Origin of the sequence: Geobacillus thermodenitrificans subsp. thermodenitrificans DSM 465, from assembly GCF_000496575.1 — a bacterium.
In the GTDB taxonomy this organism is placed as follows: domain Bacteria; phylum Bacillota; class Bacilli; order Bacillales; family Anoxybacillaceae; genus Geobacillus; species Geobacillus thermodenitrificans.
Genome location: NZ_AYKT01000005.1, coordinates 57,022 through 168,871, shown reverse-complemented (window position 1 = coordinate 168,871; position 111,850 = coordinate 57,022). Strand labels below are relative to the sequence as shown.

The following is a 111,850-nucleotide window of genomic DNA, read 5'->3' as shown; positions in this document are numbered from 1 at the left end:
ATATCAAAGAAATAAAAAAAGTATAGACACATAGCTAGCCCCGCTTCCCGTGATTGGAAGCGGGGCTTTGCTGTTTGCAAGATCGTGCGGGAACGCCTCTGTCCCTAAAAATAGAGGGAGCGAACGATCTTCATGGCAGAAGTATATCGTTTCCTTTGTAGCGTGATAGTTTGATTTCTTCGTCACAATAGTCATACGAGTCCAAGCCATCTCGCTAGCCGAGCGGTCGTAAAGGTGACGGCAACAGCAATTGCTGTCGGCAAGGCAAAGGCAACGAACGTCCATTTCGTGCTTTTCGTTTCTTTGTAAATGTTGACAAGCGTCGTGCCGCACGGGTAGTGGAGAAGTGAAAACAGCATCATATTGAGTGCCGTCAGCCACGTCCATCCATGAGCGAGAAAAATATGTTTGAGCGAATGGAGGCTATCGATTTCCGTTAACGCTCCGGCCGATAAATACCCCATCAACAAAACCGGCAAGACGATTTCGTTGGCTGGAAGCCCTAAGAGAAAAGCCATCAAAATATAGCCGTCAAGTCCGATGGTCTTCGCAAACGGATCGAGCCAACCAGCGAAAGCGGAAAGCGCGGTTGTGTCGCCGATGGGGACGTTGCCGAGCACCCAAGTGATGACACCAGCTGGGGCGGCAACGGTGACGGCGCGTTTGAGTACGTACCACGTTTTATCCAGTGTGGCGCGAATGACGGTCTCAGCGATTTTCGGGCGCCGATATGGCGGCAGTTCCAAAGTGTAATGGGTTGGGATGCCGCGCAAGGCTGTCTTGGATAAGACCCATGAAACGGTTAACGTGACGATGATGCCAAACAGTACCATGGCGACGACCACCGCGGCAGTGACGAGTGTGTTCCAGCTCCCTGTATAACCAGCTGCCATAAATAAGGAAGAGAGCAAAATCAACGTCGGCCATCGCCCGTTGCAAGGAACGAAACTGTTCGTCAAAATGGCGAGCGTCCGCTCACGCGGCGATTCGATAATGCGTGTTGAGATGACGGCGGCGGCGTTGCATCCAAAGCCCATAGCCATCGTCAGCGCCTGTTTGCCGTGTGCGCCCGCCTTTTTAAACAGGCGGTCAAGATTGAAGGCGACGCGTGGCAAATAGCCATAATTCTCGAGCAAGGCGAACACTGGAAAGAAAATGGCCATCGGCGGCAACATCACGCTGACGACCCACGCGGTGCCGCGGTATAAGCCAAGCACAAGGAGGCCGTACAACCAGTGAGGTGCATGAACGGCTTGAAACAACAGGGTCAAATATTGTTCTACCCATCCGAACAGGTGGGCAAGCGATTCAGACAATACGTTTGCTCCAGCGATCGTCATGTAAAGGACAGCGGCGAGCATCGCCAGCATGATGACGAATCCCCAGCGCCGCGATGTGACGATCCGATCGATTTGCAAAGTGTGGTCTTTTGCGGCCTTAGGCGCATTTGTGACCGTTTCCCGGCAAAGCGCGGCTGATGTTTGAAAGATGGCGGTGACGATTTGTTCGCGCGTATCGGCTGGTGCCAACGATTGTGCTTCTTCCATTAAACGATCAAACAGATTTGACCGATCCGCAACATGCATACGGAGCTTCCTCCTTTGTGAGCCGTGGCGGCTGCTGGTTCAAAGCGCTAAGAAGTGAGGTATCACCGTCAAGCAGCCGGAGTGCGACCCAGCGAGCCGGATAGTCATCCCCCACGATTTCTTTGACGAGCGGAAGCAGTTTGGCAATGCTTTGTTCAATTTCTACGCTGTATGGAACGGCGATCGGAGTAGGGTGAAGCTGGCCATGGACGAAAGCATCTACGGTTTTTAACAGCTCATCGATTCCTTCCTTGTTGCGGGCAGACATCGGCACAACCGGCACGCCAAGTTTGGTTGCCAGTTTTTTGGTGTTGATGCGAATGCCTTTCTTTTTTGCTTCATCTATGAGATTGATAGCGACAATAACGCGGTCGGTCATTTCCAATACTTGAAGCACCAAGTTCAAGTTGCGCTCGAGTGCTGTGGCATCAACAACAACGATTGTTATATTAGGACGTTCAAACAGAAGGAAATCGCGTGCCACTTCTTCATCGGCCGAATTGGAATAGAGAGAGTATGTGCCCGGCAAATCCACGATCCGATACGCTATGCCGCGATAGACAAATTCTCCTTCTGCATGGGTGACGGTTTTTCCAGGCCAGTTGCCAGTATGTTGGCGCAGTCCCGTCAGAACGTTAAACAACGTGCTTTTTCCGGTATTCGGATTCCCCATCAAGGCAATCGTGTATGTCGCATTAATCATGACCGATCTTCTCCCCATAAATGTAATTACTTTCTTCTTTTCTTAATGCAATCGTTGTTCCACATACATAATAAGCGGTCGGGTCGCCAAGTGGGCTTCTCTGCCCGACTTCGACTTCCCCGCCGGGTACAAAACCTAAATCAAGCAGTCTTCGTCTTAGCACAGCGTCAGGAATGGCCACTTTCTCAATGCGGAATCGCTCCCCCGGTTTCATCTCGGAGAGACACCGATTATTTCGTTTAGCCATAAAAGTTTCCCTCCCGTCAACATTTTTGACAAGGGACATTTTTTTTACCAAGACCAACTTTTGTGTTTATCTTATTCCAGTGTCGGCTTTTTGTCAATGGATTTGTTCCGTTCTTTTCCGACAAGGATGTCGAAGAAACATATATTCAAAATAATATGAAAGAATGTTATCATATAAATAGTCTGAATAAAAAACAGAAGGAAGGCGGTGACGGCGTCCATTGACGCACGACAAAATGAAAGCGATTACGGAAGGGACAATCCTTTGGCAACCGACGGACGAACAAATCAAACATTCCAATATACAGCGGTATATGGACTGGCTGAAAGAAAACAAGGGGCTATCGTTCGCCTCGTACCGCCAATTGTGGACATGGTCGGTCGAACAGCTTGAACAGTTTTGGGAAACGGTTTGGGAATACACTGGTGTGCAGGCAGAGACACCGTATGAATGTGTGCTGCGGGAGCGAAAGATGCCAGGGGCGGAGTGGTTTCCAGGCGCGACGCTCAACTATGCGAAACATATTTTCCGCCATGCGCGTGCTGACCGCCCGGCGCTGATTTTCCGTTCCGAACGTGTCCCATACCGGGAAGTATCATGGCAAGAGCTGACCGAAAAGACAGCAGCGATCGCTCAGGCACTGCGGGAAATGGGAGTGAAGCGCGGCGATCGTGTGGTAGCTTATATGCCGAATATTCCCGAGACGGTGATGGCGTTTTTGGCTTGCGCCTCGATTGGCGCCATTTGGTCAAGCTGTTCGCCGGACTTTGGCGCCGGCAGCGTCATCGACCGGTTCGTGCAAATCGAGCCGACCGTATTGTTTGCCGTCGACGGTTGCCAATACAACGGCAAAGAGTTTGATAAAATGCCCGTCGTTTCTGAGTTGCGCACCAAGCTGCCGTCATTGAAAAAGACGGTGCTGCTTCCGTATTGGCGTGAACAAATGGAGGCACCTGATGACGGGGTGGTGCTGTGGGACGATGTGGTGGCCAATAAGGCGGAGCTTGTTTATGAAAACGTTCCGTTTAATCATCCGCTCTGGATTTTGTATTCTTCGGGAACGACTGGTTTGCCAAAGCCAATTGTCCAAGGGCATGGCGGCATTTTGCTTGAACATTTGAAAGCGCTGTCGATCTCTGATAATTTGACGCCGGAGAGCACGTTTTTCTGGTTTACGACGACCGGATGGATGATGTGGAATTATTTAGTCGGTGGATTGCTTACTGGGGCGACCGTAGTTCTTTATGATGGCAGTCCGACATATCCGGACGGCAACGTTTTATGGGAGCTCGCGGAGAAAGCGGGAATCACCCATTTTGGCACAAGCGCAGCGTTTATTAACGTCTGCATGAAGCACGGTCTCAAACCGAAGGAGCACTATGATTTATCAAAGCTTGAGGAGGTGCTTTCGACCGGCTCGCCGCTGACGGTCGAAGGGTTCGCCTGGGTGTATGAAAACGTGAAGGACGACATTTGTCTGGCATCGTGCAGCGGTGGAACAGATGTGTGCACCGCGTTTGTCGTCGGTTCGCCGATTTTGCCGGTGCGTGCCGGTGTCCTCTCATGCCGTGCGCTAGGAGCCGATGTGCAGGCGTTTGATGAAAACGGCCAACCGCTTGTCAATGAAGTCGGTGAGCTCGTCATTACGAAGCCGATGCCGTCGATGCCGCTCTTTTTCTGGAATGACCCGGACGGGGAGAGGTACCGGAACAGCTATTTCGACACGTATCCGGGTGTCTGGAAGCACGGTGATTGGATTAAAATTGACGAACAAGGCGGCTGCGTCATTTACGGCCGCTCCGACTCAACGATCAACCGCGCCGGCGTCCGCATGGGCACGAGTGAAATTTACCGCGCCGTTGAAGCGGTTGACGGGGTGCTCGAGAGCCTTGTTGTTGACTTGGAAATGATGGGCAAGCAATCGTTCATGCCGCTATTTGTCGTTCTTAAGTCGGGCGTGGAGCTCGATGATGAGCTGAAAGACCGCATTCGCCAGTCGATCCGGCAACATGTCTCGCCGCGCTTCGTTCCGGATGACATTTATGAGGTGAAGCAAATTCCAAAGACGTTAAACGGAAAGAAAATGGAAATCCCGATTCGCAAACTACTCTTAGGCTTCCCGCTCGAAAAAGCGGTCAACCCAGGTTCAATGGCCAATCCGGAGGCACTCGACTTTTTCCTTGAGCTGGCGAAGACGATGGCGGTGAAATGGAAAACGAGTGAACATTTTTCCTAAAGCAAGAGAAAGACTGGTAGGACGAATGGGATAACCAAGTCAAAAACAAGTGTTTGCTGTTGAGTTCTTATTACTAATCGCTAGAAGATCGGCAAAAACATCCCCCCGAGGCATAGGCTCGGGGGGATGTTTTCAAAAAGAGCATGGAATGGACTGTAAGTGTTCCTGAAAGCTTCGACCTTCGTCTGATTTCCAATCGTCTACTCGACAAAGGGGAGTGCTCTGCTATCTCCACAAACGGATGGAAAACTGCTAGACAGGAGAAATGTTCTGCGGAGACACTTTTTCCTAGCAGGAGTCGCTAGACCCGTTTTGGCGACGCTAGGGCGATGAAGGCGGCTCATCTTAGACAATAAAAGGGCGCTCCATCCCGCTCCGCTAGTCTTTTAACACCCGAAACGCTTCCCGCACTTTACGGGCAAACTCAAGCGGGGGCTCGATCGACTGAAAGTGCATATACATCGCCCGCGGCCGTTCGAATAACCAATGGTTGTGGACCGCGGTGACGGTAATGCCCCGTTTTTTCAACTCCCGCAGCAGCGGGTTGACTTCTTCTTGAAGCAACACTGTTTCCCCAAGATTTAAGGCGTTTCCTTGACTGTCTAAACTTTCAAAGGAAAATAGTTGCGGGTTGACGAGCGGAGAATTTGTTCGTCTGCCCATGATGGTAAACGGAATATCCCGAAACTTCTGCACAAAACAGACCCCGTTTATCAAGCTCCCTGTTCCACCGAGAATACTAGCAAACTCCCGGCATAAATCTCTTCTCGATTCCCAATTCATCCTATCCTCTTCCCTTCGTTCAAAATGAAAGGGGTGCTTTGTCCCCTTGTTCTTATTGTATGGTCGGGGATGGAGAAGGAGAGGGACAGGCATCCACGGTGGGAGCGGAATTTGCGGCAGACGCCAATCAAACGGGATAGGCTCATGAAGCCATGGACATGTGTCCAGCGTGTTTCGCTATGTGCTAGAAAGGCTGTAAAAAACAACCCTTTTCATTAAACCGTTTTTAGATGCGTTAGAAGTTGGAGTTCGAAAGGTTCTTTTGAGAAATGCGTCTTTTCCACCGTAGTTGTAGCTCAATTGCCGGTCTTTTAGCCAAAAAGAAAAACTCCGTTCGATGAGTGAAGCGAAGATGAGAAATCAATCGAGGGGAACCTGTTGAAATGGTGAACAGCGCCGGCTTTAATACAGATTGAACGCCGTTTTGACGCGCTTCATCTCTTTTTTGTTTTCAAACAGTTCTTCAACCAAAATGTTTTGGCCGTTGGCGACATCGGTGAGCCGTTCGTTCATATCGGACACTTGCTCGCTTAATTGGTTGAGTTGTTCATTCGTTTGTTGCGTTTGTTGGGAGAGTTGCTGTACTTGTTTGCCGATCCGCTGTACTTGCTCATTCGTTTGCAGCACTTGTTTGCCGAGTTGCTCGACTTGCCTGTTTGTTTGTTGAAGCTGACCGGCAAGTTCTTTGATGGCTTGCCAAATCATTTCATTCGTAATGTTCGCCATTCGACAATCTCCTTTCTCGTTCGCTTCTTTTTTCATTATACAAGACGAAAGAAGGGAACCATAGAGGAAAGATGCCGAAACATTTTTCTTTGCAGCATATCCTTCGAATGTGATATAACAAAAGAATGTCAACAGCATGCGCATATTGGAGGATGAACATGGTAATCCGTGTCAGCCATTTGCATAAATCGTTCCGTGTCCATCGCCGCGAAGCCGGATGGCTCGAGGCGGTGCGCAGTTTATGGCGCCGTGACTACCGGATTGTCGAGGCGGTCAAAGATGTTTCGTTTACGATCGAAAAAGGGGAGATCGTCGGTTTTTTAGGCCCGAACGGAGCGGGGAAAACGACGACGATGAAGATGCTTGCCGGCCTGTTGCACCCGACGTCAGGGGAAATCACGGTCGGCGGTTTTGTGCCGTTTGAACAAAAGGCGGAGTTTAAAAAGATGATGAGCTTGGTGATGGGGCAAAAAAGCCAGCTCATTTGGGACATTCCGCCGATGGAGACGTTTTTGGTCAATAAAGCGATTTATGACATCGACGATCGATCATTCCGCCAGACGTTAGAAGAGCTTACTGAGCTGCTCGATTTAGCGCCGTTGTTGGACAAACCGACGCGCAGCTTGTCGCTTGGACAGCGGATGCGCTGCGAGTTGGCGGCGGCGCTTTTGCATCGACCGCAAGTGTTGTTTTTAGATGAGCCGACGATCGGGCTTGACGTTCATACGCAAGAAAACGTGCGCCGCTTTATTGTCGATTACAACCGAGAGCATGAGACGACCATTTTGTTGACATCGCATTACATGGGCGATGTCGCGGCCCTTTGTGACCGGGTGATGATCATCAACTATGGGCGGCTCATTTACGATGGGGAGCTCTCGGTGTTGACGGAGAAGCTGGCGCCGTACAAGCGGCTTGAAGTCCGGTTTTCGCGGCTCCCAAACATCAGCTGGGACGAGTATGGCGAAGTAGCGGAAATGGAAGAGGGAACGGTCGTGCTCAGAGTGGCGCGTGAGACGGCGGCGGGGACGGCGGCGCGGTTATTGGAGCGGTTTGATGTCCGTGATATTAATATTGAAGACCCACCCCTTGAGGAAGTGATTACGCGCGCGTTTCAGGAGGGTGTATATGGTTCGTAAATATATCGCCCTGCTGCGTATGAAGTATATCGAAATGCTCGCGTACCGCTTGGCGACGTTCGTTTGGATGACGGGCGCCATCACCCAGCCGCTCATTACGATGTTCGTTTGGATGAACATTCATCCGGAAGAGAGCGAGTCGTTTCTCTTTTATTTTATGGCCGTTATTTTTGTCGAACGGATGACGAGCGCATGGGATGTATGGGAGCTTGACCGTGAAATCCGCGAAGGGACGTTTTCAAACTTGTTGTTGCGGCCGCTTCATCCGATTCATTGGGCGATTGCGGAAAATATCGTCTATAAATGGTTGTTTCTCGTCATTTTAGTGCCGGTTTGGATGGTAGGAGCGGTGTATTGGCCAGCGCTTCGCCCGCATATGACAGGAAGCCAAATCGGGTGGTTTTTGGCGGCCGTCGTGCTCAGTGCCGCCCTTCGCTTTTTGCTGAGTTACTCGTGTGGGTTGCTTGCGTTTTGGGTGACCAAAGTGGCGGCCGTGTACGGCGTCATCGATGTCATTTCATTGTTTTTGTCGGGAAGAATCGCGCCGCTTGAAATGCTTCCGCCGCAGCTTCGGGAATGGAGCGAATGGCTGCCGTTCCGCTATATGATCAGCTTCCCGATTGAAATCGCCACCGGAGCGGTGAGAGCGGAGGAATTGGTGCGCGGCTTTGCCATCGCGGCAGGGTGGCTGCTTGTGTTGGCCGCTGTTTTACAATGGCTGTGGAAGGCGGGAATGAAAAAAAATCAAGCGGTAGGTGGATGACTATGCGGCGATACGGGCGGGTGTTCCGCGAATTTTTCCGTGCCTGTTTTGTGGAAGAAATGGAGTATCGAAGCGAATTTTTTGGCAATTTTGCAGCTAGTTTTTTTGGCGTTGGCATGGCGCTGCTCACCGTCCATATCTTTTTTTACCAGACGGATGATTTAGGAGGCTGGACGTATGCAGAAGTGCTTGTGTTGCTCGGCATCTTTAATATGCTGCGCGGGTTCATTGACTTCGCCCTTCGTCCGAACATGCCGCGTCTGCTTGAACACGTCAGGCGTGGTACGCTCGATTACATTTTGACAAAACCGGTCGACAGCATGTTTTACGTCAGCTTCCGCCATCTTGTCTTTTGGCGGCTCATTGATGTGGCACTCGGCCTCGGCGTCATCGGCTATGGCTTGTATATCGAGCGCTATGTTCCGTCGGCGGTCGATGTACTTATGTTTCTTGTCGTTATGGCTGCTTCGCTTTTGTTGATTTATTCGCTATGGATGATGCTGATGACGACGTCGTTTTGGGTCGTGCGCATCGATGACTTGTCGTTTATTTTCGATTCATTTTTTGAAACGGCTCGCTTTCCTGGCAGCATGTACCGCGGCGCGGTCCGGATGGTGATCACTTACGTGTTGCCGGCTGTATTAATTACGAATACACCTGCGCTGGCGCTGCTTGGAAAATGGAGTGTTTCGACAGTGCTTGCCGCTTTGGCTGTGGCCATTCTCTTTTTATGGCTTGCCCGCCGCTTTTGGCGCTTTGCTTTGCGCTTTTACACAGGAGCGGGCGGGTGAGGTTTTATCCGTCTTCATGCAAAGGGTGTCTCGTTTCTGTTGAGACACCTTTTTTCTTTGATGAGAAAGCAGGAGGTTGATTGACTTTTACGTCAACGTCAATTAAAATAAAATTCAGAATATTAAATCTACAGAAAGGATTACGATGGGCTATTTTACCATTTCTGATTTGGCGCAGGAGTTTCATGTAAGCACACGGACGATCCGCTATTATGAAGAGCGCGGGCTGCTTACCCCGATTCGGACGGAGTCAGGGCAACGGCTGTATACGAAAAAGGAGCGGGCAAAGCTCAAGCTCATTTTGCGCGGCAAACGGTTCGGCTTTTCGCTTGAGGAAATTCATGAGATGATTGCGCTGTTTGATGAGGATCGCACCGGAAAGAAACAACTCGAAAAAACGGTCGAATATGGACGTAAAAAAATTAAGGAGGTGAGCGAGCGGATTGACGATTTGCTGAAGCTGAAGGCGGAGATGGAGGCGTTGCTTTCCGATTTTGAAAAGCGATTGCGAGAATGGGAGGATAGAGCTGAATGAACATTTCTGAACTTCTCGCCCGTCATGCGAGGAAGTTTCCTGAAAAAACGGCGGTCATTGATGGGGAAACGGAGCTTTCGTATGCTGAAGTGAACCGAACGGTCAACCGTTTGGCGTCATCGCTCGCTCGGCTCGGGTTGGGGTGCGGTGATAAAATCGCGTTGTATATGCCCAACACAAAAGAGTTTGTGTTTTCGTACTTTGCCGTTTTGCGCCTTGGCGCGGTTGTCGTGCCGATCAACGCCCGTCTTACGGCATCGGAAGTACAGTATATTTTGGATCATAGCGATGCGAAGGCGCTCATCGCCCACGATTCAGTGCATCAGGCGCTCGTTCCGCTTGTTGGTAAAAGCGATGTCATTTGGATCAAGACAGGAAAGGAGGAAGATGGCTGGCGGTCGCTTGAGGAGTTGATCGGTTCGGGGGATCCAAAGGAGATCGTCTGTTCGGCTAAAGAAGAGGATGAAGCGACGATTTTGTATACATCGGGAACAACCGGGCGACCGAAAGGTGTGTTGTTCACTCATCGCAATATTATCACGGTTGCGGACATGATCGTGATCGAAACGAAAATCGATCGCCATAGCCGCTTGCTGCACCTGATGCCGCTTAGTCATTCGGCACCGCTTCATCTGTTTTTCGTCGGTGGTATGTATGTCGGCGCCACTCACGTCGTAGCGCCCGCGTTCTCCCCTGAGGCGTTGCTTGAATTGGTGGAGCGGCATAAGATTACTCACTTTTTCGGCGCACCAGTGGCGTATTTGTTAACGGCAAAACACCCTCGGTTTATGGATTACGACCTGTCTTCCGTCCGTTATTGGATGTACGGAGGGGCTCCGCTGTCGCGCGAGGAAGTGCGGTTTGTTGCCAGCCGTTTTGGCGCTGAGCGGGTGATGTGCCTATACGGATTAACGGAGGCCGGCCCGAACGGTACGTATTTAGCTCCTGAGGAACATGAAGAAAAAGCAGGAAGTGTCGGTAAATATGCCGCCCTCCATTGTGAAGTGGCGATCGTCGATGAACAAGGAAATGAAGTTGCGCCTGGTGAAGTCGGCGAGATCGTGTTGCGCGGCGAAAGCGTGATGAAAGGATACTACAAAGATGAGGAAAAAACGAATGATGTGATCCGAAACGGCTGGCTGTACACGGGGGACTTGGCGCGCCGTGATGAGGACGGCTACATTTGGATCGTCGATCGGAAGAAAGATGTCATTATTTCTGGAGGAGTTAACATTTATCCGAAGGAAGTCGAAGATGTGCTGCGGACGCATCCAGCGATCGCTGATGTCGCCGTGATCGGTGTGCCTCATCCGGAGTGGGGCGAAACAGCGAAAGCGTTCGTTGTGCTGAGTGCGCCGCTTGAGTTGCTTGCTGAGGATTGTAAGCGCTTCCTATCTGGTAAGCTGGCTGACTATAAAATTCCCCGCTTGTATGAGGCGATTGCTGAATTGCCGCGCAACGCGACGGGAAAAGTGTTGAAACAAGTGCTCCGGGCGCGGGAGGCGGCGCAGGAAGTACAGGGATGATGAGAAAAGAGGAAAGGGGAGGGACGATGAAACCGCTTCGTGAAGCCGATCCGAATTTGCTTGCCAATTTGAAACGGTATTTGGATGATGAATTGTACCAGTATGCTGAAGAAAAAATTGAATCGTTTTACGAATTTTGCTTGACGGAGGTCGACCGCCGCGCTGTGCATACCGACCGTGAAGGGCAACCGCGTCTAATGAAGTACGACCGTTTTGGAAACGACATTTCCGAAGTGTGGGTGAATGAAGGATACGAACAGACGGCGAAACAGACGTATGAAACGGGAATCGTCGGCTATGTGCATAAACCGATTCCCGAGCTCGGGAAACAAGGAAACTATATTTACTCGTACGCCCAAGGATACATCTTATCGCAAGCCGAGCCCGGGTTTTATTGCCCGGTGACACTGACGATGGCGACGGCGTATGTGCTTGAACATTTCGCTGATCATGAGTTAAAAACTCGGTACTTGCCTCATGTCATTTCCACCGGTGAGATCGAGCTGTATGAAGGGGCGACGTTTTTAACTGAGCGGCAAGGCGGGTCGGATGTTGGGGCCAATGCAGTGCGCGCTGTACCGTGCGGGGATCATTATAAACTGTACGGAGAAAAATATTTTGCCAGCAATGCCGGGCGCTGCGGCGTAGCGCTCGTGTTGGCGCGCATCGACGGGAGCGGGCCAGGGACGAAAGGGTTGAGCTTGTTTCTCGTTCCATGGCGCAACGAGGATGGGACGTTAAACGGCATCACCATCCGCCGTTTAAAGGATAAATTAGGTGTGCGCGCCGTGCCGTCCGCCGAAGTTGTGTTTGATGGAGCCAAGGCTTATGTCGTCGGCGATCCGCGAAAAGGTTTTTATTATATGATGGAAGCGCTCAATTTGTCTCGTGTTTGCAATGCGATCGCCTCAGTCGGTATCATGAAGCGGGCGCTCGAGGAAGCGAAACAATACGCCGAGCGGCGCACGGCGTTTGGCCATCAACTGACCGATTACCCAATGGTGCGCGGGACGCTCGCCGACTTGACGGCGCGTCAAGAAGTGGAAACGAGCGCCTGCTTTGAGATGGTCGCCTTGTTTGACCGCGTCATGACCGCGCCACATGAGGCAGATGAATCGGAGAAAGCATGGCTCAGGCTTCTGATTGCCCTTCTTAAGATGCGTACGGCCGAAGAGGCGATCGCGTTTAGCCATGAAGCGATTGAAATGCACGGTGGCAACGGGTACATTGAGGATTTTGTCACCCCGCGTCTGCTTCGTGACGCCCAAGTGCTGACCGTCTGGGAAGGGACAGCCAACATTTTGGCGCTCGAGGTGCTGCGGCTCATGCGCAAATACCGTATCCACGAGCGGTTTGCCGCCGAGATGAAGGCACGGCTCGAGAGGGTGGCGGACGAGATGAAGCTGCTCGCTCGTCCCGTGGCAGAGGGGCTTAAGGAATTGGTGGCAGCACTCGCACGTCTTGGCGGCCAGGCGGAGGAAGTGCAGACATTTCATGCGAAAACGGTGGCCAACCGGATGTGCGATGTGTATTTGAGCATCATTGCTCTCGAGCGCGGGCAAGAAAATGAGCGAAATCGATTGATCGCTGAGCTGTTTTTGCAACGTGTCTGGGAGCGGGGGCTTGTCGATGAACGGATGACATCGGTGCGTGAGTTTGACTTGATTGTTCAAGCGAAAGGAGCAGCGCCGCTTTCGCATTCATGAGCGGATGGCACGCAAGGGATGATGAGCGAAAGAGATGCACGCTCTTTTGCGGGCATCTCTTTTTGCTAGATGGATAGCTGCCTAAACGAACAAGTGGGTCAAGTGACAAAATTTCAAGCAAATATCCTATACAACAAAGGAAGGAATCGTTTCCCGACTCAATGTCATCTTGTCGTGTGTCTACAAAAACGATGACTGCTTAAAATCGGCCGAGGTGGAAACAGCGATTCAGTTGCACCGCGCCTTAAAATTCGTTAAGATGAAAAGTCTAGAAGGCCGTAAATTGATTTTGGCGGTGGCTGCCGCTAAACACGGATGAGCCGCTCTGTTCTCGTTTGGCAGGAACACGGCTCCGACGGCCTTTTAGGAATGTTCGTTTGGAAAGGGGAAAGTTATGGCCGAACAGTCATCGCTCACTTCGTTATTGATTGTTGTTGTTGCGGCGTTTTTAACGCCTATCGCATTAAATCGGCTTCGGTTGCAAATCATTCCGGTCGTGGTGGCGGAAATTCTCGTTGGCATTGTGATCGGAAAAACAGGGTTTGATCTTGTACAACCGGACATGTGGATTGAGACGTTGTCTACGCTTGGTTTTTTGTTTTTAATGTTTTTAAGTGGGCTGGAAATTGACTTTTCGATGTTTGCCAATCAACCGAAAACAACCGGCAAACAAAGAAAAGAACCAAATCCGTTTGGAGTTGCTCCACTCATTTTTGTGGCGATTTTTGCTTTGTCGTACGGTCTTTCCTATTTATTTGTCGTCTTTGGTTATATAGACAACGCGTTTTTCATGACACTCATCATTTCGACCATTTCCCTCGGGGTCGTTGTGCCAACGTTAAAAGATACAAACTTGATGGAGACAACCATTGGACAGACAATTTTACTTGTTGCGGTGATTGCTGATTTAGCGACAATGATTTTGCTGGCTGTGTTCGTTTCGCTTTATGAGCCTGAACATGGAAGTACATGGCTGTTGCTTGGCTTATTTGCTTGCGGGGTCGTGTTTTATTTTGTCGGAAAACATTTCAAGAGACGGTCGTTTGTCGAGACAATGGCGAAGGGAACAGTTCAAATCGGAACCCGCGCGGTATTTACTTTGATGATTGTGCTCGTCGCATTGTCCGAGACATTTGGAGCGGAAAACATTTTAGGAGCATTTTTAGCCGGGGTGCTCGTTTCGCTGTTGTCGCCGAATAAAGAGTTGCGCCATCAGCTTGATTCGTTTGGCTACGGTTTTCTCATTCCCATCTTCTTTGTCATGGTCGGTGTTGATTTAAATTTACGTTCGCTCATCACTGAACCAACGATTTTAATGATGATTCCGTTTCTTTTTTTGGCGCTGATCGTATCGAAAGTCGTCCCGGTGTTTTTGCTCCGCATTTGGTATGATACGAAAATGACGTTGGCCGCCTCGTTTTTGCTTGTGTCGACATTGTCGCTTGTCATTGCGGCAGCTGCCATCGCCAAACGGATCGGGATGATCGATGAGACGATGGAAGGGGCGCTCGTTTTAGTAGCTGTTTTGTCTAGCATTGTGGCACCGACTTTGTTTAAAAAATTGTTTGTTCGCCCGAAAGACGAAGGAAAAATCACCGTATCACTCATCGGAGTGAATCAGTTTACCTTGGCGGCTGCCCGGGAGCTTGATTTGCATCGATACGACGTAAGGCTTTTTCATGCTCAGCGGGAAGACATGGAGCGAACAGGAGCGGGCGATGTTTTCTCCATCGTTCGTATCGCTGATTACACAAAAGAGGCGTTGGAAGAGCAGGGAGCTTTTGCGGCTGACATTGTTGTCGCTTGGACTGGGAATGAGAAGGTGAACGCTGATGTGGCGCTAGCGGCGAAGGAACAAGGGGTTGGGCGAGTTTTGGTGCTTGCAGAAAGCCCGAAACAAGTGGAGCGGTTGAACGACGAGGGGATTGAAGTGTTATCTGTGCTCCGCTCAACCAGTTCCATGCTGCGGGCGTCCATCGAATCACCAAGGGTGGCGCGGATGATGATCAACAAAGATACAACACTGCATGAAGTGGCCATGAACAATCCGGATTATGACGGGATCACGCTTCGTCGTTTTCCATTTATGGGCGACTGTATTATCGTCCGTATTTTCCGCGAGAATGAGTTTATCGTGCCTCATGGCGATACGGAATTGCAAAAAGGCGATCGGCTGATTGTGACGGGTTCGGGCGAATATGTTGAACAGTTGCGCCATCGGCTTGAGAAAGCATAAAAATGATAGAGGAGAGAAGAGGGTCACGTGTAGTGGATAGAATGAAAAAACGAATGAGGAGAGGAAGCGATGGAATTAGGCCGCGCATCACATCGTCCTATACGGCGTGTTTGGATTCCGTTGTCGCTTGCCATTGTTGCGCTCGGGGTGCTGGCTTGCATCGGTTTGTCCGTTTATGTCGGCTGGCAGCTGACTCATAAAGAGCGCCAGCCGATTACCGAGGCGCCGAACGACTACGGGATGGTGTATGAAAATGTCATCTTTACAAGCAAAGACGGGGAGACAGCGCTCAAAGGCTGGGTCATTTCGCCGCAGAAACCGGCGCGCATGACAGTCGTTTTTGCCCATGGGTACGGCGGCAACCGCATTCAGAAGAACGTTCCGTTTTTGCTGCTTGCCAAGCGGTTGGCGGCGGAAGGCTACCGCGTCATTTTATTTGATTTCCGTGCCAGCGGCGAGTCGGACGGAGAGATGATTACGATCGGTGTGAAAGAGAAAGAGGATTTGCTTGGCGTCATTGATTACGCAAAACAACATTACCGCGAGCCGGTCGCTTTGTATGGCATCTCGATGGGAGCGGCGACGTCGATTTTGGCAGCAGCAGAGGATCGTGATGTTCGTGGGGTGATTGCTGATAGCCCGTTCAGTGACTTGGAATCGTATTTGCGCGCCAACATGCCCGTATGGACGCATTTGCCTGATGTGCCGTTTACGTATTTAATTTTGGCGATTGTGCCGGCGTTGGCTGATTTGGATTTAAGATTATCTTCGCCGATTCACGCGGTTAACGATGTGGCACCAAGGCCGGTGTTGTTCATCCACAGTAAAGATGACCGTTCGATCCCGTACGAAGAAAGTATGAAGTTGTATGATACCCATCCAGATATTTTTCAACTATGGCTGACGGAAAAAGCAGATCATGTGAAAAGCTTCTCGTTATATAGAGAAGAATATACAAAACGGGTATTGGCATTTTTGCGTTCATTGGAATCGCCATCTCCTTAAGGTGGCCGAGGTTTGCTCTCGGTCGCTTTTTTATACCTGAAACAACATCATAAAAAGGAGCGAAGAACATGTGCGGCCGGTTTACACTTATTGCGGATTTAACGACATTGCAAGCCCTATTTCGTTTTCGTTATCAGGGCTCGCTCGCCCCGCGCTTTAACATCGCTCCCAGCCAGGAAGTGTTGACGGTTGTGGCCGAAGAAGGGGAGCGAGTCGGCAAAATGATGCGCTGGGGGCTTATCCCGTTTTGGGCGAAAGATGCTCGCATCGGGGCGAAAATGATCAACGCGCGAGCGGAAACGGTCGATGAGAAAGCGAGCTTCCGCCATGCGTTCAAGCGGCGACGCTGTTTGATTTTAGCCGATGGATTTTATGAATGGAAAAAAGAGGGGACAAAAAAAGTGCCGTATCGGTTCACGCTCGCAACGGACGAACCGTTTGCGTTCGCTGGGCTGTGGGAGCGCTGGGACGGGCCAAGCGGGCCACTGGAAACGTGCACGATCATTACAACGAAGGCGAATAAACTCGTTGCGGCCATTCACGATCGGATGCCGGTCATTTTGCCTTTCGAGCGGCATGAAGACTGGCTTGATCCAAGCTTTGATGACAGCGAGTATTTGAAATCGTTCCTGCAGCCGTATCCGAGTGAACAAATGCGAATGTACGAAGTGGCGCCGCTTGTCAATTCACCGAAAAATGATATTAGCGCCTGCATTGAGCCGGTCAATAGCCGATAAGGGGGGAGTGAGGTGTCTCCCATCATTCTTTTTGATGGCGGCTGCTTGTTTTGCCATGACAGTGTGTGGTGGATCGCTGCGCGTGACCGGAAGGCGGTGTTCCGCTTTGCTGCGCAACAAAGCACCGTCGGTCGGGCGTTGTTGGAAAAGGGAAATGTACTAGGAAGAGATACGGTCGTCCTCATCGAAGACGGTTGTTATTATATCAAGTCGGATGCCGTTTTGCGCATCGGCCGTCACCTTGCCTGGCCATGGAATGGGCTGGCGGCGGCTGGACTTCTCGTTCCGCGGCTGCTCCGCGACTTCGTGTATGACCAAATTGCCGCCCGCCGTCACCGCCTCATCCGCAAGCAAGACCGTTGTCAGCTGCCGCCCCCTGAGTTGCGCGCCCGTTTTCTAGATGAATCGCTGCAGTGAGGAAGGAAAATGTGCCTGTTTGTCGTATTAGAAAGGAAAAATATAAGGAGGGGGAGTATGACAAACGGGACAACACGGTGGCTGGATGAATGCACGGCCGCGGCGCTTGAGCGGTTTGCCGATGATGTGGCTGCGATGGCCGAACAGAGCGGGGACGAAGCTCGCCGTCGATTTTACGAAGGGATGGCGGTGGCGGCGAAATTGACAGCACTGCGTTGGGAAGGCAAATGTGCTTATATTGATAGCCATTTGCTTGATAACGTGTATGAAGCGCTCTCCGTCTTCCCTCTTGAAAAGCTGGAAGAGGCCTTGGCGTTGGAAGCGCAAGAAGCGTGCGACGGTCGCTGTTCGTTTTGTTTGAAAGAAAAGCCGCGGCTCATTAACGGACCGCTGGCATCAATTTGTGAAGATTGCCTGCAATTTGGGCTGCAAGTCATTACGAAGCAACCGTAATGGAAGCGGCGGTCATCTTACGTGTGATGGCCGCCGTTTTTCCGCAAACAGGATGAGTGGGTAAGATAAGGAGAGTAATGCCAAAATAAAGGCGATGACGCCGATCCAATGAAAGTGAACCCAAACGTAACCGCCCGCCGTTCCGGCGAGGCTTGACCCTAAATAATAGAAAAGAAGATATAAGGAGGACGCTTGCGTTTTATGAATGTGCGTCCGTTCCCCAATCCAAGCGCTTGCAATCGAATGGCAGCCGAAAAAGCCAAACGTAAACAGCGCCAGACCGGCTATTTTTACGAGTGCCGAAGGAGCGAGCGTGACAAACGCTCCAAGTGCTGTTACAGCCACCGAAAGGCGAAGGGTGCGCGCATGGCCGTACTCATCTGCCTTCCGCCCCATATACACAGAGCTGAAGCTGCCAAAGATATATACAATAAATAAAAACCCGAGCACCGACTGGCGGAACGAATACGGCGGTTCGCTTAACAAAAAGCTGATGTAATTGTAGAGCGTCACAAAGCCGCCCATAAACAAAAAGCCAAGGACAACGAGCGCCATTAGCGGCTTGTTGCGAAGATGGACAGCGTACGTCCGCCATGCTGCTTCGTCGCTGTTTCGCCGCTGGGGTGCCTGTCTTGGAGCAGGCAGAAGGGCGGTGAAGGCGAGGCAAAGCGCTAGGGAAAGAAGGCCGATGATCCCAAGTGCCCATCGCCATGAAAAAAGATCGGTAAGCACCCCAGTCAAAATTCGTCCGGCCATGCCGCCGATCGATGTGCCGCTAATATAAAGCCCCATCGCTTTGCCGACGCTTGCCGGGTGGAATTCTTCAGCGACATAGGCCATCGCCAATGAAGGAATGCCTGCTGCTGAGATGCCAATGAAGGTACGCGCTGCAAGCAGCACCGCAAAGTTTGGGCTGAACGCCATTGCGATGGCAAGGAGCGAGGTCAGCCACATCGATACTGTCATCACGCGTTTTTTGCCGATTCGATCTGACAAGTTGGCGGCGATCAGCATCATAACCGCAAGCGTACCGGTCGATGCCGATACGGTTAAGCTCGCTGCTGCGGCGGAAACGTCAAACTGTTTAGCGAAAATCGGCAGCAGCGGTTGGGTCGTGTACAGGACGGCAAATGTCACAAAGCCGCCAAAAAATAATGATGCGCTTGCTTTGATGTATTCGCTGCTTCCTTTTTCAATGTATGTCAACATTGATCGCCTCTTTTGGAACGAAATGAAACGGAACACTTCTACTATACTGCTTTTTTATCCCCATCGTCTACAGAAGAAAATGCCGCCCATGCAGAGCGGCGTATCGTTGTGTTATTTGTTTCGTTCTAGCATCCATTTCGGTTTGCCGAACCCTCGAAACTCTTGATCAATGACTTTCTCAAATTCTTTTGACTCGACTGCTTCTTTGAGATCTTTGACAAACGGTTGGTTCAAATCTTTTGTATTGACAACAATGCGATTCCGGTAGTCATCCGGCATGTTTTCCAACGCTAAGGCGTCGGTTAAATCCATTTTCGCCGCTAAGGCGAAGTTGCCGGGGACAGCTGCCAAATCAACACTTTCCACCGTGCGCGGCAGCTGGCCAGCTTCAATCGGCTTGAATTGGAGATGTTTCACATTTTCTTTGACATCTTTTTCTGACACCGTGAGCGGGTTTACGGCTGAGTCGAGTTTAATTAAGCCGTGATCTTGCAAAATTAACAACGTCCGCGCCAAGTTCGTCGGGTCGTTCGGGATGGCGATTTCGCTCCCGGCGGCCACTTCATCAAGTGATTTGAATTTGTTTGAATAAATGCCCATTGGGGCGGTCGGTACAACGATGACTTCCGAAAGGTCCAAGTTGTGCTCTTTTGCGAAATTTTCCATATAAATTTTGTGCTGGAACAAGTTTGCATCTAGGTCGCCGTTGGCTAAAGCCAAGTTTGGTTGGATATAATCGCTGAATTCGACGACGTTTACTTCATACCCTTTTTTCTCCAAAATCGGCTTGATCGCCTTATTCACCATATCACTGTACGGACCGGAAGTCGCTCCGATTGTCAACTCTTTTTTCTCTTTCGATTCAGCGCTGCTCTCAGATGAGGAGCTGCTGTTGCCGCAGGCGGCAAGAGTGCCGAACACGAGAAGCAATGTGAGCGCCATCAACCATTTTTTCATCATGAAGTCCTCCCTATGAGTGAGTTTAATAGTAAGCGGCCTATCGCTTGTCAACAAGACGAGCGATGCGGTCGCCGGCAAACTGGATGACTTGGACAAGGCAAATTAAAATAACAATAGTGGTGATCATGACCGTATTGTCATAGCGGTAATAGCCGAAACGAATGGCTAAATCGCCGACACCGCCGCCGCCCACGATTCCGGCCATTGCGGAATAGCCGACTAAACTGATTGTTGTAATTGTTATTCCTTGTACAATGCCCGGTCGGGCTTCTGGGAGCAGCACGTCTTTAATGATCATCCACGGCGTCGCCCCAACCGCCACCGCTGCTTCAATAACGTCTTTTTCAATCTCGCGCAACGAGGTTTCCACGATTCGTGCGAAAAAGGGAATAGCCGCCACCGATAAAGAAACAGAGGCTGCTGTCGGTCCGATCGTAGTTCCCGTGAGGAGCTTTGTCAGCGGTAAGAGACCGACAAGCAAAATGATAAACGGAATCGATCGAACCATGTTAACGAGAAAGCCGAGAACGGATTTTAAAATGGCATGTTCCAAAAACAAGCCGCGGTCGGTGACGAACAGCAAAACGCCAAGCGGCAATCCAACAATGATCGCGACAAACAAGGAAATAGCCACCATATAAATCGTTTCGAAAAACGCCTTATTCAACTCCGGAAGCAGGCCTAGTAATGTATCAAGCAGCATGCGAAACAACCTCCAATCTGTTCGTCCGTTTAGCGATATAATCCATCGCCCGTTGAATTTCATCCTCTTTCCCGATCAGCTCCATCACAAAAATACCGAGCGGTTTGTCTTGGATATACTCGATTTTGGCATGCAAAATATTTCCTTTTACTTCAAATTGTTGCAACATATCGGAAACGATTGTTTCCGTCGCGCTTTTGCCTTCAAACTGAATTTTCACGATCGTCCCCGTATGCGTTTCCCGTAAATGTGCAGGCAAGTCAACATGCATGACGCTATGGACGAACGATCTCGTTAATTCTTCTTTCGGATGGGTAAACAGCTCATAAACGGTGCCGAGTTCAATCACTTTGCCGTTTTGCATGACGGCAACGCGGTCACATATATGTTTGACCACTTCCATTTCGTGAGTAATGAAGACGATCGTAATACCGAGCTCACGGTTAATTTTTTTCAGCAGTTCTAAAATCGATTTGGTCGTGCTCGGATCGAGCGCCGATGTGGCTTCATCGCATAACAGGACGGTCGGATTGTTAGCGAGTGCCCGGGCGATGCCGACGCGCTGTTTTTGCCCGCCACTCAGCTGCGCCGGATAGGCGTCCCGCTTGTCGGATAGACCGACCATGTCGAGCAGCTCATTGACCCGTTTTTCGATGTCCGGTTTCGGTTTTTTAGCTGCTTTTAAGGCGAAGGCGATATTTTCAAATACTGTTTTCGAGCTAACTAAAGAAAAGTGTTGGAAAATCATTCCGATTTTTTGGCGCACTTGCCGCAGTTCTTTGGCATCTAATGCTGTTACATCGATCCCATCGATGAGAATGCGGCCGGATGTGGGACGTTCTAGGGCGTTTAAGCAGCGCAGCAGCGTGCTTTTTCCAGCGCCGCTGTAGCCGATGATGCCAAAAATTTCACCATCGCGAATCGTAAGTGATACGTTGTCTACCGCAACGGTTTGTTTCTTTTTCGTTGTATACACCTTTGTAACGTTTTGAATGTCGATCATGTCCATCCTCCTTGTGTTGATAGGTAGAATTTGGTAAACAAAAATGCCTCTTTCATTCGGAAAGAGGCATCGGTGGTATGTAAACTCCCGACTTATCTTTCAGAATGAAAGCCATTCTGCAGGAATTAGCACCGTTCCCTCAAGGGGAGGTTGCCGGACGTCATTGGGCCTGTTCCCTCAGTCACTCTTGATAAGCGGTTTGCTGTATGTAATTTTTATGAAATTCATGATAATGCGACAGCTATGTGTTGTCAATATGTATTTTCCATTCGGATTCTTCAGGAAACGTTTACATCGTTGCGCTTCTAGAGAAAATATTTGTGCTCGTCTTTCGCTTGGAAAAATTGTACACTAAACAATAGGGATGGAAATGGAAAGGGGAATGGGCAATGATTCCGATCGTAACGGCTGATGAAATGTACGCCATTGACCGAGAAGTGGCCGAGCGGATCGGCATTCGTGATGACTCGTTGATGGAAAACGCTGGGCAGGCACTGTTTCGGGTGTTGAAAGAGCGAATTCCACACACGGCTAGGGTGGCGGTGCTCGTCGGGACGGGCAATAACGGCGGCGACGGATTGGTCATTGCACGCATGTTGAAAAGTTATGGTTATGACGCCGATGTATGGCTCGTGCCGCTGCAAGAGAAGGTGAAAGGCGCGGCGCGCACGGCGCTTGAGGTGTACGAGCGGTCGGGGTATTCTTGGATAGCTTATGAGGGGAATGAACGAGCGTTTGCGGCACACGTGCCACATTACGACGTCATCATTGACTCGCTCCTTGGCATTGGCATCAAAGGAGACGTGCGCCTGCCGTATAAAGAAATCATTGAGCAAGTGAATCGCACGTCCGCAACGGTATACGCGATCGATGTGCCAAGCGGGGTGCCGGCTGATGGAGGCGATGTCAGCACCGCCATTCGTGCTGATGCGACGCTTACCGTCCAATGTCCGAAGCTTGGGGCGTATACGTTTCCTGCGGCGGATTATTACGGAGAGATCGCTGTGGTCGATATCGGCATCCCGCCGCTAGCGGTGCAGGTGAAGACAGATGCCCGGTTTTTGTGGGAACATAGCGATGTGGTGCAGACAATGCCGAAGCGAAAACGGTCATCGCATAAAGGAACGCACGGTAAGCTGCTCATTGTCGGCGGATCTAAGGAGATGAGCGGGGCGGTAACGATGACAGCGAAAGCGGCACTTCGCAGCGGGGCCGGGCTTGTGACGATGGCCGTTCCGGAAACGGTGTACGAGGCAGTTGCCAGCCGTGTGCCGGAGGCGATGTACCGGTTATGGCCGGCAGAGGGTGGCGCATTTGCTGGCGTGGCTGATTGGGCTGGGCTTGATATCGACGCGATGGCCATCGGCCCGGGAATGGGGCGAACGGAAGGAGTGCGACGCTTAGTGAGCGAACTTGTGCGCCAGCCAGTGCCGCTTGTCATTGATGCAGACGCTTTGTTTTTTTGGGATGACTACGCCGAACGAGTGCGCGAACGGAGCGCCCCGACGGTGATTACCCCGCACCCGGGAGAGATGGCGCGCATTGTCCATCGTTCCATTCGCGAAGTGGAGCATGACCGCTTTGGCGTATCGAAGCGGCTGGCTATGGAATATGGTGTGTATGTCGTCTTAAAAGGGCCGTATACGATTGTCACCACGCCAGACGGGGCGCAATATGTGAACGCGACCGGCAACCCGGCGTTGGCTAAGGGGGGAAGCGGCGATGTGTTGACTGGCATCGTGGCGGCGTTTTTGTTGCAGCATGAGGCGGTGCAGCCGGCGGTGAATAATGCTGTGTTCGTCCACGGCCAAGCAGCTGATTGGCTTGTGCAAAACGGTCATTCACTGTGGGACGTCTTGGCTTCTGACGTCATTGACGCATTGCCGGCTGTGTTGGCTAGGCTGGGCGATGGTGCGCAAGTGTGAACGTGATGGGAGTGGCCAGCCGTTTTACTAGGAAGAAGGTCTTGGCTGCTCAACGTTTACGGATAAAGAAAAGAAAGGAAGCGTCTTCAAAGCGCGCTTCCTTGTTTGCTTTTGGCAACAAGCGATTCAATGTGCCCAACCGGTCCCGCGGTTCGTTATGCTTTTTACGTACGAGCAGGACGATCCGCTTTCCGGGGAAGCGGGGGTGGGGGAATCTTATTCTTCCATTTTTGGATAAACATAGATATAATTAATTGCATAAATAGAGAAGGGGGATGGAAACCGTGCCACAATTCGTTTGGCTTGAAACTGAAGAGGAAGTGAGAAGCGCTTTTCCAGTCATGCGTGAGCTGCGCACTCACTTAGATGAGGAAACGTATGTCGCGCTTGTGCGTGAAGCGAAAGAAAAAGAAGGGTACAAGCTAGTGGCCTTATATGATCAAGATAAAATGGTTGCTGTCATCGGATTCATGCCGATGATCACACTCTATAATGGTCGTTTTATTTGGGTGTGTGATTTGGTCACCGCTTCGAGCGAGCGGTCGAAAGGGTACGGGAAAGCGTTGTTGTCGTATGTACACGATTGGGCGAAAGCGCATGGCTACGGGATCGTTTCGTTATCGTCCGGTTTGCAGCGAACCGATGCCCATCGTTTTTACGAGCAAAAGATGGAATATCAAAAAGTGAGTTATGTGTTTTTGAAACGTTTATCTTGAAGCCAACAGCGTCCATTTATCGGACGCTGTTTGTTTTTTGTAGAAAATAATTGGACTTTTCGTTATAATTTAAATAAAATTCATATTTCGGAATTATCATTCCGATATTCGGAACAAGGAGAGGCCATGAATAAAACGGTTTTGAAAACAAAAGAGCTGCTAGATTTGTTTCTTGATTGCGAGCGGTTAACGCTGCCGGAGATGGTTGCGCGGCTTCGGATGCCGAAAACGTCGGTGTACCGGATGGCGCAGTCGCTTGTGGCGCTAGGCTTTTTGCAAAAACAAGGCGACCAGTATGAACTCGGCTTGTCGTTATTGACGTTCGGAGCGCTTGTCGCCGAGCGGCTCGATATTCGTCGAGTGGCGCTGCCGGTCATGGAGCGGCTGAAAGAGGAGACGAAGGAAGCAGTGAATTTAGTCATCCGCGACGGCGATGAAGCGCTGTATATCGAAAAAGTGGAGACGTCCGAACCGGTGCGCGTCTATACGAAAGTTGGGCGGCGTGCACCGCTGTATGCTGGGGCGTGCCCGCGCGTCTTGCTTGCGTTTATGGATGAAGTTGACCGGGAACGGTATTTAGAACAAGTGGAACTAGTGAAAATCGCTAAATGTACGGTGACAGACAAACAAGTGTTGCGCCGATTGGTAGAAGAAGGCCGGAATCAAGGCTATACGGTTAGTTGTTCTGAGCTGGAAAACTACTCTGCTGCTGTTGCTGTGCCGATTTTCAACCATGAAGGGGCAGCGGTTGCTGGGTTGAGCGTCGCCGGTCCGGAACCACGTTTTTCGCCCGATGATGTGGTGCGCATCGTTCCGCTATTAAAGCAGGCGGCGATGGATATCTCACGTGAACTTGGTTTTCAAGGGAAGGGGTAACGATGGAATACACGTTGTTTCCGTTATGCGAATACGCGGTGACCGTTCGATTTGCCAGTTACATTGACGAAGCCGTAAACGATATCGTTCACGAAACAGCAGCCCGGCTTCAGGGAGAGAGAAAAGAAGGCATCAAGGAAATCGTGCCGGCGTTTTCCTCACTGACCGTCTATTATGATCCGGTGGTGGCCGGAAATTATGCTGACGTATGTGCCTGGCTGCGCGAGAATATCGGATCGACCGGACAGGCCACCCGCCATTCGACGCGAACCATCGTCATTCCCGTTTGTTACGGCGGCGAGTTCGGGCCGGATTTAGCGGATGTCGCCCGCTTTCATGGGATGACGGAAGATGAAGTGGTGGCGCTTCATTCCTCGGGCCGTTACCGCGTCTATATGATCGGTTTTTCACCCGGGTTTGCCTATTTAGGGGGCTTATCACCGCGTTTGGCGACGCCGAGGAGGTCGGTGCCGCGCACAACGGTGCCTGCCGGTTCGGTCGGCATCGCCGGCGGACAGACGGGTGTTTATCCGCTCGCGACGCCAGGTGGTTGGCAATTGATTGGCCGGACACCGCTTCGGCTGTTTGATCCGCATCGGGAGAAACCAAGCTTGCTTTCAGCGGGTGACATCGTTGAGTTTCGCCGGATTACCGCTGAGGAATTTGCACGTTGGAGAGAGGAACATGATGATGGACGTCATTGATGGTGGATTTTTTACAACTGTCCAAGATGGCGGGCGCATCGGCTATCGAAATGCCGGTGTGCCGGTTGGTGGGGTGATGGACGCTTGGGCGTATCGCCTTGCCAATGCGCTTGTTGGCAATGAGGGAGATGAGGCGGTGCTCGAAGCAACGATGTCCGGTCCGACCCTTCGTTTTCACGTCGAGACGGTCATCGCCGTATGCGGCGGCGATTTCCCATGCACGCTCAATGGAGAACCGATGGCCATGTGGAAACCGGTGATTATTCGGCCGGGAGATGTCCTAAAGGTTGGGGTGTGCCAGGCAGGGTGGCGCGCCTATATCGCAGTGTCAGGAGGCATCGGTGTTCCGTCTGTTATGGGTAGTCGCTCCACATACGTTCCAGCGCAGCTAGGTGGTTTGTCGGGCCGCCCGCTCCAGCCTGGAGATGTGCTTCCAATTGGCACTGCACGTGAGCATAACATTCGTAAGCCATTTCGTTGGGGACTTTCTTCAGATGCCGGTCGATATATCGACGGAAAAACGAAAACGGTGCGTGCTGTCCCAGGACCGGAATATAGCGAGTTTACGCCAGAAAGCCGCAGGCAGTTTTTTGCCGCCCGCTATCATGTGACACCGCAGTCCGACCGGATTGGTTACAGGCTTTCTGGACCGGCGTTGGTGCTTGGGCGCGAGCGGGAGATGGTGTCGGAAGCGGTTGTGTTCGGCACGGTGCAAGTGCCGACATCCGGCCAGCCGATCGTGTTGATGGCTGACAGTCAGACAACAGGGGGCTATCCGCGCATCGCCCAAGTGGCGGCAGCTGATTTGCCAGTGTTGGCACAGGCGCGCCCAGGCGACCGCATTCAATTTCAGCCGATTGCGCCGGAGGAAGCGGTGCAGCTTTATATCGAACAACAGCGGCGGCTGGGCCGCTGGATTGCGGCCATTCGCCGCCAATGGGGGGAGAAAGATGAAAACGATTGATTTGAACTGTGATTTTGGTGAAAGTTTTGGTGTGTATCGGCTTGGAAAGGAAGAGATTTTGCCGTATATCACTTCTGTCAATATTGCCTGTGGATTTCATGCTGGCGATCCGCTTGTCATGCGGCAAACGGTACAGCTTGCCATCCGTCATGGAGTCGCCATCGGTGCCCACCCGGGGTTTCCCGATTTGCTCGGCTTTGGACGTCGGATGATGGCTGTGTCACCGGAGGAGGTGTATGCGTACGTCGTGTACCAAATCGGCGCGTTGGCCGCGTTCGTCAAGGCGGAAGGGGGAGTGATGACGCACGTCAAGCCGCACGGCGCCTTGTACAATATGGCGGCGAAAGATGCGAGGATTTCAGAAGCGATCGCCAAAGCGGTATATGATGTCGATCCGACGCTCATCTTGTACGGCCTGGCGGGTAGCGAGCTCATCCGCGCTGGACAGGCGCAAGGCTTGCAGACGGCGAGTGAAGTGTTCGCCGACCGCACATATCAAGCTGACGGTTCGCTCACACCACGAAGCGACCCGCAGGCCATCATCGCCGATGAAGATGAAGCGGTCAAGCAAGTGCTCATGATGGTTTGTGACCGGCATGTCCGCTCAGTGCAAGGGACGGCGGTGGCGATTGAAGCCGATACGGTTTGTCTTCACGGCGACAATGAACAGGCGGTGCGGTTTGCTAAGCGGCTGCATGAAGCGTTACAAAATGAAGGCATCGCTATTCAGGCGATGCGGAAGGAGACGAGACGATGAACAAAAAAGAAAGCAGGCTCAGCGTGCTGATCGGAGCGGTCTTTCTCATGGCGACATCGGCCATCGGCCCGGGATTTTTGACGCAAACGACCGTATTTACCGTCGAGCTGGCGGCCAGTTTCGGGTTTGTCATTTTGCTTTCCATTTTGCTTGATATCGGCGTCCAAGCGAACATTTGGCGCATTATTGCTGTCTCCGAGCGACGGGCGCAAGATATTGCCAACGCAGTGCTGCCCGGCCTCGGGTATGTGTTGGCGGCGTTTGTGCTCCTTGGCGGACTCGCCTTTAACATCGGCAACATCGGCGGAGCTGGGCTCGGATTCAACGTGTTGTTTGGCATGTCTCCAAAGACTGGGGCAATCGTGAGTGCCATCATCGCCATCGCCATTTTTCTCGTCCGCGAAGCTGGCAAGGCAATGGACCGTTTTACTCAATTACTCGGATTTGTCATGATTGCGCTGACGCTGTATGTTGTGTTCACAGCTAAGCCGCCACTTGGCGAGGCGGCCGTTCGGGCGGTCGTTCCCGAAAAAATCGACTTTTTAGCCATTGTGACGCTTGTCGGCGGTACGGTTGGCGGATATATTACGTTCGCTGGAGGGCATCGGTTGCTCGATGCCGGCATCAAAGGGAAGGGAAGTTTGGCGGAAGTGACAAAAAGTGCAGTCTCAGCGATCGGTGTCGCCTCGCTTATGCGCATGTTGCTGTTTTTGGCCGCGTTAGGCGTTGTTGCCAAAGGATTGACGCTTGATCAAACCAATCCGCCAGCTTCGGTGTTCCGACTGGCCGCTGGGGAAATCGGTTACCGGCTGTTCGGTGTCGTTATGTGGGCTGCCGCCATTACGTCGGTTGTCGGATCGGCCTACACATCGGTATCGTTCATCCGCACGTTCCATCATGTTTTGGATCGGTTTCACCGCTGGATCATTGTGCTATTTATTCTGATTTCGACAGTCGTATTTGTCTTGATCGGCCGTCCAGTGAAAACATTGATTTTAGCCGGAACACTAAACGGACTGATTCTCCCGTTGTCACTTGGGGTTATGCTTGTCGCTGCCTATAAGCGAAACATCGTCGGCGACTATCGCCATCCGCTTTGGCTTACCGTATTTGGAGCCATTGTGGTCGCCTTGATGGCTTATATGGGAATATATACAGCCGTGCAGCAACTGCCGCAGCTGTTTCAGTGAAATGGAAAACGTGATGTCTGTCGTTCATTTCCAACATTTGCATTTCCTCGCCGCCCTTTTGTAATATAGAAACGGGCCTGCGGCAACCGCATTGCAGTCTTTATGGCTCAATGCATCAAGGCCACAGGAGCGGGGAAAGGAGACAAACAGAACGATGAACGGGGCAAATATTAAAGCGGTCGTGTTTGATCTAGATGGAACGTTATACGAGGAAACAGGGCATTTTGATTATTACGCCGAACAAGTGGCGAAACGGCTTGGTGAAACGGATCGGGCGCACTTTTGGAATGATTACCGGGCAGTGCTTGCCGGGCGTCATCCGCTTCGCATCGGCAGTGTGTATGATACAAAAGAAGATTTGATTTTATGGATGGAGAGAGGAACTATTCAAGAGGTGTGCAGCTGGAGCGGCGAACGGCTGGAAACCCGTGATGCCGAAGCGCTCTATCAGGGGGCGGTAACGATTGATTTGGACCGATTTTTCAGCATCGGTGACCTTTGGTGGGTGCCAAGTTCCATCGGCCGCCATTACGGACTGACGAACGAGGACACATATGCCGCGTTTTTAGAGACGCGCGAATGGATGATGAGCCCGGAGTTTGAAATGAACAGGACGCCGGAGCTTGTTGAGACGCTAGCCAAGCTGCGCGAGAAAATGACACTCATCTTGATGACGAACAGTCCAGAACCGGATAGTGAAGCGATTTTGCGGAAGCTTGGGTTGGCGGATGTATTCGATTATAAAATTTTCCAAGCGGCTAAGCCGCTCAAAACGGCTGTTCATTTGGAAGCCATCCACATGCGCTTTGGTGTTGATTATAGGCAAATGCTTTGCGTCGGCGACAATATCGGCAATGATATTGCTCCAGCCCGCGAGCTCGGCTGCCGGACAATGTTGATCGACGCGCATGGTTTGGCGAAGCCAGATGATGCCGATGTCATTGTTGCTTCGACATCAGCGTGTGTGCCGGTGCTGCGCCAACTATTGTAGTTGGCGTACTTTTTATTCGGATTTGTCTGAATGTTATTGAAATTATCTCTATGACTGATTACAATAAAAAGTAACAGTTTACATACTAACCGGTTAGTAAGCGGTGTAGTTAAGGTCTAGGTGTATCGGTAGTTTTGTTCATCGATTTCTGAAAACGGCGGTTGCCCTCGTGGGGCCGTCGTTTGAAAAGGGGGAGGGGTTTCATGAATACACGTCACTACCCATACTGGCCGAAGCGTCTGTCGAAAACGTTAACCGTTCCGGAAACGACGTTGGTCGATCATTTGGCAACAACGGCGAAGCGCTACCCAAACAAAACGGCGATTTATTACTATGGAGCCGCGTATTCGTACAAACGGCTGCTCGATGATGTGAATGCACTTGCCGGCTGCTTGCAGCAAAAGTTGTCCGTCGAACCAGGCGACCGCGTTTTGTTGTATATGCAAAATTCTCCGCAGTTTATCATCTCCTACTATGCCATTTTGCGCGCCGAAGCGATTGTCGTACCGATCAATCCGATGAACACCTCAGAAGAACTTTCCTTTTACATCAACGATTGTGAAACGAAAGTGGGGATTGTTGGACAGGAACTGCTTGACAAAGTCGTTCCTCTTTTCGGCCGGACGCCGCTTGAGCACGTCATTGTGGCTGCGTACGCCGATTATGCGTCCGATGAGTCGCCGGTTGCCTTGCCCGTTGAAGTGGCAGCGCCGCGGCAGATGATTAGGGATGAGCGCCTTTTGTTATGGACTGATTGTCTTGATGCTGGCTTGCCGCCACTTCCATATCACGGTCATGTCGATGATATCGCAGTCTTGCCGTACACATCCGGAACAACTGGGGTGCCAAAAGGCTGCATCCATCCGCATCGAACGGTGAACGCTAACACAGTTGGCGCCTATTATTGGAGCAATGTGACGAGCGATTCCGTCGCATTAGCCACATTGCCGTTTTTCCACGTCACCGGGATGGTGCATAGCATGCATGTGCCGATTTTTGCTGGCTCGTCGATCGTGCTCATGACGCGTTGGGATCGGGAGGCGGCTGCGCAGCTCATCGAGCGGTACCGATGCACTCATTGGGTGAATATTAGTACGATGCTCATCGACTTTTTAGCCAACCCAGCGCTCGGCCGTTACGATATCTCATCGCTTGCGAGCATTTCCGGCGGCGGGGCGGCGCTACCAGAAGCGGTGGGGGAAAAGCTGTTTGAGCTCACCGGTGTCCGCTACTTTGAAGGCTATGGGTTAACCGAGACGATTTCACAGACACATTTCAATCCGCCAGACCGGCCGAAGTTGCAATGCCTCGGCGTTCCAGCGTTTGATGTTGACGCACGCATCATCGACCCAGTAACTGGCCGGGAGCTTGGCGTTGGTGAAGTTGGCGAAATCGTCGTCCATGGCCCGCAAGTGTTCCTCGGCTATTATCGGCGCGAAAAGGAAACGGAAGAAGCATTCATGGAATTAGACGGAAAACGGTTTTTCCGCACCGGTGACATCGGGCGGATGGACGAGGAAGGCTATTTCTTCATTGTCGACCGCGTCAAACGGATGATCAACGCCTCTGGGTATAAAGTGTGGCCGACCGAAGTCGAGTCGCTCCTTTATAAACATCCAGCCGTCCAACAAGCTTGCGTCGTCGGCGTGCCGGATCCGCGCCGTGGTGAAACGGTCAAAGCGTTTATCGTTCTTCATGACGATTACGTTGGCAACGTGACAGAAGAAGAGATCATCGAGTGGGCCAAAACGCAAATGGCGGCGTACAAATATCCGCGCCTCGTCGAGTTCCGCACATCGCTGCCGATGACATCAAGTGGCAAGCTGCTTTGGCGGAAATTGCAGGAAGAAGAATATGAAAAAGCGGGGAAAGGGGCGAACACCTAATGGCAAGGATGGTGGAGACAGTCGTTGGCCCTGTGGCGGCGGATCAGCTTGGCAAAACGCTCATCCATGAACATTTTCTTTTCGGCTATCCGGGATTTCAAGGCGATGTGACACATGGCCCATTCCGCGAGAACGAAGCACTTTGCGTGGCGATAGAAGTGGCGGAGAAAATGAAACGGCACGGCATCCAAACGGTCGTCGACCCAACGCCGAACGACTGCGGGCGCAACCCGGCGTTTTTGCGACGTGTCGCTGAAGAAACTGGACTGAACATCATTTGCGCCACCGGTTATTACTATCAAGGGGAAGGGGCGCCTCCGTATTTCAAATTTCGCCAGCTGCTCGGGACGGCCGAGGACGATATTTATGGCATGTTTATGACCGAATTGACAGAAGGGATTGCCGATACGGGAATCAAAGCCGGTGTCATCAAGCTAGCCTCGAGCAAAGGGCGCATTACCGAGTATGAGAAACTGTTTTTCCGCGCCGCCGCCCGCGCGCAAAAAGAAACGGGTGCGGTCATCATCACCCACACGCAAGAAGGAACGATGGGGCCGGAACAAGCCGCCTATCTGCTTGAGCATGGCGCCGATCCGAAAAAAATTGTCATCGGCCATATGTGTGGCAATACCGACTTAGATTACCACCGTCAGACGCTTGCTTACGGCGTATACATTGCTTTTGACCGTTTCGGCATTCAAGGGATGGTCGGCGCTCCGATGGATGAAGAACGGGTTCGTACTTTGCTTGCTTTGCTGCGCGATGGGTATGCTCATCAAATCATGCTGTCACACGATACGGTCAATCTTTGGCTCGGTCGACCGTTTGCGCTGCCGGAGCCGTTTGCCGAGATGATGAAAAACTGGCATGTGGAGCATTTGTTTGTGAACATCCTCCCTATATTGAAAAAAGAAGGAATCCGTGACGAAGAGCTTGAGCAAATGTTTGTCCGCAATCCGGCTGCCTTGTTCTCCGCTTAGATGGTCAAAAAGCGCTGCTTTTAATCATGCGGCGGCACAGCTGAACTAACAGTTCGTCTGTCTTCAACAGAGATACAAAGGGAACCCTCATACGGTCGTTCCGTGCGTATATAGAGTGATGAAAGGGGGCGTTGCTTGTAAGTCCCCTTCTTCCTTGTGCGGGTTTGGTGAATGGATGAATGTGAAACCGCTGTTGCTTGGCTTGGACGGGCAATAGCGGCTTTTTATTTAGCATCCGCTTTTTTCCATCATCATGAATAATTTTCCTAAGGCGTTGAAAAATAAGGAAAGACATGAGCCGGGCGAAAGGAGGAGAAAAGGTGCCGGCGATCGAAAAGCGACTCCTGTTCTTCTCGCTGCTTGCCATCGCCTTGTACGTGTCGCCGTATTTTGTGCTCGGTGAAGATGCACATATGCGCGTCCATGACAATTTGGATTCGAACATTGCTTGGTATAAAGTGCTCACCCGCAGCGGTGAGTTGTTTGGACCGATCGATGGAGTTATCCCGCAAATCATTAACGGGCTGCCGCGCAATGCGTTCGGCACAGAATTCAGCGGCATCGTGTGGCTTCATGCCTTGTTTCCGTCCGTTTACGCCTATGGTCTCAGCCAAGCGATCACTCGCGTTTTTGCGTTCATCGGCATGTATTTGCTGTTGAAAACACATGTCCTGCCCGGCCAGCGTTGGCTATGGATCCGTATCGGTGCTGCCTTGACGTTTGCGTTGACGCCGTTTTGGCCGTCGGGAATGTTAAGCACGCTCGGCATGCCGCTCGCGCTTTGGGCGTTTTTAAACATCCGCAACGGTGAGCGCTCATGGGTGAACTGGGCGGTATTGACGCTATTGCCGCTTTATTCGAGTTTTGTTCTAGGCTTTTTCTTTTTCTTAAGCGCGCTTGGTGTTTGGTGGCTTATTGATGTCATCCGCGGAAAAGGGTGGAACTGGCGGTTTTTTGCCGCGATCGCCTATATGACAATGCTTTATTTGGCGGTTGATTACCGGCTTGTTCATTCGCTTTTGTTTGCCGATGAACCGACAAGCCGTGACGAGTATTTCCATGCTCGCCTGCCGCTTTGGCGCGTCATTCGTTTGACATTCAAAAACTATGTGCTCGGACATACACATGTGATGACCGTGCACGGGTTCGTCATCTTGCCGTTGACGTTGCTCGCCTTATATTTGGTATGGAAGCGGAAGCGTTGGCGGCAGGAAACGCCGTTTGTTGTGCTACATGTGCTGAATTTTGCCTTGTCCACATGGTATGCGTTTTGGTTTTACAAAGGATGGCTGCCGCTAACCGAACGATTCGATTTACTCGATAAGTTCAATTTTGCCCGCTATCATTTTTTGCGGCCGATGGTCATTTATGTCTTGTTTGCGATGGCGCTGAAAATTGTTTGGCAGGAAGGACGGAGATGGCGGGCGGTCGGCGCAGCGGCGATAGCCCTGCAGCTGTTGGTGCTCATCTCGTACAATGAGGAAATCGTCTATCGCAATAAACCGTCGTTCCGGGAATTTTACGCCGAGAAGCAGTTTGCCGTCATCCGTGAGTATATTGGCCGTCCTGTGCATACATACCGTGTCGCCAGCATTGGCATCCATCCGGCGATCGCTCAATACAACGGTTTTTACACACTTGATACGTACAACAATTTCTACCCGTTGGAATACAAACATCGCTTCCGCCGCATCATTGCTAAAGAGCTCGAAAAAAACAAAAAGCTGCGCGAGTATTTCGATGAGTGGGGCGGACGCTGCTACTTGTTTGTTGATGAGCTTGGCAAACATTATATGTTTAAGAAAAACTCAAAACGAACGATCCGCCATCTTGAATTAAACACGAGGGCGTTTTACGAGATGGGTGGGCGCTATATTTTTTCGGCGTTGCCGATTGAAAACGCAGCAGAAAATGCCCTTCGCCTTGAACGAGTGTTCCGATCTGATGAATCGGCATGGACGATTTATTTATACAAAGTGATGCGGGAAGGAGGAAAATGACATGTCCGATCCGGTATTGGCTATAGTCGTACCGTGCTATAACGAGGAAGAAGTGCTGCCCGAGACAATCGGCCGCTTGCGGTCGTTGCGTGAAGAACTGATCGAAGAGCGACTCATTTCACCAAAAAGCGCGCTCCTGTTTGTCGATGACGGCAGCCGTGACAGCACATGGAAGCTCATTTACAAGGCGAGCTTGCGGTATCCGGAAGTGAAGGGATTGAAACTGGCGCGCAATGCCGGTCACCAAAACGCGCTGTTGGCTGGGTTGTTTGCAGCTAAAGCGCATGCGGACTGCTTCATCTCGATCGACGCTGATTTGCAAGACGATTTGTCAGCCATTCGCGCGTTTGTACAAAAATTTCGCGAAGGCTATGATATCGTTTACGGCGTGCGCCGGCGGCGCGACACGGACACGTGGTTTAAACGTCATACCGCCCAAGGATTTTATCGGTTAATGAAGATGTTTGGCGTCGATCTCGTTTATAATCATGCCGACTATCGACTGATGAGCCGGCGCGCTGTTGAAGCGTTGGAACAGTTTGGAGAAGTGAATTTGTTTTTGCGCGGCATCGTCCCACTTATAGGTTTCCGGTCGACATCCGTTTATTACGACCGGAAGGAGCGGTTGGCGGGGAAAACGAAATACCCGTTAAAAAAGATGATCGCTTTTGCGCTCGATGGTGTGACATCGTTCAGCATCACTCCGATCCGTTTCATTTCGCTCATCGGGTTCGTCTCTTTTGTCGTCAGTCTGATGTTCGGCGCTTACTTTCTTTTTTTAAAGTGGGCCGGGCATACAGAGACGGGCTGGACATCGCTGATTACGTCGATTTGGCTGTTAGGGGGATTGCAGCTCATTGCGCTAGGGCTGATCGGTGAGTATATTGGTAAAATTTACAAGGAAACAAAACGGCGGCCGCGCTATATCGTTGATTTGGATTTATGGAATTGGCCGCTGCCGCAGCGGCTGTCGCCAGCATCGACGTCTGAAGAGCCGGACGCGGCAGAATTGACGCGGCCGTAGCAGGAGAAAAGGCAGGTGGCGTTCGGCACTGCCTTTTTTTCTTTTCTTGCAATTGAAAAAAAGAAAGAGTAGACTGATGAATGGGACAAATTCATCATTCTGTAAGACGGAAGTATGGCGGTCGTACCTAACACCGCCAAGGCAGAGGCATCGATAGGAAAGGGGAGAATCGGAGATGGGCAACTGGCACGAATGGGCGGAACTGCTCGAGCGGGTGCGAGGGACGAAACCGCTCGTCCATAATATTACGAATGTCGTCGTGACGAATTTTACGGCGAACGGGCTGTTGGCGCTCGGCGCTTCGCCGGTGATGGCGTACGCGAAAGAGGAAGTGGCCGAGATGGCGAAGCTTGCAGGAGCGCTTGTGTTAAATATTGGAACGTTGAATGCAACGGAAGTCGAGGCGATGCTTATTGCCGGCCGGGCGGCTAATGAGGCCGGGGTACCGGTGATTTTCGATCCGGTCGGTGCCGGGGCGACCAGCTACCGAACAGAGACGGCGCACCGCATCGCCGAACAGATTCAACTCGCGGTTGTGCGCGGCAATGCGGCGGAAATCGCCAATATGATCGGTGAATCGTGGATGATTAAAGGAGTCGACGCCGGTGAAGGAAGCGGGGATGTGGTCGCTTTGGCCAAACGGGCGGCAGCCAAGCTCGGCACCGTCGTGGCAATTACCGGAAAAGAGGATGTCGTCACAGATGGACAGGCAGCATATTTGATTCACAACGGCCATCCGCTGTTGACAAAAGTGACCGGGGCAGGTTGTTTGTTAACGTCCGTCGTTGGAGCGTTTGCGGCTGTTGAGCAGGATGCTGTGAAGGTAGCGGTTGCGGCGTTAACCTATTACGGAGTCGCAGCTGAACAGGCAGCCGCCGAAGCCGGACAACGCGGCCCAGGCAGTTTTCAGGTGGCGTTTTTGGACGCCTTGGCTCGCATTGGCGTTGATGATGTGAAGCGTGAGGGACGGGTTGAACAACGGTAAAAGGGGAGGAGAACCATGACGGTGTATAAAGCGTTGACGATTGCTGGGTCGGACAGCGGCGGTGGCGCCGGCATTCAAGCGGATTTAAAAACATTTCAAGAGCTTGGCGTCTTTGGCATGTCAGCGATTACGGCGGTGACAGCACAAAACACGCTCGGCGTGCAAGGCGTCTATCCGCTTTCGGCCGAAGCGGTGGCTGCACAAATCGAATCGGTTGCGGTTGACTTGGGCGTGGATGCGCTCAAAACCGGGATGTTGTTTAGCGCTGATATTATCCGCACCGTTGCAGAGCAAGTGAAAAAACATGGCTGGGATCGGCTTGTCGTCGACCCGGTGATGATTGCCAAAGGCGGTGCCCCGCTGTTGCAGGAAGAAGCGGTTGCGGCGTTGAAAGAAGCGCTGTTGCCGCTGGCGTTTGTCATTACACCAAACATTCCGGAAGCGGAAGTATTGACTGGCATTGCCATTCGCACGATGGATGACCGCCGTGAAGCGGCGCGCCTTCTCCATCGCATGGGCGCCCGCTATGTCGTCATTAAAGGCGGCCATGACGATGATGGCGAAGAAACAGTCGACTTATTGTATAACGGCAGCGAATTTTCTTACTTCAAAAGCAAGCGGATTGATACGCGTCATACGCATGGAACCGGCTGTACGTTCGCCGCAGCGGTTGCGGCCGAGCTCGCGAAAGGAAGACATCCGGTGGATGCTGTCGGGACGGCGAAATCGTTCGTACAGGCGGCGATCTCTCATTCGCTCGGCATCGGCCAAGGCCACGGGCCGACCAACCATTGGGCATACCGTCAATACGGGGAGTGAGAACGATGGCACGCATTACGAGCGAAGAGATGAAAGAACGGCTTGCTGTTTACTTTATTATGGGAAGCCAAAACAGCGAACGGCCGGCAGAGGATGTGCTCAAAGAAGCGCTTGACGGCGGTGTGACGCTGTTTCAATTTCGCGAAAAAGGAAGTGCTGCCTTAGAAGGGGAGGAAAAAGAAGCGCTCGCCCGGCAGTTGCAGCGTCTTTGCCGCACTTACGGCGTGCCGTTTATCGTCAACGATGATGTTGAGCTGGCCATCGCCATTGATGCGGACGGCGTCCACGTTGGTCAAGATGACGAAGACGCACGGCGCGTGCGGGAAAAAATTGGCGATAAAATTCTTGGTGTTTCGGCGCATAATGTGGAAGAGGCGAGAGCGGCCATCGAAGCGGGTGCCGACTACATCGGCGTCGGTCCGATTTATCCGACACGTTCAAAAGACGATGCGAATGAAGCGCAAGGTCCGGGAATTCTCCGCCACTTGCGCGAACAAGGAATCACGATCCCGATTGTTGCTATCGGTGGAATTACGGCTGATAATACGAGAGCGGTCATTGAAGCTGGAGCAGATGGGGTGTCAGTCATTAGCGCCATCGCTTCCGCCCCGGAGCCAAAAGCGGCGGCTGCAGCGTTGGCGACGGCGGTGCGGGAGGCCAACCTGCGCTAAACGACAGTGAAACCGTCAAAAAAAGGGTGTCCTCAATGGGACACCCTTTTTTCGTGCTACGATGTTGTTTGCCTCCATTTCGGCAGCCGCCATTCCAAAAGCGGCCGAACAAGCCGGATGACCGGTTTGCTCCCGAGAACGAGCATTACGGCGACCGATAGCACAAGCAGAAGTGGATAGCCGTGCACGTCCATAATAAAATCGGGGAACGATGTTTCGTGCAAATATTTTAAAATAAACCCGTGCAAGATATAGATGTAAAACGTGCGCGCTCCCAGCACGGAAAAGGAGAAGCGTCGGCTTGGGATGAGCGATAGAAAGCTGAACATCATCAGCAGGCTCGCGACGTAAATGGCGAGACGGCTCATCATGCCAGCCGGCTCGGAGACGCCAAGCGTATCGTACGATTTCGAGCCGTACAGCCAATCTTGTGGCAAATCTGGAAAGCCAAAGCGAATGAGCAAAAACATGCCGGCAAGCATGATCAGTGAAACAATGCGCACCCGTGCGGCAAACAAGCGCTCGATTGTCGGCTTTTCAAAGAAAAAACCGAGCAAAAAGAAAGGGAAAAACGTGAGCGTTCTTGACAAGCTCAGCCATTTTTCCGCTTCGAGCATGCCGCCCGTAAGCCCAAGCAAAAGCGCCAGCGGCAGTGCCATTCGTTTTGGCAGCCGGCCGAACCATAACAACAAGACGTTCCAGCTGAATAGGCTAAGCAAAAACCATAAGCTCCAATGCGGGGTCAATAACTCAAACTCGAGCGACTGCTTGTCATACAAAAAGAAATAGTAGACGGAATATAGCAGTTGGAACAAAATATATGGAAGTAATAACTTTTTTGTGATTTTTTGCAAGTAGCCTCGTTCATAAAATTTTTTGGAAAAATAGCCAGAGATAAAAATGAACGCTGGCATATGGAAAAAGAAAATCCACGTATACAAGCTGTGCACCCATAGGACACTGTCGATGTATGGGCGTAGAAAGTGGCCAAACACGACAAGGAGCATGAGCGCGCACTTCGCGTTGTCAAAATAATAGTCCCGCTCCTTCACGGTGTTTCCTCCTTTCTATATACACCATTCGAATCATACTCCCTTTTTTTGGGGGAGTCAACTGTTGCCACAAGGCAGCTGGGGCCGGCTGACCGTGATATTAGTTTATCCAAGAAAGGTGATGATTTAGTGAAAAACGACCGGCATGAAGCAGAGGATATGACGCCGTTATTGCAACTCATTAACGCTAAAGGGGACAAAGGAGAACTGCGTGAGCTCGTCTGCAGTGATGAGTTGTTTTGGAAAAGCTTACGAACGCAGGCAGAAGATAGTGCAAAAGGGGGCGAATAGGAATGGAGACGCTGAGGGCGAAACGGATTGCCGAGGCTGGGGAGGTCGTCCCGGTGATGTATGAAGGAAAATCGGTGATCATTCAACATGTCGATGAAGAGCAAGAAATGGCGCGCATTTATTTCGTCGATGAACCGGAACGCGAGCAAGATGTGCCGGTGCGTCTGCTCGAGGAACGATAGGCGATGGGCAAGTCGTCGCTGTTTTGTCAAGGGAAAGCCGATGACACGTCTTGTTCTGGTATGATATAATGATTGAAAAAATGACGTTTGAACATTGGAGTGACAAACATGAACATCGGCTTTGGAGAAATTGCGCTTATCGTCTTTTTCGCTTTGTTGATTTTTGGTCCGAAAAAGCTGCCAGAATTAGGACAGGCAGCCGGCAAAACATTGCGTGAATTTAAAAACGCAACAAAAGGCATCATCGATGACGACGAGAGGACAAAAGCACAAAAATAAGAGGCTAGGCAAAGAGGCTTAGCCTCTTATTTTTGTATTTCGTCCACGAGCCGTCAAACGATCTGCCGGTTTCCTTCGCTGGTCTGACAAAAAAGAGACAAGCTTGACCAGGAAAGGCCATATACATATATGAGAACATGTTGTTCGTTTCTTGTTGGCCGAATGGCCAACGCGGCGGAGGGATCAACCATGGTAATGAAAAAAATGATGGCAATCGTCGGGGGAAGCCTGCTGCTTGGCATCGGCATCAATGTATTTTTAGTTCCCCATCATTTGCTTGATGGGGGGATGATCGGTCTTGGGCTGATCGCCAAATACGTCTGGCACGTTCAGGCGGGGTTGACGATGATCATCTTGAGCGTCCCCCTTTATTTGGCGGCTTGGTTTTGTTACCGTCCGTTTTTTTACAACAGTTTGCACGGTCTTCTGTTTTCCTCGTGGATGATTGATGTATTATCGGTTTTGCGCGGCATTGTGACGTTAGATCCGCTCTCGAGTGCCATCATTGGCGGGATGCTTGTCGGCGCGGGCATCGGTCTGATGTTGCGAGAGGAGACAAGTACGGGCGGCACCGATTTACTTGCTCAGTTTATTTCCAAATGGACGAATTGGAACGTTGGGGTCATTATCTTTGTCATTGATGCCTGTATTATTACGAGCGGAAGCATCCTGATCGACTCCGTGCCATTCGTTCACTCCCTTATTGTTGTCACCGTTGTCGGTGCAGTGACAACGATATTGACGCGCCAAAAAACGATGGGGGTGTAGTCTAATCCCCATCGTTTTTCACGGCAGCTCTTCTTATGGGCGAAGACTATGTCGAGCCACTTTGACGTTTGGAGGCGGAAAAACGTACACCATGTCAATGGAGCGAGAGAATGGCTTATGACGAAGCGGCTGCGAATTTAGCCAACTCGAGCGCGCGGTAGACGTTAATGAGCCCATAGCCGTAATGCGGGTCTTTTCCGCGGTCGCCCAAATCGTCAGCACTTTGAATAATAATATTGCGCACTTCGTCATTGGTGAGGCGCGGGTTGACCGAGCGAATTAAGGCAGCGAGTGCGGTGACGTGCGGCGCAGCCATTGACGTGCCGGAAAGGGCGGCGTACCGATGTCCGGTAAACGTGCTGGCAATGTTTGTTCCAGGCGCGACGACGTCTACATAATCGCCATAGTTAGAGTACAATGCGTACGAAAGATCAGGGTCTACAGCCCCAACACTGATCACTTCCGGGTAAGCGGCCGGAAAGCTCGGCTGGGACGTGCTGTCATTGCCGGAAGCCGCCACAAGCACGACGTCATGGGCATCAGCGTATCGGATCGCTTCCTCGAGCACCGAAGATGGCTGGTAATTGCCGAGGCTTAAATTAATGACTTTCGCCCCGCGGTCAACCGCCCAATAGATGCCTTTGGCTACATCGATGCTCGTCCCGTAGCCGTCAGCGTTTAACACCTTGACTGCCATGATTGGGTTGAACCATGTGATACCGGCGATCCCTTCCCCATTGTTTGGTTGTGAGGCGATAATGCCGGCCACATGGGTGCCATGGCCGTTTTCGTCATCCGGAGAGCGGTTATCAGCCAACACGTTGTATCCGTGGCTGAGTCGATGGGCTAAATCAGGGTGAGTTAGGTCGACCCCGCTGTCGATGATGGCGACAGGTACGGTTTGTTTGCCGCGTGACAACGTCCAGCCGGCTTCTGTATCAATGGCGGGCAAATTCCATTGGTAACGGGCGTAAAACGAGTCGTTCGGCACATCCGTTTGCCGCGGAAGGTCGTTTTGCATGTAAATGTAGTTCGGCTCGCAATAATCAACTGTCGGAAGCGTACGGAAATAGCGGCGCATTTCCTCGTACGTTCGTTTGTGCGAACGGAACACAAACGCCTGATTCACCCGTTTGACCAGCCGTCCGGCAATGGCCGCCTCCATTTGCCGAATGTCATGGTTCGCAGGTGTTGTCCGGAAACGGACGATAATTTCATTATAAAAGTAGTGGCTTCGGTCGCCGCGGCGGTTATGGCGGATTTCTTGGATGCGTGGATGCTCGTTTAATCGTTGTTTCAGCTGTTCCCCCGCGCTAAGGCTGTCTAGGGTGACGACAGTCGGATGCGTGTGCGCGTCTTTGGTGTCAAACGGCTTAAGCCGCGGAGGGACAGGAGCGTTTTTTTCGGTCGCCGGCCGGCTGAAACTAACGGCAGCGACGACAATCAAGGCGACGACTGCACTGATGGCTATCCATATTGTCGATCGGCGTTTCACCATGTTCACCTCCTTTTTTGTTAGGATGGGCGAATGACGGGCAAATGATGAAAAATGGGATTCTCCCTTTGACAGGGGAATCCCATGAATCCATTTAGTGACCGGCCGATTGCACCATTTGTTGTGCTGCTTGTATATCCAGACGCAGCTGCTCTTGGACATTGGTCGGATGATAGTATCCTTTGTTGACCATATATTGGCTAATTTGTTCATGAAATGCAATCGCGTCATTTAAATGTTGTTTCAGTATGTTGCGCACTTCCGGGGTCGCTGCTTCGGCAAGAGCCGTCGCACACCCTTTGATCGCACTTTTTGCTCCAATGAGATAGTCAGCAGCGATTATTTGCTCATTTAATACACCGATTGGCATCGTTGTTGACTGCATCGTTGTTCCTCCTTCGTTCATTACGATAATAAGTTTTGCAAGTCGAGGATGTGCTGCGTCGTTTTTTGAATGTCTTGCTCGATGAGCGATTTCAGTTGCGGGTCGCTCACCATTTGCCGCATGGCCATACTTTTAGCGAGGCATGTATTTTTAAACATAAGTAGTTCGTGCAACTCCAACGCTTCGTGTGTTCCTATCACTTTCATCCCTTTCACCACCCTTTTGTGACATAGTATGTGCCTGCCTAGGTGCGGTATAAGTGGGGAGTGATGGAAAAGTTGGGGTGTGGAGTTTCCAAACAGCTGAATAATTGAAAAAAAGAACCACATGTACCTCGAGTTTTCTTGGTGACAGGATACAAATTGTTACCGATGGCGGTCGCGTAGGTGTTGGTATGAGCTGCGTATCGATCCTCAGAAAAGTGGTTGAAGGGGATGCCGAGCCATGATTGAGGTTGCGGCATGTGATTGATTGGTGTCGCTCACGTTGACCGCATTGGGAACAGTTCCCTTGCAATGGCCGCTGCTTGGCGGCTCACACTAATAGGCAAGGGAGGGAAAACAATGAACGAAACATGCTTTTATTGTCAGTGCGAGTGCGACGACAACGTGCATTACGTTTCGTTCTATACAAACGGCAAGGAACACGAGGAAACGCTCTGTCCGGAATGTTATGAAGAGTGGTTGCAAGGCATGAAAGGTTGATCTCTTTCCTAGCTTTTTCCTTGCTTGAGAGCAAGGTTCTTTTTGGCGGAGATAATAAACAAAACCGCACCACGATCAAATCGGTGCGGTTTGTTCCGAGAGCGGCGGGGTGACGATGGTGTCATCCAAGTTGCACGTTTCGTCGTAACAACGGTATACAGCCCCCTTCCCCCTCGGGGTATGGAGCGACAGCAATAAAATGTGCTCACTTCCAGTGCGGGTGACCTTTGTTTCCATTTTGAGCGCCATATCATTCAGCGTCAGTGAGTAAAAACGATATGTCAAGCCAAGCCATGTACGTTCAGACTGGACGGTATCCGGATGATGGCGGATGAGTTCAGCGAGCTCGGCGAACGAATGACTTTCCCGCTGCATCCATTCATGGAGGGCAGAAGTTGTTTGCTTTATCCAATTTTTCCATGACAGTTTCATCAGCATCACCTTTTTTCATCCAGCATGCCCGTTTCCGCCGCTCATTATACAGGCAACCGGATGGAGAAGGTCGTCATGTTGGCATCAGACGAACAGCTGATTTCCCCGCCGTGGTCTTCGATCACTTTTTTACAAATGTAAAGGCCGATGCCCGTCCCTAATTTTTTGTCGTAAAAAACGGCTCAAAAATGGTTTCGACAATATCAGCAGGAATCGCCGGACCGTTGTTGGCGATTTCAATGATGACCCTTCCTTCTTGGGAGCGGGCAGCAATCTTGATGCGGCGCGGCTTTTCCTTTTCTTTTACCGCTTCGATCGAGTTAAGCAAAATGTTTACTAATACTTGGCGAAGTTGGTCTTTATAGGCAAAAATATGTATTGATTCATCGATCGCCAACGAAATGTCGACATCGCTGTCGACGATCGTCGCGTATAAAAAATCCATGATTTCCTCTAACAATTGGCGCAGCGAAAATGTTTCTTTTTCGCTCTCAACAATTTCTTTGCGCGAGGCATGCAAAAATTGTGAAATGCGAAATTTCAGCTGCTGCAGTTCATGATCGATAATGTCTAAATATGGCAAATGAGGATGCTCAAATTTTAACAATTGGATAAAACCGATAATGGCTGTCAGTGGATTACGAAATTCGTGCACAAAACTAGACGACATTTGCCCGAGCAAGGTCAGCCGATCTTGGTGCGACCTGGCGATCAACATATTTTTCTCGCGCAGCTCTGCTTCTTTCAGTTCGTTATATTCCTTGACGGCATGAAATAAAAATTGGTCAAACAGCTCGTTCATATGGTCGATGAGCGGAGCTAGCTCGGTGATCGGCAATGGCGCGGTTAACGCGTGCTTAATGATCAACCGCCGCCCCAAGTTAACGTTGTAGACAAGGGTTCCGATCCCGGCGTTCATTTCCGCCCGTTCCTTGGCGACTTTGTTGGCTAGTCGTTCAACGGTCTCACCGGACAGCGACTGCGACAACGCTTCTTTGACTAGCGTAAACATTGCCAAGCTATTTTGCTCAACACGGTCAATGTATTTATCATCAGCGGCAATTTTCATCTGTTGCCGCCAATGGGCAAGAAAGCAAGGCAGATGGGCTTCTAAATGGGTGACGAGCTGTTGTGCGGCAGATACCAAAAAAATCCACCTCTCTTTCCATCTTTTATTATCATTATAAGAGGGAATATCGAACTAGAACAGAGGGAAAATCATAATATAATCCGATAAAACTAGTTTTCTTTCACGAAAAAGACCAAGAAATGCCTGTCCACATAGGAAAGACAGACTGTTTGAACAAAAAAAGAAAAATCATGTATAATGAAGCAGACAGAAATATCTTCCAAAAAGGTTGGGGAACGTCATGAAACTGTATGACTCCATTTTAGACTTAATTGGCGGCACGCCGATCGTGAAGTTGCGGCGTCTTCCAGACCCAGACGGGGCGGATGTATATATGAAGCTTGAATCGTTCAATCCGGGCGGCAGTGTCAAAGACCGGCCCGCTTGGGAAATGATTCGTCGGGCTGAAGCGGAAGGGAAAATTACACCGGGAAAAAGCACGATCATCGAACCAACGTCCGGCAACACCGGCATCGGTTTAGCGATGGTATGCGCCGCTCGAGGTTATCGTTGCATCATTACGATGCCAGATAACGCGACGACCGAGCGGGTGAAAATTTTAAAGGCCTACGGAGCAGAAGTGCATTTGACACCGGCGGAGAAACGGATGCAAGGGGCGATCGATGAGGCGAATCGGCTCGCCAGCGAAATCCCTGGCAGCTTTATTCCGATGCAATTTGAAAATCCGGCCAACCCGGATGCGCACCGGCATACGACGGCAGTCGAAATTTATGAAGCGTTTTCCGGCCGGCTCGATGCGTTCGTGTTGACGGCCGGCACCGGTGGGACGGTGACCGGGACAGGAGAAGAGCTGAAAAAACGCATTCCGAATTTGCGCATTTACGTTGTCGAGCCATACGGCTCGCCCGTGTTGTCGGGCGGTAAACCAGGACCGCATAAAATTCCCGGCACGGGCCCAGGGTTTATCCCGAGCATCTTAAACCGTTCGATTTATGATGACATTTTTTTGATCAAAGATGAAGATGCCCAACAGATGGCACGTGAACTGGCGGCGAAGGAAGGGATTTTGGTCGGTGCCTCGGCCGCTGCGAGCGCCTATTACGCCGTCAAAGTGGCCAAGCAGTTTCCAAAAGGAGCGCGCGTTCTTTGCATGGCGCCTGATTCGGGCGAACGGTATTTGTCGTCCGATTTATTCGCGGATTAAGCAGAGGATGCAAACGTTGGTTTCACGGCTTGTTGCCTTGCAAAGGAAGGGACATTCCTCTCCGTCAAACAGGAGAGGAATGCTTTTGTTTATAGAAAGCAGGCAATAAGGCAGCCGTTGCTGTTCCCTTTTACTTTCGGACAGCCGTCAAAAGGCTCACGAAAGGTGGAGAGGAAGTGTTGAGGTTTGGAAAGAGAACAACGGTGGAACAACATCGCACGCATTGCCTTAACGTTTGTCATCGCAGCATCGGGCGGCGTCGGCTTCGCCCTTTTGCGCATTCCGCTTCACTGGGTGCTCGGTTCAGCGGCAGCGCTGCTTGTAGCGGGACGTTTTCTGAAAGGAAAGCTGTATTGGCCGACGGCCATCCGCAACGCGGGGCTCATTCCGATCGGTTATACGCTTGGCACGGCGCTGACGGCAGCGACGCTTGGCGAGATGGTCCGGCAGTTGCCGTCAATGCTGTGGGCGACAGTGTTGATTTTGCTCTTTAGCTTCCTGTTTTCTTGCCTGATGGCGAACGTGACCGGTATTCCGCTCCGCTCTGTCGTCACTGGCAGCATTCCAGGCGGTTTGTCGCAAATGATCGTTCTTGGTGAGGAGCTAAAAGGAGTCGATATGACGGTCGTTACGCTCTTTCAAGTGATGCGCCTCATGGGCGTTGTCTTTCTCGTTCCGCTCATCGCCTTGAACCCGCTCTTTTCCGGACGCTCTGGAGCGGCTGTGGACGCCGGAACCGCACAAGAGCCGGATTGGACGATTGGTCTTGCTTTATTCTATTTTGTCGTTACCGTTGCTGGTGCACTCGTTGGCAAGCGCATGAAACTGCCGACTGCCTATTTGCTTGGCCCGATCATCGGAACGGCGGCGCTTGTGGTAGCTGGGGTGCCGGCGCCGGATTTGCCAGCACCGATATTGGATATCGCGCAAATTACGATGGGGGCTTATCTTGGTTTAATGCTCAAACCAGCCGACATCAAGGGGAAGCGGAAAATGATGCTTACGGCGGCTGCCATGGGTTTTTCTCTTATTTTGTTTTCTATGGCTGCTGCGTTCGTATTGACAAGCTTGCACGGCGTCCCTTATTTGACCGCGTTTATCGCTTTGGCGCCAGGCGGCATGGATCAGATGGGGATTTTGGCGCAAGAAGCGAAGGCGAGCCTGGCGATCGTTACGAGTTACCAAATGTTCCGCATTTTCTTCATTTTGTTCGTCGTCCCGCCGGTGCTGAAAAAGCTGTTCGCTGCCCGATGGTTTCAACGGATCGAACGTTGGCAAATGCGGCATGGCGGATGAGGAAGGACGCGATGGCGATGGTCGCGGAAAAGTGAGGGCTGTGACAAGTGTCAGATATATGCTAAACTAGAAAGAAAAAGGAGGGGAGTCGCGATGAATCATTCGACCGTTTACCGTCCGCATAGCCCGATCGCCAAGCTGGCTGTTTCATTTCTGGCGGCGCTTGCTGTTGCAACGGCAGGGCTGTACGCGGGACAATGGGTGCCGGCCGGCCTTTATTTGCCGCTTTACGCGCTTGAACTGATTTTGCTTCTTGTGATGATTTTCGCCCGCCGCAAAAAAGCGGTCGGCTATCCGCTCATGTTTGCGTTTATGCTCGTCTCCGGCGCCACGCTGCACCCGCTGATCGGCTATTACATTTCTGTCATTGGTGCTGCGGCGGTGTTGAAGGCGTTTATGCTTGCGGTCGTATCGTTTTCCGGCGTCGCCATTTATGCGGCGAGAACGAAAGAAGATTTTTCGTTTCTTGGCGGGTTTTTAATGCTCGGCCTGTTTGCCTTGCTGGGCTTATTGATCATCCAATGGTTCATTCCGTTCTCAAGCATCGGGCAAATGGGAGTGGCGGCGTTAGGAATTTTAATCTTCCTCGGTTTTACGATTTATGACATCAACCGTCTCGCCCGCTACGGCTTTACGGAAGCCGATATCCCGATGATCGTCGTCAATATTTATCTTGATTTTATCAACTTGTTTGTTTATATTTTGCGTTTTTTTGCCAGCGATGAAGATTGAGCGCCAAAAAAAGGGCTGCTTCCCAAAGGAGCAGCCCTTTTTCCGTGATGGTGTCATTAAAGCGGCAAATCGCGTTTGGAAAAAGTGACAATCCCCGCTGTGTAGCTGATAACGCCGATTGCCAATAGCAGACAGGATGGGAGCCATTCCGCTTGACCTTGAGCGATGGCTCCAGGCTCGAAGGCGGCAAAAATCGATCCATACCGGAGCCATTCCGCTTTTTCAGTCAGCTTGCCGATGAGATCGAAACTGTAAAACAGAACGGTGATCCCGCCGGATAAAGACAGCGCTCGTTTTTCGTCATTGGCTATGGCGCAAAAGAAAAATGAATAGCCGCTAATGGCGAAAAAGAGAAGAAAGCCACTGACATTGATTGCGAGAAATCGTTTTTGGTGCAGAGCATCATTCGTGACTAGCCATGCATCGGCAGCAAAGCCGGCCGCTGCGGAGGTGAGGATGATGGCTGCTAGTCCAGTGAGCAGCACGAGCGCTTGGGTGAAGGCGATGGTCTGCCGGGAATTCGGCGTCGCAAGCAAATATGCCATCGAACCGCGGTCGATGGGCCGAGCCAGCAGTTGATTGGCAGCGGTAATGCAATAAATGGACCCGAGCAAAAGAAACAGCAATCCGTAATATTCACCGGCGATGAATTCAAGCAAATTGCCCATACCGGTGATGTTGAACGCTTTTAGAAACCCGCTTGGCAGCTGCTGTAAATAATGATTGATGATTTTTGAGTCTGCCAACGATGGATAAATGGCAGCCACCAGTACGATGTAAAAGGCAGATCCGGTCGAATAGCCAATGATCGTTTTTGTCTGTGCTTTGAGCATTTGTTTGTATAAGGAGACATTCATTGTTCATCCCCCCGGCGGTCATAGTAATGCATAAAAATATCTTCTAGGCTTTGTGTGCGGAGATCGAGATTTTGCACTTGGTATTGGGCCAGCTCGCGAATGAAGGCATTGTAGTCTCCTTGCACCGCGATGCAAACGCGGCGGCCGTCATGGTGGATGACCTCGAGCGGCGAGGAAAGCAATTGGGCAACCTCCTCTTCACGAGACAACATGACATCGAACAGTTTCCGCTGCATCGATTGCAATTCATGAACATCGTTGACCGCCATCAAGCGGCCGTCTTTCATGATCGCCACCCGGTCGCATGTCCGCTCGATTTCAGGGAAGATGTGCGAAGATAAAAAGATGGTTTTTCCTTTCTGTTTTTCTTCGCGAAGGAGATCGATAAACGTTTGCTGCATCAGCGGGTCGAGGCCGGATGTTGGTTCATCGAGAATGATCACTTCGGGATTATGCATGAGAGCGGCGACAAGGCCGACTTTTTGTTTTGTTCCTTTGGACATTTTCCGGATAGGGAGGCGGGTGTCTAATTGCAACCGTTCAATTAGTTCATCACGATAGCGTGTCGTTTTCATTCGCCGCATCCCGGCGAGCAGGTCAAGCAGTTCCATTCCAGTCATTCCTTCGGGAAAAGCGATTTCACCCGGTAAATAACCGACCAATGCCTTCACGCGGACGGACTCTCGCCAACAGTCGAATCCATGGATGAAAGCGCGTCCTTTCGTCGGTTTCAGAAATCCAAGCAAGTGCCGGATCGTTGTTGATTTTCCCGCGCCGTTCGGCCCTAAAAATCCGAACACTTCGCCTTGGCGGACGGTGAAGGTGACATCAAAAATGCCCCGGCCGTTCGGAAAGACTTTCGTTAACTGTTGCAATTCGATCATGACATGATCTCCCCTAGAGATAAATTTTGAAATGTTTATATAAAAATATTTCATTCCTATTATATTTTAAAATTTAAGTGTTTATCAATTAAATTTGTAATTTTTTATTTCTGTTTTATTAAAATTAAGGGTAGAATGAAAATAAAAGAAAAGCGAGACGGAAGGTGGTTTTTGATGAATGGATTTGCCAAGCGGACGGAACAAAAAAAACAGGCGATCAAGCAAACGGTGTTGGAGTTGCTGCGGACGAGCGATCCACGCGGGATGACGATCCAAATGATCGCCAAGCAGGCTAACGTGTCGCCAGTGACGATTTACAATTATTTCGGGAGCAAGGAACATCTTGTCCGCGAAACGCTTATCGATTATATGATCCGCCAGGTGGAAGAATACGAAGCCTTTTTAAAAGAAGACCGCTCATTTGCAGAAAAAGTGAAATATATCATTTTTCAAAAGAAAAAAGTGTTGGGAGAAATCCAAGTTGACTTCATTCATCGCCTTATAAAGGAGGATGATGAATTTCGCCGTTCGGTCGATGTGCTTTACGAAACGAGGGTGCTGCCGCTGGTGATCGAAATGATTCGCGAAGCCCAAGAAAATGGAGAGATTGCCCCGTACTTATCCATTGATACGCTGCTTTTGTATTTGAATTTATGGCGCGACGTGTCAGAGAAAATCCCTGTTTCTTTGTACAGCGAACGGCTGATTGATGAGCTGCTGCTTCTGTTTTTTTACGGTGTGAAAGGAGAACAGGAGCGGTGAAAAGCAGGAATTGACGGAAAGGGAGGCGAATAAGGGAGAAAAATGGGGGGAGGAGTATGATGAAATTTGCCGTCAATGTATCAACGATTTTTACGGAAGTGCCGTTTCTTGATCGATTCGCGAAGGCGAAGCAGCACGGATTTTCGCTTGTGGAGTGCCAGTTCCCGTATGGGGCGGCGCCGGAAGCGATTGCTGATGAATTGGGAGAGCACGGGTTGTCGCTCGTGTTGATCAATTTGCCGGCTGGCGATTGGGAAAAGGGAGAGCGCGGGCTCGCGATTTTCCCCGACCGTCATGATGAATTTCGCCGCGCTCTTGAAGACGGTGTGCGTTATGCACTAAAGCTTGGCGTGCCGTGCCTTCATTGCATGGCCGGGGTCGTTCCGAAGAGTGTGCCGCGGGAACAGGCGAAGGAGACGTATCTCCGCCGCCTCGACGAGGCAGCGACAACGCTTGCCGCCCATGGCCTGACGGTAACGATTGAGCCGATCAATCCGTTCGATATGCCGGGTTACTTTTTAACGAATATTGAGGAAGCTGCGGCGATCATTCGCGAACTCGGTCGGCCGAACGTAAAGCTGCAGTATGACGTGTACCATATGGCACGGCTTGGTTTTGATGTGGCGGCAACGTTTGCCGCTTACGAGCCACTCATTGCCCATGTGCAGTTTGCTGATCACCCGGGTCGGCACGAGCCTGGAACAGGAGTGCTGCCGTACGACGAGATTTTTTCGTTTTTGCAGGAATGCGGCTATGATGGGGTGGTTGGACTTGAGTACATCCCTGCGCGGGAGAGCAGCGAAAGTTTTGCTTGGTATGACGCTTATCGCATGAAAGGAGGAGTAGGACGATGACGAATGTCGGCTTTATCGGGTTGGGGATGATGGGCTCGCGCATGGCGAAGCGGTTGCTTGATGCCGGGTTTCCCGTAACCGTGTACAACCGCACGCCGGAAAAAGCGGCGATTCTCGTTGAATCTGGCGCCCGGCAGGCAGAAACGATCGCGGCGTTGGCGAGTGAAGTCGATGTGATTTGTACATGCTTGTCCATGCCTGATGATGTCATCAATGTCTACACAGGGGAAGGCGGTGTTCTTAGTGCAGCCCGTCGAGGAGTGATTTGTCTCGATTTTACGACCGTCGGTCCAAAGACGAGCCGTTTCGTAGCCGGACGGGCCGGTGAGCGCGGTGTCGCTTATTTGGATGCGCCGGTAAGCGGGGGGCCGGAAGGAGCAGAACAAGGAACGCTTACGATTATGGTCGGTGGCGATCAAGCAGCATGGGAGCGGGTACGGCCACTTCTGAGCGTGTTAGGAAAAACAGTCGAATATTTAGGGGAAAGCGGCGCCGGCAGTGCGGCGAAAATACTCAATCAATATTTAGTTGCCGTCCATTCCGTCGCTGCGGCAGAAGCGATGGTCGCCGGCGTCGCTTATGGGTTGGATGCCGGAAAGTTGTATCGGTTGTTAAAAGAAAGCTACGGAGACAGTCGAATGCTGCGCCGCCATATGGAGCAGTTCGTGCTGCCGCGTCAATTCGCGCCTGGTGGGGCGGTGAAGTATGTACATAAAGATGTGCGCTTGGCGAATGCGTTCATGAACGAAATCGGCATCAATCGCTGCCTCGGCTCCGAGGCTGAAGAAACGTTTGCGGCGGCGATGGACGCTGGCCTCGCTGATTTGGATATGTCGGCGGTCATCCAACTATTTGAGCGACAGGTCGGAGTGACAGTAAAAGAGACAGAATGAACAAAATGGTGTGTGAATTCGAAAAATTCATTGAAAAAAAGAGCCATCAATGCTTTAATAGAAGTAGAGTCACCTCCTGCAGGAGGGGGATTGGCTGAAACGTCAAGCACGTTTCGCTTTTTTTAAAAACTAAAAAAGAAACGTTGTTTCGTATTACGGAACAAAGGAGGGGCAATCATGCTCTCGTTGACATGGCTGGATGAGTTATGTGCGTTTTTGTCTCCGGAACAAATGGAAGTAAACGAATCTCCTCATCCGCTTGGCAATAGCGGCGCGGTGACCGTTTACCCGCAGACGGAAGAAGAAATCGCCGCTGTGCTCCGTTATGCCGACCGTCAGGGCAAAAAAGTTGTTGTCATGGGCCGCGGTACGAAACGAGGGTTTGGCGGACAGCGGGAACAGGCGGATATTTTGCTGTCCTTAGAAAACTATGCAGGCATTGTCGAACATGCGGCTGCCGACATGATGGTCACTGTGAAAGCGGGGACGGTGTTTGGCGATTTGCAGCGTGAGCTTGCCCCGTACCGACAAAAAGTAGCCTTAGATCCGTTCTGGCCGGATGAAGCGACGGTTGGTGGGGTGATTGCGGCGAACGACAGCGGTCCGAAGCGGCTTGGCTACGGAGCGGCACGCGATTCGGTCATTGGGCTGCGCATTGTGTATCCGAACGGTACGGTCATCCGTTCCGGCGGTAAAGTGGTGAAAAACGTCGCCGGTTATGACATGAACAAACTGTTTATCGGGGCGATGGGGACGCTCGGTGTGCTGAGTGAGGTTACATTAAAGCTCCGGCCGCTTGCGAAATATGAAAGTGTTGTATTGCTGTCGTTTCCAAGTGGCGATGTCCAATCGATTCACTCGTTCGCTGTTTCCTTCCTAGATACGATGATGGAGCCGATTTGTTTTGAACTGCTTACCCCGACGCTCGCCGAACGATTGACGGGACGACCTGTCTATACGCTCGTGATCGGATTTGAAGATGTGGAAAAGGCCGTTCACTACCAGGAGCAGTGGGTGGAGCGCCTCTGTCCAAAAGCAGCTTCAATGGCCGTTTTAGCCGGCGAGGAGGCAGAAGCGTTTTGGCGGACATTTTATACGATCGCGCCGAACGGGCGTCTGACGACATCGGGAGGGGGCGTTGAAGCGGCGGTGAAAATTGGCGTTGTCAACTTGGATGTGCTCTCGGTTTTGCGAGAAAGCGAGTTAATCGCGGATCGCTGCCACGTTCAAATTGAGGCGCACGGCGGATTGGGCCATGGGCTTTGCCAAGCGTATGTGCGCGGCAGCGAAGAGGGAGTGATCGCCGCCGTTGAGGAGCTGCGCCAAATGGCGGTTCGCTTGGGCGGCTATGCGGTCGTCAGGCATTTGCCATTTTTCTTGCGCCAACGCATCGATGTCTGGGGAGGAAAGCCAGCGTACTTTTTCCTGCTCGAAGGGATTAAGCGGAAAATCGATCCGAATAAAACGGTCAACGATCAGCGCTTTATTGGGGGGATTTAACGATGAGTACAGTGACGAGTGAGCGGACGGGCAGCCCGGCGTGCGCAACCGCAAGCCTTGGCAACTACCGGTTTGCCGACTTGCCCGACCCGAGCAAATGGGCGGATTGCGTTCATTGCGGTATGTGTTTAGAGTCGTGTCCGACGTACGAACAAACCGGTGAAGAACAACATTCTCCACGTGGTCGTGTTCACTTGATGAAGTCGGTCGGTGAAGGGAAGCTTGATTTAACGCCGGATTTGCTTGACCCGATTTTTACGTGCCTAGACTGCCGCGCCTGTACGACAGCGTGTCCGGCTGATGTTGATGTCGGCGGTCTCATTGAACAAGTGCGCGGCCAGCTCCGCCAGGCGGTGCCGCTCACGGGGTGGAAGGCGCTTGTGAACGACTTCTTCTTAAAAGGGATATTCCCGCATCCGTCGCGCCTTGATTGGCTTGGTCGTCTGCTGAAGCTGTACCAACAAAGTGGACTGCAGACAGTGGCGCGCAAAACGGGGATGCTGAGGGTAATGCCGGACCATTTGGCCGAGATGGAAGCGATTTTGCCGAAGGTCGGCACGCCGGTGCGGAAAAAGTATAGGAACGAGCCGTTGATTAAGGCAAAAGGGGAAACAAAGCGGACGGTCGCGATCTTGACTGGCTGCATCATGGACGTGATGTTCTCAGATATTAACGAAGCGACGATCCGCGTGTTGACCCGTAACGGCAACGATGTCGTCATCGTCTCTGATCAGACGTGTTGCGGGGCGCTTCACGTTCATGCCGGCGACCGCGAAACGGGGCGGAAGCTCGCCAAGCAAAACATCGAGGCGTTTCAAGGTGTGGACCATGTGATCGTCAACGCCGCTGGCTGCGGTGCGATGTTGAAAGAATATCCGGAATTGTTCCGCCATGATCCAGAATGGCATGAAAAGGCGGAACAGTTTGCCGCGAAAGTCGAGGATGTGTCTAAATTTTTGTATGATACGGGCTTCAAGGTGCCAAAAGCAGAATTGAATGTGCGCCTCACGTATCACGATGCGTGCCATTTAGCTCATGGACAAGGCATCCGTAAGGAGCCGCGCGCCGTCATTGAAAGCATTCCAGGCGTGGAGATGGTCGCCATGCCGAACGCTGACCGCTGCTGCGGCAGTGCAGGGATCTACAACCTCACCCATCCGGACATGGCGCAAGCAGTGCTTGAAAGCAAAATGCAAAACGTGCCACAAGATGTGGAGCTCATCTCGATGGGCAACCCGGGCTGCATGTTGCAAATGGCGCTGGGCGTCATGAAGCATGGGCGAAATCAAAAAATCGTCCATACGGTGCAATTGCTCGATTGGGCATACCAAAAAGAGGAAGGGAAGGACGTGCGCATATGAGAAAACGGCCCATTGCAACGAATGACCCGCATATTCGGGCGCTTGCCCGCATCGTTGGGGAAGAGGCGATTTTGTATCGGAAAGAAGACTTAATCGCCTATGACTGTGACGGTTTCACCGTCCATCGCCATTTGCCCAAGGCGGTCGTGTTCCCAAACAGCACTGAGGAAGTGGCGGCGGTCGTCAAATATTGTCATGAGCATGAGCTGCCGTTTCTTGCCCGCGGTGCCGGCACGGGGCTAAGCGGTGGAGCGATTCCGTTAAACGGGGAAGTCATTATCAGCCTGACAAGGATGAAGCGGCTTTTGCACGTCGATCTCGAAAACCGGCGCGCTGTCGTCGAGCCAGGGTTTGTCAACTTGAAGTTGACGAATTCCGTCGCCCACCGCGGCTACTACTACGCGCCTGACCCGTCAAGCCAATATTGCTGCACGATCGGCGGCAATGTTGCGGAAAACGCCGGTGGTGCCCATTGCTTAAAATACGGAGTGACGACCAACCATATTTTGGGACTTGAAATAGTCTTACCTGATGGCGAAGTGATTGAAATCGGGGGAAACGGTGTTCCCGACCCACCCGGCTACGACTTGCTCGGGCTGTTGACCGGATCGGAAGGGACGCTCGGCATCGTAACGAAAATTACCGTTCGCTTGCTAAAAAATCCAGAGGCGAAACAGACGGTGCTTGCGTATTTTGATGAAGTGGAAGATGCCAGCCAAACCGTTTCCGACATTATTTCGGCCGGAATTGTGCCGGCGGCGCTCGAGATGATGGATCAAACGGCCATCGAGGCGGTCGAAGCAGCTGCGTTTCCAGTCGGACATCCAAAAGATATTGCCGCACTTTTACTTATTGAAGTGGACGGCATTTCCGCCGGGATTGGCGAACAAATTGACGATATTTTAACGATTTGCCGCCGCCATCATGTGCGCGAAGTGAAAGTCGCTGAGTCGGAAGAAGAACGCGCTCGCTGGTGGGCGAATCGGAAAACCGGCTTTGGCGCCATGGGGGCGATATCACCCGACTATTTAGTGCAAGACGGCGTCATTCCGCGCAGCCGGCTGCCTGAAGTGTTGCGAGAAATTGCGAACATTAGCCGCAAGTATGGTCTGAGAATCGCGAACATTTTCCACGCTGGTGACGGCAACTTGCATCCGCTCGTCTTGTTTGACGCCAGCCAACCAGGGGAGACGGAGCGGGCGCTTGCGGCCGGAAGTGAATGTCTCAAGGCGTGCGCGGCCGTCGGCGGGTCGATTACCGGGGAGCACGGCGTCGGTCTTGAGAAAAAAGAAGAGATGCGCTTTATTTTCAGCGATGAAGAAATCTTGGCGCAAACGGCGATCCGAGACGTGTTCAATCCGAAAAACTTGCTCAACGCGGGCAAGCTGTTCCCAACACCGGGGCGGTGTGTAGAGACAAAACAGGTGTCGTCGACAGTAAAATGAAAATTTTACAAAAACGATTGTCAGCGGTTTCGTTTCATGATATCATCTTTTTAGATTAATTTAGAAACAGTGTTTCGTAATAAGAAACAAGAAAGGAGAAAGAAACGATGATTGAGTATGTGCAAGCGGGGACAATTCAAGTCGCGAAAGTGTTGTATGAGTTTGTCAATGAGGAGCTGTTGCCGAACAGCGGACTTGACCAAGACAAGTTTTGGAGCGATTTTGCCGCGCTGATCGCCGATTTGACGCCGCGCAATAAAGAGTTGCTTGCGCGTCGCGACGAGATTCAGGAGAAATTGAATGAGTGGTATAAAGAACACCGCGGCCGCTTTGATTTTCATGAATATAAAGCGTTTTTAACGGACATCGGCTATTTGGAGCCAGAAGTGGAGGATTTTGAGATTACGACTGACAATGTCGATGAAGAAATTGCCGTGCAAGCAGGGCCGCAGCTCGTCGTTCCGCTGACGAACGCCCGCTACGCGTTAAACGCTGCCAACGCCCGTTGGGGCAGCTTGTATGATGCGCTGTATGGCACGGACGCCATTAGTGAAGAAGACGGCGCCGAGCGCGGTTCGTCGTACAACCCGGTGCGCGGAGCGAAAGTCATTGCATACGGGCGGCAATTTTTAGATGAAGCAGTACCGCTTGTGGAACACTCCCATAAGGATGCTGTCCAATACGCCATTGTTGATGGGAAGCTTGTCGTGACGACAGAAGGAGGGGCGACGACAGGGCTGAAAGAGCCGGAAAAACTTATCGGCTTCCAAGGCGAGCCGCAAAACCCGACGGCGGTGTTGCTGAAAAACAACGGCCTTCATATTGAAATTCAAATCGACCGTGAACATCCAGTCGGCAAAACAGATAAAGCCGGCATCAAAGACATCGTCTTAGAAGCGGCCGTGACGACGATTATGGACGGCGAAGATTCGGTCGCAGCTGTCGACGCCGAGGACAAAGTGGTCGTGTATCGCAACTTGTTCGGGTTGATTAAAGGCGATTTGACGGCGACGTTTGAGAAAAACGGGAAACGGCTGACGCGCGCCTTGAATCCGGATCGTGAGTACAAAACGCCAGATGGCGGGGAGCTTGTGCTGCCGGGTCGTTCGCTCATGTTCGTGCGCAACGTCGGCCATTTGATGACAAACAACGCTATTTTGGATGCGAACGGCGAAGAAGTGTATGAAGGAATCATCGATGCGGTAGTTACGAGCTTAATCATGAAACATTCACTCATCGGCAACACGCGCTACTTGAACTCGCGCAAAGGCTCGATTTACATCGTCAAGCCGAAAATGCACGGATCGGCAGAAGTGGCATTTGCCAATGAGCTGTTTGACCGTGTCGAGGATATGCTCGGCCTTGAGCGGAATACGATTAAAATCGGTGTTATGGATGAAGAACGGCGGACATCGCTCAATTTGAAAAACTGCATTTACGAAGTGCGCGACCGCATCGTCTTCATTAATACCGGCTTCCTCGACCGGACTGGAGATGAGATTCATACATCGATGGAAGCAGGACCGATGCGGCGCAAAAACGATATGAAGTCGTCGACATGGCTGGCCGGCTATGAAAAATCGAACGTGGCGGTCGGGCTCGCCGCCGGATTCCGCGGCCGGGCACAAATCGGCAAAGGGATGTGGGCGATGCCGGACTTGATGGCGGAAATGCTGAAACAAAAAGGTGCGCAATTAAAAGCCGGCGCGAACACCGCATGGGTACCGTCTCCGACTGCTGCTACGCTCCATGCGCTCCATTATCATCAGGTGAACGTTGCTGCCGTACAAAATGAGCTGGCCAATGATCGGAATGATTATCGCGACGACATTTTGCAAATTCCGGTTGTCGACAACCCGCAATGGACGGCGGACGAAATTCAAGAAGAGCTCGACAACAACTGCCAAAGCATTTTGGGTTATGTTGTCCGTTGGATTGACCAAGGGATCGGCTGCTCGAAAGTGCCGGACATCCACAACATCGGATTGATGGAAGACCGGGCCACGCTCCGCATTTCGAGTCAAATTCTCGCCAACTGGCTTCACCACGGTATTTGCACGAAAGAGCAAGTGTTGGAGACGTTCAAACGGATGGCGAAAGTCGTCGACGAACAAAACGCCGGCGATCCGAACTACCGCCCGATGGCGCCAAACTACGACGATTCAGTGGCGTTCCAAGCGGCATGCGATCTCGTGTTCCTCGGCTATGAACAGCCAAATGGTTATACGGAGCCGATTTTGCATCGCCGCCGCCAAGAAGCAAAAGCAAAATTTGCTGCCGTTCAACAGTAAGCGATCCATTGCAAATGAACAAGGGCCGAGCGCCCTTGTTCATTCCTACTCTTATTGATTAGAAAATTCGAAAAATAATAGAAAGGGGGCAGCTCCTAGTTGCTACTGGCCGGTTACAGAACGCAAAGCAGCTTGAAGGCGGCATAGATGGGACGAGGTTAGTAGCTAGGGATTGGTTATGGAAAATTTGCGGGAACGAGCATTACTTGTCCACCGACAGGCAAAAGGAAAACTGTCGGTTGAAGTGAAAGTGCCTGTTGTGGATGCAAATGACTTAAGCGTCATTTATTCGCCGGGAGTGGCCGAACCGTGCAAGGAAATTTACGCCAACAAAGATGAGATGTATGACTATACGATAAAAGGCAATTTCGTCGCCGTTGTTTCCAACGGTACTGCGGTGCTCGGGCTCGGCAACATCGGTGCGCGGGCGGCGCTTCCGGTGATGGAAGGGAAAGCCGCCTTGTTTAAAGCGTTCGCCGGCATTGATGCGGTGCCACTTTGCTTAGACACCGAGGACCCGGAACAAATCATCCAAACTGTCAAACTGCTCGAGCCAACATTTGGTGGTATCAATTTGGAGGATATTTCCGCCCCTGCCTGCTTTATCATTGAAGAGCGGCTGCGCCAAGAAATGGCGATCCCTGTGTTTCACGATGATCAGCACGGTACAGCTATTGTCGTCGCCGCTGGGCTGACGAACGCCTTGAAAGTTGTCGGCAAACGGCTCGCCGATTGCCGGGTTGTCATCAACGGTGCAGGCGCTGCCGGGGTGGCGATCGCCAAACTGCTGTTGTCGATCGGGGTCGGCGACCTCATTGTTTGTGATACAAAAGGCGCGATTTATGAAGGGCGCCCACACGGTATGAATGCCATGAAAGAGGAATTAGCAAAACAGACGAATCAGCGCCGTGTTTCCGGGATGCTGGAAGAGGTGATTTCAGGTGCTGACGTGTTTATCGGCGTCTCAGTTGCCGGTGCGCTGACGCCGGCAATGGTTCGGTCGATGAACCGGGGGGCGATTGTATTCGCCTTGGCCAATCCGGTGCCGGAAATCATGCCAGATGAGGCGAAAGCCGCAGGCGCTGCCGTCGTGGCAACCGGCCGCTCAGACTTGCCGAACCAAGTGAACAATGTGCTGGCGTTCCCCGGCATCTTCCGCGGTGCGCTCGATGTGCGGGCGACGCAAATTAACGAGGCGATGAAAATCGCCGCTGCCGAAGCCATCGCCGGGCTCATTCAGCCGGAAGAACTGACCGAGGAGTACGTCATCCCGAACCCGTTTGACCAACGTGTTGTGGCGGCGGTCGCTTCTGCTGTTGCCCGTGCTGCCATCGAGACCGGGGTGGCTCGGAACAAGGAGAAATATGAGGGAAAAACCATGTTAGAGAGGGGTAACCACCAATGAAGTTTGCCCGTTTTATCGCCGCTGGCGAGATTCGCACCGGTGTAGTGAGCGGCGAAGTCATCCGTGAAATTGAAGGAGACATGTTTACGGCTTGGGATTATACCGGCAACGTATTTCACTGCAATGACGTTTCGTTTGTGGCACCGCTTGTGCCGCGCCATGTGATCGGCATTGGCGCTAACTACGTGGCAGCGCGTGAACAACTGCCGGCTCAACTGCCGGACATTCCTGTCTTTTTCTTTAAACCGTCTTCATCGGTCATCGGTCCGGAAGCGGACATTGTCATTCCAAACGGAATCGACGAAGTGAAGTTTGAATCTGAGCTGGCTGTTGTCATCGGCAAAGAGGCAAAACAAGTGAGCGAGGAGAACGTATGGGCGTACATTTTTGGTTATACGGTCGCCAACGATGTCACTGCGCCACAATTTTTCCATCCAGATGGGCATTGGACGGTTGGAAAATCGTTCGATACGTTCACACCGCTAGGTCCGGTTATTGAAACGGAACTCGAGCCACGGTCGGTGTCGGTTAAAGCGCGGGTCAATGGCGAGGAAAAACAAAACAGTCCGACCGAGCTGATGATTATCTCGATCAGCAAAATGATTTCGTATTTGTCTTCTGTGATGACGCTGCAGCCGGGTGATGTCATTTTAACGGGAAGCCCAGTCGGCGCTGAGCTTGTCGGTCCGGGAACTGTCATTGAGTGCGAAGTGGACGGCATCGGCACGCTCCGCAATACGTTCGTCGCCGCCAAAGCGCCGGCCGTCTCTTCCTAGCAAGGATCACACGCTATGTTCCGCTGTTTAGGAGAGGCGCTTATCGGCGTAGTGCCCGACGTGACACGGCGTCGCCTTCTGTGCCCGCCGCTGCCGAGGCGCCTGCAAACGCCCGGCCGTTCGTGTATAATGGCGAGTGGAGAGAACAAATCGAGGTGAACAAAATGGAAAAAGAGAATATCGTCAAGTCTGTCAGCCGGGCACTTCAGATTATTGACATCGTCAGCACGAAAAAAGATGGGCTGGGTGTTACGGAAATCGCTAAACAAATGGACATTAACAAAAGCTCAGTGTACCGCATTTTAACGACGCTCGCCCAGCATGGTTATATCGAGCAGCATCCGGAAACAGAGCGATATAAGCTCGGTTATAAGTTTTTAGAAATTAGCTCGAAATTGCTTGATTCGATCGATTTGCGCCAAGAGGCGCGGCCGTATTTGCGCCAGCTTGAAAAAGAAACGAACGAAGTCGTCCATCTCGTCGTCTATGATCAAGGGGAAGTCATTTATATTGAAAAATTAGAGGGAACGGAAACGCTGCGCATGCATTCGAAAGTCGGCAAGCGGGCGCCGATGCATTGTACAGCGGTCGGCAAGGCGATTTTAGCTTATTTGCCGCCAACAGTTACCGCAGAGATCATCGATCGGAAAGGGCTGCCCAAGCATACCGATTTGACGATCACGGACCGCGAGGCGTTTTTCCGTGAGCTCGATTCCGTCCGGCAAAACGGATATGCACTCGATTTGGAAGAAAACGAGTATGGCATCCGTTGTGTAGCTGTTCCGATTTTTGATTACACCGGCAGTGTTGTTGCTGCTGTCAGCGTCTCCGGCCCGACGATTCGCATGACGGATGACCGTATCGCCGGGCTCGCTATGCGCATGCGCCAGATCGGCAAGGAACTCTCTGCTCGGCTTGGCCATCGATCGGCCCATTCCGTCCAGCTGTAACAGCTGGGCGTTTTTTTCTGTAGCCGGCTATAGCGTCGACAGTACATCATGGCGAGGCATGCCATCTAATAGGTGATAAGCGTTGTATCAAAAACTCCACACGGGCTATTTCCCCGTGAGCATCACGGGGCAAGCAGAGACAGGGGAAGGGGCATGGGGAGAGCAGTTTGCTTTGGCTGCCGCTGTTTTTTGCCATGCAAATAGAAGGAGTAGGCTATTCTCTCTTATTTCTTGTAAAATAGAAACGAGGTGATTTGCAACGTGAAAAAACAGACGCTTTCTGAATGGATCGAACAGCTCCGCCAAGATCCGAATGTCGTGTATTGGCACGAAATCGAACCAAAAGAAGCTGATACGGTCCCGTTTCCAGCCGAGATCGACGCGCGGCTGCGCGCGGCGCTTGAAGCGCGCGGCATCGCCTCGCTTTATACGCACCAAGCGGCGGCGTATGAGGTGGTGCAAAGCGGGCGGAATGTTGTTGCTGTGACACCGACTGCTTCCGGAAAAACGCTTTGCTACAATTTGCCTGTGCTTCAGGCGATCGCCAAAGCGCCCGAAAGCCGCGCCCTCTACTTATTTCCAACCAAAGCGCTCGCTCAAGACCAAAAAAATGAATTGAACGAAATAATCGCTGAGATGGACGTGCCGATTTATAGCTATACATATGACGGCGATACAGCACCGGCGTTGCGGCAAAAAATCCGCCAAGCCGGCCATATTGTAATCACGAATCCGGATATGCTTCATACGGCGATTTTGCCGCATCATACGAAATGGATTTCACTGTTTGAACAGTTGCGTTATGTCGTCATCGATGAACTGCATACATATCGAGGGGTGTTTGGCAGCCATGTGGCAAACGTCATCCGCCGCTTAAAACGAATATGTGCGTTTTACGGAAGCCAGCCGACATTTATTTGTACGTCAGCAACGATTGCTAATCCGCAAGAGCTGGCTGAGCGGTTGACCGGCGAGCCGATGACGCTCATTGACAACAACGGGGCACCGCGCGGGCGGAAACATATCGTATTTTACAACCCGCCGGTCGTCGAACGGACGATGAACGTTCGCCAAAGCGCAACAAAAACAGCGGTGGAACTGGCACGGCAACTGCTTGTCAATCGCATCCCGACGATTGTTTTTGCCCGCAGCCGCGTCCGTACCGAACTCATTTTGAGCCATTTGCAGGCGGCGGTGAAGGAACGGATTGGCGAAACGACGATTCGAGGCTACCGCGGTGGCTATTTGCCGAATGAACGGCGTGCCATTGAAAACGGGCTACGCAATGGGGACATTATCGGCGTGGTCAGTACGAACGCACTCGAGCTTGGCGTCGATATCGGCCAGCTGCAGGCGTGCATTTTGACCGGCTATCCGGGAACGATCGCCAGCACGTGGCAGCAAGCCGGGCGTGCCGGACGGCGTCATGGCGACTCGCTTGTGATTATGGTTGCCAGCTCGAGTCCGCTTGACCAATATATCGTCTCCCATCCGGAATACTTTTTCGCCCGTTCTCCGGAGACGGCCCGCATCAATCCAGACAATATGCTCATTTTGGTCGATCATTTGAAATGTGCCGCATATGAGCTTCCGTTCCGGCGCGGCGAGACGTTTGGCGGCATCGACGTTGAAGACGTGCTCGACTTTCTGGTCGACCAAGGAGTGCTTCATGAGCGGGCCGGGCGTTGGCATTGGATGAGTGATGCCTTTCCGGCGCAAAACATTAGCTTGCGCTCGGCGGCCCAGGAAAATGTGGTAATCATCGATATTTCAAATATAGCGCGCCACCGCGTCATCGGCGAAATGGACCGCTTCAGCGCCATGACGCTGCTCCATGAAGAAGCGATTTATTTGCACGAAGGGACGCAATATCAGGTTGAAAAGCTTGACTGGGAGGAGAAAAAAGCGTACGTCCGCCAAGTCGATGTCGAGTATTTCACCGATGCCAATTTGGCTGTACAGCTTGACGTGCTGTCTAATGACCGGAGCGAAGAGCGCGGGGCGATGGCGGTGCACTACGGTGATGTGTCCGTCCGGGCGATGGCGACGATTTTTAAAAAATTGAAACTGTCAACGTTTGAAAATATCGGCTCGGGACCGATTCGCCTTCCGGAAGAAACGCTTCATACGTCGGCAGCATGGTTCGAATGGAAAGAAGTTCCATCGGAATTTTCCCCAGCATTATTCGAACATTTGCTTGTCGGCCTCGCCAACGTGCTCAGCCATCTTGTTCCGATCTTTGTCATGTGCGACCGCTCGGACGTTCACGTTGTTCCACAGCTGAAGGCGCTGCACTCCGGACGGCCGACGATTTTTCTTTACGACCGCTATCCGGGCGGTGTCGGCTTATCGGAAGCTGTATTTGAACGGTATGAAGAAATACTCGAGAACGTAAAGGAATGGGTGAAGCGCTGTCCGTGCAGCGATGGTTGCCCGTCATGCATCGGCGTTTCCGACACAGGGGGGCAGCCGGTGAAGCGTGAGCTTATTCAGTTTTTAGATGAACAGCTTGCAGTATGGAGCGGCTCGCTTGTTTCGCACCGCAGTTGTGAAGAAAACTGAGTGGCGTCGCCAAGCTTGAGTGCCAGCGGGCGGGGAAACTAAAGCGGCTTTCTTGAGCGTTCGCGCGCTAAATTTATAGGAGGAAGAGAGCGAGCGGAAAGGAGGAGGGTGAATGAAACCGAAGCTGTCGCAGTGGAAAGAGCTGCTTGCCGCTCGGCACAAAAAAAAGACGGCGGATGAAAAGAACGAAATGGAACCGAGCGAACGTGGGGCGACGGACGTGCCTTATGTTGACATTTGGCAGGAATACGGGACGAAGCCGTACTGGTTTGCCGGGGATTATTGCCTCATCCGGGAGACGGTGTACCCGCTTGATTATCAGCATGGCTGCTACCGTCTTGGGGCGCTGCATGATGTGCACCGGCGCTGGCAGGAAGCGTCGTTTTCCCACCCGCTCTCGTGCCGCGGATTCGCTGTTAGCGACCTATTCTTTTTTGACACAGAAACGATGGGGCTTTCAAGCGGAGCGGGAACGGTCATGTTTCTGCTCGGCCATGCCCGCGTCCTTGGCGATCGCATCATCATCCGCCAGCACGTTTTGCCGCATCCGGGGGCGGAGGTGGCGCTGTATCAAAGCTTTTTATCCGATGTCGACTATACGACTCTTGTTACGTATAATGGAAAGGCGTTCGACTGGCCGCGGCTAAAAACACGCCATGCCCTTGTCCGCGACATGGTGCCGAAGCTGCCGGCGTTTGGTCACTTTGATTTGTATCACGCCGCTCGTCGTTTATGGAAAGACAAGCTCGATTCGCTTCGCCTAGCGGAGGTCGAAAAGCACATTCTTCAGATTGAGCGGGATGATGATGTGCCCGGCTTTTTGGCACCGATGATATACCAGGAATTTTTGCAAACGCCTCATCCGGATCGGATTATGCCGGTATTGCGCCACAACGAACAAGACGTGTTGTCGCTCATTGCGCTCTACATCCATTTATCGATTCAGTTGCTCGAAGCGATGCGGATCTCTGACCCGCGGGAGCAGCTGGCCGCGGCCCGTTGGCTCGAAGCGGTGGGGGAAACGGCGGCTGCTCGGGGCGTGTATGAACAAGCGAGCAGCAAAGAGGTGAAAGAAGCGCAGGCGGCGAAATGGCAGCTGTCGCTTTTGTATCGGAGAGAAAGGCGCTATGAAGAGGCGGTTGCCATTTGGCGCGACTTGTTCAATCATGGAAGCGCCTCTTGGAAGACGAAAGCCGGTCTTGAGCTGGCAAAAGCGTATGAGCATCATTTTCGCGATGCAGCCGAAGCGCACCGCTATGCCGCCGCAGCGTATGAAGCCTGGCGCTCGCTTGCCAAAGCAAGTCGGCAAGGCATGGAGAAGGAGGAACAGGAGTGGCGCAAGCGGCTTGAGCGGTTAACGCGCAAGAAAAATAAGTTAGGGAAATGATAGGCCCATTTCCCTGGCAAGCGCAAAATATGACAGAAAAATAAAAAAATTTTCCTTTTCGTTTCGAATCTTGTAGAAAAAAAGAAAAATGTGTACAATGGCATCGGAGTGAACGAAAACGATGGCAGGGAGAAGAGCGCGATGCGGAGCATGTACAAAAAAATTTTGTACCTCTTTTTTATTGTTATTGGCTTGACGTTTGTCGTTTTCCATTATGTGTATTAACGCAGTAATTCGTGAACGTTTTCCCAAATGAGGCTATGGCCGAACCGGGTTGCGCGGCGTCTTGAAATCGCGGGGCGGAGGAATAAGTGCGGCTGTCATTATGTATAAAATGGGTGCTTACACTAGTACAAGACCGACCTGTTCATCATAGGCTAGTATTGTCAATCAATAGCTTAGATGATGAAAGGAGAAGGATGCTATGCATTGCCCACCGTATGTGACGGCGCCGATCGTCCATCCGCCTCTATGCCGTGTTCAACACCATTTCCAAGCAACGATTGTACCACACATTCACCCATCACACACAACACACGTTTTTCATCACTTGTATGAACATCGTCATTATTTCCCGCATACGGAATCGGCTGTTGCTCAGGACGCCAACCGGCACTTGTGTTGTTCGGGGCCGATGGGGCCGTTTCCAGCTAGATACTAGATGTGAAAAACAGGGGCCGCTTCGTCGGCTTCTGTTTTTTTTGGCGGCGAATGGCCAACGCTGCCGGTTGTGTCGTCTTGGTTAGCGAGCGTTTTTCCGCGCGGGCAGGAAGGTTGCCTTCTAGCGTTATGTTGTCTGATTCTACGTGTTCGGCAGCACAAACATCAATTGACAACCGGCGTAATTTCTGAAAAAATAAAGGAAAGATGATTGTTGAATGCGGATTGAGGTGAAAAGCCATGTCAGCCAATCAGGTAAAACTGACACCAAAAGACATTTTGGAAAAGGAATTTAAGGTAAGTATGCGGGGGTACAATCAAGACGAAGTGGATCAATTTTTGGACATCGTTATTAAAGATTACGAGGCGTTCCAGCAAGAACTTGACGAGCTGCGCCAAGAAAATGCCCGACTGAAGCGGCAAGTTGAGGAGTTGCAAAAGCGGCCGACCACGCCGACAGGAACGACGAACTACGATATTTTGCAGCGCCTGTCGAACTTAGAGAAACATGTGTTCGGCCGGAAGCTGTATGAATAGATAGTTTGAAGAACAAGGTCAGTATATAAAAATAACAAAATTTCCCTCTTGATTTCATTCGAAAAATCATCTATACTGTAAGATGCTCGCAACGTTAATCATGTTCGGGTAATCGCTGCGGCCGGTTTCGGCCGTAGAGGAAAGTCCATGCTCGCACGGTGCTGAGATGCCCGTAGTGTTCGTGCCTAGCGAATCCATAAGCTAGGGCAGTCTGGCTTCGGCTGGGCTGACGGCGGGGAAAGAACCTACGTCCGAATGCGGATATGGTTCGATTACCCTGAAAGTGCCACAGTGACGGAGCTCTAAGGGAAACCTTAGAGGTGGAACGCGGTAAACCCCACGAGCGAGAAACCCAAATGATGGTAGGGGCACCTTCCCGAAGGAAATGAACGGAGGGAAGGACAGGCGACGCGTGTTGCCTGTAGATAGATGATTACCGCCGGAGTACGAGGCGAAAAGCCGTTGGCAGTACGAAGGTACAGAACATGGCTTACAGAACATGATTAACGTGGTGATGGAAGCGTGAAAAGCCCTCCTGCATGAAGGAGGGCTTTTCGTTTGCGTGTTTTTCGCAACTAGGTGGATATAATGGAAGTATGTCCAATTGGTGCGATACATACCGTTTGCGAGGGGGAATAGAATGAAATCATTTTCCATCATTGCGACGGCTGCGATGGGGCTCGAGTCGGTTGTTGCCGAAGAAGTGCGACGGCTCGGCTACGAATGCCGGGTGGAGAACGGCAAAGTGACGTTCGAAGGCGATGCGCTCGCCATTTGCCGAGCCAACCTTTGGCTGCGCACCGCCGACCGCGTGAAACTGAAAGTTGGCGAATTTCGAGCGACGACGTTCGAGGAGCTGTTTGAACAGACGAAAGCATTGCCGTGGGCCGATTATTTGCCGAAAGACGCTGAGTTTCCGGTCATCGGGAAATCGGTGAAGTCGACGTTGTTTAGCGTTTCAGACTGTCAAGCTATCGTCAAAAAAGCGGTCGTGGAAAGTTTAAAAGAGCGCTACCACCTGTCATGGTTTCCCGAAACCGGCCCGCTTTGCCGCATTGAAGTAGCCCTTCATAAAGACATTGCCACGTTGACAATTGATACAAGCGGTGTCGGGTTGCATAAGCGCGGCTACCGTGCTCGTCAAGGAGAAGCGCCGCTTCGGGAAACGCTTGCCGCTGCCTTAGTATTGCTCACGAACTGGACGCCGGATCGCCCGTTTGTCGATCCGTTTTGCGGTTCGGGCACGATCGCCATCGAAGCGGCGCTCATCGGGCAAAACATCGCCCCTGGGTTTAACCGCGATTTCGTTTCTGAACAATGGCCTTGGATCGGGGAGCGCGCATGGAATGAAGCGCGCCAAGAAGTGGAAGATATGGCGCGTTATGATGAGCCGTTGGATATTTGCGGGATTGACCTTGACCCACACATGGTGGAAATGGCCAAGGCGAATGCAGCCGAAGCGGGGTTGGCCGATCTCATTTCTTTTCAAACAGGACGGGCGGAACAGTTTCGGACAGATAAATCGTACGGAGTGATTGTCAGCAACCCGCCATACGGTGAACGGCTCGGCGAACGGAGGGAGGTCGAAGCCCTCTACCGCGCCATCGGCCGCACTTTCTCCGCCTTAGACACATGGTCGGTATACATTTTAACTGCCCATCGCGGCTTTGAAACTCATTATGGCCGCCCGGCGACGAAGCGGCGCAAGCTGTTTAATGGCTTTATTGAGACGCATTACTATCAATATTGGGGGCCGCGGCCGCCACGCCGAAGCTAGAAGTTGACTTCTCGACGGTCATCCATCATAATATAATCTTGTTACTAGAATTAAGGCGCGCAACGATGTGGTTGCGCGCTTATGCATGATGATGCCGGGGGACTTTATGTCAATTGGAGGGGTGGCGGTGATGAGCCATAAACGTTATCCGTTTCTGTTAGAAAAAAACGAAAACTTTTTTGATAAGCTCAGCCAGTGGATCGGTGATGTCTTTTACGATACGTTGCCGGAGGCCGGCTTTGAGCTGCGCGATGAGCAAGTTTATATGGCGTTCCAACTCGAGCGCGCATTTCGCGAAAAAAAGGTGATGTTTGCCGAAGCCGGAGTCGGTACAGGGAAGACGATCGTCTACTTGCTATACGCGATTTGTTACGCACGTTATACCGGCAAACCGGCCATCATCGCCTGTGCAGATGAAACGCTTATTGAGCAGCTCGTCAAAAAAGAAGGAGATATCGCCAAACTGTCCAATGTGCTCGGGCTGCATATTGATGTCCGACTGGCGAAATCACCCGATCAATATTTATGTTTAAACAAGCTTGAAGAAGTGACGACATACGATGATGACGATATTGAGCTATATGAACAAATTTATGACAATCTGCCGGCTTTCGTCCATGACAATAAAACGATGCAGTCGTTTTATCGTTACGGCGACCGGAAAGAATACGCCCATTTAACCGATGAGCAATGGAAAAAAATCGCCTGGGATCCGTTTCAAGATTGTTTTACGTGTGAAAAGCGGCACCGTTGCGGTCAGACGCTTTGGCGCGACTATTACCGGAAAGCGGCCGATTTGATCGTCTGTTCACACGACTTTTATATGGAGCATGTATGGACGTACGAGGCGCGCAAGCGGGAAGGACAGCTGCCGCTCTTGCCGGAGGCGAGCTGCGTCGTGTTCGACGAAGGACACTTGCTTGAGTTTGCCGCACAAAAGGCGCTTACATACCGAATGAAAGAGACGACGCTTGAGATGTTGCTGACGCGGCTTCTTGAAAACGATATTCGCGAAGAACTCGCCTATTTAATTGAAGAAACCATCGAAACGAGTGGGCGCTTTTTTACCGAATTGAAAGCGTGCGCGAAAGATATCCCTGGCTCAAACCGGAAAGAAATTTCACCGTCGCCGCAGCTCGAGCGCTGGGCGAAGCGGCTGCGTGACCAAATCGTTAGAATCGGCAATGAGCTCGTGTTTGAAAGTGAAACGTATACGATTGACCATTATCAGCTGAATATTGTTGACGAATACTTAGACCAAATTCACTATTTGCTCGACTTGTTTTTAACAAGCGCTGATGCCATCGCGTGGCTCGAGTCGTCGCGCCAAGAGGCCACACTTGTTGTCATGCCGCACACTGTGCAAGAAGTACTGCGTGAAAAAGTGTTTGCGAAACGCATGCCGTTTATCTTCTCATCGGCGACGTTATCGAACGGCAAGTCATTTCAATATATGGCTGACAGCTTAGGGATCGATGACTATTTATCGTTCAGTGTGCCGTCGCCATTTGATTATGACGAGCAAATGACCATTTATATGCCGACGTTCCGCGCTAATGAGGCGCTGTTTGCTGAAAAATACGCCTATGCGATGAAGAAATTGCGTGAAACGGGCGGACGGGCGCTCATCTTGTTTCCAACGCGCGAGGAGCTGCTTCAGTTTAAAGAAGCGGCGGCCGGGGAACCGTTTTCATTTTTGTTTGAAGGCGACCGCGAGATTAGCGATTTAGTCGCCGAGTTCCAACGCAACGAAGAAACCGTGCTTTGTTCGGAACATTTATGGGAAGGGCTTGACATTCCGGGATCGTCGCTGTCCAATGTTATCATTTGGTCACTGCCATATCCGCCAAACGATCCAGTGTTTCAGGCGAAGCGGAAGGCATATAGCGATCCGTTTTGGGATGTCGATGTCCCGTATATGCTTCTCCGTCTCCGCCAAGGGGTCGGACGGCTCATCCGCACGCGCGATGATCGCGGCATCGTCTCCATTTTTGTTACCGACCAGGAAGACAAGCAGGTCATCGCTGCGATCAAATCGGTCTTGCCAACATCTGTGAGGGAAGAGTAGCGTTCTTCCCTCTTTTCTTTTGGTGAAAAATGACGTTTCTTCGCGATCAAGGAGGAAAAGAGCACCTAGTTATGGAAATGATGATACGGCCATCCAAAACGAATAGGGGGACTGAGCATGGTGAAGCGAATGGAAGAACAGTTTTTGCAGTATGTCAAAAAAATGATGGGGTATCATGAGGCCATCAATTTAATGTATTGGGATTTGCGGACCGGTGCTCCGAAAAAAGGGGTGGAGCAGCGCTCTGAAGTGATCGGCATGCTGTCGGAAGAAGCGTTTAAAATGTCCACTTCAGAGGAAATGGCAGCGTTTATCGCCAAGCTGTCGCCAAAAGAGGTGTATGAACAGCTTGATGAAGTGACAAAACATACGCTTGATGAATGCAAAAAAGAGTATGAACGGAATAAAAAAATTCCAGTTGATGAGTATAAAGAGTATGTCGTGCTTTGCTCAAAGGCGGAAAGCGTCTGGGAAGAAGCAAAAGCGGCCGCCGATTTTGCCCGTTTTCGCCCGTATTTGGAGCAAATCATCGAGTTTCAGCGCCGCTTTATCAGCTATTGGGGATATGAAGGGCATCCGTACAATACGCTGCTTGATCAGTACGAGCCGGGCATGACGGTTGAGTTGCTTGACGGATTGTTCGGTCAATTGCGCGAACGCATTGTTCCCCTTGTGCACGCCATTTCTGCTGTGTCCGATAAGCCGGATACGTCGTTTTTGTTTGCGCCGTTTCCAAAGGAAAAGCAGCGCGCCTTTCTTTTGGAGTTGCTCAGGGAACTCGGCTACGATTTCGGCAAAGGGCGGCTTGATGAGACGGTCCATCCGTTTGCGATCGGGCTTAATCCGAACGATGTACGCATCACAACACGGTATGATGAGCGCGATTTTCGCACCGCTGTTTTCGGTACGATTCACGAGTGCGGCCATGCCCTCTATGAACAGCACATTTCTGAAGCGCTTGTCGGCACGCCGCTCGCGAGTGGGGCGTCGATGGGCATCCATGAATCGCAGTCACTTTTTTTGGAAAATATGATCGGCCGTCATCCATCGTTTTGGAAACGGCATTATCCACGTTTGCAGCAATACGCACCGGAACAGTTTGCGGACGTTTCACTTGACGCGTTTTATCGGGCGATCAATGAGGCGAAGCCGTCGCTGATTCGCATTGAGGCTGACGAGCTGACGTATCCGCTTCACATTATGGTTCGATACGAAATAGAAAAGCAGCTGTTTGCCGGAGAGCTCGAGGCTGCTGATTTACCGGACGTATGGAACGAGAAATATGAACAATATCTTGGCATCCGTCCACATAATGATGCGGTCGGCGTTTTGCAGGATGTCCACTGGTCAGGTGGCAGCTTCGGCTATTTTCCATCCTATGCGCTCGGCTATATGTACGCGGCGCAGTTTAAACAGGCGCTCGAAAAAGAGTTGGATCTTGCCCAATTGCTTGAGGAAGGGAACATCACGCCAATTCGTGAATGGCTGACGGCCAACATTCATCGGTTCGGCAAAACCAAAAAGCCGCTTGATCTTGTGCGTGATGCGACGGGGGAACCGCTTAAAGCCGATTATTTAATTCAATACTTGGAAGCGAAATATAAACCTCTTTACAGACTGTAACATCGTTGCTGAGGAAGTCTTCGGATTCAAGCGAGACGACGTGGAAGCAGTTCAAACAATATCCCCCTCTTCACACCGAAGAGGGGGATAGCTTTTACCATAATTTATATCCTTTCGACCCTGGTGGGGCGTTTTGAATAATGTCGATGAGCGGAACGGTATATGCGATCAAAATAAGCGCAACGACAATGCCGATCCAAAGTTTCCAGTTTTCAAACACCAACACGACCCGTTCCTGCGGGGCGGCCGCTTCGGCGACTGGAAATTCTGTTTCGCCTTTCGGAGCGAAAAACGCCAAATTGATGACGATGACGAGCATGAGAATAATGCCGATAAACAAGATCGTTCCGCCGACAGCTTGTGCGATTTGGTACGGAATCCATTCAAGTGCTTGCGGCGAATTGCCGTACGTTGAGAACGCTGAACGTCTCGGTGCCCCAAGCAAACCGGCAAAATGCATCGAGCCGGACATAAATGTCATCCCGACGGCCCAAACGATCGTTTGAATGATGGCAAGGCGGTTCATCGCTTTCGTCAGCACCCGACCGGTCAAATGCGGGATGAGCCAGTACGATGCACCGAAAAATGTTAAGACAACGGTTGTCGCCACCGTCAGATGGAAGTGCCCAGTCACCCAAATCGTATTATGGACGACTTGGTTGAGCTGATGCGAGGCGTTAATAATCCCGCCTGTACCGGCCGGAATGAAAAACAGCATTCCGACAAACGGTGCGAAAAAGCGCGCATCTCCCCACGGCAGTTTCCGCAGCCAGCCAAACAAGCCTTTTGCTCCTTGCGAGCGGCCGTATGATTCAAACGTCGCAAACATGGAGAACGCCGTCATCAATGATGGAATGATGACCATAAACGTCAAGACGACTTGCACGTATTTCCAAAACGGTGAAATCCCCGGCTCAAGCAATTGATGGTGGAAACCGACCGGAATCGAAAACAGCAAGAACAAGATAAACGCTAACCGTGCGAGCGAATCGGAGAACATTTTGCCCCCGATCACTTTCGGAATGACGGCGTACCAAACCATATACGCCGGTAACAGCCAGAAGTAAACGAGCGGATGCCCGAAATACCAAAACAGCGTCCGGCTTAACAGCACGTTCACCCGTTCAGAGAGCCCGAGCGACCATGGGATAAGCTGAAAGACGACGGTTGCGGCAACACCGAGCGTACAGATGAGCCATAGCGCCATATTCGTTACTGACATGAATGTCAACAACGGGCTCGCCTGGCCGCGATGCGCTTTCCGCCAGCGCGCATAATGGGCAAACATCGCAAAACCGCTCACCCAGCTGCCGACGACAACAAGCGCTAAACCGATGTAAAAGCCGGCATGCGCTTGCAGCGGGGCATAAAATGTATACAATACAGCCGCTTGCCCCGTGAGGATGAAAAAGGCGCTCATGGCTGTTCCAATCGTCATCAGCCAAAAACCAATCCATCCGACCCGGCGCGTGCTGTCCGTGAATGCCCCAGCCGTGCGGCTGACAGCAGCAAACTGAAAGCCGATAATGAAAAAGGTCGTCAGTACAAGTCCGAGCAAGACGCCGTGCGTTGTTAAAATCGTATAGTAGCTGATGCCACCCGGCAATTCAAACTTGCCGGAACGGACGAGCGTTTGCAATAAGCCGGCAAAGCCGCCTAATCCGAGAGCGATAAAAGCGACAAATAAATGCGCCAACGCCAGTTTGGCGTCGCGGCGATCGACTTTTTCCAACGGTTGTACCATGTTACTCCACCACCTTAATGCGTGCCGTCATCATATGATGGCCGGCGCCGCAATATTCATTACAAAGGATCGTATATTCGCCCGGTTCATCAAACGTAGCCGTCAAGCTGTTGACGTAGCCAGGTTCGACCATCATGTTTATGTTTGTTCCTGGAATTTGAAATCCATGGATAACATCCTTCGAAGTAACGTTAATCGTCACTTTTGCTCCTTTTGGAATTTCAATTGCATTTGGTGTAAAGGAAAAGGCAGCAACGACGATGTTCAGTTCGTATTCATTCTCTCCTTTTTTGACAAGACCCGGCTGATCAAATGGCGGGGTCGTGTCTACTTTCTCTGGATCGATTGTCGTCAGGCAGCTTGGCGGCTGCTGTCCGGCAGCGAAAGCGCTCACACCGACGACGGTTAAGAAGACAACGAGACAGCCGATACCAAACGTCAGCCAAATTTTTTCGTACTTATGAATGTGCACATCAAGTTCCTCCTTCGCCGCTTATATCCGGTTTAGAAATAAAAAGTAGACGCTGACCCAAGCGAAAATGATGAAAAAGCCGAGCAAAAATACGGACGCCAGCGTGCCGCCGAGACCCGGCTCTTTCTCTTTTTTCGTTTGCTGGATCGTCGTAGTCGTTTTTGTCCACTCCGGTTTTGCCATGCTGTATCCCTCCTCTTTTTCAAATTCATCCCCCAGAACAGTAGTGAGGCAGGAGCGCCAACCGGCGGATTTCCCTGCTTTGACACTATCATAACTGTAGGAAACTGTGGTCACAGTGACTTTTCTCACAAAAATGATGTAGGAAGTTTGAACAAATGGTGACGATTGTGAAAAATGTATGAACAAGATGGAAAAAAAGAGGTGCTGCAATGAATGATGGTTCTTCGTTGTGGCGTAGCTGGCATTGGTTTTGTTAATGAAAAGAATGAGAATGATAGTAAAAGGATAAAAGCGAATAATTGTCATTTTTTATCCATCAATGTTCGTCTTTTTTAGTAAAAAATGCTTCTCAACCGCTGTCGCTCATGGTATACTGCTAATAAATGAATCACGCTGACTCACTCATATAATCGCAAGAATACGGCTTGCGAGTCTCTACCAGCCGACCGTAAATCGGCTGACTATGAGTGGCAATGTCAGGAGGGAGGCGGTCATGGCCGCCTTGTGCCTTCCGGTTTGCTTCGGCTTAAAAGACATTGCCTGACTCATGGAATGGGTGAGGCCGGTGTTTTTTAAGCTTTTTTTATTGGAGGGAATCAGTATGCGCGAATTGCTCGAGAAAATTGCCGCCGAGGGGGAGGTCGTCGCGGACGGAGTGCTCAAAGTCGACCGCTTCTTAAACCATCAAGTCGACCCGCACCTTATGAAACGGATCGGTGAGGAGTTTGCTGCTCAGTTTCACCGTGAGCGGCCGACGAAAGTGCTAACGCTTGAGTCATCCGGTATTAGCCCGGCGCTTATGGCTGCCTATGAGCTCGGTGTACCTCTTGTCGTTGCCCGCAAGCGGCGACCGCTGACGATGACTAGTGAAGTGTATCGCGCGGAAGTATATTCTTTTACGAAGAAGGAGACGAACGAAATCATTGTTTCCCGGCCGCTACTGGATAGCAGTGACCGGGTGCTGATTATCGATGACTTTTTAGCCAACGGCCAAGCGGCGCTCGGGATGGTGGAGGTCGTCCGTCAAGCTGGAGCGGATGTTGTCGGCATCGGTATTGTCATTGAAAAAGCGTTTCAAGACGGCGGCCGGCTCCTTCGTTCGCAAGGATTCCGCGTCGTTTCGCTCGCCCGCATCGCCTCGCTCAGCGATGGCGTCATTCGATTTCACGAAGAGGTGATGAGCTGATGAAAATGAAATGGTGGCAAATCGGGTCATTAGGCATTCAGCACGTATTGGCAATGTATGCCGGGGCGATCGTCGTTCCGCTTGTCGTCGGCGGTGCGCTTCAGCTATCGGGAGAGCAGCTCACCTATTTAGTAGCCGTTGATTTATTGACGTGCGGCATCGCGACGTTTTTGCAAGTATGGAAGAATAAGTTGTTTGGCATCGGCTTGCCGGTCATGCTTGGCTGTACGTTTACGGCGGTCGGGCCGATGATCGCCATCGGCGGTCAATACGGAATGACAGCCGTATATGGTTCGATCCTTTGCGCTGGGCTTGTCGTCGTGCTCATCAGCCCGTATTTCGGCAAGTTGCGGGCGTTGTTCCCTCCGGTTGTCACCGGTTCGGTCGTAACAATTATTGGCTTGACGCTCATTCCGGCGGCTGTGAACAATATGGCCGGAGGACAAGGAGCAGAAGATTTTGGCGATCCAACTAACTTGGCGCTGTCGTTTGGCGTGCTCGCGCTCATTGTTGTATTGTACCGCTGTTTCAAAGGCTTCATTCGCTCGATTGCCATTTTGCTTGGAATGGCCGCCGGCACTGTTGTCGCGGCCGTGATGGGAAAAGTAGACTGGACGGCTGTCACCGAAGCATCGTGGGTTCATCTGCCGCAGCCGTTTTATTTCGGTGTTCCATCATTCCATGGCTCGGCCATCTTGACGATGGTGTTGGTCGCTATCGTCAGCCTCGTCGAATCGACCGGCGTCTACTTCGCGTTGTCTGATATTTGCCGTCGCCGGTTGACGGATGAGGATTTGGCGGGCGGTTACCGCGCCGAAGGGTTGGCGATCATCGTCGGCGGGCTGCTAAATGCGTTTCCGTATACGACATACTCGCAAAACGTTGGCCTCGTTCAATTATCGGGGGTGAAAACGCGAAACGTCATTTATGCCGCCGCTCTGTTTCTCATCTTGCTTGGATTTGTGCCGAAAATCGCCGCTGTGGCGACGATCATTCCAGCCCCGGTGCTCGGCGGGGCGATGCTCGCCATGTTTGGCATGGTCATCGCTTATGGCGTGAAAATGTTGAGCCAAGTCGACTTGACTGTGCAAGAAAACTTGCTGATTATCGCTTGCTCGATCGGCGTGGGGCTCGGGGTGACGGCGGTACCGAACTTATTCGCCGAGCTCCCGGCCGGCCTCCGCATTTTGACGGATAGCGGCATCGTCGCCGGCAGCATGACGGCCATCATCTTAAATGCAGTCTTCCATTTCGGTAAGGTAAGAAGATCGGCTACATTGCCGTTGCAGGAACAAAAAATTTCCTAATCGTGTTGTCCTTTCTAAATATCCAACATATTTAGACTCAAAATATGTTAGAGTGTCGTCTACATGTCATCAACGTTTTCTGATCAGATTGATTAAGAAAACGGGGGTGACATTTTTTATTTGCCATGAAAAAAATCAACTATGTGTTTAGATAATGTGTGGTGAACCATATCAAAAGTAAATGAGGTTTTTGTGAAAATTTGAAAAAGCGAGTTTGAAGTTCAATTCTGATCTGGTAATTATTTGAATTTCGTGAGATTACATCTCTGTTATATGAATATAATAGGACTTAACATGCTTACTCTTGTTTCTTTCCCGATTCATAAACAAAACCCCTACTCATTAAAAGCAGGGGTTTTGCTATAAGTAAATGATGATTTATTTGGTTTCAAAGTCGAAGCAACCTCTGAAATAATGACTACTCTCCCCCAGAACGGGGATTTTTGTTCGGGGTTATATCTTAAGAGCGGAAAGAATCATCTCGTTTCAGTTTGCCATCTTCCATTTTATACACTTTATCGCAGTATTCCAGCATTCGTTCGTCATGGGTAACCATAATCGCTGCTTTGTTTCTTGTTTTTGTTTCTTTTGCTATGAGTTGAACCACTTCATGGGCGTTTTTCGAATCAAGACTTGCTGTTGGTTCATCTGCCAAAATAATCGAAGGATTGTTTATAAAAGCTCGAGCAATTGCAACTCGTTGGCGTTCTCCTCCTGATAATTGTTCGGGTAATTTTTCCATTTTTGCTGCTAAACCGAGGCTTTGTAACAATTCTTTAGCGAATTCCTTATCTTCCTTTACAAGTTTCCCTGACATTCTTTTCACGACAAGTAATTGTTCCAGAACATTTAAATAAGGGACGAGATTACTGTTTTGTAAGATAAATCCGATTTCCTTGAGCCGTAATTGGGCCAAATCCTTAGGTTTTAATTCATTCAGGCTCTTACCGTTAATGATGACCTCACCTTTCGTTGCATGAAGCAATGCACCTGCAATCGCTAGAAATGTACTTTTACCTGAACCTGATGGACCAATGACAGCAATAAACTCACCTTGTTCCACCGTTAGGGAGACATTATCAAGGGCAAGAACTTGATTTTCACCTTGTTGATACAGTTTAGAGACATTCTTGAATTGTATTACGGACATTATTCCATCCTCCCAATCGCTTGAAGCGGATCGATTTTTGTAATTTTTCGAACGGAAATCAAGGAACTTAAAATCGAAACTACAAGTAATAAAAGGGCATAAACGACAACTAATTTAGTATCAAGTGAAAATGGCATTTCATCCGGAAGAATAAGGGCTGTCCCATAAGTTAACAAGATTCCTACCACAATACTAATTGATGATAATAGAAATACTTGAGATACAATAGCTTTTCCGAGAAAACGATTGCTGGCACCAATGGCTTTTAAAATGCCAAACTGATTCGACTTTTGCAAGGTAAGTACATAAAAGAATACTCCGATTACAAATGCCGAGATAGCCAAAAGGAAGGCGAGCATCATCATAATCGTGCCATTCTCTTCTTTATAACCAGGCATTCCTTGTATGGCTGCGGCCTTGGTGACTGTTTCAGTATTCTTGAAGTGCTTATTTAATTTCTCTGGATCAATATTTTCCCCTTGCAGCATAATGGCATTTACAGGTTTTTCAATTCCTTTATCAGAGCCCGGTGCTGCAAATTGAATAGAGCGCCATTTATCTAGAGTAGTAAAAATAGCCGGTAAATGGTTGTATGTTTCATTTGTAACAAACCCTACAATTTTCACTTTTTCTAATGAGCCTTCTATTTCCAGCGTATCACCAATCTTAAAGCCTTTTTTCTTTAACGTATCATTGACTATAACTTCTAAAGGCTTATCTGCTTGAAGTGGCTTGCCTTCGATCACACTCGGTTCTAGAAAACTGCCAGGTGTGATTCCCAAGAGGGCAACATCTACTTTTACTTTATCAGCAGAAGCAGACTTAAATACAGTTCCCATGGTTGCACCCATTGCTGATGCAGCTGTAACATTAGTTTGGTTTTCCAGTTCTTTTACCAATGATTCACTCAATAACGATCGGCTCATAGAGGCTCTCGATCCTTCTTCAAAAGTTACATAATGGGCATTCATATTTTTAAATGTTGCTGCACTAAGAGTGGAAAGGCCATTACCCAGTCCCGAAAGAATGAATACCAACCATGCAATCAGGACAGTAATAAGCCCAATCATTGAAAATCGTAATTTTCCATGCTTTAACTCTCTTATAGCAAGAAACAATGTACGCCACTCCTTCTATAAAAAATTTTTAATCATATTTGATTAATTAGAGTTTATTAGTTTTTTTGTGATTAGTCAAATGTGACTATATGCAAAAAAATTATTTGTTTATTGCGTTGATGGTGTTGCAAAACTAGAGTAAAAACTCAAAATGATGGATGAGTATGCATAATTGCACATGTAATAGATGGCGATGAAGCCCGTGCCACCGAGGTTGTTCTAACCCATTCATCTTTCATTGGTTAAATACTCGTTCGATGGTGCTACGGAGACCAAACAGCCACTTTCCAAATCGAGTGTTCAAGAAGACGGGGATCACCCGGCCATAGGCATCGTGTCGTTCCTCGCTATTGCGTCAGTTCATCGGGGAAACGAAAAAGATGTCCCATTGCTCGGCCGTTTTACAGATCTGTTCCCTGTCGTAGGCGGCATCCTCAAGTGCAAACTCGATGTCCCATCCTTGCAGAGACGAAAGCAGTTCCGGTGCCACTGCTGCGTCATTTCGATGGGCGGTAGTCAAAACATGGGATAAAATGGATCCCTTCCGTGGTGGTACACAGATGCAGTTTATCTCCTTTGAACCAATGGTACCGAGTCGACATGCCCTAATTTGCTTGGGAATCATACAGGCTGCTTCGAAGAGCTGTACGATCGATCATCACTACTTTTGGTTTTTGAACACCTAAATCGTTTAGAAGTTGGGCATTCCAATCGGAAAATCCTTGTTCTTGAAACCATTGACTGGCTCTTGAAAAAGTAGACAGATGAGGAACCTCCAGACGTTCACAAATTCGTCGGAAATAGCCAAACCGGTGGAGGATGTTCACCAACTGCCGTAAAGAATCCATCGCGAAGTAGGTTTTCAAAAAGAAACATGTGAGCAGTCCCTTTTTAGACACTGGGGGTCTTCCTGTCACATACGATGTTTCCAGAAAAGAAAGTTGGCCGATGTATCGAAATCATGCCTCTAAAAGAGGATCAATTTCACCCATCAGTGCATGTTCGATCACGAAATTGGAAATCATGATCGTGTCCACCCCTTGGTAGTTTCTTTTGGTCACTGTATATGATTTCTAAGGTGGTGGATTTTTTATGTGCATTTATGCATTCGTTATGTGTTTTGCAACACGTTCTGCGTTGGTAATAAAAAAGAATCCTCGGTGGCTTTAACATCATAAGTATATAAAACTTAATTCGAATAAAGAAGAGATTGAATGGTTTTTTCAAGAAAGGAAATTTCTGCTTCTAACATTGTAATTTTATGTTCGACTGCAAGATTAACACCAGTTTGATTTACATGTACAGGGGTTTGTTTAAGTTGATCAATTAGTGTTTTGTTTTTCTTTAATCGTTCTTTCAAGGCTGGTATTGCTTGGTCCATAGGAAGAAAATCAATAAACATTAGCCCAATATCCCCTTGATAATTAACACTTTCAGCAGAAGACAGATTGTTTAATAGCAATTGGTAAAAATACTTTCGACCTCTTTCATTTATAGAATACACTTTACGGATGGGTCTATTTCCTTTTTGCTCAAACTTAATATCAATAAAGCCCTTTTGATGTAGTTTATCCAGCGTAGCGTAAGCAGTAGACTTTTTCATATCTGTAACTATACTTAGGTTTTTTTCGATGAATTCATTAATCTGATATCCGTGTTGGCTTTGTCCCATTAGTAACCCAAGTAGAATTAGTGAGCGGTGTTCCACCGATATCCTCCTTTCTTTCACACTCTTTCTACGTTCTCTCGTATATTTTATTGGTAGTCAATTGAATGTCAATTCAATATTTTGGAGTTTTGGGTAAAGTTTGGATTTTCTTCGTTATTTTTAGAAAGTTATCGACTGTTTAATATCTATATTAACAGGGCCCCATCATCATTTTTTAATCGGAATAATCATCTTTATCGATTTTTAAATTCATTATAGGATATAAGCAATCAAAGAACAAATAGTTAAATTGATCGATGGTCACAGACATTAAGGGACATGAAATATCCCGCCGCTTTTCGGCTAGGAAACCATCGCTCACAGAACGCAGCAAAAAGTCAACGAAGTGTCGCTAAACGAATCTGGCAAGGGCTCATTCCTCAATCATTTGTACTATGCTTGCTTGAGTAGGAAAGCGAAATCCGCATCTTGAAAGCTGGATACACAACAAACGTCTTTATAGATGTCCCCGCTTATGACCATTTTTCCTTCCAAAACAGGCTGGTTTTGCCCACACCTGTTTTTTTGTTTGCCATAACGTTTCTTTCATTTTTTATGCTGCTTTTCTGTCGGCCACGAAGAAAAGGAGAGAATCGACCTGCTGTTTCCGAAAAAATAGGCGTATAAATGTGTTTTCGCCTGCATATAGTCCGGCTTGTTGCACACTCTAATAGAAAAGAAGAACAAACCGAGGTGTTTGTATGCCGATCCTTTTATCTATCGGCACCGCAAAGATGCCATACATGGTTTCTCAACATGAGGTGAAACGTTATGTCGCCGAGTTGTTTGCCGGGCGTCTAATGCGCGCTGAACGGCTGCTGCAGGCGTTTGACAACGGCGGCATCCGCACGCGCACCTTTGTCAAGCCGCTTGCTTGGTATAGCCTGCCGCGCGGCTTCGGGGAGAAAAATGAGGTGTATATCGACAGTGCCGTTCGTTACAGTGGCGAGGCCGTCAACGACTGCTTGCATAAAGCCTCTACCGGCCCGATTCCGTATGAAGCGGTCGATGTGCTGTTTTACATCTCAACGACCGGTTTGTCGACGCCAAGCATCGAGGCGCGGCTGATGAACGTGCTGCCGTTTTCACCTTCTGTCGTTCGGGTTCCGATTTGGGGGCTTGGCTGTGCGGGCGGGGCAGCGGGACTGGCTCGAGCAGCCGATTATTGCCGAGCGTTTCCTAATGCCAAAGCGCTCGTGATTGCCGTTGAGTTTTGCAGTTTGACGTTCCAAGCGAATGACTTATCAAAAAGCAATGTAATCGGCACATCGCTTTTTTCTGACGGGGTGGCATGTGTGCTTGTCGCCGGCGATGAAGCGGCGCCAAAAAGCGGTGCGCCGCGTATCATCGCTGCTCGGTCGGTGCTTATGCCTCGTTCGGAGGACGTGATGGGTTGGGATATTCGTGATGAAGGGCTGTTTGTCATCTTTTCGAAAGATATTCCGTCAATCGTCCGCAGCTGGCTGCGACCGCAAGTGGAATCGTTTTTACAGGAAAACAAACTGCTGCTCAGTGACCTTCGCTATTTTATTGCCCACCCGGGCGGGAAGAAAGTGATCGAGGCGTACGAAGAAGCGTTCGGGTTCGGCCCGAAGCAGACAGAGGCTGCTAGAGAGGTGTTAGCCCAGTATGGCAATATGTCGTCAGCCACCGTTTATTTTGTGCTGGAGCAAGTGATGCAGAAGCCGCTTGCGCCTGGGTATGGGCTGCTCGTCGCCCTCGGCCCTGGCTTTAGCGCCGAGATGGTGCTGCTTAAATGGGAGGGATGATGATGCGGTTTGCATTCGTATTTTTGGTGGTGGCTGGGATGCGCTTGTTTGAGCTTGTGCTTGCAAAACGGAACGAACGGTATGTGAAAGCACTCGGAGCGAAAGAGGTTGGCGCCCGCCATTATCCGTGGATTGTATTGATGCATATACTCTTTCTTTTGTCGTTGGCTGTTGAGGCACTGCGAAAAGGCGCGCGCCCGTCGCCACGCTGGCCATTTTTGTTTCCGTTCTTTCTTGCTGTCGAAGGGCTGCGCGTATGGACGATTTTATCGCTCGGCCGCTTTTGGAATACGAAAATTTTGATCGTGCCCGACCGCCCGGTCGTGAAAAAAGGACCGTACCGGTGGATCCGCCACCCTAATTATGTCGTCGTCGCTTTGGAGATCGTGTTGCTGCCGCTTTTGTTCCAAGCACCTATGACCGCGCTTATCTTTTCACTTCTTAACGCAATCATGTTATCCATTCGCATCACCACTGAAGAACAGGCGCTGTCAGCGTTCACTGATTATAAGGAGGCGTTTCAGGCTCGGCCGCGTTTTTTGCCGCTAGGAAGAAAAACGGTCGTGCGCGTTTAAGCAACTGCATGAAAAAACAGGAACAGCTAATCAGCGAAAGGGGACCGCGGATCGTTCTTATTTGGCAACAGCGGTCGCCCTTTTGCGGTTGACACAAAGGGAAACAAGCATATTTCCAACTAACTCCTGCTTGCCAAACGAACGGGCGGGATTTTTTTGTTTTTCTATTGGGAAATGGGACGAAATACAGTAAAATGAATGTAAACGATATTGACGGAAACAAGGGGTTTGGGTCATGGGATATGTTGCAACTGAGCGGCCGTCATTGCGGCCGTGGCTGGCGAAAATGATCGAGATGTATGAACAGCTTCAGACAACGGGGGACAAAGAAAACGCGAACAAAGTGAAGCAGCTTATGGAAAAAATGGCAGCCGGGGAGCTTATTGTCGCATTTTGCGGTCATTTTTCTGCCGGCAAATCAAGTTTGATCAACGCGCTGCTCGGCGAACCGCTGTTGCCGTCGAGCCCGATTCCGACGAGTGCGAATCTTGTGAAAGTGAAAGCCGGTCGGGATTATGTGCGCGTCTTTTACCACCGTGATGCGCCGGTCGAGTACGAACCGCCGTACGATCCGGAACTGATTCGTGCTCAATGCCGGGACGGGGAGACGATTGAATGGATTGAGATTAGTCGTGAAACAGACGCCATTCCGCCAGGAGTCGCCATCTTGGACACGCCGGGCATCGACTCGACGGACGACGCCCACCGACTGGCGACCGAGTCTGCACTTCATTTAGCTGATGTCGTCTTTTATGTCATGGATTATAACCATGTACAAGCGGAATTAAACTTTCAATTTACGAAACAATTAACGGACGAAGGAAAAACCGTCTATTTGATCATCAATCAAATCGACAAACACCGTGAGGACGAACTGCCGTTTGCTGCGTTTCGCGACTCGGCGGCTAGGGCGTTCCGAAGTTGGGGAGTCGAGGCGGCCGGCCTGTTTTTCCTCTCGTTAAAAGCGCCGGACCATCCGCATAACGAATGGCATGAGCTGTCAGCCTGTTTGCGTCAGTTGTTTGCGGACAAAGATGAGTGGCTCGTCCGCGGCGCCGAAGCCGGTTTAAAACGGATCGCCGACCGTCATATCGAACAGCTTTGTACCCGACATGAGCCGCTTGAACAAGAAATGCGCATGCAGCTTCAGAAGCTTGGCGGCGCGGATGATGAGGCGGCGGCTATGGAGGAGCTTGGACGGTTGGAGACGGAGTTGGCTAAGTGGCAGACGGCACCCAAGCGGGTGGAGGAGACATTTCGGACCGAACTTGAGCACGTGCTACAAAACGCCTATTTGATGCCGTTTGAAACAAGAGCGCGGGCGGAAGCGTACTTGCAGGCCATGCGGCCCGATTTTAAGGTGGGGTGGTGGTTTGCAAAGGCGAAAACAGAAGAGGAGCGACAACGGCGGTTCGCTGCGTTTTACGAAAGCGTCAAGGCACAAGCGGAGGCGCAAATTGAATGGCACGTCCGCCAGTTGCTTCTTCGGGTTGGAAACGAATGGAATGCTGACCGTGCTTGGCTTGGTAAGTGCCAACAATGGACGGTGGAGTGGGAGGCGACGCTGCTCGCCAGCCTCGTCAAACAAGGCGCGGATACAAGCGGTGCGGCGCTATTAAACTATACGGATGAGGTCGCTGCAGCGCTGAAAAAATGTTACCGTGACTCGGCGTTCACCTTGTTTGCTGAGCTCTTGGAACAAATCGCCAAACAGGCGGCTGCCCAAATGGATGCATTGAGTGATGAGCTTTCGAGGGCGCGTGAAAAGGTGGAGCTCATCGGCCGCCTCGCCCGCCTCAAATTCGAGCGGGAAGAGCGCCAACGCTCATTTGAACAGCTCATCGCCGCTCCGGGTGATGACGCAACGCTTGATGAGACCCGCCTTGCTTTGCTGACTGCGCCGCCTGATTTCCGCAAGGCGCGCCATGTGGAAACGCCAAAACAGCAAGTCGCTGCCAAAGAGCAAGCGCTCGGTCAGAAAGGCGCGGTGGCTGGCAACGAATTGGAGGACGAAAGAACAGGGGAATCCCGTACGCCGTCAGCCGGTGGAAAACGGCGTAGCGAACAGGCCGCCGACCGGCTTGATGAAGCGGCGGCTTACCTTGAACAAGCGGATTTGTTGCGCCGTTTCGCTGGCCCGCTGCGCGACAAGGCGAGCCGGCTCCGCACGCGCGCGTTTACGGTTGCCTTGTTTGGCGCTTTCAGCGCCGGCAAGTCATCACTTGCCAACGCTTTGCTTGGCGCACCGCTTTTGCCGTCTTCGCCGAACCCGACGACCGCCGCTATCAGCAAAATCGCACCGCCCGACAAAGAGCACCCGCACGGTACGGCGATCGTAAAAGTGAAAAGCGAATCGCAAATTTGGGCTGATATACAAGCATCGCTCAGCCAGTTCGGCCATCAGGCGGATACATGGGAGGAAGCGCTTCGCCTCTGTGCCCGTCTTGCCGAGTCTGGGGCCGAACATCCGGCGCAAAAGCCGCATGTTGCCTTTTTGGCGGCCGTTGCGGCCGGCTACGAGCGGATGTGCGATCGATTTGGGGCAACGCTGTCGATCCGTTTCGAGGAGCTGGAGGGGTATGTGGCTGACGAAGCGGTGTCGTGTTTCTTAGATGAGGTTGTGCTGTATGCCGACTGTCCGCTCACCCGCCAAGGGGTGACGCTTGTCGATACGCCGGGAGTCGATTCGCTAAACGCCCGCCATACCGGAGTGGCGTTCCATTATATGAAACATGCGGACGCGCTACTGTTTGTGACGTATTACAACCATGCGTTTTCGAAAGCGGACCGCGAGTTTTTGCTTCAGCTCGGGCGGGTCAAAGATGCGTTTGCGCTTGACAAAATGTTTTTCATCATCAATGCGGCCGACTTGGCTCAATCAAAGGAAGAACTTGATGCTGTCATCGCCTACATGAACGATGAGCTCGCCCGTTTTGGCATCCGTTTTCCGCGTCTTTATGCTCTCTCAAGCCGCATGGCGCTGGCGGAAAAAATGGGGGTGGAGCCTAGCGCGCGCGGCGTCTTGGCGGATTCCGGTTTGCCCGCCTTCGAAGCAGACTTTTTCCGTTTCTTGACGGAAGAGCTGACTGAGGTGGCGGTCGAGAGCGCCTATGCTGAGCTCGAGCGGGCGTGGCAGACGGCGGCGGAATACGCGCGGGCCGCTGGGCAGAGCGAGGCGGAAAAAGCGGCGAAGCGGCGCGCGCTTGAGGAAGTCAAGGTAAAAATGCGCACCGTGCTCGCCGATGCCGTCGATGCCTACGGCCAGCACGCACTTGGCCAAGAAGCCGACGAACTGCTTTATTACGTGAAACAGCGTGCCTTTTTCCGCTTGAATGACACGTTTAAAGAGGCGTTCAATCCGTCGGTGCTTCGCGACGACCAAGGTCCAGTGCGCCGGGTGCTTGAGCGTTGTCTTGACGAGCTGCTTGCGTCCGTTGGCTTTGATTTGGCGCAAGAGATGCGGGCAACGAGCTTGCGTGTTGAGGCATTTTTGCATAAACGGCTTGCCGAGCAGTTCGCTCGCTTGAGCAGTGAGCTTCGCCGCCTTGATGAGGCGCTCGCACTCGTGCCGCCGGAGTCGTTTGCTTTTGCGGCACCGGAGTTCGCCAACGCCCTTAGCGATGTGGATCGGGGACGGTTTGCTAAGGCGCTTTCACTCTATAAAAACGCGAAATCGTTTTTTGAGCGCGATGAGAAGCGGCGGATGAAAGAAGAGATTGAAGCAGCGCTCGTTGAGCCGGTTGATCGGTATTTGGCCGAGCAAAAAGAGCGGCTCATCTCCGTATATGCCAAGCAATACGAGGATGCCGTCGCTGCGCTTACGGCTGCGCTCACCGATCAAGTTGACAGCTATATGGACGGTTTAATGGCAGCGCTCGCTGAAACAGCAGACTCCGAGGCGCTCAGCCGGATCGAAGCGGCGCTTCGCGGCCTTCTTTCTAGAGAAGACAGGGAGGCGCGCTGATGAACCGGTTTCACGCTTGTGCGACATGTATCCACTACGGCATAGAAAAGCGGGCCAACGGGTTATACACGTATTGCCGCCGGCTCGGCTATGCGACGAAACCGAATTACCAATTCAACTGCTGGATACCCAAACCTAATGTCCAGCGTTTGATGGAAAAAGAAGCAAGAAAGGACGAGAACCATTGAGTGAAGTGCATCAAGCGATTACTGCCCACGTACAAAAGCAGCACGCCATCTTAAAAAAGTTTGCCATGCTCGATGCTGAGCGCGAGCGGCATATCGAAGAAGCGGTCGAGCGGTGCCGCCGCGGCGAGTCGTTTACGGTCGAGCTGATCAATGAAGTGACGAAACAAATGAATGAACTGGCCAAAGGGGGCCTCGTACCGACCCGCCGGTACGTGACGCCGGAAATGGTGCGCGAATATGTGAGCCGCCTTGAAGGAAAGCGATCGTAACAGCGGGGAATAGATGAGGCTGTCATCAAGCTGCAGCCCATAGGAGCAGCGGCTGCCCGTCCATCCTCCTAGGGGCAGGCTGATTGGCAGGCAAAATGAAAAGGGGGAGAAGAACATGGCGTCTCTCGTTTCCCATGAATGGTTGCTTACTCATTTGTCTGAAGAAAACATCCGCATTCTTGATTGCCGGTTTTGGCTTGGTGATCCGTCTAAAGGAGCGGCCGTTTACCGGGACGATCATATTCCTGGAGCGGTGTATATGGATTTGGAACGCGATTTGTCCGGTCCGGTGGCGGAGCATGGGGGGCGTCATCCGCTGCCGTCCGCTGCTCAGGCGGCAGAGGTGTTTGGCCGTGCCGGCATCGATGAAACGGTGACGGTCGTTGTCTACGATGATCAACATGGGGCGATGGCTGCGCGCTGTTGGTGGCTGCTTCGCTATTTTGGCCATGAGCGCGTTTATGTGTTAGACGGCAATTACAGCGAATGGAAAAAGAAAGGGTATCCGGTGACCGACACGATTCCTGACGTGTCGCCGCGGCGGTTTCAGCCGCAGCCCGATCGGTCATGGCTGGCAACGGTCGATGAGGTGCGCGCTGCTGTCCGCGATCGATCGGCCGTGCTCATCGATTCGCGCGAGTGGAAGCGATACGCCGGTTTAGAAGAACCGATCGACCGCCGACCTGGCCGCATTCCGGGAGCAGTGCATCGGTTTTGGAAAGATGGAGTGGCAGAAGGAGGCTATTGGAAAAGCGCAGCCGATCAAGCCGCTCGGTTTGCCGATCTTGACCGTGAGGCTCCGTTGATCGTCTATTGCGGCTCCGGCGTCACTGCCTGTCCGAACGTGCTCGCATTAAAAGAAGCCGGCTACCGAAACGTTCGGCTGTATGTCGGCAGTTTCAGCGACTGGATTTCCTACCCGGACCATCCGGTCGAAACGGACGATCCGTCATCTTCTGCATAAATGTTTTCAGGCAAGCGTATGGCAGGACCGCCGTCCCATGCATAGTTTTTCTCCGGTGGGCGATACTATGCGTGAATTGACTGAACTAGAGGAGGAGAGAGCGCATGGGACGGACTAAGCTCGGTAATGCCAATGCCCAACGGAACAACAACGCGAAAAAGAAAAATGGTTTTAACGAGTGGACGAGCGAATTCGCTTCCTACGCTGAAGTGGAAGCAGAAAAAATGAAAAATGACCATAAAAACATCCGTTAACGACGAGGGAGGTGTCCCTCGTTTTTTGGTGCAATCATTAGCGTTGGCAAGGACAAACGTATGTGCTATAATCATGGACAGAATGCCAAAGGACGCTGGCCGGCAGGGAGGGAAAAAGGTGCGAAAATGGTTGGTCATTTTGTTGTTTTTAACGGTTACTGGATACGGCCTTTGGAACGCGATGGCCGCGGAGAAACCGAATGAGGCAAGCGAAACCGAAACCGGCCCGAAAATCGGCCATGCTGCCCCCGATCTGACGCTGCCGACGCTTGGCGGCGAGCCGGTCAAGCTGTCTGATTTGCGTGGCAAGGCGGTCGTCCTCAACTTTTGGACGTCATGGTGTCCGCCGTGCAAAAAGGAAATGCCGGAACTTGAGAAGTTTTACAAACAGCATGGTCGTGAAGTCACATTGCTTGCTGTTCATTTGACTACACAAGACACGCTCGATAATGCGGAACGGTTTGTGAAAAGCAAGAAGTTAGCGCTGCCTGTCGCTTTAGATGTCCGCGGCGAAGCGCTTCATTACTATCGGGTTCAAACGATTCCAACGACCTATATCATTGATCCGAACGGCGTCATTCGGCAAAAAATCGTCGGTCCGGTGACTGCGGCTCGGCTTGAGAAAGAAACAGCGCGTTTCCGTTAACCATCAGTTGGTTTAACGGAAGGCGCTTTTTTTCATGACTCATTATTTTTCGAAAAGTTGTCATAATTTTTATCTTTTTTGGGCATGAATAAAAGTACAATAAAAGTGAGGGGAGGTTGGAGCAATGAAACGATCCCGCAAAATGACTCTCCAAGAATTGATCAGCGAGAATAAGCGGCAATTGCTAAATGACCGGGAAGCGCTCGAAAAGATCGAGAAAAAGCTGGAAGAGCGGATGCTTAAGAAAGCAGAATAACCCATGCATAGCGGTTCTCCGGGCGGACAGACTAGATGGCGAGGAGGCGAAGATGATGAGCAATCCGAAAAGAAGCCCCAACCACTTTGTGCCGAACCATATCGGCACACAGCCTCGCGCCGCTGGTGGAAACAAAGGCAAACAAATGCAAGACCAGTCCGGCCAACACGCTCAAGTCATCCAAACGAAGGGTGAATGAACCGAAACTCGCGTGAAGGAGGAAACGTCATGCCACGTCCGAAACCGGATGACCGCAGCGACAACGTCGAAAAGTTGCAAGATATGGTGCAAAATACAATTGAAAACATCGAAAAAGCCGAGGAAACGATGCAGTTTGCTTCTCCTGAAGAGCGGGAGCGAATCCGCGAGAAAAATCGCCGCCGCGAAGAGGCGATTGCCGCCATGCGCGCGGAAATTAAAGATGAAGCAGCTGCTCGCGAACACGGTTACCAATAAACGAAGCTGCCCCAATCGGGGCGGCTTTGTTTTTTCTGCTTGCCGCTTGAGCCGCCGGACGAACCAATGGTAACATAAAAGAGGAGAACCGGCAAAAAATGGAGGGAGAACGAACATGAAAGTAGCAGAAAAACAAATTGAAGTGCGCTATGCGGAAACGGACCAAATGGGCGTCGTTTACCATGCAAACTACTTAGTTTGGATGGAAGTTGGGCGTACGGAGTTAATCAAACAACTTGGCTTCCATTATGCCGAGATGGAGAAAGAGGGCGTCATTTCGCCGGTCATCGACTTGCAAGTGTCGTACAAAAAACCGCTTCATTACGGGGAAACGGCGACCGTCCGCACATGGATCGACGCTTATGATGGTATCCGTGTCACGTATGGCTACGAAATTCTCGCCCCGGACGGGGAGGTGGCAGTGACCGGCAAGTCGCAGCACGTTTGCGTCAAGCGCGATACGTTTCGGCCGATCGTCATTCGCAAATATTTTCCCGATTGGCACGAAGCGTATGAGCGGGCGAAACGGTAAAGGAGAGCATTGCGATGGCGTTTGGCATTCGCCGACATGAACTCGCGGCGTGGAAGGAGAAAGTGAGGCGCGGAGAAATCGCTTTTTTGACCCATTATTGGTATGACGAACGGTTTCCGCATTGCACGACGGTGACGAAAGTCGGTTGCGCCGATATTGATAAGCTGGCTGCTTGGGGACGGCAATACGGGCTGAAAGAAGAGTGGATCGACCGGCGCAATGAATTTCCGCACTTTGATTTGCTCGGAGAGACGCAAGCGCGCATTTTGCGGCAAGAAGGGCGGCTTGATGAGCTGGCACGGTTTACGAAACGGGGGAGGAAGGAATCATGATCGATTTGACAGTGATGAAAGAAATGGCGAAACATACGCTAATTGACACACTTGGCATCGAAATTGTCGAACTTGGTGAAGGACGCGTCGTGGCGACGATGCCAGTCGACCAGCGCACGCACCAGCCAGCTGGAATCTTGCATGGTGGGGCCTCAGTCGCGTTGGCTGAAACGGTGGCGAGCATCGGCGCGTACGCGCTTGTGGATCCGCAAACGGAAAACGTCGTTGGTTTAGAAATTAATGCAAACCATGTTCGCGCTGTTCGCAGCGGAACGGTGACGGCAACGGGAACAGTGCTGCACCGCGGCCGAACGACGATGGTGTGGGATGTACGCATCACGGATGAACAAGGGCAGCTCGTCTGCGTCTCCCGCTGCACGATCGCCATCATTCGAAAAAGCTAGCGCTAAGGCTAGCTTTTTCACTGTTTATTGGATCAGAAATACCGGTTCATCACCTTTTTCGTCTAAATCGATCGTCAAATCGTGCCCGTCAAAATACCATTGGTCGCTGTCTTCGACAAAAAAGGTCACGCCATCAACCGTCGTCTGCGCCGCTGGCTCTCCTGCCGGCTCGTCCTTTGCTATGCCGAGTGAAAACCCTTTTTGTACGGTGCCGCATCCCCCGTAGCGGGCGAACAGGCGAATCGCATCACCGGGTTTTAGTCCGAGCTCTCGCTTGTACCAATCGAACGCTTTTTTCGTGATCGTAATGTTCATGGCTTCCCCTCCTCACTTATTTATTATAAATGAACGGATGGAGCCGGTAAAATGATTGTGTGAACATTGGCTGACAATTTTAGGATAAAACGCTTTCCACAAAGTAGCACCCTCTTGCCTTGCTTCAATCGAGTAAAATGACGGCTAGCAGCAAACAGTAAAAGCAAAGGAGGTGAGAGCGGTGAATAAAAAGCTGCCATTTGCGCCAAGTTACGAATCCGATGGGGTAATGGGAAAGAGCAAAAAGCATCCGCGCCGTTCAGAACGAGGACAAACCAACAAACAAGCGTCTGATTTTTTCAACACAACGCCATCGAGTGAATAAGGCAGCCGGAGCAGCAATGTTTGAACATTATGCCGTTTGATGAATAAAGTAGCCAGTAGGCTGCTTTTTTTCATGGCAACTACTATACAAATGAACTGGTCCGCGTTATCATTACTTGAGGAACATTTTTTTGAAAGGAGTGGCGTTTTCGTATTATGAGTAGTTCAAGTTCGAACGAACCGGAACCGGAATATAGCGGGGAACGCGGCCTGTTCCTTTTCTCGCCCGCTGCTCATCATACGAAAACGGGCTCCGGGCGGAAAGGAAGAGGCGCCGCCTTCCTCGCGTGAAAAGGAGGAAGGATGCCAAATGATGAAAATGTATTTGTCCGATGCCAACGGAAAAATGCGGGAAATTGACCGGATTGAAAACGGCTGCTGGATCAATCTCGTTGCCCCGACGGAGGATGAAATTCGCTACATCGCTCACCATTTAGACATTCCGATCGATTCGATCAAAGACGCGCTTGATGACGAAGAGCGGTCGCGCGTCGAAAAAGAGGATAATCATGTGTTGATTATCGTCGACATCCCGATTGTCGCCCATGACGAAGTTGACGGCCCGATGTACGAAACGATTCCGATCGGCATGATCATTACGAATACGTGCTTTATTACGGTCTGTTTGCAAGAAAATCCGATTTTTGAGGAATTTTCAAAAAACAAAATCAAAAACTTTTACACGTTTATGAAAACACGGTTCGCTTTGCAAATGCTTTACATGATTTCGACATATTATTTGCGTTATTTGAAGCAGATTAACCGGCGGACGAGTGAAATTGAAAAAGAGCTGCACCAGTCGATGAAAAACAAAGAGCTGTTTTCACTTCTTAGCATGGAAAAAAGTTTAGTGTATTTTATGACGTCGCTGAAAGCGAACAATATCGTCATGGAGCGGCTCATGCGTCTGAACTATTTGCGCATGTACGAAGATGATCAAGATTTGCTGCAAGATGTTATTATTGAAAACAAGCAGGCGATCGAAATGGCGGAAGTATACAGCAGCATTTTAAGCGGCATGATGGATGCATTTGCTTCCGTCATCTCGAACAACTTAAACATTGTGATGAAATTTTTGACTGCCATTACGATCGTCATTTCGCTGCCAACGATGGTGGCGAGTTTTTACGGCATGAACGTGCCGATTCCGTTCCAACACTCCCCGTACGCCTTTGCCGTCGCTATGGTGCTTGCCGGTTCGCTGTCGGCAGTAACGGCATACATCTTTTGGAAAAAACGATATTTTTAACGGTCAGGACATATTTGAGTTGGCAAGAACGTATGTTGGTCGGAAATATGAACGGCTGCCCCAATGATAGGGCAGCCGTTTTTGTTTGCGGACCGCGACGCCGCCGGAGAGGATAAACTTCATTGCCTCTTCCGGCGAGATATCGATGACTTCGACTTGCTCTTTCGGGACGAGAAGGGTAAGCCCGGCGACTTGAAACGTCTGTGGAATATAGACGGCGACATAATCAGCAAGCGGATCGTGCCAGGCGCCGACATTGTCCATCGTAATGAAGCCAAGGCATTTCCAGCCGCTCTCCGGCATTGTGACGAGCACGACTTGCGAAAACGACCGTTTTTCTCCGACAAAAGAAGCAATCGTATCTTTAGCGACCGAATAAACGGTCTTCATCAAGGGAATGCTTTCAAGCAACCGATCGACAAGCCGAATGAGACGGCCGCTCACATATTGCGTCGATAGCCAGCCGCAAACAGTGATGAGCACCACTGTTGCGAGCAAGCCAAGGCCGGGGATGTAGCGGCCATCCAAATACGGCCGGACATACTGGCCGAGCAACCCGTCCAAAACAGCGAACACTTTATAGCATACATAGACGGCTAATAAAATCGGCACGATCGTTAGCATGCCGTTTACAAAATTTTTCACAAAAAAGCGCATCTGTTCTCCTCCCGTTCCTTTACCTTCTATCAACATACCAATTTTTTTTCGATTTGCACAACCATTAATAATGTCGAACATTATAGATTTATATCGCTATAAAAGTTCGGTTTTTGTCTTGACGAATAGGTGAATGTCGCGTATACTTCCGAATGGAACATATGAAATGGGGGATGGCACAATGAACAACCATTACGATGTGATTGTGGTGGGCGCTGGACCTGCCGGCATTTTTACGTGTTACGAACTGACGCTCAAACTGCCTGGAGCGAATGTGCTGCTCATTGACAAAGGGCATGATATATATAAACGCAACTGTCCGATTTTGCAGAAAAAAATTGAGAAATGCCCGCCGCCAGCCGGCAAAAAAGATTATGCCGGCTGTGTGCCCGCCTGTTCGATCACGAACGGCTTTGGCGGGGCTGGAGCGTATTCGGACGGCAAGTTCAACATCACGAGCGAATTTGGCGGCTGGATGACCGACTATTTGCCGGCCTCAACCGTGCTTGAGCTCATCCGTTATGTGGATGAAATCAACTTAAAACATGGGGCGACGACGTCGATTACCGACCCGATGACGGACAAAGTGAAAGAGATTGAGCGGCGCGCTTATGCCGCTGGGTTGAAGCTGTTGCGCGCCTATGTTCGCCATTTAGGCACAGAGCAAAACTTAGCGATTTTACAAAGCATTTTTGAATATTTGCGCGAGCGGATTACGATGCGCTTTAAAACAGAAGTAGATGATATCGTGACGGAGCGGACGGAAGACGGCCATGAAGTGAAAGGGGTCGTCCTGAAAAACGGTGAAACGTTGACGGCGGAAAAAGTCGTCATCGCTCCGGGACGCGACGGCTCAGTCTGGCTGAGCAAATTGTTGCGCAAGCGCCGCCTGCGAATGATCAACAACCAAGTCGATATCGGGGTGCGCGTCGAAACATCGAACATTGTCATGCAAGAAATTAATGAGCATTTGTATGAAGGAAAATTTATCTTCAACACGTCGGTCGGGACGCAAGTGCGTACGTTTTGCAGCAATCCGTCGGGGCACGTGGTTGTCGAAAATCATTCTGGCATTATGCTTGCCAACGGCCACGCGTACAAAGATCCGAAGCTCGGCAGCAGCAACACGAACTTTGCGCTCCTTGTCTCGCATAAATTTTCCGATCCGTTTGATAAGCCGAATGAATACGCCCATGAAATTTCCCGGTTGGCGAACGCTTTATCTAACGGCGGCATCATTGTGCAAAAATACGGGGACATTTTAAAAGGACGGCGGTCGACGGAGAAACGGATCAAAGAAGGATTTATTGAACCGACACTAAAAGAGGCGGTGCCAGGCGATTTAGGTCTTGTCTTGCCGTACAACACGATGAAAAGTTTGATCGAGATGACAGAAGCGCTTAACCATGTCACTCCAGGGCTCGCGTCTGAGCATACGCTGTTTTACGGCGTTGAGGCGAAGTTTTATTCGGCGCGTCCAAAACTGAACGATCGGTTTGAAACAGAAATCGCGGGGCTGTATGTCGGTGGCGACGGCGCCGGCATTACGCGCGGCCTCGCCCAGGCAAGCGCTTGCGGTGTTTGGATCGCCCGCGACATCGTTGAAAAACTGACGCGTTAAGCAAAGGAACAAGACAGGCTGTCCCAAAACGGCGGCCTGTCTTTTTTGTGTTGAGCGAAGGTGGCCATTCACAACACCGCGGACGTTGCTGTTTTGGATGCTGAACTATAGTAAACTCAATTTATAAATAGGTTGACAATTATCCGTCTTGTCCGCTACGATAAATGTAATGATGTGGAAAGGGGAGAGGGAAAATGCCAAATTGGCTGTCATTAGCTGAACAGGTGATGGAAGGATACGAGCTGGCCGATGAAGAGGCGTTGGCGATACTCGACTGTCCGGACGACGAGCTGCTCCTTCTTTTGCAAGGGGCGTACCGAATCCGCTCGGTCTATTACGGCAATAAGGTGAAATTGAATATGATCATGAACGCCAAATCCGGCCTTTGTCCGGAAAACTGCGGCTATTGTTCGCAGTCTGCCGTGGCGACGGCGCCGGTGAAGACGTATAAAATGCTCGATAAAGAAACGCTGCTGCGCGGGGCTGAAGAAGCGTACCGTTTGCAGATAGGGACATTTTGCATTGTCGCAAGCGGCCGTGGTCCGAGCGATAAGGAAGTAGACATTGTTGTTTCCGCCGTGAAAGAAATTAAAGAACGGTTCGGTCTGAAAGTGTGCGCCTGTCTCGGGCTGTTGAAGCCGGAACAAGCAGCGAGGCTGAAAGAAGCGGGCGTGGATCGCTACAACCATAATATTAATACGTCGAAACAACACCATCCGAACATTACGACGTCTCATACATATGATGACCGGGTGCGGACGGTGGAAACGGTGAAGGAAGCCGGTCTTTCGCCGTGCTCGGGCGTTATTATCGGCATGAAAGAAACGAAGCAAGATATTGTCGATATGGCGCGCAGCTTGCGGGAGCTCGATGCCGATTCGATCCCGGTCAACTTTTTGCATGCGATTGACGGAACGCCGCTGGCCGGAACGAATGAATTAAATCCGCGTTATTGCTTGAAAGTGTTGGCGCTGTTCCGCTATATGAACCCGACAAAAGAGATACGCATCGCCGGTGGACGGGAAGTGAATTTGCGCTCGCTCCAGCCGCTCGGGCTGTATGCCGCCAACTCCATTTTCGTCGGCGATTATTTAACAACCCTCGGGCAGGAAAAGTCCGCCGATTACAAGATGCTTGAGGACCTTGGCTTTGAGATCGAGTTTTCTCCAGCGCCGCAAATCGGAGCCGTATAACGGTTGATAAGGTTGGCCTAAAAGGTTGCCCTTCCTTAAGAGGTGCAACATATTGTCTTACGGTATATGATGACGGAAAAGGGTGCCCCGGTTGTTTTTTGGGACACTCTTTTTTCATGTGCGCCGCTAGAAAGAATCATAGGTGTGGAGGCGGCATACTAGGAGTGAGATCTAGGGCAATCGATTATTGAGGCGGTTTGACCAACGGAGGGAGCTAGCCTATTTGTGCTTCTTTGTTGGCACGAAGGGATGGTTATAAAAGTCGCCTATCTTTGGCATGAAAAACGGGTTTAGCGCGTACGATGACAATACAAGCGGTGAAAAAAGGCTTCACAAACATGAAAAAGCTCATTATAATAGCAACAAAGAGAAAGGAAGAGGATGGGGAAACATGGAAAAATCGTTTTACCGCTACTTATTGCGCTTCCGCCATGGGCATGAAGAAGATCCTGTTGTGCGGTTTGCGAACGGGGCGTATGACGACCACAGCTTTCCGAAAGGATCAGCGGATTATGAAGAATTAAGCGGCTATTTGGAGTTAAACGGTGATTATTTGGAAAGCATGGTTATTTTTGATGAACTGTGGGAGCAGTTTTTGCATGAAACATAACTAGGAAGGCGTTCCTGTTTTGAATATTGGTAGCGTTTTCAATCCGCTTTTTCCGCGCTGGCAAAGGTGTCCACCCTTTCATGCATGCATATACTATACTAACCATTTGTTCAAAAGGGTGGGAGATGCCAATGAGCACGCCGAAACGCCCGAAGTTTTCCGTCGGCGATATCGTTGTCAATACATTGTACGGAACGGTCGGAACTGTGACGGATATTCAACAAATTGATGGCACGTTTTTATACGAAATTAACCATGGCCATAGTTTGTTTACCGAGCAGGCGCTCGTTTTATTATCTGAATTTACAGATGATTTGTGGATCGCTGAAGAAATTGAAATCGAGTTGCCGTTTTTTCTCGGCGAAATTGTCCGTGTTCGTGATTATGACGGCCATTTGTTCAAAGTCGTCGGGGTTCGGACGGAAATTTACCGCTACTATGGAGAAGGATGGGAAGAGACGATTTATGAATTGAAGCGGCTGACGGACGGTTGGGAAATTGAAGTCCATCTTGAAGACATTACTCCGCTAGCTGATGGGGAAGAAACGTCCGTCACGCTTGTGCAAGATATTGTCATCGCTACGCCGATGAACGCATCGCTTCTGCTGCCGTCGGCTGATAGCGAAAACCGCGAACCATCGGTCGACGAGCTGCTCGACATGTACAACGACTATAAAGCGCTGTATAAATGGTTTGGCGATGATCAATATAAACGGATGATGGAAACGGTTGTTCAACGTTTACAAGAGATCGTCAATCACCAGAATAGAAACTGACAAAGAATAAAGAGAAAATATGGAATGCCGGCGAAAATGACGAGCGCAGCCAATCCGTTTACAACTGTTTCCATCATTTTATCCAATGCAGTCAGCTTGTCCATTTCGTTCCGACCTCCGTCTTTTTGTTTTGTTAATACATATGTATGGGGAAGGCCGAAAAAGTAGTACAACATGATTTTTGACATAAAACGGAAGACGGAGACATACAACATTACAAAGGGGGCGAAATGCGGTGAAGGAAATTGAAGTGATTATTGATACAGAGGAAATTGCCGAGTTTTTTTACCAAGAGCTCATTCGCCGCGGCTTTGTGCCAACGCAAGAGGAGCTGGAAGAGCTTGCTGATATCACGTTTGACTATTTGCTAGAAAAATGCATTATTGATGAAGAAATTGATGTCGACGACGAGTAAACCTCGTCGTTTTTATGATTTCTAAGGCGGGGTTAGACGCCCGCTGACTTGGCCGCCGCGATGGCGGCTGCTTTCATCATGGCCAAATGCCGTTTGTAACGATCGGTCATTTCACCTGACGCTGGAAGCGGAAGCGTCTCAAGCGCCCCCACGATCGTGTCATCGGTGAACCAGTCGCGCTGATCGCTAAAAGAGTGCGTAAGATCCGGCCACGCGGCCTCAAGACGAGGGCTGTAAAGGCGGCGGCCATCGTATGTTGCAGTGAACGATTGCGGCCAAAAGTCGGCGCGTGAACCGCTATGGGGAACACGGCGGGCAAAGCGATAAGCGCGGCGAAACAGGCGCGCATTAAACAGCAGTAAACTGTACAGCGTTTTGCCGATGTGGATGCGGTGATGAACATCAACAAAATCGCGCACGGTCGTGCCAACTAAAGCACCGCGCCGGCCGCGCCCTAGAGGGATGAGCACATCATTGAACCCGAGCCATTGCTCAGCAATAAACGGCCAGCTGGACAGCACACGGGTGCGGAAAAACGGGTGCTCGATGACGCGAAGCTGGATGTACTGCTGTTCGTTAATGATTAAGGCGACAGTCAGCAGTGCCGCGTCGCCCGTTTCCCAAAAATGTTCCCAAAACGCTTTCATAAACCGGGAGACAGACAAAGATGGCAGCAAATGAAACAGCGGCGTTCCTTGACGCTTGCTTTCCTCATACAACAAGAGCTGCGGATAAGCGTCGTGAAAAATCAATGCATTGGCTCGCTCCAAAAACAAAAAGAGCGGCGCAGCCGTTTCTTTTGGCAATAAAAACGGGAGAAGGCCGCCGCGCAAGTCGGTCATGTTCCAGCCACCGTTACGCGAGACGAGATGAGCCAAAAACGCCCAATGTATTTCCGAGTGGCGCTCGAAAAACGCCAAATAGGCCGCCGTACGTGTGACGTTATTGCGGTTATGTTCCGCTGTTTTCCGCCGGATGGCTGCAACGATCGCTGTCTCCTCGGCGCTAAGTTGCCTAGGCGGCGAGGGCGAAAGGCGGGCGGTCATCCGGCGAAGCAAGTCAGCATCAGCAAGGCGAACCGGATGGCGGTATAAAAACGAACGATAAGCGTATTGGAGCGGGCGGCGCAACAAGGCGAGCGGGCGGTTGGGCATCTAGTGTTCCTCCCTTGTATAGATCGCAGATTTTGTCAAAAAAACCATGGCCGTTTCGACAAAAGGTGTGCCGTTTTGCCGAAGGAATCGACAAATGCAATCACTAATATTATAGGATAAAGACGACTGATTTATCGTGGGAAGGAAGAGGAAAACCATGGTTCGTTTATGGAGGAAAAAGATGTGGATGGCAAAACGTGCATATGAAGCGACTATTTTTCAAACGCCGCGCTTCGGGGAACCGAAATACCGACAAGTATGCCGGCTTACGGTGACAGCTTCAGATCATCACGAGGCGCTGTCAATCTTGTACCGAATGTTTAACGTTGTCGATTTGATGCCAAAAAACTGCCAGGCCCGATTTATGGGGACGGGTGATATTGTGCTCATCGATGAAGGACGCAAAGGGCAGACGTATTACCGTCTCTGCTCGGGTGGGTGGAAACCGGTGGAACGCCAGCGTGTTATTTTGACGGAATATTCAAAAATATAATCACACACGGATGGCTGATGGTGGTATAATAAAAGAAAAAATGTCGAATAACAGCTAGCGTTTTAGGGAACGGATAAGAAAGGAAAGGAGGCGGATTCGGTGGAAAATCAAAACCAGCGCCGCGACAACCGGATGGTGGCGCCGGGAATTGATGATGACGAGGAACTGAACGAAAAAGCAACGAAAGAAGAAATCGAACGCGGGGACTACACGAGAGTTGTCACGCTTGCTTGGGACGAAGTTGAGCCGTCGGAACCACGATAGAAACCCTTGTGTGGCACAAGGGTTTCTGCGATTTGTCACGATTCGGGGTTGTCGTGATGACCTGGACCGTTTTTCCGACCGCCGGCCGCGGAATATTCTTTGGCGTGCGCTTCGTCTTCGGCGATCAACGCTTCTTTTGGAATATGGTTATTCTTTTTCTGCCCGTTAATGCGGTTGCGGTGTTTTTTACCCACTGTTTTCCCTCCTTGAACCGTTGTCGTCGTTAGTGTATGCGGTCAAGGGGAGGTTCATTGGAGGAAAATGTTTGCAAACAGCTTCAGAACAGGCAGACCGGAATGAAGAGAGTAGAGGGAAGGGGACGAAACGATGGCCGCACTTGCGTTGTCACTGCTCTTATGTATTGTCTTGATCGCCGTGTCGCTTTGGGTGAAAGGGCAGATTGAACGGTTTTTGTTCCGCTGGAGAAACATTCCTCTTCTCCACGCCGCTAATATCGTAGCCATTGCCGCCATCGTCGCTGCTATATATTATCGATTGGGCGGCATTGACGTTTACTTGCGCAACTTGACGGAAATCAGCGGATTTTGGTATGTGTTCATCGGAGCCATGCAGCTGATTTTGCCGCTGTATTTGTTTGCTTGCTGGCTGCTCGCTAGGCAGCGTGAGCGTGAGAAAAAATATACACGCAGCAAAGATAAAAAGGTGCTGTATATCAATGAAAAGTATTTGGCGCGTCGCCACCGCGACCATTATCGGTCCAAAACGTCATAAAGGGAGAGCGGTTCTCCCTTAAAATTTTGTCTTCTCTTTTTTTGACGTCGACGGTTGGTTGTTGGCTTTTGACGACGGATTTGTTTTATTCGCATACTCCACCGCCTGCTCCAGTTTCTTTTTCACCGTCTTTCCTCCTTTCCTGACAAGTGAGCACGAATAGTATGCCCGATTGCCCCCTCAGCTACTCGAGATAAGACTGCCATTTTCCGCAAACATATGATATGATAAACAACGTCTAGCTTGATCATGATAGAAGGAGGAATTGCATTGAGCGTTCATATCGGAGCAAAGCCAGGGGAGATTGCCGAACATATTTTGCTGCCGGGCGATCCGCTGCGTGCCAAATATATTGCTGAAACGTTTTTGGAAGGGGCGGTATGCTACAACGAAGTGCGCGGCATGCTCGGTTTTACCGGAACGTATAAAGGGCATCGCATTTCCGTACAAGGAACCGGGATGGGAGTTCCATCGATTTCAATCTATGTTAATGAATTGATTCAAAGCTATGGGGTCAAGACGCTCATCCGCGTCGGCACGTGTGGGGCGATTCAGCCGGATGTGCGCGTGCGCGACGTGATTTTGGCGATGAGCGCATCAACGGATTCGAACATGAACCGGCTCATTTTCCGCGGCCGCGATTATGCGCCGACAGCTGATTTCCACTTGCTGCGGACGGCATACGACGTTGGCATGGAAAAAGGGCTGGCACTTAAAGTCGGCAACGTCTTTACTGCGGATATGTTTTACAACGATGAGCCGAATTGGGAAACGTGGGCGCGTTACGGCGTGTTGGCCGTTGAGATGGAAACAGCGGCGCTCTATACGCTGGCGGCGAAATTCGACTGCCGGGCGTTGTCTGTGCTGACCGTGAGCGATCATATTATCACTGGGGAAGAAACGACAGCCGAGGAACGGCAAACGACGTTTAACGACATGATTGAAGTGGCGCTCGAAGCGGCGATTCGCAACGATGCGTAACAGTTGTGCCGAGACCGTCTAGCGCGCTTCAAGAAACAGAAAAGGGGAAGACGAATGAACCAACGATGGAAAATAGCAATGTTGGCGTGCCTGCTGCTCGCTGGCTGCCAAACAGGAGAAAGTGGTGACCGCAGCCCGGTCGGCTCGTCCGAACAGCCCCCGGAAAGCGCAGTGCAGCCAGGCAGCCATGAACCGGGTGAAACAGACCAACACCCGGTTGACCCAGTTGACCCCGACTTGCAGCTTGAGGCGAAATATTGGAACGTCATTAAGGTGGAAAACGGGAAAAAAGTGATTATGAACCCGGATAACATTTTAGTGCTCGTTAATAAAGAACAGTCGCTTCCGCCTAGCTACAAGCCGGCCGATTTAGTTGTGCCGAACGTGCGGTTCTCGTTTGATGACCCGAAGGCAGAGAAGCGGCATATGCGGGCTGAGGCGGCTGCGGCGCTTGAAGAGCTGTTTGCTGCCGCCCGCCGCGACGGCATTGAACTTGTGGCCGTCTCCGCCTACCGGTCGTATGAGCGGCAGCAAGTGGTTTTTGCGGAAGAAGTGCGGCAAAAAGGGGAAGCAGAAGCCGTCCAAGCGGTCGCCTATCCGGGGCAGAGCGAGCATCAAACCGGGCTTGCGATCGACATTAGCAGCCGCTCGGCCGGCTATCAGCTGACGGAAGCGTTCGGAGCGACAAAAGAAGGACAATGGGTCGCCGCCCATGCGCACGAGTACGGGTTTATTATCCGCTATCCGAAAGGAAAGGAAGCGGTGACCGGCTATAAGTATGAGCCATGGCATATCCGTTATGTCGGGCGGAAGGCGGCCGTGGTGATGAAGAAGCGTGACTGGACGCTTGAAGAATATTTTCAAGCAGTAAAAAAAGTGTAAACAGAACTAGGCGCCTCCTTTCGTGTGATGACACATGAAAGGAGGCGTTGTTCATTGACTGGAAAGGGGGCATCATTGTTTAGAACAGTGATGAATGTCTTGTAAGCTATGTTTCGCACCAAAACACGCAATAACCGAGCCGGTCGCCGAATTGTGCAGTCAGCTGCTGATGCATCTGCCACATCTTTGCCATTTCCGGCGTCGATGGAAAGGCGACAATAAACGGTGCTCCTTGGCTCGGCGCTTCCGTAGCGGCTGTGTAGGAAAAATGGCGGCAACGGAATCCGTTTTGTTCAAGCGCCTCTTTCCACCCAGCCGGCGTCATCAGCCGCCGGAAGCCATAAAAAGCGGCAATTTGCTGCTGCTCGGTTGTGGTTAACTTCTCATGACATGCTTCAATGCCGACGAACGTTCCACCTTTTTTGAGCACTCGGCGAATTTCAGCGAGCGCTTCTGGCAGTGAAACGAAGGCAAGCACTGACTCAGAAAGCACGAGATCGAATGTTTCGGCAGGAAACGGCAGCGCTTCGACCGAAGCGCGGTACAGGCGAACCGGGACGGCCATAGCGGCAAAGCGCTGTTTTGCTTTGGCGATCATTGTTGGATGGAGATCGATCGCCGTCACATCGGCACCGTACTGTTCGGCGATATACGCCGCTGTCTGTCCCGTTCCACAGCCGACGTCAAGCACCGAAGTTGAATGATCAATATAGAGTTTACGTAATATATTTTTTGTTAACATAAAACCTCCCGGGTGGGCGCCATCGATCCCCATTTCGGCCAACCAGTCCAAATACGAAGTCATGTTTTTCTCTCCTTTTTGCTTGAATTGGTTTATCATACGCAAAAGAGCTCGGTTTTGTCTTTAGGCAAAAAAGTTTGCTTGTCTCTATACTCATGAAGGGAGGCAATTTTCTTGCTATAGACCCAACCGATACCAAGCTGGTACACTGATACGTGCAAGAACGAAACAACTAGGTTGGTGAAAAACGTGGAGTGGAAACAACGGGCTGAGGCCGGCGCGCTGCTAAGCATCGGTGTCTATCTTCTGCTGGCGGCCTGCAAACTTTTGGCTGGATCTTTAGCCGGGTCGGACGGAGTGAAGGCGGACGGCTGGAACAATTTGAGCGATGTGATCGCTTCAGTGGCTGTCTATATTGGCATGAAAATTGCCCAAAAACCACGCGATCGCAATCATCCGTACGGACATTCGCGGGCGGAGAACATTTCATCGCTTTTGGCCGCTTTTTTGATGATGTCGATCGGTATTGATGTTGTCATCAGCGGAGCTGGTGCGCTGCTTCATGGCGGAAAGGCGGACGCCCCTGATTGGCCGGCAGCGGCGGTTGCCCTTGTTTCGGCAGCGGTCATGTTCCTTATTTACACGGTCAATACTCGGTTGGCGCGGCGGACGAATAGTACAGCGCTCGCCGCTGTGGCGAAAGACAATTTATCGGATGCCCTTGTCAGCGTTGGAGCGGCAATCGGCATCATCGGTGCGCAGCTTGAGTGGCTCTGGCTTGATCCGCTGGCGGCTCTCATCATCGGCGCGATCATTTGTAAAACAGCATGGGAAGTTTTTATGGAAACAGCGCACACGTTGACCGACGGTTTTGATGAAAAGCGGCTTGCCGTTTACCGGGAAGAAATTGCTGCGGTGGAGGGTGTGCGTGATGTCGCTGACATTAAGGCGCGCACATTAGGTAATGATATTGTGCTTGAAGTGACGATCCGCGTTGATTCGCGTTTAACAGTGGCGAAAGGTCACGAAATCGCTGACGAAGTCGAACGTCTGATGAAAAAACGGCATAACATTCGTTCAACGCATGTCCATGTCGAACCAGAAGCGCGTGTGGATCGGCAAGGTTAAGGCGGCTCGCTTGTTCGTGTTTTACGGCGGACGTTTTCGACATAGTCAACGGCTCCTGCTAGGGGGGAAAGTCGTTGTTTGCACCATATCGGTCGAATGCTGTCGTGCTCAAGACAAGGTTTGTTTTTAACGGCGGGCGGGGAGTCGTTTTTGGCAAGCAATAGAACGAACACTGTACAGAAAGGGCGTCAGCCTATGGCGATTAACCATTCCCCTCGTCCGTTGCCGGAAGGAACGTTCAAACGCCATGCGCCGACGGGCGGCCAATCGTGTTGGTTTCATTTTATCGCTGCTGTCAAGTCCGATTTGGAGCGACTTCTCTCGTCATTGTCGATCCACCCGCTCGCCGAAAAACGGCTGATCGATGGAACAGGCATTCCAACCGTCGATGAGTATGAAGGATACATCTTTCTTTCGTTGTTTATCATCGACCCGTCCGGTCGGATGGCAAACGTCCGCCTGCTCGCCGCGGAGCGGCATATCATCGCTACATGGATGAGTCTCACTCGTTCATCGGCCCTGTGAAAGAACGGCTGTTGGACCATTGCGATCAGGTGCTTTACCCTGGTTATGTGTTATTACCACTTTTTAAACTTGGCTGCTGCCTGCTTTTTTGCAGGTGATTGACCAAATGGCTGACCGCATCCAAGGGCTCGAACGGCAAGTATTCGAGACTCTGTTAGCGAATGAAATCAGGCGCGATATTTATCGGATGAAAACGTATCTTCATGAGCTGCGGCAAGTCGCCGAAGCACAGGAAAAACGATTCGCCATGTTGAGCTTCCGTATATGAACGCAGAAACGAATCCGTATATCGACGAGGTGGCGTCCCGGTTTGCCTGCGTTCCGGCGGCGCTTGATGCATTTAAGGAATCGTTGTCCGCCATCTTCGATTTGCAGCTGTCGCTTAAATTCGACCATATGAACGTCATTATGAAGACGGTAACATTAGTGAGCGTCATGTTTTTACCGATGACGTTTATTGCCGATGTCTATGGCATGAATTTTACATTCATGCCGGAGTTGAAATGGCGATACGGTTATCCGTTCGCTCTGTTGCTTATGGCTGCTGTCGCCGCACTCATCGTCCTCTATTTCAAACGAAACGGCTGGTGGGGGGAGATAGAAAGAAAAATAGGCGTTTTTCCACAAATATGGGCATTTGCCCGGCCGTTTGGGCAGGTGGGCGCATATGATGGCTCCGTGAATCCATAAGGGGAGGTGCCCGCCATGAGCGGTTTCGTCAGCAACGGTTATACACTTGTTATCGTCTTATTCATTTTATTAATTATTGTCGGTTGTGTTTGTGTCGGTTGGTAAGCGCCAGCCTAGAAAAACATAAAAACGGAAACAGGCAAAACAGTGCAGCCAAGCAAGGCTGCAAAAGGAAGCGGGGACGAGCGCCGTCTCCGTTTTTCGTTTGCTCGTCGGACGGCGCGTCCTGTTTTTTGATAGATAAAATGAGGCGGCAGCGGTATAATGGAACGGAAATGATCAAGGAAAAGGGGAACGTGACATGGGGTATTTTCGGGAGGAAAAGCAAGGTATCACATATACCGCCGTCTCGTATTTGTTATGGGGTGTGCTGCCGCTCTATTGGAAACTGCTTGAGGCGCGCCCAGCGCTTGAAATTTTAGCCCATCGCATCATTTGGTCGTTTGTCTTTATGGTGATTCTTTTGGCGGCGACTGGCCAGCTCACTGTCTGGAGACAAGAGCTTAAGGCGATGCGCCGCCGGCCGGCGTTGGCGTGGGGGATTGCCGCCGCCGCCCTGCTCATTAGTGCCAACTGGTTTATTTACATATGGGCGGTGACCAACCACCATATTGTCGAGGCCAGCCTCGGCTATTACATCAATCCGCTTGTCAGCGTGGCGCTTGGGACGATCGTATTGCGTGAACGGCTCAGCGTTGGACAATGGTTTGCCGTTTTTCTTGCTGCGGCCGGCGTGACCGTGATGGCAGCGGAATACGGCTCATTTCCATGGGTTGCTCTATCACTCGCTTTGTCATTCGGACTTTACGGCTTAGTGAAAAAGTTAGCGAGTGTTGACTCATCCGTCGGGCTGACGTTGGAAACGATGGTTGTGATGCCGCTTTCGGCCGTTTACTTATTATGGTTATACAATGAAACACCGGCGCTCGTCGAGGCAGCGGCATGGTGGCAATGGGTGCTCCTCGCCGGGGCCGGACCGGCTACGGCTGTGCCGCTTTTGTATTTTGCCAAAGGGGCAAAGCGCGTGTCGATGACAATGCTCGGCTTTTTGCAATACATTGCGCCGACAATCAGCCTTCTCCTTGGCGTCTTTTTGTTTGACGAACCGTTCACGAAAGCCCATTTGTACGCATTCAGCTGCATTTGGGCGGCGCTGATCTTGTTTTCTGTCGTACAAATTCGGCAGGCGTCGGGGCGAAAAAAATGGAAGCGGGATTCGCTGCAAGCGTAACGGCGGTCCGGGTGACGGGCCGTCTTTCTTTTTGCCTTCCGCGCGGCAAATACCCATTTTTGCTGAAACATCTAACCAATTTCTCGCTTCGTGAATAGTCTACTAGTACAAAAATGAAGGAGGTGCTGGCAAATGGGTGCAACTTACGGCGGCGGGTTTGCGTTGATCGTCGTTCTGTTCATTTTGTTAATCATTGTCGGATGTGCATGTATCGGTGGTTGGGTGTATTAATGCCCCCTACCTGCTAGCAAGGAGGTGACGAATATGCCATACGGCTTTTGCGGCTGGGGCGGCTGGGGTGGCTATGGCTTCGGTTATCCGGGCTATGGCGGCTACGGCTACGGCTTCGTGTTGATCGTCGTCTTGTTTATTTTGCTCATTATCGTCGGGGCAACTTGGTGCTAAGTGGATGATGGCACGGGGGAGGCAGCCAAGAGACGGTTGTTTCCCCCGCCATTTTTTCAAAAGAGACAGGAGGGAGGAAAGAGAGAAAGTGCGGTTCAAGGCGATATGTTAGCTGGAGAGGAAACCGGGTTGGCAATGGAAAAAGATAGAACAGACGAAAGGCCCGCTCGCCGCTCAGCTGTTAAGAGCGCTTCCAGCGGCAGAAAAGGATCACTTGCTTGTCGGAAAAGAAGGAGGGGATACAGCGGCTGCAACGATCGTTATTATCGATTGGCGCATCGATGACCATCCGCAACCAATCGAGGAGTTGGTTCGTCTGCCTCAATGGCGCCAGCTATATTTTAAGATGCCGCGGGTGGAGAAAGCGGCAATGATGGAAGGGATGATCAAGGACGAGGTTGGCACCGTGCTGTTCCGTCTTGGCTGTTTGCGAGAAGAGGAGCCGGGGGATGGCGAGGAGCTGACTGCGTATGTACATACGGAAAGCTTTGAAGAGCGCGAGGTGGGAAAAGACAAGGATCGGCTTTGACGCGCTGGCGTATAGGAAACAGCAGCCATCGGCAAAAGTGGCGGACTAAACGGAAACCGGTTATCAACCGGAACGGTTCACCGGTGAATCGTTTTGACGGCGTCGTAAAGAGGACGCCCGTCTATGGGCATCCTCTTTTTGCTGATATAGATGCTGCCCGGACGTCCCTCACGAGACGAGCGGCGTGCGTTGATTTCCGTGGCGGCGCCAGATGGCCCGCAGGCGAAAACTGAGGAAGAGCGCCCCGGCAGCCAACCCGGCGATGAGGCCGATCCAATAGCCGAACGCTCCGGCAGGGGTCAGCAGGGCGAGCGCACAGCCGACGGGAAGCCCGATGCCCCAATAGGCAAGAAGGGCAGCCCAAAATACGGCGTTGACATCTTTATAGCCGCGCAGCGCTCCTTGAATGGGGGCAGCGATAGCATCGGAAAATTGGAAGAAGATTGCATATAACAAAAATTTTCCGGTCAACGCTGCCACAGCGGGATCGCTCGTGTACAGTCGGGCGACATGGCCGCGGAAGGCGTAAAGAAACAGAGCGGCAGCCGCGGCGACAGCCAAGGCGATGGCAATGCCAATCAAGCAAAACTTTTTCGCATCTTCATACCGTTTAGCCCCCGCTTCGAAACCGACTGCGATCGTCAGCGCCATTGACAAACTGAGCGGGATCATATACAACAGTGAAGCGAAATTAAGGGCGCTCTGATGGGCGGCAACCGTTTCGGCGCCAAATCGCCCGACAAGCAGCGTTACAGCAGCAAAAATACTCGTCTCAAAAAAGATAGCCGACCCGATCGGCACCCCTGTTTTAAGCAGCTCTTTCCATGAGGCCCATGAAGGGCAGTAAACACGTACGAGCGCACGATACATAGCAAAACGGCGGAGTTTAATGGCAGCCAAGGCAGCGACAAAACAGTACGTATACGTGATTGCTGTCGCATAGCCGGTGCCGATGCCGCCAAGACGTGGGAATCCGCCGTGTCCGTAAATGAACAGCCAGTTGAACAGCATGTTAATAGGCAAAGCGGTGAGCGTAATCCACATTGTCACTTTCGTCTGCCCGAGCGCATCGATCGAGTAGCGAAGCACTGAATAAAGGAACAGCGGGATAATTCCAAACGACAATGCGAGCAAATAGTGAGAGGCAATGTACCGGACATCCTCTTCGAGTTGCATCTGTTTCAAAATAAACGGCACGGCAACCGAGCCGGCCAGGACGATGGCGAGTGCAATCGCGACGGACAAATAAAGCGCTTGGACGACGGTGCGAGCGATATCTTCATGACGTCCGGCGCCGAAATGCTGGGAGACGATGGGGGACAGAGCGAGCAAAATGCCACCAACCCCGGTAAACACCGGCACCCATAGGCTCGAACCAATCGCCACGCCGGCCAGATCTTCGGCGCTCGCGTGGCCGGACATAGCGACATCGGTAAAGTTCATCATATATTGGCAGGCTTGCGAAACAAAAATCGGTAAAAACAAAGTGAACAAACGCTTCCACTTTCCGCTGGCTGAAGCGGTCATTGCCATCATGGCTCCTCCTTTGTCTAAAAACAGCACATTGTGCTAAATCATCAATCTTTCCGTCTCCCCCGAGCCAGGGGGAGCGATCCCCCTGGAGAAGCCGCTTATGACGAAAAATAAGGCGGCTGGCTACGAAGCGGAAATTCCATAAGAAAACAAGTGCCACATGCGTCACTTTGCACTTTTATCGTTCCTCGATGCAGTTCGACAATTTTTTTCGACAGCGAAAGACCAAGACCTGTTCCCGTTTCTTTCGTCGAGAAAAATGGCTCAAAAATATGGTCGATGACCGGTGACGGAATGCCGGGCCCGTCGTCGCAGAAGCGAAGCTGGACGATATGGTTTACTTTCCGGCTGCTGACTTTCACATTCATTGTCTTTGCGACTTTCGCTTCGATGGAGTTGCGGAATAAGTTTAAAAACACTTGCAGCAATTGGCTGCGGTCACCGCTCATTTCATAATCGTCAAGCTGTTCATCAAGATCAAAATGGATGTTGACATTATGAAGCAGCGCCTCACTTTGCAGCAGAACACCGACGTCATCACGCAAAAAGCGGTGCAAGTTGAACGTCTCCATTTTCACGTCCCGTGGTTTGGCGATATTTAGAAAGTCGGTAATGATGTCATTCGCCCGGTCGAGTTCGGGGATGAGCAGCCGCTCAACGAGCGATGTAATGCGATCTGGCAAATCGTTTTTCAGCAACTGCAAATAGCCGCGTACTGTCGTCAGCGGATTGCGGATTTCATGAGCGATGCCGGCGGCAATGCGACCTGCGGCAGCCAATTTTTCCGTCTCTTTCATCATGTTGAGCGATTGGAATATGCTAATGACCCGTTTGACCGATCCGTCATCATTATAAATAAAGCGGGTGTTGACGATGCCGTAAAAGCGGTCGAGCACTTCGCGATTGTAAAGAGGCTCGCGCTTTTCCAACGATTCTAGTGTTGCGATTAGCTCATCGGGAAGTTTCAGCAGCTCGCGAATATGTTTGCCGATGATGGCATCGCGGTCGACGCCGGTATCCATGGCCGCTTGTAAATTGCAAAGCGTAATGATTCCATGATCGTCGACGAAGACGATATGGTGCGGAACAAGGTCAAGCAGCGGTGTTAAAAACGCTTCGACTTTTTCAAACGGCACATCACGATATAAGTCAATGTCCCACTGCCATTCTGTTTCCTTTCCAGGGGCGATCCGAGCCGGCGAAAGGCGCGGTTGGACATCACCGCGCCTTTTTTCGATGGTGATTCCGGTTTCGTAATCGGTAAACATGAATGGGAACGGGAGTTTTTCGATGAGCCGCTCATAAGCGCGCAGCTTTCGTTCAAGCTCTTCAGTTTGCTGTTGTACCAATCGATCGTTCATCCTTCCAAACTCCTTAACTACACATCTCATTTCCTATTTTACAAAAGTGAATCGCCTTTGGCTATGACGAACGTCCCTATGTCGGGCACTAAGACGGCCGATGACGGTT

Annotated in this window: 119 protein-coding genes, 1 other RNA gene, 3 pseudogenes and 2 riboswitches (1 of these 125 cut by a window edge); of the genes and pseudogenes, 91 read left to right on the top strand and 32 right to left on the bottom strand. The window is 51.0% G+C overall.

Annotated elements, in window-relative coordinates; translation table 11 throughout:
- Window positions 1-26, top strand: the 3' end of a protein-coding gene (locus tag DSM465_RS0106085; protein ID WP_008879393.1) for a histidine phosphatase family protein. 601 nt of this gene lie to the left of the window's left edge; 26 of the gene's 627 nt are visible here — the last part of the coding sequence; the start codon falls outside the window, past its left edge; the stop codon is at window positions 24-26.
- A 165-nt stretch (window positions 27-191) separates the two neighbouring features.
- Here the strand turns inward: DSM465_RS0106085 and DSM465_RS0106080 are convergent, their stop codons facing one another.
- Genes DSM465_RS0106080 through DSM465_RS0106070 form a run of 3 tightly spaced genes read right to left on the bottom strand, consistent with a single transcriptional unit; the run spans window position 192 to window position 2,536 of the window.
- Window positions 192-1,586: a nucleoside recognition domain-containing protein gene (locus DSM465_RS0106080; protein ID WP_008879391.1), complete on the bottom strand. Its 1,395-nt coding sequence runs from the start codon at window positions 1,584-1,586 to the stop codon at window positions 192-194.
- A complete protein-coding gene (locus tag DSM465_RS0106075; protein WP_008879390.1) occupies window positions 1,555-2,289 on the bottom strand; it encodes a FeoB small GTPase domain-containing protein in 735 nt (244 codons plus the stop codon). Before DSM465_RS0106075 ends, DSM465_RS0106080 begins: the two co-directional genes overlap by 32 nt.
- Entirely contained in the window at window positions 2,282-2,536 is a 255-nt protein-coding gene (locus tag DSM465_RS0106070) for a FeoA family protein (protein ID WP_011887275.1), read from the bottom strand. Before DSM465_RS0106070 ends, DSM465_RS0106075 begins: the two co-directional genes overlap by 8 nt.
- A gap of 235 nt (window positions 2,537-2,771) precedes the next feature.
- On the opposite strand from DSM465_RS0106070, the gene DSM465_RS0106065 reads away from it, so the two are divergent.
- A complete protein-coding gene (locus DSM465_RS0106065; protein ID WP_029760906.1) occupies window positions 2,772-4,772 on the top strand; it encodes an acetoacetate--CoA ligase in 2,001 nt (666 codons plus the stop codon).
- Between the two features lie 378 nt (window positions 4,773-5,150).
- Here the strand turns inward: DSM465_RS0106065 and DSM465_RS0106060 are convergent, their stop codons facing one another.
- Window positions 5,151-5,555, bottom strand: a complete 405-nt coding sequence (locus DSM465_RS0106060) for a DUF1259 domain-containing protein (protein WP_008879387.1) — start codon at window positions 5,553-5,555, stop codon at window positions 5,151-5,153.
- Window positions 5,556-5,957: 402 nt separating this feature from the next.
- Window positions 5,958-6,281: a hypothetical protein gene (locus DSM465_RS0106055; RefSeq protein ID WP_008879386.1), complete on the bottom strand. Its 324-nt coding sequence runs from the start codon at window positions 6,279-6,281 to the stop codon at window positions 5,958-5,960.
- Window positions 6,282-6,439: 158 nt separating this feature from the next.
- On the opposite strand from DSM465_RS0106055, the gene DSM465_RS0106050 reads away from it, so the two are divergent.
- The 11 genes from DSM465_RS0106050 to DSM465_RS0106000 all read left to right on the top strand — a co-directional run bounded on the left by DSM465_RS0106050 (window position 6,440) and on the right by DSM465_RS0106000 (window position 17,589).
- Window positions 6,440-7,420: an ABC transporter ATP-binding protein gene (locus DSM465_RS0106050; protein WP_008879385.1), complete on the top strand. Its 981-nt coding sequence runs from the start codon at window positions 6,440-6,442 to the stop codon at window positions 7,418-7,420.
- Window positions 7,410-8,183 (top strand): ABC transporter permease, encoded by a 774-nt coding sequence (locus DSM465_RS0106045; protein WP_029760905.1) that lies wholly within the window; start codon window positions 7,410-7,412, stop codon window positions 8,181-8,183. The genes DSM465_RS0106050 and DSM465_RS0106045 overlap by 11 nt, the downstream gene beginning before the upstream one ends.
- 2 nt (window positions 8,184-8,185) lie before the next feature.
- Complete coding sequence (locus DSM465_RS0106040) at window positions 8,186-8,974, top strand: ABC transporter permease (RefSeq protein ID WP_029760904.1); 789 nt, start codon at window positions 8,186-8,188, stop codon at window positions 8,972-8,974.
- 145 nt (window positions 8,975-9,119) lie between these two features.
- Complete coding sequence (locus DSM465_RS0106035) at window positions 9,120-9,509, top strand: MerR family transcriptional regulator (protein ID WP_029760903.1); 390 nt, start codon at window positions 9,120-9,122, stop codon at window positions 9,507-9,509.
- Entirely contained in the window at window positions 9,506-11,035 is a 1,530-nt protein-coding gene (locus DSM465_RS0106030) for a class I adenylate-forming enzyme family protein (protein ID WP_029760902.1), read from the top strand. The genes DSM465_RS0106035 and DSM465_RS0106030 overlap by 4 nt, the downstream gene beginning before the upstream one ends.
- A gap of 26 nt (window positions 11,036-11,061) precedes the next feature.
- The gene (locus tag DSM465_RS0106025; protein WP_029760901.1) at window positions 11,062-12,741 is read left to right on the top strand and encodes an acyl-CoA dehydrogenase family protein; all 1,680 of its coding nucleotides are present in this window, start codon (window positions 11,062-11,064) and stop codon (window positions 12,739-12,741) included.
- Between the two features lie 394 nt (window positions 12,742-13,135).
- The gene (locus tag DSM465_RS0106020; protein ID WP_029760899.1) at window positions 13,136-14,977 is read left to right on the top strand and encodes a monovalent cation:proton antiporter family protein; all 1,842 of its coding nucleotides are present in this window, start codon (window positions 13,136-13,138) and stop codon (window positions 14,975-14,977) included.
- 69 nt (window positions 14,978-15,046) lie between these two features.
- Entirely contained in the window at window positions 15,047-15,982 is a 936-nt protein-coding gene (locus tag DSM465_RS0106015; RefSeq protein ID WP_029760898.1) for an alpha/beta hydrolase, read from the top strand.
- A gap of 68 nt (window positions 15,983-16,050) precedes the next feature.
- A complete protein-coding gene (locus tag DSM465_RS0106010) occupies window positions 16,051-16,719 on the top strand; it encodes an SOS response-associated peptidase (protein WP_029760897.1) in 669 nt (222 codons plus the stop codon).
- Between the two features lie 12 nt (window positions 16,720-16,731).
- On the top strand, window positions 16,732-17,136 hold the full coding sequence (locus DSM465_RS0106005; RefSeq protein WP_029760895.1) for a thiol-disulfide oxidoreductase DCC family protein: 405 nt from the start codon (window positions 16,732-16,734) through the stop codon (window positions 17,134-17,136).
- Between the two features lie 57 nt (window positions 17,137-17,193).
- Window positions 17,194-17,589: a ClpX C4-type zinc finger protein gene (locus DSM465_RS0106000; protein WP_008879374.1), complete on the top strand. Its 396-nt coding sequence runs from the start codon at window positions 17,194-17,196 to the stop codon at window positions 17,587-17,589.
- Between the two features lie 12 nt (window positions 17,590-17,601).
- Here DSM465_RS0106000 and DSM465_RS0105995 read toward each other — a convergent pair whose 3' ends face one another.
- From DSM465_RS0105995 to DSM465_RS0105980, 4 genes are all read right to left on the bottom strand, one after another.
- Window positions 17,602-18,795, bottom strand: coding sequence for an MFS transporter (locus tag DSM465_RS0105995; RefSeq protein ID WP_029760893.1), 1,194 nt, complete (start codon window positions 18,793-18,795; stop codon window positions 17,602-17,604).
- 114 nt (window positions 18,796-18,909) lie between these two features.
- Window positions 18,910-19,755, bottom strand: a complete 846-nt coding sequence (locus tag DSM465_RS0105990; RefSeq protein ID WP_172437897.1) for a MetQ/NlpA family ABC transporter substrate-binding protein — start codon at window positions 19,753-19,755, stop codon at window positions 18,910-18,912.
- A gap of 40 nt (window positions 19,756-19,795) precedes the next feature.
- Window positions 19,796-20,461 (bottom strand): methionine ABC transporter permease, encoded by a 666-nt coding sequence (locus DSM465_RS0105985; protein ID WP_011887284.1) that lies wholly within the window; start codon window positions 20,459-20,461, stop codon window positions 19,796-19,798.
- Window positions 20,451-21,464: a methionine ABC transporter ATP-binding protein gene (locus tag DSM465_RS0105980; protein WP_011887285.1), complete on the bottom strand. Its 1,014-nt coding sequence runs from the start codon at window positions 21,462-21,464 to the stop codon at window positions 20,451-20,453. Before DSM465_RS0105980 ends, DSM465_RS0105985 begins: the two co-directional genes overlap by 11 nt.
- 89 nt (window positions 21,465-21,553) lie before the next feature.
- Window positions 21,554-21,661, bottom strand: a riboswitch (SAM riboswitch).
- A gap of 192 nt (window positions 21,662-21,853) precedes the next feature.
- Here DSM465_RS0105980 and DSM465_RS0105975 point away from each other — a divergent pair.
- The 15 genes from DSM465_RS0105975 (at window position 21,854) to thiE (ending at window position 37,952) form a co-directional block, all read left to right on the top strand.
- On the top strand, window positions 21,854-23,389 hold the full coding sequence (locus DSM465_RS0105975; RefSeq protein WP_029760892.1) for a bifunctional ADP-dependent NAD(P)H-hydrate dehydratase/NAD(P)H-hydrate epimerase: 1,536 nt from the start codon (window positions 21,854-21,856) through the stop codon (window positions 23,387-23,389).
- Window positions 23,390-23,664: 275 nt separating this feature from the next.
- The gene (locus tag DSM465_RS0105970; RefSeq protein WP_011887287.1) at window positions 23,665-24,105 is read left to right on the top strand and encodes a GNAT family N-acetyltransferase; all 441 of its coding nucleotides are present in this window, start codon (window positions 23,665-23,667) and stop codon (window positions 24,103-24,105) included.
- Window positions 24,106-24,231: 126 nt separating this feature from the next.
- Window positions 24,232-24,981 carry an IclR family transcriptional regulator gene (locus tag DSM465_RS0105965; RefSeq protein WP_008879365.1) on the top strand — a complete coding sequence of 250 codons (750 nt, stop codon included), beginning with the start codon at window positions 24,232-24,234 and terminating at the stop codon, window positions 24,979-24,981.
- 2 nt (window positions 24,982-24,983) lie between these two features.
- A complete protein-coding gene (gene pxpB / locus DSM465_RS0105960; protein WP_029760891.1) occupies window positions 24,984-25,685 on the top strand; it encodes a 5-oxoprolinase subunit PxpB in 702 nt (233 codons plus the stop codon).
- Window positions 25,669-26,649 (top strand): 5-oxoprolinase subunit C family protein, encoded by a 981-nt coding sequence (locus DSM465_RS0105955; protein ID WP_029760890.1) that lies wholly within the window; start codon window positions 25,669-25,671, stop codon window positions 26,647-26,649. The genes pxpB and DSM465_RS0105955 overlap by 17 nt, the downstream gene beginning before the upstream one ends.
- A complete protein-coding gene (locus DSM465_RS0105950; protein ID WP_029760888.1) occupies window positions 26,636-27,406 on the top strand; it encodes a LamB/YcsF family protein in 771 nt (256 codons plus the stop codon). Before DSM465_RS0105955 ends, DSM465_RS0105950 begins: the two co-directional genes overlap by 14 nt.
- Window positions 27,403-28,596: an NRAMP family divalent metal transporter gene (locus DSM465_RS0105945; protein ID WP_008879361.1), complete on the top strand. Its 1,194-nt coding sequence runs from the start codon at window positions 27,403-27,405 to the stop codon at window positions 28,594-28,596. Before DSM465_RS0105950 ends, DSM465_RS0105945 begins: the two co-directional genes overlap by 4 nt.
- 154 nt (window positions 28,597-28,750) lie before the next feature.
- Window positions 28,751-29,587: an HAD family hydrolase gene (locus DSM465_RS0105940; RefSeq protein ID WP_029760887.1), complete on the top strand. Its 837-nt coding sequence runs from the start codon at window positions 28,751-28,753 to the stop codon at window positions 29,585-29,587.
- Window positions 29,588-29,790: 203 nt separating this feature from the next.
- Window positions 29,791-31,473, top strand: coding sequence for a long-chain fatty acid--CoA ligase (locus DSM465_RS0105935; RefSeq protein ID WP_008879359.1), 1,683 nt, complete (start codon window positions 29,791-29,793; stop codon window positions 31,471-31,473).
- Window positions 31,473-32,453 carry a phosphotriesterase family protein gene (locus DSM465_RS0105930; protein WP_008879358.1) on the top strand — a complete coding sequence of 327 codons (981 nt, stop codon included), beginning with the start codon at window positions 31,473-31,475 and terminating at the stop codon, window positions 32,451-32,453. The genes DSM465_RS0105935 and DSM465_RS0105930 overlap by 1 nt, the downstream gene beginning before the upstream one ends.
- A gap of 320 nt (window positions 32,454-32,773) precedes the next feature.
- Window positions 32,774-34,453, top strand: coding sequence for a DUF6044 family protein (locus DSM465_RS0105925; protein WP_029760886.1), 1,680 nt, complete (start codon window positions 32,774-32,776; stop codon window positions 34,451-34,453).
- Window position 34,454: 1 nt separating this feature from the next.
- The gene (locus DSM465_RS0105920) at window positions 34,455-35,477 is read left to right on the top strand and encodes a glycosyltransferase family 2 protein (RefSeq protein ID WP_008879356.1); all 1,023 of its coding nucleotides are present in this window, start codon (window positions 34,455-34,457) and stop codon (window positions 35,475-35,477) included.
- Between the two features lie 175 nt (window positions 35,478-35,652).
- Window positions 35,653-36,462 (top strand): hydroxyethylthiazole kinase, encoded by an 810-nt coding sequence (thiM, locus tag DSM465_RS0105915; RefSeq protein WP_029760885.1) that lies wholly within the window; start codon window positions 35,653-35,655, stop codon window positions 36,460-36,462.
- Window positions 36,463-36,477: 15 nt separating this feature from the next.
- Window positions 36,478-37,281: a bifunctional hydroxymethylpyrimidine kinase/phosphomethylpyrimidine kinase gene (gene thiD, locus DSM465_RS0105910; RefSeq protein WP_029760883.1), complete on the top strand. Its 804-nt coding sequence runs from the start codon at window positions 36,478-36,480 to the stop codon at window positions 37,279-37,281.
- Window positions 37,282-37,286: 5 nt separating this feature from the next.
- Window positions 37,287-37,952, top strand: a complete 666-nt coding sequence (gene thiE, locus DSM465_RS0105905; RefSeq protein ID WP_011887289.1) for a thiamine phosphate synthase — start codon at window positions 37,287-37,289, stop codon at window positions 37,950-37,952.
- A 56-nt stretch (window positions 37,953-38,008) separates the two neighbouring features.
- Here the strand turns inward: thiE and DSM465_RS0105900 are convergent, their stop codons facing one another.
- Window positions 38,009-39,004 carry an acyltransferase family protein gene (locus DSM465_RS0105900; RefSeq protein WP_011887290.1) on the bottom strand — a complete coding sequence of 332 codons (996 nt, stop codon included), beginning with the start codon at window positions 39,002-39,004 and terminating at the stop codon, window positions 38,009-38,011.
- Between the two features lie 129 nt (window positions 39,005-39,133).
- On the opposite strand from DSM465_RS0105900, the gene DSM465_RS0105895 reads away from it, so the two are divergent.
- From DSM465_RS0105895 to DSM465_RS0105880, 4 genes are all read left to right on the top strand, one after another.
- Window positions 39,134-39,295, top strand: coding sequence for a hypothetical protein (locus tag DSM465_RS0105895; RefSeq protein ID WP_008879351.1), 162 nt, complete (start codon window positions 39,134-39,136; stop codon window positions 39,293-39,295).
- Between the two features lie 2 nt (window positions 39,296-39,297).
- Entirely contained in the window at window positions 39,298-39,477 is a 180-nt protein-coding gene (locus tag DSM465_RS0105890) for an H-type small acid-soluble spore protein (RefSeq protein WP_008879350.1), read from the top strand.
- Window positions 39,478-39,585: 108 nt separating this feature from the next.
- Complete coding sequence (locus tag DSM465_RS0105885) at window positions 39,586-39,756, top strand: twin-arginine translocase TatA/TatE family subunit (protein ID WP_029760881.1); 171 nt, start codon at window positions 39,586-39,588, stop codon at window positions 39,754-39,756.
- 189 nt (window positions 39,757-39,945) lie between these two features.
- On the top strand, window positions 39,946-40,524 hold the full coding sequence (locus DSM465_RS0105880) for a YitT family protein (protein WP_008879348.1): 579 nt from the start codon (window positions 39,946-39,948) through the stop codon (window positions 40,522-40,524).
- A 115-nt stretch (window positions 40,525-40,639) separates the two neighbouring features.
- On the opposite strand, the gene DSM465_RS0105875 is transcribed toward DSM465_RS0105880, so the two are convergent.
- The 3 genes from DSM465_RS0105875 to DSM465_RS0105865 all read right to left on the bottom strand — a co-directional run bounded on the left by DSM465_RS0105875 (window position 40,640) and on the right by DSM465_RS0105865 (window position 42,610).
- Entirely contained in the window at window positions 40,640-42,019 is a 1,380-nt protein-coding gene (locus DSM465_RS0105875; protein ID WP_029760878.1) for a S8 family peptidase, read from the bottom strand.
- A 94-nt stretch (window positions 42,020-42,113) separates the two neighbouring features.
- Complete coding sequence (locus tag DSM465_RS0105870; protein WP_035498240.1) at window positions 42,114-42,404, bottom strand: spore coat protein; 291 nt, start codon at window positions 42,402-42,404, stop codon at window positions 42,114-42,116.
- A 20-nt stretch (window positions 42,405-42,424) separates the two neighbouring features.
- Window positions 42,425-42,610 carry a hypothetical protein gene (locus tag DSM465_RS0105865; RefSeq protein WP_008879345.1) on the bottom strand — a complete coding sequence of 62 codons (186 nt, stop codon included), beginning with the start codon at window positions 42,608-42,610 and terminating at the stop codon, window positions 42,425-42,427.
- 357 nt (window positions 42,611-42,967) lie between these two features.
- Between DSM465_RS0105865 and DSM465_RS19575 the strand changes: the two genes are divergently transcribed.
- The gene (locus tag DSM465_RS19575; protein ID WP_008879344.1) at window positions 42,968-43,108 is read left to right on the top strand and encodes a hypothetical protein; all 141 of its coding nucleotides are present in this window, start codon (window positions 42,968-42,970) and stop codon (window positions 43,106-43,108) included.
- Window positions 43,109-43,183: 75 nt separating this feature from the next.
- Here DSM465_RS19575 and DSM465_RS0105855 read toward each other — a convergent pair whose 3' ends face one another.
- Entirely contained in the window at window positions 43,184-43,540 is a 357-nt protein-coding gene (locus DSM465_RS0105855) for a hypothetical protein (RefSeq protein ID WP_029760877.1), read from the bottom strand.
- A gap of 44 nt (window positions 43,541-43,584) precedes the next feature.
- A pseudogene (locus tag DSM465_RS18190) lies at window positions 43,585-44,687 on the bottom strand (histidine kinase N-terminal domain-containing protein).
- A gap of 223 nt (window positions 44,688-44,910) precedes the next feature.
- Here DSM465_RS18190 and cysK point away from each other — a divergent pair.
- The 3 genes from cysK (at window position 44,911) to DSM465_RS0105835 (ending at window position 47,862) form a co-directional block, all read left to right on the top strand.
- Window positions 44,911-45,834, top strand: coding sequence for a cysteine synthase A (gene cysK / locus DSM465_RS0105845; protein ID WP_008879341.1), 924 nt, complete (start codon window positions 44,911-44,913; stop codon window positions 45,832-45,834).
- A 186-nt stretch (window positions 45,835-46,020) separates the two neighbouring features.
- Window positions 46,021-47,130, top strand: coding sequence for an AbrB family transcriptional regulator (locus tag DSM465_RS0105840; RefSeq protein ID WP_011887298.1), 1,110 nt, complete (start codon window positions 46,021-46,023; stop codon window positions 47,128-47,130).
- 93 nt (window positions 47,131-47,223) lie between these two features.
- Window positions 47,224-47,862 (top strand): Bax inhibitor-1/YccA family protein, encoded by a 639-nt coding sequence (locus tag DSM465_RS0105835; RefSeq protein WP_011887299.1) that lies wholly within the window; start codon window positions 47,224-47,226, stop codon window positions 47,860-47,862.
- Window positions 47,863-47,918: 56 nt separating this feature from the next.
- Here DSM465_RS0105835 and DSM465_RS0105830 read toward each other — a convergent pair whose 3' ends face one another.
- Window positions 47,919-48,719: an ABC transporter permease subunit gene (locus DSM465_RS0105830; RefSeq protein ID WP_008879338.1), complete on the bottom strand. Its 801-nt coding sequence runs from the start codon at window positions 48,717-48,719 to the stop codon at window positions 47,919-47,921.
- On the bottom strand, window positions 48,716-49,603 hold the full coding sequence (locus tag DSM465_RS0105825; protein WP_008879337.1) for an ABC transporter ATP-binding protein: 888 nt from the start codon (window positions 49,601-49,603) through the stop codon (window positions 48,716-48,718). The genes DSM465_RS0105830 and DSM465_RS0105825 overlap by 4 nt, the downstream gene beginning before the upstream one ends.
- 174 nt (window positions 49,604-49,777) lie before the next feature.
- On the opposite strand from DSM465_RS0105825, the gene DSM465_RS0105820 reads away from it, so the two are divergent.
- The 18 genes from DSM465_RS0105820 to DSM465_RS0105735 all read left to right on the top strand — a co-directional run bounded on the left by DSM465_RS0105820 (window position 49,778) and on the right by DSM465_RS0105735 (window position 72,454).
- The gene (locus DSM465_RS0105820) at window positions 49,778-50,365 is read left to right on the top strand and encodes a TetR/AcrR family transcriptional regulator (protein ID WP_008879336.1); all 588 of its coding nucleotides are present in this window, start codon (window positions 49,778-49,780) and stop codon (window positions 50,363-50,365) included.
- Window positions 50,366-50,424: 59 nt separating this feature from the next.
- Window positions 50,425-51,219, top strand: coding sequence for a hydroxypyruvate isomerase (hyi, locus tag DSM465_RS0105815; RefSeq protein ID WP_080320072.1), 795 nt, complete (start codon window positions 50,425-50,427; stop codon window positions 51,217-51,219).
- Window positions 51,216-52,112 carry an NAD(P)-dependent oxidoreductase gene (locus DSM465_RS0105810; RefSeq protein ID WP_029760876.1) on the top strand — a complete coding sequence of 299 codons (897 nt, stop codon included), beginning with the start codon at window positions 51,216-51,218 and terminating at the stop codon, window positions 52,110-52,112. Before hyi ends, DSM465_RS0105810 begins: the two co-directional genes overlap by 4 nt.
- A gap of 177 nt (window positions 52,113-52,289) precedes the next feature.
- Complete coding sequence (locus tag DSM465_RS0105805) at window positions 52,290-53,612, top strand: FAD-binding oxidoreductase (protein WP_029760875.1); 1,323 nt, start codon at window positions 52,290-52,292, stop codon at window positions 53,610-53,612.
- Between the two features lie 2 nt (window positions 53,613-53,614).
- A complete protein-coding gene (locus DSM465_RS0105800) occupies window positions 53,615-54,973 on the top strand; it encodes a (Fe-S)-binding protein (RefSeq protein ID WP_029760874.1) in 1,359 nt (452 codons plus the stop codon).
- On the top strand, window positions 54,970-56,418 hold the full coding sequence (locus DSM465_RS0105795) for an FAD-linked oxidase C-terminal domain-containing protein (protein WP_029760872.1): 1,449 nt from the start codon (window positions 54,970-54,972) through the stop codon (window positions 56,416-56,418). Before DSM465_RS0105800 ends, DSM465_RS0105795 begins: the two co-directional genes overlap by 4 nt.
- Before the next feature lie 107 nt (window positions 56,419-56,525).
- Window positions 56,526-58,709, top strand: a complete 2,184-nt coding sequence (locus tag DSM465_RS0105790; protein ID WP_029760871.1) for a malate synthase G — start codon at window positions 56,526-56,528, stop codon at window positions 58,707-58,709.
- 178 nt (window positions 58,710-58,887) lie between these two features.
- Complete coding sequence (locus DSM465_RS0105785) at window positions 58,888-60,114, top strand: NAD(P)-dependent malic enzyme (protein ID WP_029760870.1); 1,227 nt, start codon at window positions 58,888-58,890, stop codon at window positions 60,112-60,114.
- Window positions 60,111-60,890, top strand: a complete 780-nt coding sequence (locus DSM465_RS0105780) for a fumarylacetoacetate hydrolase family protein (protein ID WP_011887305.1) — start codon at window positions 60,111-60,113, stop codon at window positions 60,888-60,890. The genes DSM465_RS0105785 and DSM465_RS0105780 overlap by 4 nt, the downstream gene beginning before the upstream one ends.
- Window positions 60,891-61,054: 164 nt before the next feature.
- The gene (locus DSM465_RS0105775) at window positions 61,055-61,840 is read left to right on the top strand and encodes an IclR family transcriptional regulator (RefSeq protein ID WP_008879327.1); all 786 of its coding nucleotides are present in this window, start codon (window positions 61,055-61,057) and stop codon (window positions 61,838-61,840) included.
- A 261-nt stretch (window positions 61,841-62,101) separates the two neighbouring features.
- The gene (locus DSM465_RS0105770; protein WP_035498237.1) at window positions 62,102-64,402 is read left to right on the top strand and encodes a DEAD/DEAH box helicase; all 2,301 of its coding nucleotides are present in this window, start codon (window positions 62,102-62,104) and stop codon (window positions 64,400-64,402) included.
- Between the two features lie 112 nt (window positions 64,403-64,514).
- A complete protein-coding gene (locus DSM465_RS0105765; RefSeq protein ID WP_029760868.1) occupies window positions 64,515-65,789 on the top strand; it encodes a ribonuclease H-like domain-containing protein in 1,275 nt (424 codons plus the stop codon).
- Between the two features lie 424 nt (window positions 65,790-66,213).
- Window positions 66,214-66,450, top strand: coding sequence for a CotD family spore coat protein (locus DSM465_RS18855; RefSeq protein WP_078172623.1), 237 nt, complete (start codon window positions 66,214-66,216; stop codon window positions 66,448-66,450).
- A gap of 239 nt (window positions 66,451-66,689) precedes the next feature.
- The gene (gpsB, locus tag DSM465_RS0105750) at window positions 66,690-66,986 is read left to right on the top strand and encodes a cell division regulator GpsB (protein WP_008879323.1); all 297 of its coding nucleotides are present in this window, start codon (window positions 66,690-66,692) and stop codon (window positions 66,984-66,986) included.
- 100 nt (window positions 66,987-67,086) lie between these two features.
- An RNA gene (gene rnpB, locus DSM465_RS18850) (RNase P RNA component class B) lies at window positions 67,087-67,484 on the top strand.
- A gap of 142 nt (window positions 67,485-67,626) precedes the next feature.
- Window positions 67,627-68,763 carry a THUMP domain-containing class I SAM-dependent RNA methyltransferase gene (locus DSM465_RS0105745; RefSeq protein ID WP_029760867.1) on the top strand — a complete coding sequence of 379 codons (1,137 nt, stop codon included), beginning with the start codon at window positions 67,627-67,629 and terminating at the stop codon, window positions 68,761-68,763.
- Between the two features lie 130 nt (window positions 68,764-68,893).
- A complete protein-coding gene (locus DSM465_RS0105740) occupies window positions 68,894-70,831 on the top strand; it encodes an ATP-dependent DNA helicase (RefSeq protein ID WP_029760866.1) in 1,938 nt (645 codons plus the stop codon).
- A gap of 117 nt (window positions 70,832-70,948) precedes the next feature.
- Window positions 70,949-72,454, top strand: a complete 1,506-nt coding sequence (locus tag DSM465_RS0105735) for a carboxypeptidase M32 (RefSeq protein ID WP_029760865.1) — start codon at window positions 70,949-70,951, stop codon at window positions 72,452-72,454.
- Window positions 72,455-72,548: 94 nt separating this feature from the next.
- Here the strand turns inward: DSM465_RS0105735 and DSM465_RS0105730 are convergent, their stop codons facing one another.
- Genes DSM465_RS0105730 through DSM465_RS18180 form a run of 3 tightly spaced genes read right to left on the bottom strand, consistent with a single transcriptional unit; the run spans window position 72,549 to window position 74,853 of the window.
- The gene (locus tag DSM465_RS0105730) at window positions 72,549-74,198 is read right to left on the bottom strand and encodes a b(o/a)3-type cytochrome-c oxidase subunit 1 (protein ID WP_029760864.1); all 1,650 of its coding nucleotides are present in this window, start codon (window positions 74,196-74,198) and stop codon (window positions 72,549-72,551) included.
- Window position 74,199: 1 nt separating this feature from the next.
- Complete coding sequence (locus tag DSM465_RS0105725) at window positions 74,200-74,670, bottom strand: cytochrome c oxidase subunit II (protein WP_008879317.1); 471 nt, start codon at window positions 74,668-74,670, stop codon at window positions 74,200-74,202.
- Window positions 74,671-74,691: 21 nt separating this feature from the next.
- Window positions 74,692-74,853 (bottom strand): cytochrome c oxidase subunit 2A, encoded by a 162-nt coding sequence (locus DSM465_RS18180; RefSeq protein ID WP_008879316.1) that lies wholly within the window; start codon window positions 74,851-74,853, stop codon window positions 74,692-74,694.
- 382 nt (window positions 74,854-75,235) lie between these two features.
- A riboswitch (purine riboswitch) is annotated at window positions 75,236-75,337 on the top strand.
- Window positions 75,338-75,454: 117 nt separating this feature from the next.
- On the opposite strand from DSM465_RS18180, the gene DSM465_RS0105715 reads away from it, so the two are divergent.
- Window positions 75,455-76,039: a xanthine phosphoribosyltransferase gene (locus DSM465_RS0105715; protein WP_029760862.1), complete on the top strand. Its 585-nt coding sequence runs from the start codon at window positions 75,455-75,457 to the stop codon at window positions 76,037-76,039.
- Window positions 76,039-77,346, top strand: a complete 1,308-nt coding sequence (locus DSM465_RS0105710) for a nucleobase:cation symporter-2 family protein (RefSeq protein ID WP_008879314.1) — start codon at window positions 76,039-76,041, stop codon at window positions 77,344-77,346. Before DSM465_RS0105715 ends, DSM465_RS0105710 begins: the two co-directional genes overlap by 1 nt.
- A gap of 460 nt (window positions 77,347-77,806) precedes the next feature.
- Here DSM465_RS0105710 and DSM465_RS0105705 read toward each other — a convergent pair whose 3' ends face one another.
- The 4 genes and pseudogenes from DSM465_RS0105705 to DSM465_RS0105690 all read right to left on the bottom strand — a co-directional run bounded on the left by DSM465_RS0105705 (window position 77,807) and on the right by DSM465_RS0105690 (window position 81,322).
- A complete protein-coding gene (locus DSM465_RS0105705; protein ID WP_029760861.1) occupies window positions 77,807-78,496 on the bottom strand; it encodes an ABC transporter ATP-binding protein in 690 nt (229 codons plus the stop codon).
- Complete coding sequence (locus DSM465_RS0105700; RefSeq protein ID WP_029760859.1) at window positions 78,496-79,614, bottom strand: ABC transporter permease; 1,119 nt, start codon at window positions 79,612-79,614, stop codon at window positions 78,496-78,498. Before DSM465_RS0105700 ends, DSM465_RS0105705 begins: the two co-directional genes overlap by 1 nt.
- Window positions 79,615-79,747: 133 nt before the next feature.
- Window positions 79,748-80,639: pseudogene (locus tag DSM465_RS20350) on the bottom strand (transposase).
- Window positions 80,640-80,803: 164 nt separating this feature from the next.
- On the bottom strand, window positions 80,804-81,322 hold the full coding sequence (locus tag DSM465_RS0105690; RefSeq protein WP_008879311.1) for a PadR family transcriptional regulator: 519 nt from the start codon (window positions 81,320-81,322) through the stop codon (window positions 80,804-80,806).
- A 701-nt stretch (window positions 81,323-82,023) separates the two neighbouring features.
- Here DSM465_RS0105690 and DSM465_RS0105685 point away from each other — a divergent pair.
- From DSM465_RS0105685 to DSM465_RS0105620, 14 genes are all read left to right on the top strand, one after another.
- Window positions 82,024-83,091, top strand: a complete 1,068-nt coding sequence (locus DSM465_RS0105685) for a type III polyketide synthase (RefSeq protein ID WP_029760858.1) — start codon at window positions 82,024-82,026, stop codon at window positions 83,089-83,091.
- A complete protein-coding gene (locus tag DSM465_RS0105680; RefSeq protein WP_029760857.1) occupies window positions 83,088-83,666 on the top strand; it encodes an isoprenylcysteine carboxyl methyltransferase family protein in 579 nt (192 codons plus the stop codon). The genes DSM465_RS0105685 and DSM465_RS0105680 overlap by 4 nt, the downstream gene beginning before the upstream one ends.
- Window positions 83,667-83,901: 235 nt before the next feature.
- Window positions 83,902-87,630: a dynamin family protein gene (locus tag DSM465_RS0105675; RefSeq protein WP_029760856.1), complete on the top strand. Its 3,729-nt coding sequence runs from the start codon at window positions 83,902-83,904 to the stop codon at window positions 87,628-87,630.
- Complete coding sequence (locus DSM465_RS0105670) at window positions 87,630-87,818, top strand: hypothetical protein (RefSeq protein WP_008879307.1); 189 nt, start codon at window positions 87,630-87,632, stop codon at window positions 87,816-87,818. Before DSM465_RS0105675 ends, DSM465_RS0105670 begins: the two co-directional genes overlap by 1 nt.
- Window positions 87,815-88,087 (top strand): YpbS family protein, encoded by a 273-nt coding sequence (locus DSM465_RS0105665; RefSeq protein ID WP_029760855.1) that lies wholly within the window; start codon window positions 87,815-87,817, stop codon window positions 88,085-88,087. The genes DSM465_RS0105670 and DSM465_RS0105665 overlap by 4 nt, the downstream gene beginning before the upstream one ends.
- Window positions 88,088-88,202: 115 nt before the next feature.
- The gene (locus DSM465_RS0105660) at window positions 88,203-89,051 is read left to right on the top strand and encodes a sulfurtransferase (RefSeq protein WP_029760854.1); all 849 of its coding nucleotides are present in this window, start codon (window positions 88,203-88,205) and stop codon (window positions 89,049-89,051) included.
- Window positions 89,052-89,155: 104 nt separating this feature from the next.
- Complete coding sequence (locus DSM465_RS19570; protein WP_008879304.1) at window positions 89,156-89,305, top strand: hypothetical protein; 150 nt, start codon at window positions 89,156-89,158, stop codon at window positions 89,303-89,305.
- Window positions 89,306-89,423: 118 nt separating this feature from the next.
- The gene (locus DSM465_RS0105650) at window positions 89,424-89,951 is read left to right on the top strand and encodes a TlpA family protein disulfide reductase (protein ID WP_029760853.1); all 528 of its coding nucleotides are present in this window, start codon (window positions 89,424-89,426) and stop codon (window positions 89,949-89,951) included.
- Between the two features lie 124 nt (window positions 89,952-90,075).
- Window positions 90,076-90,207 carry an FbpB family small basic protein gene (locus DSM465_RS18840; RefSeq protein ID WP_008879302.1) on the top strand — a complete coding sequence of 44 codons (132 nt, stop codon included), beginning with the start codon at window positions 90,076-90,078 and terminating at the stop codon, window positions 90,205-90,207.
- 55 nt (window positions 90,208-90,262) lie between these two features.
- Window positions 90,263-90,406 carry an acid-soluble spore protein N gene (locus tag DSM465_RS0105640; protein WP_029760852.1) on the top strand — a complete coding sequence of 48 codons (144 nt, stop codon included), beginning with the start codon at window positions 90,263-90,265 and terminating at the stop codon, window positions 90,404-90,406.
- Between the two features lie 29 nt (window positions 90,407-90,435).
- Entirely contained in the window at window positions 90,436-90,663 is a 228-nt protein-coding gene (tlp, locus tag DSM465_RS0105635; RefSeq protein WP_008879300.1) for a small acid-soluble spore protein Tlp, read from the top strand.
- Between the two features lie 115 nt (window positions 90,664-90,778).
- Window positions 90,779-91,195 (top strand): acyl-CoA thioesterase, encoded by a 417-nt coding sequence (locus DSM465_RS0105630; protein ID WP_008879299.1) that lies wholly within the window; start codon window positions 90,779-90,781, stop codon window positions 91,193-91,195.
- Window positions 91,196-91,209: 14 nt separating this feature from the next.
- On the top strand, window positions 91,210-91,527 hold the full coding sequence (locus DSM465_RS0105625) for a hypothetical protein (protein ID WP_008879298.1): 318 nt from the start codon (window positions 91,210-91,212) through the stop codon (window positions 91,525-91,527).
- On the top strand, window positions 91,524-91,931 hold the full coding sequence (locus DSM465_RS0105620; protein WP_008879297.1) for a hotdog fold thioesterase: 408 nt from the start codon (window positions 91,524-91,526) through the stop codon (window positions 91,929-91,931). Before DSM465_RS0105625 ends, DSM465_RS0105620 begins: the two co-directional genes overlap by 4 nt.
- Before the next feature lie 24 nt (window positions 91,932-91,955).
- Here the strand turns inward: DSM465_RS0105620 and DSM465_RS0105615 are convergent, their stop codons facing one another.
- Entirely contained in the window at window positions 91,956-92,246 is a 291-nt protein-coding gene (locus tag DSM465_RS0105615; RefSeq protein WP_008879296.1) for a HesB/YadR/YfhF family protein, read from the bottom strand.
- A 181-nt stretch (window positions 92,247-92,427) separates the two neighbouring features.
- On the opposite strand from DSM465_RS0105615, the gene DSM465_RS19565 reads away from it, so the two are divergent.
- Window positions 92,428-92,571, top strand: coding sequence for a hypothetical protein (locus DSM465_RS19565; RefSeq protein WP_165478175.1), 144 nt, complete (start codon window positions 92,428-92,430; stop codon window positions 92,569-92,571).
- Between the two features lie 309 nt (window positions 92,572-92,880).
- Window positions 92,881-93,819, top strand: coding sequence for a magnesium transporter CorA family protein (locus DSM465_RS0105605; protein ID WP_008879295.1), 939 nt, complete (start codon window positions 92,881-92,883; stop codon window positions 93,817-93,819).
- 69 nt (window positions 93,820-93,888) lie between these two features.
- Here the strand turns inward: DSM465_RS0105605 and DSM465_RS0105600 are convergent.
- Window positions 93,889-94,476: pseudogene (locus DSM465_RS0105600) on the bottom strand (DUF502 domain-containing protein); the annotation flags it as partial.
- A gap of 181 nt (window positions 94,477-94,657) precedes the next feature.
- Between DSM465_RS0105600 and DSM465_RS0105595 the strand changes: the two are divergent.
- The 4 genes from DSM465_RS0105595 to DSM465_RS0105580 all read left to right on the top strand — a co-directional run bounded on the left by DSM465_RS0105595 (window position 94,658) and on the right by DSM465_RS0105580 (window position 98,676).
- Window positions 94,658-96,097, top strand: a complete 1,440-nt coding sequence (locus DSM465_RS0105595; protein ID WP_029760850.1) for an NAD(P)/FAD-dependent oxidoreductase — start codon at window positions 94,658-94,660, stop codon at window positions 96,095-96,097.
- A 194-nt stretch (window positions 96,098-96,291) separates the two neighbouring features.
- A complete protein-coding gene (bioB, locus tag DSM465_RS0105590) occupies window positions 96,292-97,290 on the top strand; it encodes a biotin synthase BioB (RefSeq protein ID WP_029760849.1) in 999 nt (332 codons plus the stop codon).
- 391 nt (window positions 97,291-97,681) lie between these two features.
- Window positions 97,682-97,900 (top strand): YozE family protein, encoded by a 219-nt coding sequence (locus tag DSM465_RS0105585; RefSeq protein WP_029760847.1) that lies wholly within the window; start codon window positions 97,682-97,684, stop codon window positions 97,898-97,900.
- 131 nt (window positions 97,901-98,031) lie between these two features.
- Window positions 98,032-98,676: a hypothetical protein gene (locus DSM465_RS0105580; RefSeq protein ID WP_029760846.1), complete on the top strand. Its 645-nt coding sequence runs from the start codon at window positions 98,032-98,034 to the stop codon at window positions 98,674-98,676.
- Here the strand turns inward: DSM465_RS0105580 and DSM465_RS20060 are convergent.
- Complete coding sequence (locus tag DSM465_RS20060; protein ID WP_008879288.1) at window positions 98,658-98,780, bottom strand: hypothetical protein; 123 nt, start codon at window positions 98,778-98,780, stop codon at window positions 98,658-98,660. The two genes, DSM465_RS0105580 and DSM465_RS20060, sit on opposite strands and share 19 nt — an antisense overlap.
- A 131-nt stretch (window positions 98,781-98,911) precedes the next feature.
- Between DSM465_RS20060 and DSM465_RS0105570 the strand changes: the two genes are divergently transcribed.
- Window positions 98,912-99,091: a YozD family protein gene (locus tag DSM465_RS0105570; RefSeq protein WP_008879287.1), complete on the top strand. Its 180-nt coding sequence runs from the start codon at window positions 98,912-98,914 to the stop codon at window positions 99,089-99,091.
- Between the two features lie 32 nt (window positions 99,092-99,123).
- On the opposite strand, the gene DSM465_RS0105565 is transcribed toward DSM465_RS0105570, so the two are convergent.
- The gene (locus tag DSM465_RS0105565; RefSeq protein ID WP_029760845.1) at window positions 99,124-100,245 is read right to left on the bottom strand and encodes a DUF2515 domain-containing protein; all 1,122 of its coding nucleotides are present in this window, start codon (window positions 100,243-100,245) and stop codon (window positions 99,124-99,126) included.
- A gap of 157 nt (window positions 100,246-100,402) precedes the next feature.
- Here DSM465_RS0105565 and DSM465_RS0105560 point away from each other — a divergent pair, with 157 nt between their 5' ends.
- Together DSM465_RS0105560 and DSM465_RS19560 are read left to right on the top strand one after the other, a co-directional pair.
- Window positions 100,403-100,738: a hypothetical protein gene (locus DSM465_RS0105560; protein ID WP_011887321.1), complete on the top strand. Its 336-nt coding sequence runs from the start codon at window positions 100,403-100,405 to the stop codon at window positions 100,736-100,738.
- Between the two features lie 99 nt (window positions 100,739-100,837).
- On the top strand, window positions 100,838-101,002 hold the full coding sequence (locus DSM465_RS19560; RefSeq protein WP_008879284.1) for a hypothetical protein: 165 nt from the start codon (window positions 100,838-100,840) through the stop codon (window positions 101,000-101,002).
- A 35-nt stretch (window positions 101,003-101,037) separates the two neighbouring features.
- Here the strand turns inward: DSM465_RS19560 and DSM465_RS19555 are convergent, their stop codons facing one another.
- Window positions 101,038-101,196, bottom strand: coding sequence for a hypothetical protein (locus DSM465_RS19555; protein WP_008879283.1), 159 nt, complete (start codon window positions 101,194-101,196; stop codon window positions 101,038-101,040).
- Window positions 101,197-101,329: 133 nt separating this feature from the next.
- On the opposite strand from DSM465_RS19555, the gene DSM465_RS0105545 reads away from it, so the two are divergent.
- From DSM465_RS0105545 to DSM465_RS0105530, 3 genes are all read left to right on the top strand, one after another.
- Window positions 101,330-101,734 carry a hypothetical protein gene (locus tag DSM465_RS0105545; protein WP_008879282.1) on the top strand — a complete coding sequence of 135 codons (405 nt, stop codon included), beginning with the start codon at window positions 101,330-101,332 and terminating at the stop codon, window positions 101,732-101,734.
- Between the two features lie 270 nt (window positions 101,735-102,004).
- Window positions 102,005-102,715 carry a purine-nucleoside phosphorylase gene (gene deoD, locus DSM465_RS0105535; protein ID WP_029760844.1) on the top strand — a complete coding sequence of 237 codons (711 nt, stop codon included), beginning with the start codon at window positions 102,005-102,007 and terminating at the stop codon, window positions 102,713-102,715.
- A gap of 54 nt (window positions 102,716-102,769) precedes the next feature.
- Entirely contained in the window at window positions 102,770-103,597 is an 828-nt protein-coding gene (locus DSM465_RS0105530) for a M15 family metallopeptidase (RefSeq protein ID WP_029760843.1), read from the top strand.
- A gap of 106 nt (window positions 103,598-103,703) precedes the next feature.
- Here DSM465_RS0105530 and DSM465_RS0105525 read toward each other — a convergent pair whose 3' ends face one another.
- A complete protein-coding gene (locus DSM465_RS0105525; protein WP_029760842.1) occupies window positions 103,704-104,402 on the bottom strand; it encodes a class I SAM-dependent methyltransferase in 699 nt (232 codons plus the stop codon).
- A gap of 174 nt (window positions 104,403-104,576) precedes the next feature.
- Here DSM465_RS0105525 and DSM465_RS0105520 point away from each other — a divergent pair, with 174 nt between their 5' ends.
- The 9 genes from DSM465_RS0105520 (at window position 104,577) to DSM465_RS0105480 (ending at window position 108,847) form a co-directional block, all read left to right on the top strand.
- Window positions 104,577-105,467 (top strand): cation diffusion facilitator family transporter, encoded by an 891-nt coding sequence (locus tag DSM465_RS0105520; protein ID WP_029760841.1) that lies wholly within the window; start codon window positions 104,577-104,579, stop codon window positions 105,465-105,467.
- Window positions 105,468-105,662: 195 nt separating this feature from the next.
- Window positions 105,663-105,992 (top strand): CorA family divalent cation transporter, encoded by a 330-nt coding sequence (locus DSM465_RS0105515; protein ID WP_223812847.1) that lies wholly within the window; start codon window positions 105,663-105,665, stop codon window positions 105,990-105,992.
- Between the two features lie 106 nt (window positions 105,993-106,098).
- Entirely contained in the window at window positions 106,099-106,260 is a 162-nt protein-coding gene (locus DSM465_RS19550) for a hypothetical protein (protein WP_169817285.1), read from the top strand.
- Window positions 106,257-106,682: a CorA family divalent cation transporter gene (locus DSM465_RS0105505; RefSeq protein ID WP_029760840.1), complete on the top strand. Its 426-nt coding sequence runs from the start codon at window positions 106,257-106,259 to the stop codon at window positions 106,680-106,682. Before DSM465_RS19550 ends, DSM465_RS0105505 begins: the two co-directional genes overlap by 4 nt.
- Before the next feature lie 15 nt (window positions 106,683-106,697).
- Window positions 106,698-106,787, top strand: coding sequence for a YjcZ family sporulation protein (locus DSM465_RS18835; protein WP_078172624.1), 90 nt, complete (start codon window positions 106,698-106,700; stop codon window positions 106,785-106,787).
- Between the two features lie 196 nt (window positions 106,788-106,983).
- Complete coding sequence (gene rarD, locus DSM465_RS0105495) at window positions 106,984-107,913, top strand: EamA family transporter RarD (protein WP_008879273.1); 930 nt, start codon at window positions 106,984-106,986, stop codon at window positions 107,911-107,913.
- Between the two features lie 132 nt (window positions 107,914-108,045).
- Window positions 108,046-108,144: a YjcZ family sporulation protein gene (locus DSM465_RS18830; protein ID WP_008879272.1), complete on the top strand. Its 99-nt coding sequence runs from the start codon at window positions 108,046-108,048 to the stop codon at window positions 108,142-108,144.
- A 33-nt stretch (window positions 108,145-108,177) separates the two neighbouring features.
- On the top strand, window positions 108,178-108,318 hold the full coding sequence (locus DSM465_RS18825; RefSeq protein ID WP_008879271.1) for a YjcZ family sporulation protein: 141 nt from the start codon (window positions 108,178-108,180) through the stop codon (window positions 108,316-108,318).
- A 214-nt stretch (window positions 108,319-108,532) separates the two neighbouring features.
- Complete coding sequence (locus DSM465_RS0105480; RefSeq protein WP_008879270.1) at window positions 108,533-108,847, top strand: hypothetical protein; 315 nt, start codon at window positions 108,533-108,535, stop codon at window positions 108,845-108,847.
- A 168-nt stretch (window positions 108,848-109,015) separates the two neighbouring features.
- Here the strand turns inward: DSM465_RS0105480 and DSM465_RS0105475 are convergent, their stop codons facing one another.
- Together DSM465_RS0105475 and DSM465_RS0105470 are read right to left on the bottom strand one after the other, a co-directional pair.
- Complete coding sequence (locus DSM465_RS0105475) at window positions 109,016-110,380, bottom strand: MATE family efflux transporter (protein WP_029760839.1); 1,365 nt, start codon at window positions 110,378-110,380, stop codon at window positions 109,016-109,018.
- 98 nt (window positions 110,381-110,478) lie between these two features.
- The gene (locus DSM465_RS0105470; RefSeq protein ID WP_029760838.1) at window positions 110,479-111,741 is read right to left on the bottom strand and encodes a two-component system sensor histidine kinase NtrB; all 1,263 of its coding nucleotides are present in this window, start codon (window positions 111,739-111,741) and stop codon (window positions 110,479-110,481) included.
- Window positions 111,742-111,850: the final 109 nt, after the last annotated feature.

What these genes read in the sequence shown, in the direction of transcription:
- cysK (WP_008879341.1), top strand. Translation starts at nt 44,911, where the DNA reads ATGAAACTGTATGACTCCATTTTAGACTTAATTGGCGGCACGCCGATC.
- DSM465_RS0105775 (WP_008879327.1), top strand. Translation starts at nt 61,055, where the DNA reads ATGGAAAAAGAGAATATCGTCAAGTCTGTCAGCCGGGCACTTCAGATT.
- DSM465_RS0105855 (WP_029760877.1), bottom strand. Translation starts at nt 43,540, where the DNA reads ATGAAACTGTCATGGAAAAATTGGATAAAGCAAACAACTTCTGCCCTC.
- DSM465_RS0105715 (WP_029760862.1), top strand. Translation starts at nt 75,455, where the DNA reads ATGCGCGAATTGCTCGAGAAAATTGCCGCCGAGGGGGAGGTCGTCGCG.
- DSM465_RS0106070 (WP_011887275.1), bottom strand. Translation starts at nt 2,536, where the DNA reads ATGGCTAAACGAAATAATCGGTGTCTCTCCGAGATGAAACCGGGGGAG.
- DSM465_RS18825 (WP_008879271.1), top strand. Translation starts at nt 108,178, where the DNA reads ATGCCATACGGCTTTTGCGGCTGGGGCGGCTGGGGTGGCTATGGCTTC.
- thiD (WP_029760883.1), top strand. Translation starts at nt 36,478, where the DNA reads ATGACGGTGTATAAAGCGTTGACGATTGCTGGGTCGGACAGCGGCGGT.
- DSM465_RS0106030 (WP_029760902.1), top strand. Translation starts at nt 9,506, where the DNA reads ATGAACATTTCTGAACTTCTCGCCCGTCATGCGAGGAAGTTTCCTGAA.
- bioB (WP_029760849.1), top strand. Translation starts at nt 96,292, where the DNA reads ATGCCAAATTGGCTGTCATTAGCTGAACAGGTGATGGAAGGATACGAG.
- DSM465_RS0106000 (WP_008879374.1), top strand. Translation starts at nt 17,194, where the DNA reads ATGACAAACGGGACAACACGGTGGCTGGATGAATGCACGGCCGCGGCG.
- DSM465_RS0105955 (WP_029760890.1), top strand. Translation starts at nt 25,669, where the DNA reads ATGATGGACGTCATTGATGGTGGATTTTTTACAACTGTCCAAGATGGC.
- DSM465_RS0105795 (WP_029760872.1), top strand. Translation starts at nt 54,970, where the DNA reads ATGAGAAAACGGCCCATTGCAACGAATGACCCGCATATTCGGGCGCTT.
- DSM465_RS0105530 (WP_029760843.1), top strand. Translation starts at nt 102,770, where the DNA reads ATGAACCAACGATGGAAAATAGCAATGTTGGCGTGCCTGCTGCTCGCT.
- DSM465_RS0105710 (WP_008879314.1), top strand. Translation starts at nt 76,039, where the DNA reads ATGAAAATGAAATGGTGGCAAATCGGGTCATTAGGCATTCAGCACGTA.
- DSM465_RS0105965 (WP_008879365.1), top strand. Translation starts at nt 24,232, where the DNA reads ATGAATAAAACGGTTTTGAAAACAAAAGAGCTGCTAGATTTGTTTCTT.
- DSM465_RS0105940 (WP_029760887.1), top strand. Translation starts at nt 28,751, where the DNA reads ATGAACGGGGCAAATATTAAAGCGGTCGTGTTTGATCTAGATGGAACG.
- DSM465_RS0105515 (WP_223812847.1), top strand. Translation starts at nt 105,663, where the DNA reads ATGGCGATTAACCATTCCCCTCGTCCGTTGCCGGAAGGAACGTTCAAA.
- tlp (WP_008879300.1), top strand. Translation starts at nt 90,436, where the DNA reads ATGCCACGTCCGAAACCGGATGACCGCAGCGACAACGTCGAAAAGTTG.
- DSM465_RS0106020 (WP_029760899.1), top strand. Translation starts at nt 13,136, where the DNA reads ATGGCCGAACAGTCATCGCTCACTTCGTTATTGATTGTTGTTGTTGCG.
- DSM465_RS0105560 (WP_011887321.1), top strand. Translation starts at nt 100,403, where the DNA reads ATGGTTCGTTTATGGAGGAAAAAGATGTGGATGGCAAAACGTGCATAT.
- DSM465_RS0105545 (WP_008879282.1), top strand. Translation starts at nt 101,330, where the DNA reads ATGGCCGCACTTGCGTTGTCACTGCTCTTATGTATTGTCTTGATCGCC.
- DSM465_RS0105880 (WP_008879348.1), top strand. Translation starts at nt 39,946, where the DNA reads ATGGTAATGAAAAAAATGATGGCAATCGTCGGGGGAAGCCTGCTGCTT.
- DSM465_RS0105640 (WP_029760852.1), top strand. Translation starts at nt 90,263, where the DNA reads ATGAGCAATCCGAAAAGAAGCCCCAACCACTTTGTGCCGAACCATATC.
- DSM465_RS19570 (WP_008879304.1), top strand. Translation starts at nt 89,156, where the DNA reads ATGGGACGGACTAAGCTCGGTAATGCCAATGCCCAACGGAACAACAAC.
- DSM465_RS0105805 (WP_029760875.1), top strand. Translation starts at nt 52,290, where the DNA reads ATGCTCTCGTTGACATGGCTGGATGAGTTATGTGCGTTTTTGTCTCCG.
- gpsB (WP_008879323.1), top strand. Translation starts at nt 66,690, where the DNA reads ATGTCAGCCAATCAGGTAAAACTGACACCAAAAGACATTTTGGAAAAG.
- DSM465_RS0106015 (WP_029760898.1), top strand. Translation starts at nt 15,047, where the DNA reads ATGGAATTAGGCCGCGCATCACATCGTCCTATACGGCGTGTTTGGATT.
- hyi (WP_080320072.1), top strand. Translation starts at nt 50,425, where the DNA reads ATGAAATTTGCCGTCAATGTATCAACGATTTTTACGGAAGTGCCGTTT.
- DSM465_RS20060 (WP_008879288.1), bottom strand. Translation starts at nt 98,780, where the DNA reads ATGGACAAGCTGACTGCATTGGATAAAATGATGGAAACAGTTGTAAAC.
- DSM465_RS19550 (WP_169817285.1), top strand. Translation starts at nt 106,099, where the DNA reads ATGGCTGACCGCATCCAAGGGCTCGAACGGCAAGTATTCGAGACTCTG.
- DSM465_RS0105890 (WP_008879350.1), top strand. Translation starts at nt 39,298, where the DNA reads ATGGAGACGCTGAGGGCGAAACGGATTGCCGAGGCTGGGGAGGTCGTC.
- DSM465_RS0105930 (WP_008879358.1), top strand. Translation starts at nt 31,473, where the DNA reads ATGGCAAGGATGGTGGAGACAGTCGTTGGCCCTGTGGCGGCGGATCAG.
- DSM465_RS0105820 (WP_008879336.1), top strand. Translation starts at nt 49,778, where the DNA reads ATGAATGGATTTGCCAAGCGGACGGAACAAAAAAAACAGGCGATCAAG.
- DSM465_RS0106045 (WP_029760905.1), top strand. Translation starts at nt 7,410, where the DNA reads ATGGTTCGTAAATATATCGCCCTGCTGCGTATGAAGTATATCGAAATG.
- DSM465_RS0105735 (WP_029760865.1), top strand. Translation starts at nt 70,949, where the DNA reads ATGGTGAAGCGAATGGAAGAACAGTTTTTGCAGTATGTCAAAAAAATG.
- DSM465_RS0105740 (WP_029760866.1), top strand. Translation starts at nt 68,894, where the DNA reads ATGAGCCATAAACGTTATCCGTTTCTGTTAGAAAAAAACGAAAACTTT.
- DSM465_RS18855 (WP_078172623.1), top strand. Translation starts at nt 66,214, where the DNA reads ATGCATTGCCCACCGTATGTGACGGCGCCGATCGTCCATCCGCCTCTA.
- DSM465_RS0105920 (WP_008879356.1), top strand. Translation starts at nt 34,455, where the DNA reads ATGTCCGATCCGGTATTGGCTATAGTCGTACCGTGCTATAACGAGGAA.
- DSM465_RS0105865 (WP_008879345.1), bottom strand. Translation starts at nt 42,610, where the DNA reads ATGAAAGTGATAGGAACACACGAAGCGTTGGAGTTGCACGAACTACTT.
- DSM465_RS0106040 (WP_029760904.1), top strand. Translation starts at nt 8,186, where the DNA reads ATGCGGCGATACGGGCGGGTGTTCCGCGAATTTTTCCGTGCCTGTTTT.
- DSM465_RS0105580 (WP_029760846.1), top strand. Translation starts at nt 98,032, where the DNA reads ATGAGCACGCCGAAACGCCCGAAGTTTTCCGTCGGCGATATCGTTGTC.
- DSM465_RS0105675 (WP_029760856.1), top strand. Translation starts at nt 83,902, where the DNA reads ATGGGATATGTTGCAACTGAGCGGCCGTCATTGCGGCCGTGGCTGGCG.
- DSM465_RS18830 (WP_008879272.1), top strand. Translation starts at nt 108,046, where the DNA reads ATGGGTGCAACTTACGGCGGCGGGTTTGCGTTGATCGTCGTTCTGTTC.
- DSM465_RS0105505 (WP_029760840.1), top strand. Translation starts at nt 106,257, where the DNA reads ATGAACGCAGAAACGAATCCGTATATCGACGAGGTGGCGTCCCGGTTT.
- DSM465_RS0105780 (WP_011887305.1), top strand. Translation starts at nt 60,111, where the DNA reads ATGAAGTTTGCCCGTTTTATCGCCGCTGGCGAGATTCGCACCGGTGTA.
- DSM465_RS0105625 (WP_008879298.1), top strand. Translation starts at nt 91,210, where the DNA reads ATGGCGTTTGGCATTCGCCGACATGAACTCGCGGCGTGGAAGGAGAAA.
- DSM465_RS0105595 (WP_029760850.1), top strand. Translation starts at nt 94,658, where the DNA reads ATGAACAACCATTACGATGTGATTGTGGTGGGCGCTGGACCTGCCGGC.
- DSM465_RS0105680 (WP_029760857.1), top strand. Translation starts at nt 83,088, where the DNA reads ATGATGATGCGGTTTGCATTCGTATTTTTGGTGGTGGCTGGGATGCGC.
- DSM465_RS0105885 (WP_029760881.1), top strand. Translation starts at nt 39,586, where the DNA reads ATGAACATCGGCTTTGGAGAAATTGCGCTTATCGTCTTTTTCGCTTTG.
- DSM465_RS0106065 (WP_029760906.1), top strand. Translation starts at nt 2,772, where the DNA reads ATGAAAGCGATTACGGAAGGGACAATCCTTTGGCAACCGACGGACGAA.
- DSM465_RS0105870 (WP_035498240.1), bottom strand. Translation starts at nt 42,404, where the DNA reads ATGCAGTCAACAACGATGCCAATCGGTGTATTAAATGAGCAAATAATC.
- DSM465_RS0106050 (WP_008879385.1), top strand. Translation starts at nt 6,440, where the DNA reads ATGGTAATCCGTGTCAGCCATTTGCATAAATCGTTCCGTGTCCATCGC.
- DSM465_RS0106075 (WP_008879390.1), bottom strand. Translation starts at nt 2,289, where the DNA reads ATGATTAATGCGACATACACGATTGCCTTGATGGGGAATCCGAATACC.
- DSM465_RS0105685 (WP_029760858.1), top strand. Translation starts at nt 82,024, where the DNA reads ATGCCGATCCTTTTATCTATCGGCACCGCAAAGATGCCATACATGGTT.
- DSM465_RS0105745 (WP_029760867.1), top strand. Translation starts at nt 67,627, where the DNA reads ATGAAATCATTTTCCATCATTGCGACGGCTGCGATGGGGCTCGAGTCG.
- DSM465_RS0105660 (WP_029760854.1), top strand. Translation starts at nt 88,203, where the DNA reads ATGGCGTCTCTCGTTTCCCATGAATGGTTGCTTACTCATTTGTCTGAA.
- DSM465_RS0105615 (WP_008879296.1), bottom strand. Translation starts at nt 92,246, where the DNA reads ATGAACATTACGATCACGAAAAAAGCGTTCGATTGGTACAAGCGAGAG.
- DSM465_RS0105950 (WP_029760888.1), top strand. Translation starts at nt 26,636, where the DNA reads ATGAAAACGATTGATTTGAACTGTGATTTTGGTGAAAGTTTTGGTGTG.
- DSM465_RS0105565 (WP_029760845.1), bottom strand. Translation starts at nt 100,245, where the DNA reads ATGCCCAACCGCCCGCTCGCCTTGTTGCGCCGCCCGCTCCAATACGCT.
- DSM465_RS0105975 (WP_029760892.1), top strand. Translation starts at nt 21,854, where the DNA reads ATGATTCCGATCGTAACGGCTGATGAAATGTACGCCATTGACCGAGAA.
- DSM465_RS0105670 (WP_008879307.1), top strand. Translation starts at nt 87,630, where the DNA reads ATGAACCGGTTTCACGCTTGTGCGACATGTATCCACTACGGCATAGAA.
- DSM465_RS0105630 (WP_008879299.1), top strand. Translation starts at nt 90,779, where the DNA reads ATGAAAGTAGCAGAAAAACAAATTGAAGTGCGCTATGCGGAAACGGAC.
- DSM465_RS19575 (WP_008879344.1), top strand. Translation starts at nt 42,968, where the DNA reads ATGAACGAAACATGCTTTTATTGTCAGTGCGAGTGCGACGACAACGTG.
- DSM465_RS0105985 (WP_011887284.1), bottom strand. Translation starts at nt 20,461, where the DNA reads ATGCTGCTTGATACATTACTAGGCCTGCTTCCGGAGTTGAATAAGGCG.
- DSM465_RS0105765 (WP_029760868.1), top strand. Translation starts at nt 64,515, where the DNA reads ATGAAACCGAAGCTGTCGCAGTGGAAAGAGCTGCTTGCCGCTCGGCAC.
- thiM (WP_029760885.1), top strand. Translation starts at nt 35,653, where the DNA reads ATGGGCAACTGGCACGAATGGGCGGAACTGCTCGAGCGGGTGCGAGGG.
- DSM465_RS0105810 (WP_029760876.1), top strand. Translation starts at nt 51,216, where the DNA reads ATGACGAATGTCGGCTTTATCGGGTTGGGGATGATGGGCTCGCGCATG.
- DSM465_RS0105935 (WP_008879359.1), top strand. Translation starts at nt 29,791, where the DNA reads ATGAATACACGTCACTACCCATACTGGCCGAAGCGTCTGTCGAAAACG.
- DSM465_RS0105525 (WP_029760842.1), bottom strand. Translation starts at nt 104,402, where the DNA reads ATGACTTCGTATTTGGACTGGTTGGCCGAAATGGGGATCGATGGCGCC.
- DSM465_RS0105730 (WP_029760864.1), bottom strand. Translation starts at nt 74,198, where the DNA reads ATGGTACAACCGTTGGAAAAAGTCGATCGCCGCGACGCCAAACTGGCG.
- DSM465_RS0105825 (WP_008879337.1), bottom strand. Translation starts at nt 49,603, where the DNA reads ATGATCGAATTGCAACAGTTAACGAAAGTCTTTCCGAACGGCCGGGGC.
- DSM465_RS0106025 (WP_029760901.1), top strand. Translation starts at nt 11,062, where the DNA reads ATGAAACCGCTTCGTGAAGCCGATCCGAATTTGCTTGCCAATTTGAAA.
- rarD (WP_008879273.1), top strand. Translation starts at nt 106,984, where the DNA reads ATGGGGTATTTTCGGGAGGAAAAGCAAGGTATCACATATACCGCCGTC.
- DSM465_RS18835 (WP_078172624.1), top strand. Translation starts at nt 106,698, where the DNA reads ATGAGCGGTTTCGTCAGCAACGGTTATACACTTGTTATCGTCTTATTC.
- DSM465_RS0105970 (WP_011887287.1), top strand. Translation starts at nt 23,665, where the DNA reads ATGGAAACCGTGCCACAATTCGTTTGGCTTGAAACTGAAGAGGAAGTG.
- DSM465_RS0105790 (WP_029760871.1), top strand. Translation starts at nt 56,526, where the DNA reads ATGATTGAGTATGTGCAAGCGGGGACAATTCAAGTCGCGAAAGTGTTG.
- DSM465_RS0105785 (WP_029760870.1), top strand. Translation starts at nt 58,888, where the DNA reads ATGGAAAATTTGCGGGAACGAGCATTACTTGTCCACCGACAGGCAAAA.
- DSM465_RS0105705 (WP_029760861.1), bottom strand. Translation starts at nt 78,496, where the DNA reads ATGTCCGTAATACAATTCAAGAATGTCTCTAAACTGTATCAACAAGGT.
- DSM465_RS0105980 (WP_011887285.1), bottom strand. Translation starts at nt 21,464, where the DNA reads ATGATCGACATTCAAAACGTTACAAAGGTGTATACAACGAAAAAGAAA.
- DSM465_RS0105605 (WP_008879295.1), top strand. Translation starts at nt 92,881, where the DNA reads ATGATGAAAATGTATTTGTCCGATGCCAACGGAAAAATGCGGGAAATT.
- DSM465_RS0105990 (WP_172437897.1), bottom strand. Translation starts at nt 19,755, where the DNA reads ATGAAAAAATGGTTGATGGCGCTCACATTGCTTCTCGTGTTCGGCACT.
- DSM465_RS0106055 (WP_008879386.1), bottom strand. Translation starts at nt 6,281, where the DNA reads ATGGCGAACATTACGAATGAAATGATTTGGCAAGCCATCAAAGAACTT.
- thiE (WP_011887289.1), top strand. Translation starts at nt 37,287, where the DNA reads ATGGCACGCATTACGAGCGAAGAGATGAAAGAACGGCTTGCTGTTTAC.
- DSM465_RS0105945 (WP_008879361.1), top strand. Translation starts at nt 27,403, where the DNA reads ATGAACAAAAAAGAAAGCAGGCTCAGCGTGCTGATCGGAGCGGTCTTT.
- DSM465_RS0105835 (WP_011887299.1), top strand. Translation starts at nt 47,224, where the DNA reads ATGAATCATTCGACCGTTTACCGTCCGCATAGCCCGATCGCCAAGCTG.
- DSM465_RS0105475 (WP_029760839.1), bottom strand. Translation starts at nt 110,380, where the DNA reads ATGGCAATGACCGCTTCAGCCAGCGGAAAGTGGAAGCGTTTGTTCACT.
- DSM465_RS0106010 (WP_029760897.1), top strand. Translation starts at nt 16,051, where the DNA reads ATGTGCGGCCGGTTTACACTTATTGCGGATTTAACGACATTGCAAGCC.
- DSM465_RS0105620 (WP_008879297.1), top strand. Translation starts at nt 91,524, where the DNA reads ATGATCGATTTGACAGTGATGAAAGAAATGGCGAAACATACGCTAATT.
- DSM465_RS0105470 (WP_029760838.1), bottom strand. Translation starts at nt 111,741, where the DNA reads ATGAACGATCGATTGGTACAACAGCAAACTGAAGAGCTTGAACGAAAG.
- pxpB (WP_029760891.1), top strand. Translation starts at nt 24,984, where the DNA reads ATGGAATACACGTTGTTTCCGTTATGCGAATACGCGGTGACCGTTCGA.
- DSM465_RS18180 (WP_008879316.1), bottom strand. Translation starts at nt 74,853, where the DNA reads ATGGCAAAACCGGAGTGGACAAAAACGACTACGACGATCCAGCAAACG.
- DSM465_RS0106035 (WP_029760903.1), top strand. Translation starts at nt 9,120, where the DNA reads ATGGGCTATTTTACCATTTCTGATTTGGCGCAGGAGTTTCATGTAAGC.
- DSM465_RS0106060 (WP_008879387.1), bottom strand. Translation starts at nt 5,555, where the DNA reads ATGAATTGGGAATCGAGAAGAGATTTATGCCGGGAGTTTGCTAGTATT.
- DSM465_RS0106080 (WP_008879391.1), bottom strand. Translation starts at nt 1,586, where the DNA reads ATGCATGTTGCGGATCGGTCAAATCTGTTTGATCGTTTAATGGAAGAA.
- DSM465_RS0105830 (WP_008879338.1), bottom strand. Translation starts at nt 48,719, where the DNA reads ATGAATGTCTCCTTATACAAACAAATGCTCAAAGCACAGACAAAAACG.
- DSM465_RS18840 (WP_008879302.1), top strand. Translation starts at nt 90,076, where the DNA reads ATGAAACGATCCCGCAAAATGACTCTCCAAGAATTGATCAGCGAGAAT.
- DSM465_RS0105585 (WP_029760847.1), top strand. Translation starts at nt 97,682, where the DNA reads ATGGAAAAATCGTTTTACCGCTACTTATTGCGCTTCCGCCATGGGCAT.
- DSM465_RS0105800 (WP_029760874.1), top strand. Translation starts at nt 53,615, where the DNA reads ATGAGTACAGTGACGAGTGAGCGGACGGGCAGCCCGGCGTGCGCAACC.